This window comes from Mesorhizobium sp. M0701, from assembly GCF_040320365.1.
Classification (GTDB): domain Bacteria; phylum Pseudomonadota; class Alphaproteobacteria; order Rhizobiales; family Rhizobiaceae; genus Mesorhizobium.
This window is the reverse complement of record NZ_JAMYPO010000003.1, coordinates 57,672-173,014: the sequence shown is the minus strand read 5'-3', so window position 1 is coordinate 173,014 and position 115,343 is coordinate 57,672. Positions and strand designations below refer to the sequence as shown.

Below are 115,343 nucleotides of genomic sequence, written 5' to 3'. Positions count from 1 at the left end.
ACCCGGCGAGGTCGTGCGCAGCGAGACCTTCGTCGTCATGGCCTCCTGCAACAAATGGGTCAGCCTGCCGGAAGGCTGCTGGTCGGACGAGACGCGAAAGGAAATGGCATGAAGATCGCGGTTCTCGGCGGGCTCGGCCTGCAAGGCCGGGCGGCGATCGCCGATCTCGTCGCCAGCGTCGGCGTCGAGCAAGTGGTCTGCGTCGATACCGCAACCGACGGCGCTGCGCGGCTTGGCGGCCTGACCGACCTTGCCCGGGTGCGTCTTGTCGTGCCGGAGGGCGCAATCGGCCCGGCATTGGCCGATGTGATGAAGGACGTCGACGCCGTCATCGATCTGTTGCCGCAGCCGTTGATGCGCGAGGCGGTGCAGGCGGCGATCGCGACGCGCACGCCGCTGGTCACCACCAATTACGGCAAGGCCATCGCCGATCTCGCGCCGGAAGCCGAAAAGGCCGGCGTGTCGATCGTGACCGAATGCGGGCTCGACCCCGGCATCGACCTTGTGCTCTACGCACGCGCCGCAAGGCAGTTCGACACTATCACCGCGATCGATTCCTACTGCGGCGGCATCCCCGAGCCGAAGGCGGTGGTCGAGCCGCTGTGCTACAAGGTGAGCTGGAACTTCGACATGGTTCTGATGAGCCAGAACCGCGACAGCGTGCTGGTCGAGGACGGCAAACGGGTCGATGTGCCGGCCGCCCGCCAGCACGACAATCGTTTCATTCACGAGATCGAGGTCGCGGGGCTCGGCGGGCTGGAAGCCTTCCCCAATGGCGACGCACCGCATTATGCCAGCATGCTCGCCGCCACCAAGGGGCTGCAGCGCTCCGGCCGCTATTCGCTGCGCTGGCCGGGGTGGTCGGCATTCTGGGCGCCGCTGAAGCAGCTCGGCTTCCTGTCCGAGGACAAGGTGCCCGGCATCGGTGCCAGCCCACGCGAATTTCTCGGCCGGCTGCTTGGCCCGCAACTGCAATACGGCGCCGACGAGAAGGATCTTTGCGTGATGCGCAATGTCTTTGTCGGCAGCGAAGGCGGCCGACGCAAGACCGTGACCTCGGAACTGGTCATCGAACGCGATCTCGCCACCGGCCTGTTCGGCATGAGCCTCGGCGTCGGCTATCCCGCTAGCATCGTGGCGCAGATGCTGGCGCGGCGCGAGATCGCCACGCCTGGCCTGCTCAACCCGCTGCTGCATGTGCCCGACGGCCGCTTCCTCGACGAACTGGCCAGGCGCGGCATCAAGGTCGCCGAAACGGTGAGCTGGGATTGAAATTTTTCGAACGGTGGTTGCCGCCGGCAACGGCGCTGCCGCTCAAAAAGCACCTCCAACGGGGTGAAACAACAAAGTGGAACGACAAACGACAACAAGGAGGAATGCCCAAATGAAGATTGCCAAGCTTTTCATCGCCGGTCTCGCGCTCGCCGGCCTCACAGCAGCCGCCAGTGCCGGAACGCTCGACGAAATCACCAAGCGCGGCGAGTTGCGCGTTGCCGTGCAGACGCAAGGACCTCCCTTCTCGCTGGTGGGTGCTGCCGGCGAGCGCACCGGCAGTTCGGTCGAACTCGCCGAATTGATGGCCAAGGAAATGGGCGTCAAGATCACCTTCCTCGACTTCGACTGGGACGGCCTGATCCCGGCGCTGCTGTCGGGCAAGGCCGATCTTCTGGTCGCCGACATGACGCCGACATTGGCGCGTGGCATGAAGGTCGCCTTCACCAGGCCTTACATGTACACGGGCAGCACCGTCTTCACCAAGGCTGGTACCGCCTTCAAGTCCACCGAGGACTGCAAGGCCAAGGGCACCAAGATCGCGGTGCTGCTCGGCGCCACCGGCGAGAAGGAAGCCAAGGCCGCCTTCCCCGATGCTGACATCAAGAGCTACAAGGGCGGCGGCCCGCTGCTGCTCGATGCCGTCAACAACGGCCAGGCCGATTGCGGCGTCAACGACGTCTCGGCGGTCAAGGGCCAGTCGACCGCCTACCCGGCCGGCAGCTTCACCATCATGCCGGACATGCTGTCGAAGGAGCCGCTGGCCTTCGCCACGCGCTATGACGAGCAGGACCTGCTGACCTGGATGAACCTGTTCCTCGACCAGGTCAGCCTCGACGGCCGCCTGCAGAAGAACCTGGATTACTGGGTCAATTCCGACGCCTGGAAGAAGGATCACTGAGTAGGGTGAATAGTGAGTAGGGAGTAGTAAAGCGCTACTCGCTACTCGCTACTCGCTACTCGCTACTCGCTACTCGCCATTCACCGCCCCACCATGCTCGAAAACTTCAGCTTCCGCACCATTGTCGAATATCTGCCCCTGTTCGGGCAGGGCCTCGTCACGACCATGTGGCTGTCTGTCCTCTCCTTTGCCGGCGCGCTCGCCGTCGGCATCGTGCTCGCCGCCATGAACCTGCAGCGCGGCCGGCTGTTCCGCGTCCCGGCCAAGGCCTATATCGACGCGGTGCGCGCCACGCCCTTGCTGGCACAGCTCTATTTCCTCTATTTCGGCCTGCCGCGGCTCGGCCTCATCCTGCCCGAGTTCGTCGTCGGCATTTTAGCGCTGTCGCTGAATAGCGGCGCCTATGTCGCCGAGATCATCCGCGCCGGCATCCTGTCGATCCCGCGCGGCCAGGTCGAGGCCGGCGTCGCCTCGGGGATGACCTATGTCCAGCGCATGCGCCTCGTCATCCTGCCGCAGGCGTTCAAAGTGACGATCCCGCCGCTGCTCGGCCAGGCGATCGTGCTGGTCAAGGATTCGGCGCTGCTGTCGCTGATCTCGGTCGCCGAACTGACGCGCGCCGGCCAGCTGCTCGCCTCAGACCGCTTCATGCCAGCGGAAGGTTTCATCACCATCGCCGCCTTCTACCTCCTGCTCTATTACGGGCTGAAGGGTCTGGCGGCACTCTCCGGGTGCTGGCTCGGCCTCGCGGGGGCACGGACATGATCTGGCAGCAGCTGCAAAGCATCGCCGGCAGCTATCCGCTCGCCTTGCGCGGTCTCGGCATGACCGTGGTGCTGTCGTTGATCAGCCTGGTGCTGGGCACCTTGCTCGGCTTCGGCCTCGGCATCCTGCGCACCGGCGGCAACCGGTTGATCAGCGGCGCGATCGGCGCCTGGGTCGACCTGATCCGCGGCACGCCGTTCCTGGTGCAGATCTTCCTGATCTTCTTCATCCTGCCGGAACTCGGCATCGAGCTCGACGCCTTCACCGCCGGCATCATCGCGCTGACCAACCTGGCCGCCTGCTTCATCTGCGAGATCGTCGTCGCCGGCATCCGCTCGGTGCCATCAGGCCAGGTCGAGGCAGCACTTGCGTCCGGCCTGTCGCGCTGGCAGCGCATGCGCCAGGTGGTGCTGCCGCAGGCGATGCGCATCGTGCTGCCGCCGCTGGTCGGGCAATATGTGCTGCTGATCAAGGATTCCTCGGTCGTCTCGGCCATCGGCCTGACCGACCTCACCCGCGTCGGCTGGCTGGTGGTGCAGCGTGTACCCAATGGGCTGCTGGTCTTCTTCCTCGTCGGCCTCGGTTACTTCATCGTCTGCTACCCCCTGATCATGCTGGCCCGCCGGCTGGAGCAACGCATGGGCGCTGCGCATGGCGAGGTGCAACTGTGACGAATCCCAGCAAAAATGGCACTGGCATGATCGAATTTCGCGGCGTCAACAAATGGTTCGGCCAGCTCAACGTGCTCAGGGATATCACGCTGAGCGTCGAGCCGCGCGAAGTGGTCGTCGTCTGCGGCCCGAGCGGCTCGGGCAAGAGCACCCTGATCCGCTGCATCAACGGCCTGGAGACGATCCGCGACGGCGACCTGACGGTCGACGGCCAGCGCCTCGGCGACCCCGCCACCAACATGACGCGGCTGCGCACCGAGATCGGCTTCGTCTTCCAGTCGTTCAACCTCTATCCGCACAAGACGGCGCTCGAGAACGTCACGCTGGCGCCGATCCATGTCCGCAAGATCCCGCGCGCCGAGGCCGAAATGGCCGGGCGCGAATTGCTCGCCAAGGTCGGCCTCGCCGACAAGGTGAACGCCTATCCGGCGCAGCTGTCTGGTGGCCAGCAGCAGCGCGTGGCGATCGCCCGCTGCCTCGGCATGCGCCCCAAGATCATGCTGTTCGACGAGCCGACCTCGGCGCTCGACCCCGAGATGATCTCGGAAGTGCTCGACGTCATGGTCGCGGTGGCGGAGGAAGGCATGACCATGATGGTGGTGACGCACGAAATGGGCTTTGCCCGCAAGGTCGCCCAGCGCGTGGTGTTCATGGACGCCGGCGCCATCGTCGAGAGCGGCACGCCCGAGGAGTTCTTCTCCAACCCGAAGACCGACCGCAGCCGCGCCTTCCTCAGCAAGATCCTGCGGCATTGACAGCAGCGACAATACGCACCGAACCTGCCGTCGCCTTTGCGCCGAGGTTGCGCTCGAGCCTACAATGAATCATCCGCAGCGGCGCACTATGGCGACACACCGAGCGCGCGCAGTGCCTTGCCTGCCGCGACATATTCGATGAAGTCGTGGGGGCAGTCGCGTACCGCAAGCCGGTACCGCCGCAAGGCTTCATCGTCACGGCCGTCGAGCCGGTAAAACTCCGCGACATAGAGATTGGCCTCGCATAGATTTCCGCGTTTCTTGGCCGGGACGGGATCGTCGGCTGCGGCCAACGCTGCTTCGGGCGTCTGTTCGCCAAGAAACATGCGAACCAGCGGCGCCGGCCATCTGGCCATGTCGAGCCTGCTGGCTGCCTGCCGCAAATGGCTCGCGCCACCACTGCGCCGCTCAGCCAGATCCACCCAGATCGCAAAATAGGCATTGTCGGGCGCAAGTTCCGCCGCCGCGGCAAGGTCGGCTTGCGCCTTGGCCGGTTCGCGATCGTAGAAGTAGTAGATTCCCCTGCTTCCATAAGGGTTGACATAGGTCGGATCGAGCGTGATCGCCTGGCTGTAGTCGGCGACGGCGCGCTCTGCATCACCCTTTGCGCCCCAGGAAATGCCCCGGTTGTTGTAAGCGTAGGGGTGTTGGGGATCGAGGCTGATCGTCTCGTCGAAATCGGCGATGGCGCGGTCGAACTCGCCCATCCTGTTGAAGACGAAGCCGCGGTTGTTGTAGGCTTGGAAATATGCCGGATCGAACTCGATGGCGTGGCTGTAGTCGGCGATGGCGCGACTGTCGTCGCCCTTATGAGCCCAGGCGCGGCCTCTGTTGTAGTAGGTCTCAGCTTTTCCTGGATCGAGCTCGATCGCCCGATCGAAGTCACTGATGGCGCTGTCGTTCTCGCCCTTGTCGAGCCATATCTGTCCGCGCTCGTTGTAGGCATCGATGTCGTCCGGATCGAGAGCGATGGCGTTGTCATAGTCTGCAATAGCCCGGTCATCGTCACCGCTGTCAGTCCAGGCGATTGCCCGGCCGTGGTAAGCGATGGCGCGACTGCCCGGGCTTCGCGTCCTGTCCTCGATGATCCGCGTGCAGGCGGCGATCCGCTGTAAGCCTGCAGCAGCGCCACCGCAATCGTCGCTATCCTCGGTCAGTGCGGGAGCACAAAGCGCAAGCAGCACGATGAGACCGGCCAGCACCCGCCGCCCTCCTTGATTCAACCGTTCGATTAGCCGCCCACCAAACATCAGCAGGATTTGATCACAATTACAGGTTGTTGGCCTTGTGCCAACTTGATCAAACAAATCTTTGTTCTTCGCAAGTCATCCCCGCAAAGAAATGGTCAAGTCGAGCCCGTCACGCAGCTGAGGCGCCTGTACTCTGGATTAGTCCGTAGATGCGCTTTCCGGTGGATCTGGCCGGGTCGGGAGGCTGACGGAGCGTGGCGCCGAAGCCTCAGCTGCGCCCCTGTTCCATTTCGATTGAATCGAAATGGGGCTCTATCTTGCTGTTTGACCACGATCTTATCCGCAAACCGGTTTCCACTTTTCGGGATCATGGTTCCAGAGCGGCCGCGGCCGGCGTCGTCAGCCGAACGTCGCCAGAGGCTCGGCGCTGATCTCGACCCACATCGGTGTCGATCCGGTAATGGACGGTGGTGCCGCAATCCGGGCAGAAGCTGTAGATGACGCGGCCGCCCTCGTCGCCAAATCTTGCGCCGGGTTAACGTCCGCTCTGGGCCTAAGATCTGCCGAAGCGTTCAGCCGACCAAGCGGCAGCAATGGGTGGCGAGCCGACGCTCCACGCGAACGCATGGAATGGCCGGATTGCTGGGCTAGCCGGACGTTGAATGTGGATCAATTCGGGCTGAAAAGAAGCACAGTTCTGGCTCCATGACGCCGGCAGAGCCGATGGTCCCGCCAGCGCAAATCCTTTCTCTGCCCGTTTCGGACCGACGCTTCTCAGAACGCGAAATCCGCGTACTGAACGACGTCGGCTGGGAGCCAGGTTTCATGAACTTGCAATATCTCGGGCCCCCGGCTGTAGCCGCGATCGCGGACCACCATCGTCGTGACCCGGCCATTGTTCGGTTGATCGGAGTCCTTCGCGTCGCGTTGCCATTCGTGATAGTTCACGACCGCCAGGTCGGCGCTTTGATGGCTGATCCGGATGTCGCGTATCTTGATACGGAAGGCCGGATTCGATCCGTAGATGCTCTTCATGTAACCTGCGAAGTCTTTTTTCCCGAACGCCCTGCCGCCTGGCATGATGGCGACCAGATCATCGCTGATCCGGTCGAGCGCGTTCTTCTTGAACGTCGCATCGTCGCCACGGCATCGGCCCGTCACCCAGTCGGTGAAGAATTCGTGGACGTCGTGGATCGTCGCTTCGATTTCCTTCGTTTGAAGGGACATGTTTTCCTCCTGTCTTAAGATGATGCTGGATCAGGCGCTTTGCGCTGTGGCTTGCCCGACCGGAGGCTCCTTGAGGACAGCCCGTACCACGCGAGCCACAGGCACATGAGAAGCGAGGAAATCAGCCAGATCGGACCTCCGATGCCGATCCCGAGCTGCTCACCGAGTGTCCACCCGGTTGCCGAAAGGATACCGAACGCCGAGCCGACGATCGCGGCCCATCGGGGCAGTATCCCGACGTCATCGCGGGCGTCGTGATACGCGACAAGCGCTGTCGCCAGGGCGAGCGCCCAGAATCCGTTACCCATGCCGCCGGAAAACGCCCACCAGGTCATGAAGGCGTTGGTGTCACCCCGGTCGGCCGCGACCGCGACCACCGATGCCTCGGCGACTGCGGTGGAGAACGTGGTCAGGGCGCCGAGAGCCATCACTATCCAGGCAGAACTCAGCATCGGCGAACGCCGGACCCGGGGGTTGAGTGCCAGGTTCAGGAACGAAGCGCCGGCGATCAGGAACAGCGCCGCTGCCGCCGTCCAATGGACCGTAGCCCATCGCCCATGGCCCTCGGCGATATTCTGCATCTGAACAGACAAATCCGCGTCCGGTGGCCCGTGAAAGACGAGCGCAGCCGCCAGCAGCAGCGTTCCGGTGGCGAGCCAGACACCGCCCGGCCCGCTCATGCTGTTATTATTCGTTTGCATCGGGAAAACCTCCTGTGGCCTTTACCACGCCATGAGGTTTAGACCCGCGCCACGGTTGCCCGCTTCGGCGTAAGTACCCACGCAGCGAGAAATTTTGGCTTGGGTAGGATTACCCAGATACGACCATGCCGATCAGGCCGTGCTCGACCGCATAGGCCGTGGCTGCCGCGCGCGTGCGCACGTTCAGCCGCGTCAGGATATCGCTAACGTGATGGTCTACCGTCCGCTGGCTCAGACCGAGCTCGCCGGCAATTTCCGGGTTGGTCAGGCCTGACGCGATCAGGCGCAGAACCTGCGTCTGTCTGGGGGTGAGAACTTCGCCGCCTGTCGCCGTCATGGTGACCCGCAGCTTGCCGGCAACGGCTTCGTCGGGGCGCGCGCCGAGCTCGCGGAAAAGTCTTATCGCTTCGTCCAGTTCGGTCTGCGCCGCTTCAGTATCGCCGGTTGCGAGACAGGCCCGCGCTGTCAGCACCCGCATCCGGGCAAGATGATAGGGCGCCCGAAGGTCCCAGAGGATCGCTACCGCGCGCCGGATATGGGCCAATGCCTCCGCGGCTCGACCAGCATGGATCAGCACCCGCGCGTTAGCCTCGGCGGCTGCGGCGCGGACTGCATCCGCGGAATATTGGCGCGCGCAGTCGTGCAGTGTTTCGCACAGCTCCCAAGCGTCATCGGCCGAACCGACAGCGAGAGTGATTTCCACCGCAGCCGGCAAGAGGCGGAGTTTGCCCGGCATGTCGTCGACGGACTGCAGTGCGCGGCGGATCGCCGAAAGGGCCGGCTGCTCGTGCCCCTGCTGCAATCGCATAAGCGCCAGCCCCGGCTGCGGATCGAACCCGAGCCTGCTCGCTGCGCGATAGGCGGCATCGGCCTCGTCCCATTGGCCGCGGAGGCGAAATACCTCGCCCTTCTGGTAGAATGCCGGACCGGCGTGGTGCTTCGAGGGCCCCTGCTGAAGGCGGATGCTGGCGACACCGGCCTCGCGGCCGGCCTCGTCCCAGTGGCCGTCGAGGATCAGGATTTCGGCCCGGTGGATCAGGCATCTGCCGGTGAAGGCAACGATGTCGGGCTGTCCCGCGCACCACCCGACCAGCGCCGATGTCCATTCCCTCGCCCGGCCCGTGGCATGAAATTTCTGACAGATCTCGATCACGCTGCAGTAGACCAGCCCGGTAACGATCGGTGCGAGCCGGCCCGAGGTGACCGAAACCATCGCCTCGTCCAGCAGTTCGAAGCCGCGCACATAGTCGCCGCGCAGGATCAATATCCGGCCCTGAAGGTGGCGCGCGATAGCCAAGAGGTCCGGATCTTCGCAGCGCTGTCCGATCTCCGCGGCACGTGTTGCGTGCGCGAATGCTTCGTCCGGCCTGTCGGCGGCGAGACGTTGTTCGACCATTGGGAGCTGAAGGTAACCCTGTTCTGCACATTCCTGCGTATGATCCTCGACCAGCCGGTTGGCGCGGGTCAGCCATCCGCTGCCTTGGGCGAATTCTCCGCGAAACATCAGGGTGAGCCCGATCCAGAAGCCGCAACGCGCCGCGGATCGTTCGCGTCCGTTCCGGAGATGCTCTTCGAAGGCCCTCTCGTAGTCCCGAACGAATTCCTCCTCGCGCCCAAGCATGTAGGCGGCTTCCCCGAGGCGCTGGAGCTCGGCGCCGCCAAGTTCACTGCAGCGGTCTCTGTCTGACAGTTCGCGGTGAAGCCTAGACCAATCGCCGCGATTGGCTAGCTCCGCATACGGATCCGATGCAACTGCACCGTCTTCCGGCGACTTGTCGCGTGATCGGTCGGAGGGCGCGGGCATAGCCTCAGAATAGCACATATCTTGCTGAGGAGGTGGCGGCAGGTTACTGATGTGACAGAAGTTCGTTTCGGGCTCAATCGAGCCGTTCATCGCGTCCGCCGCCGAGGACCGGGGGAAGGGTGGATGCTGCCATTCGTCTCGTCGATGGGAACGAGTAGGTAGCGCCAATATCGCGACATTCATGGCGCTTCTCAAAAGCGGCCCTTCGCGCAACGGCTCGAATCGACCCATTTCTGCCGTTCGGATATCGGCCTCATCATCTCCAAGGCGGACATTCACCCATTATTCGACGAAAAATCTCGTTCCGATCAAAGCCGCCCTACTTCGTTGCACCGGCTCGCCCGGACAAGTGGCCGATACCTGACCGCAGGAACATTCGGCGCGCCGCGTGACCATGGCTGGCTCCTATCAAGATTCCCTGAACGATATCACTGCGTATCGGTGCTCAATTCGGCCCGCTTCTCATCCGACACGACTGCGAGGTCGAGCACCTTCTGCAATTCGGCCGCATGGCGAAACGACGGTTCGGGCTGGACACCGCTGCGCACCGCATCGACGAAGCGCCGGTAGTTGGTCGGTACCGTTCCGGCATTCAGAACCTGCCATTTGGCGTTCTCGACGTCTTGGCCGACGCAGGCTTTCAGCTCCGAGCCGGTCAGATTGTGCACGACTTCGATGCCGCCCTTGTCGCCGTAGATGCGCAGTCGGAGTTCGTTCAAATGGCCGGTTGCCCAGCGGCTGGCATGGACGACGCCGAAGGCGCCATTGCGGAAATCAAGCGCCATGGTGAAACTGTCATTGGCGTCGAGCTCGTATTCGCCGATGCGGTTTTCGGGCGCCTTGTCGAAGGATCTCAGGCGGCAGAACACATGGTCGATGTCGAGCGCCGCGCCATAGCTGGCGAAATCGAGGATGTGGATACCGACGTCGCCCAGCACGCCGTTGGAGCCATGGCCGCGCGACAGCCGCCACAGCCATTTCGAATCGGTGCGCCAGTCGCCCCAGAATTTGGACACCAGCCAGCTCTGCAGATAGGACGCCTCGACATGCCTGACGGTGCCGATCTCGCCGGCCAGCACCATGGCGCGCGCCCTCTGCAGCGGCGCGACGTTGCGATAGGTCAGGTTGACCATGTTGATGATGCCGGCCCGCTCGGCCGCATCGGCCATCTCACTGGCTTTCTGGTAATTTTCGGCCAGCGGTTTCTCGCACAGCACCGGCTTGCCCGCCGCGATCAGCATCATGGTGGTCGGATGGTGGATGCGATCGGGCGTCACGTTCGCGACCGCGTCGAACTTGCCCCATGCCAGCGCCTCGTCCAGCGACGCGAACCGGTTGGGGATACCGTAGATGTCCGAAAACTTGTCGACACGCATACGGTCGAGATCGACGGCACCGATCAGTTCGACGCCCTCGATCTTGCCGAACTGCCTGGCGTGCTCCTCCGCCATCCAGCCGGTTCCGAGTATCAACAGACGCATGATTCTTATCCTTAGGACAGGGCTTTATCTTCTTGTTCGATCATGGATTTGTCGTCTAGCGGAAGCCGGTTTCGCCGGCGGAATGAAGCTTTCCGCCGCGCTCGACGATCGGCTCGAGCGCCTTTTCCACCGGCACGTTCGGCGCATCGAGGATGGCTGGATTGGAGCCTTGCGGGTTGTGCGCCCATCTCACCGCATTGCGCAGCACCTTATGGACGTTGGCGTCGTGATAGGTCGGATAGGTCTCGTGGCCGGGCCTGAAATAGAAGATGTTACCGGCGCCGCGGCGATAGGTCAGCCCTGACCGGAACACTTCGCCGCCCTGGAACCAGGAGATGAAGACGGTCTCGAGCGGCTCCGGCACGGCGAACTGCTCGCCATACATCTCCTCGTTCTCGAGCTCGAAATACTCGCCGATCCCGGCAGCGATCGGGTGGTTGGGGCTGGTCACCCAGAGCCGTTCGCGCTCGCCCGCCTCGCGCCATTTCAGCGTGCAGGGCGTGCCCATCAGCCTCTTGAAGATTTTCGAGAAATGGCCGGAATGGAGAACGATCAGCCCCATGCCTTCCCAGACGCGGCGCGCCACGCGCTCGACCACTTCGTCGGCGACGGCGCCATGGTCTTTGTGCCCCCACCACAGCAAGACATCGGTCTTGGCCAGACGGTCGGCCGGCAGCCCATGCTCCGGCTGCTCCAGCGTTGCCCAGGACACTGATATCTCCGGGTCGAGCTTCAGTGCATTGGCGATCGTCGCATGCATGCCCTCGGGATAGATGCCCGCGACCACCTCGTTGGTCCGCTCATGAATATTCTCGCCCCAGACGACAGCGCGTATTGTCATGATGTCCTCGTGATTGTTTGAAGCCGGAGCCGCCCCACCGGCCACTCATACTGTCCCTGGACGGGATTGAAAACCTTCGAGATTGGCCAAACCTCCCCAGCTTCGTCATCCCAGGGCGGAGCAGGCGCGAAGCGACGTCGCGAAGACCCTGGGATCCATGCCGTGACCTCTCCGCGCTGCAACGGCCGGGACTTTTTGATGCGGGAAGGACAGGAGGTGAAAGGGATCGCTACAGAACGGCTTTCAATCTGCGTCGTTGCATTCTTCGGCTGACGTAACGGCATGGATCCCAGGGTCTGCGCTCCGCTTCGCGTTCGCTCCGCCCTGGGATGACGAAGCCATGAAGGACTGCCGCGAACGACCTAAGCCCCTCGCCCCTCTTGGGCGACGCGTGTCAGCGGCTTCGACAGGCGCGGCACCACCACGAGGCGCTTGATCTTGCCTTTCTTGTAGGCGGCGAGGAAGCGGGCATAGTCCTTGAAAACGAGGCAACCATTGGACTCGGCACGCCCGCCGCGCAGCATGTAGGTGTGCGCAAGCAGGCCGTCGCGGCCAAACTTGTTCTTGCCGTCGACAGGGGTGAGCCGAATCGCCTCGACGCCGTGAAAACGCGATTCGCGCAGCCTCAGATCGTAAGTGTTTGGCGGCGTCGGGCCCACATTCTTGCGGTTGACGTAGCGCGGCTGGTCGACCATCGAACCGTATCCCGAATGTGCCTCCAGCCGCGAGCCGTCGGGCATATAGACGGTCTTGGCCGAGATGTCGTAGACGGCGACGCCGCTGCCCAGGTTAGGCGTGGTGAACAGGTTCCTGAAGGCTCCGCCGAGACCGCCGGAAGACATGTCGGGCTTGGCATAGGCCAGCATATCGCCGCCCTGCGTCTTCGACCGTTTGCCCGGCTTGCCCGACACGGCCGGCACTGCCGCTTGTGACGAATTGCGAGGCGACAGGCTGCCGGGCGTCTCGACCGGCGGGGCGTCGGCCGTCTGCACCTTGCTCGCCTTGGCGGTCCTGGAGGCCTGCGCCTTGGGCGGCTCCGTTTTCGATGGCTGATCCTTTGGCGCCCGGTCTTTCGGCGCCCGGTCCTTCGAGGCTTGAGCCTGAGGTGCCGGTTTATCGATGTCCGCCCGCGGACGCAGCGTCGGCAGCGGAACGCTGTCGGGCATGTCGTCTTGCGGCGGCAGCGAGGCCAGTTGGACCTCAGGTTCTTGCGGCTCTTGCGAAGCCGCGGGCTCGCTTGCCGCGACGGCTGCCGGGAGCACGTCGATCATCTGCTCCGGTAATGTATTGGCCAGCGCCAGCGCAAGGCGCGACGAGCGTTCGATCTCCGCCACCGCCGGCCCGAAGCGCACCGACGCCGGGCCGTTCGGGTCGGGTATGCGTACCGGCTCGGCGAACCGGGCGTCGGCCGGCAGGCTTGCGAGCATGACGGGTGAGCCGGCACGGGCAAAGGCGGCGGCAAGCTTTTGCGGCGACAGCGCGGCTTTGGCGACCACGTCGTCGAAGCTCGATTGCCGCGACGCATCAGCGACAATCGGCACGGTATTGCGCTTGAGACGCGCCGATTTTCCCTGGTGGACGAAGTTCGACGCCGACCGCAGGCAGTTGGCATCGCACCCGTGCTGCAGCAGCTTGGCCGACAGCGCCGCGTTTGCTGCGGCCCACGTCGGGGCGCGCGCCTTTGCAAGGCTGCGGCGAGGATCGGCAAGCGCGATGGTGCGCGGCGCGAGCAGGCTTTGCGGGAGACCGTTGGAAGCGGCGCTGAGCGAGGTTCCCACTGAATAAAGGCCGGCCAAAGTCGCCACCGACCATAAAGCAATGGCTGCGCCGACGGCCGGAACCGCGACCCAGCGCAGGCCGGGCCTCATCGAAGTCAATCCAGTTGCAGGACTGTCACCCCGGGTTTTCGCACTTACAAACGCCATTCAACCACTCTCAATCGGCCGATGCCGGCTAGCGGATTTCGCAGCCGTGACATTCACAGTTCGCCTGGTGCCCCCAGCACGCTTTGCGTCTGTTGCCGATTGATTCAAAAGATGGACAAAGTTGGTTAACCAATCCCTCTACCGACCGCCGATTTGGCGACGGTCACACCGAAAAACGCCCTCCAAAACCTACATAGTTGGCAAAACTGCCCTCCAATGATGACTTTGCTGCCCGTTTTTGTCGGCCGAGTCAAGAAAGCGAAATGACTAGACCTTGCTGGGCGGAGTCGGCCATGGCTGCCAAAGTGAAGCCGGGCCGACCAGAATCTTGCGGCCGGTAGCCGCCGCCATCAAGCCCCGGCGATCGATCAGACCGAGCGGGCACTTGTCAACCTGCCACTTGGGCGAATGAACGGTCATCGTCTGGGAATTCGGAATAGCGGCAAGACGTGTGCTGCACGGCAGCTGAATGTCGCAAGTGCCGGAGCGGGATATCCAACACCTAGGCCACAGCCACCACTATGTGAGCCTGGATTTTGGCAGCAACCTCGCCGCTGCCATGCCTGTCTGCAATCGCGGCTGCGGCGTAGTCGGTTGCAGCGTCCAGTTTTCCCGCCTCTCTGGCCTCGATTTCATTGCGAAGGAGAGTGCCCTGGCAATAAGCAACGGCCGGAACGCGGGGCGAGGAGGCACGGCTTTGTTCGGCTCTCGTCTCGATCACCACACCGGAAAAACCTGCGTCCTCCAGCTCGCTACGGATCAGTGCCGTATCGTGGTAGCCATGCGGCGTGCGTGCCAGAAAGCGCGGCGGATCGTTCGGAAAAATCCTCGCCAGGGCATTCGTCACATCGTCCGCAAATACATTCTCTTCGATGCGATCCCATACGCTGAATAGAAAATGTCCTCCGGGCTTCAGGACTCGCCGGGCTTCGCGATAGGCAGATGAGCGGTTGGGAAAGAACATCGCGCCGAACTGACAACAAACGAGATCGAATGCCGCATTTTCGAACGGTAGCGCCAGAGCATCAGCCTGACGCCATTTGATGCGATCGTCGGGAGCTTGCCGCGAAGCGGCGTAGTCGAGCATCGGCTGGTTGAGGTCGGTTACGACATAGCTTGCACCGGGCGACAGTTTTGGCGCCAATGCGCGGGTGACAACCCCGGTGCCCGCGGCGGTTTCCAGAACGGCGCTTGGCGACAAGGACGCTGCCCGTCGTGCAAGATCTGCGGCGAACGGCTCGAAAATCAACGGCACCATATAGCGGTCGTAGTTTTCCGGAATTGAGCCGGCGAATACCTTGTCCGTTTCCAACATTGCTATCCCCGCCGTCCGTTTGATGGCTCGCCAGCATAGCATGGAATTGTTTGCTGTTCGGTCGCATTCGACCAGGAGGCGGTTTCGCTTCCGTAAGCTCCGAAACGCCGTGCTGCAATTATCTGCATGTGTGCTAATGTATTGTGGTCATGCGCATTGGTGCGTGGCCAAACATTAAATGGGAGGACGCGATGAAAACCATGAATCGCAGGTCCGCGATTGCTCTCGGCGTGACGGCGGCAGCGGTAACGCCTTTGTTCACGCTGGCGGCGGCGGCAAAGGTGAAGAAATACGGCCCGAAGGAAGGCAAGGAGATTGCACCCGGCGTCAGATTGGTCGAGGTCGGCACCGGCAATTCCGATATCCCCGCCTACAAGAGCATCTCAATTGTCGATATAGTCTTTCAGCCCGGAGCAGCCGCCCCTCAAATGGTGATGGACAACGACATGGTCTGCACCATTGCTGCCGGTGAATTCACGATCAAGAAGGCGGACAAGGAATTCAAGCTCAAGGAAGGTGACGTGTACACCTGCTCCAAGGGCAAGACCGACGAGGCAGCCAACACCAACAAGGTGGTCGGCATCCACCGCATCGCTGTCTTGATACCTGCCTAGCGTATACCGACGAAATCGGCCCGCGTCCTCTTCGGAGGCGCGGGCCTTTTGATGACGTGCGTGGCCTTGAGCGGTTCATCGTTTCACCGCTTCGACCCGGTCGACTTCGTCCAAGTGTGGTGAGACTCACGCTGTTCATGGTTTTTCCTCCCGATTTTTACTTATGAGCGGTTCTCCCTCCGACCGCTTTGAAAGGGTGCGATTATATTAGAGATCGCGCAAGTTTCTGGCTGACTGCTGCATTGGCGGATTGGCAATCCGGCAGCGCACTGAGCGTTTTGGAGTTCACGAAACGGCCCGGTGCTCTTCCCGAGCTGCCTCCCAGACCTCGCGCGCCGCATCTGCATTCAGTGCCGCGATTCCCAGGCCGACGATCAGATCCGGCCACGCCGAGCGCCACAGGAAAGCCGTCACCAATCCGGCCAGTATGATCGCAATATTGGCGACCGCATCGTTGCGGGCCGAGAGGAATGCCGCCCTGGTAAGACTGCCGCTGTGATGGCGGTAGCGCGCCAGTATGTAGGCGCATGACAGATTGACCGCCAGAGCGCCCAATCCCGCCAGCGTCAGCGCCGTTGGCTGCGGCGGCACCGGCATGTTGAACTTTTCCCACGCGGTCCACAGCGTCGCCAGGCCCGGCACCAGCAGGATAAGCGCCAGCGCCATGCCGACCCGCGAGCGGGCACGCAGCGACCATCCCATGGCGAGCAGTATGAGGAGATTGACCGAGGCATCTTCCAGAAAATCGACGCTGTCGGCGAACAGCGACACCGAGCCGATCGCCAGCGCGACGGCGAATTCAATGCCGAAATAACCCAGGTTCAGCACTGCGACGACAAGCACCACCCGGCGAAGGCCGTCCGACGCAATGGCTTGCTGCATGGTCTGCCCTAACACGATGCCGTTGTCGCTCTTACCAGCTGCTCTTCCAACGCAACAGCCGCATGGCATTGGCCGTCACCAGCACCGTCGCCCCGGTGTCCGCGAGAATGGCGGGCCAGAGGCCGGTGATGCCGGCGATCGTCGTCACCAGGAACACTGCCTTCAGGCCCAACGCAATGGTGACGTTCTGCTTGATGTTGGCTATGGTTGCTTGGGACAGCCTGATCATGGCCGCAACGTCGCCGACGCGTCCATGCAGCACCGCTGCGTCAGCCGTTTCAAGAGCCACATCGGTGCCGCCGCCCATGGCAATGCCGACATCGGCGGCGGCAAGTGCCGGCGCATCGTTGATGCCGTCGCCGACCTTGGCTACCCTAACCCTTGCCCCTTCAACTCGCCGAGGATGCGCTGCTTGTCCTCCGGGAGCAGTTCGGCGCGCACCTCGATGCCGAGCTGTTTGCCAATGGCAGCCGCCGTGCGCTTATTGTCGCCGGTTAGCATGACTGTCCTGATGCCTGCATTGGTCAGCGCCTTTAGCCCGGCGAAAGCATCCGGCCGGGGTTCGTCGCGCATGGCAATGAAGCCGGCCAGCGCGTTGTCTACAAGCAGCACCGCCACTGACTTGCCTTCATCGTTCAATGCCACGATGCGTGCCGCCTGGTCTGCTGGCAGCAGGTTTATCTCGCCCGCCGCGACTGGCGAGCCCAGAAACAGGTTCTTGCCGCCGACACGACCGATAACCCCTTTACCGCCGATCGCTTTGGCTTCGGCGGCAGGCGGCACGGGAATGTTGCCGGCTTTGGCCCTTTGGAGGATGGCCAAAGCGAGGGGATGGCTCGAGCCGATCTCAAGCGCTGCCGCCAGCGAAAGGATGTCGCGTTCACCGGCACCCACCGCAACGACATCGGTGACCTGTGGCTTGCCGAGCGTCAGCGTGCCGGTTTTGTCGAGCGCCACGGCGTTGATGGTCGCGAGCCCTTCCAGCACCGCCCCACCTTTCATCAGCAGGCCGCGCCGGGCTCCGGCCGAAAGCGACGCCGCGATCGCCGCCGGAACTGAAATGACCAGCGCGCACGGGCAGCCGATGAGCAGCAGCGCCAGCCCCTTGTATATCCATTCGTTCCAATCGCCGCCCAAGAGCAGCGGCGGTGTGGTGGCCACGAGCGCCGCGATGGCGACAACGCCGGGCATGTACCAGCGCGAAAAGCGATCGATGAAGCGCTCGGTCGGCGCCTTGTTTTCCTGCGCCTCCTCGACCAGCTTGATCACGCGTGCAATCGTGTTGTCTGCGGCGGTCGCCGTCACCTTGACGCGCAGCACGCCGTCGCCGTTGATAGTGCCGGCAAAGACCGTGTCGCCGACGTCCTTGCGCACCGGCACGCTTTCACCGGAGACGGATGATTCATCGATGGCGCTCCCGCCTTCGGTGATCTCGCCGTCAGCCGGAATCCGGTCGCCCGGCCGCACGAGGATGATGGCGCCCACAGCCAGACTTTCTGCCGGCACCTCGCGGGTCTGGCCGTCTTTCTCGACGAACGCGGTTTTGGGAACGAGGGCCGTGAGCGCTTGAATACTGGACCGTGCCTTGCCGGCCGCAACCCCTTCGAGCAACTCGCCGATCAGGAACAAGAAGACCACCGTCGCCGCTTCCTCGCCGGCACCGATGATGACGGCCCCGGCCGCCGCCACAGTCATCAGCATTTCGATTGTGAACGGAATGCCTGCCGCTGCGGCCATGGCCGCTCGGCGCGCGATCGGAGCCAGGCCGAGCAGCATTGCGGCGATGAAGGCCCACGGGCCGGTCGCGGGCCAGGCGTAATCAATCGCGAAAGCCACGGCCAAGGCGACCCCGCTGGCGATGGCCAGGCGACCCTTGGCGCTGTCCCACCATAGCTCCGACGCCGGCGCATCATCGTTATCATGTAACCGCGCCACGTTCTCGTCGTGATTGCGCCTTCCGTCGGCATGGTTGTCGGCGGATTGATCGGACGCCGGCGTCCCAGACTTGGAGGTCAGCGGAGCGACGGCGTAGCCGAGGCCGGTGACCTTCCTCTCGATCGCGCCGAGATTGCTTTCGGGAGTATGAGTGACCGTCAGAGTGCCCGCCGAAACGGATACGTTGATGTCCTGAACACCAGGCATCCGCCGCACGGCCGTATCGATTTTGCTGGCGCAACCGGCGCAATCCATGCCTTCCACGCGGTAGCGGGTCTGTTGTTTGGTCGCAGCCATGATGAACCTCTTGTATCTTCGACCGCGACGCTACATCCTCTAGCGACTAGAGGAGCAAGCGAAATGTCAACAGGTGTGACCATCGGTGAAGCGGCCCGACACAGCGGCGTGAAGGTTCCAACCATCCGCTACTATGAGCAGATAGAGTTGCTTCCTGCCGCTGCCCGCAGCGAAGCCAATCGCCGGCAGTATGAAGCGGCAGACTTGCGCCGGCTCGCCTTCATCAGGCACGCGCGCGAGTTGGGGTTCGGGATCGAAGCCATCAGGGCGCTGCTGACGCTGCAGGATAATCCCAGCCAGCCTTGTGCCACCGCCGACGCCATTGCCCAGGCGCGTCTGGCCGACGTGGTTCAGCGGATACGCAGCCTTACAGCATTGAAAGCCGAGCTGGAGCATATGGTCGAAGGCTGCCGGCACGGAAAAGTCTGCGAATGCCGTGTCATCGAGGTGCTGGCGGATCACGATAAATGCGAGCATCCTCACCATTGATTTGCCAGAGCAGAGCTCGCGTCAGCCCCGATGTCGCGGCATCCGGAGCTTGCAAAAGCCGCACTTTACGGTCAACCTGAGCGGATGATGGCGCGCCTGTCACCAAAACACCTCCTGGTCATGCTCCTCGCGGTCGTCGTGACCGCCGGGTTCAGCCTGTCCGCCGCTCAGGCTGCCGTCATGTCGGCCAGGATGGCAGTCGACGGCCGCATGACCATGGCCGCAGATAACGGCACCACCGACGCCGACATGGCCAAGATGGCCGATGCCAGGGACGGTGACTGCAACGCTTGCCTCAAGGGCTCGGCCGGCAATGACAAACCGATGCAATGTGCGCCGACCTGTGTCGCACCGGTTCTGGCGGTGCTGCCGGAGGCTCTCCCCGTGACGGGACTGCCGCAGCCCGAGCTGCCGTCGGCGCTTACCGCCCCGTTCCTGCACGGGCGAAGTCTGCTGCCCGAGCCATTCCCTCCAAGACCCAGCGCTCTCGTCTGACGCCGTTTCTGCCGTTCCACGGCTGATTAGCGGCGTTTGATCGCTCGGTTGCGCGTAACTGCGCAGCGGGCGCGGTAGCAATTCAATCGACGTCGCGACGTTCGCCGTCGGTTACCGCAAGGGTCACAAAAGTGAATTCCGTTTCAAATCCGTTCATAACGCGCCGCAAATTCCTGCTTGCGGCAGCGAGCATTGCCGCGGCGCCGATCCGCCCTGCGCTGGCGATGGCCACGGGCGAATACCGGATCAGGGTGGCGCCGGGCCAGGCACGGTTCGCCGGCCCTGATGGTCCGCGCACTCCGGTATGGGCCTATGATGGCATGGTCCCCGGCCCGACACTGCGCTTACGCCAGGGGCAGCCCGCTCGGATCATCGTCGAGAACGGACTGGACGAAGACACCACGGTTCACTGGCATGGCATCCGGCTGCCGAACGCCATGGATGGCGTGCCCGGCCTGACGCAGAAGCCGATCAGGCCAGGTGAAAATTTCATCTATGAATTCACCCCGCCCGATGCCGGCACCTTCTGGTATCACCCGCACGCCAACAGCCTGGTCCAGCTCGGCCGTGGCCTTGCCGGCGCACTGGTCGTCGAGGAGGTCGAGCCGGTCGCCGTCGACCGTGACATTCTGTGGCTGCTGCAGGACTGGCGGCTTGCGGCCGATGGGCAGATCGCCGGCGGCTTCGGCAGTGCCATGGATGCGTCGATGTCGGGCCGCGTCGGCAATGTCGTCACCATCAACGGCACGGGGCCAGGCGATCGGAGCGTGAAGGCCGGCGAGCGCGTCAGGCTGCGGCTCGCCAATGCCTCGCTTGCCCGCATGATGGCGCTGCGCTTCGAAGGCCACCGTCCGGTCGTCGTCGCCATCGACGGCCAGCCCTGCGATCCGCATGAACCGGAGGGCGGTCGCCTGGTGCTGGCGCCCGCCATGCGCATCGACATCGTGCTCGACATGCAGGGCCACCCCGGCAGCCGCCACGCGGTGATCGACGATTTCTACGACGGCCTCGCCTATACGCTGACCACGCTGGCCTATGACGCAGCGCCGCCGCTGAGAACCCATCCGCTCGACGCGCCAGCCGGCCTGCCGCGCAACCCTCTGCCCCAGCCCGACCTCGCTGGCGCCGAGCGCCAGGAAATCGTGCTGCAGGGCGGCATGATGGGCGGCGGCAAGCTCAAGGGCGTCGGCGGCATGATGGGCATGGGGATGATGGGCATGAACGGCGGTGCGGCCTGGGCGATCAACGGCATGTCGATGACCGGCGACGGCCATGCCGGCATGGCGCCGCAGTTCACGCTGAAACGCGGTGTGACCTGCCATCTCACCATGCGCAACGAAACCGCCTGGTGGCACCCGATGCATGTCCACGGCTTCAGCCTGTCGGTCATCTCGCGCAACGGTTCGCCGGTGCCGCACCGCCAATGGCAGGACACGGTGCTGCTCGCCCCCAAGGATGTGATCGAATGCGCCTTCGTCGCCGACAATCCCGGCGACTGGATGCTGCACTGCCATGTCGCCGACCACCAGATGGCGGGTCTTATGACCGTCTTCCGCGTGACCTGAAACTTTTTATCCAACGAAGGAGAACTGCAATGAAACTGACCTACCGCCTTGCCGCACTGTCCCTGCTGATCGCAACGCCGCTGCCCGCCTTCGCCGCAACGATCAACGCCGTCATGTACAAGAACCCGCAATGCAGCTGCTGCGAGTCCTACGCCAACTATCTCGAGCACAACGGCTTCAAGGTCGACATCAAGCCGGTCAACAATCTCTCCCAGATCAGCAGCGATGCCGGCGTGCCGGCCGACCTCGAAGGCTGCCACACGCTGATGGTCGACGGCTATATCGTCGATGGCCTGGTGCCGGTCGAGATCGTCAAGAAGCTTTTGACCGAGCGCCCTGCCATCACCGGCATAACGCTCGCCGGCATGCCGGCCGGCGCCCCAGGCATGGGTGGCGAGAAGCAAGGCCCCTTCGTTGTCTACGCCTTCACCAAGGACGGCAAGGCGCCCACCGTCTACGCGACCGAGTGAGGACATTGTGAGCAAACTAGCCATGGTCCTGGTTGGCATGCTGCTGGCGTTTTCGTGGCCGGTATCAGCCGCTGAGCCGCCGCAGAACTTTGCCGTTCACGAGGCGCCCGTCCCCGTGCCGGAAATCAGCTTCGAGGATGGCAATGGCAAGCCGAAAATGCTTGCGGATTTCCACGGCAAGGTCGTGCTGCTTAACGTCTGGGCGACATGGTGCGCGCCTTGCCGCAAGGAGATGCCGACGCTCGATCGCCTACAGGCCAAGCTCGGCGGTCCGGATTTCGAGGTCGTCGCGCTGTCCATGGACCGCGCCGGTCCTGAGATTGTGAAGAAGTTCTTCGCCGACATCGGCATCAAGCACCTCGCCCTCAACATCGACGTCTCGGGCAGGGCCATGTTCGCCATCGGAACCGTCGGCCTTCCGGCAACCCTGCTGGTCGACCGCGACGGCAAGGAGATCGGCCGGCTGATTGGGCCGGCCGAATGGGACGCCCCCGACATGGTCGACTTCATCCGCAGCCGCATCGCCGCCAAGTGAGAAAGGGACAGATATGTTCGGGCTAAAGGCTCGCTGCGTTGCATCGGCTTTGAACGAATGGAGGTGCTTGCTGCTAAGCGTAATTGCCATTGCGGCGCTGACCGCGGGCTTTTCGTATCAGGCGCAAGCCCACTCGCTCGACGAAATCGACGCCACGCTTGAGGCCGACGAGAAATATTTCCAGCCGATCGACAAACCCGCGCCTGATTTCACGCTGCGCACCGCCGAGGGGCGTGTCGTGCGAACGGCCGATCTGCGTGGCAAGGTGGTCGTCCTCCACTTCATCTACACGTCGTGCCCGGATGTGTGCCCCCTTCATGCCGAGAAGGTCGCCGAGATCCAGAAAATGGTGAACGGCACGCCGATGAAGGACCGGGTCAGCTTTGTGACCATCACCACCGACCCAACCAGGGACACGCCGGACGTGCTCAGCAAATACGGGCCGGCGCACGGGCTCGATCCCGTCAATTGGCTGTTCCTGACCACGATGGAGGATCAGCCGGAGGATGCGACCCGCAGACTGGCGGAGGCCTTCGGCCACAAGTTCAAGCTGACGGATGATGGTTATCAGATGCACGGCACCATCACCCATGTGATCGACAAGGAGGGCCGCTGGCGGGCGAATTTCCATGGCCTGGATTTCGCGTCGGTCAATCTCGTCACATTCGTCAATGCGCTTACCAACAATGTCGAGCGCCCGCACCATGAGCAGGAAACGGGATGGTGGGCGAAAATCAAGGGCATGTTCTGAGGCATCATTTGCACGTGCCGGCGGTCCGGCGAAACAGAGGGAAGGAGAACCCTGTGACCCACAAGTCCAATCCATTGAGCGGAGCCGTCGGCAAAATGGCCCGTGCCGTCATGCTGGCCGGCGCGACGATCTGGCTCGCGCTCGGTCTCCACAATCAGGCGATCGCCGCGGGCGAGATGTCCCAGGACCAGTTCGACCAGCGCATTCACGACTACATTCTTGCGCATCCCGAGGTGCTCGTGCAGTCGCTGCAGAGCCTCGACGCCCGCCAGCGCGAGGCTGCCGCAAAAGAGGCGAAAGCCGCTTTGAAGGACAAGGCGGACGAGATTTTCCGGGACCCGGCGAGCCCGATCGGCGGCAACGCCGAAGGCGACGTCACCATGGTCGAGTTCTTCGACTACAACTGCCCCTATTGCCGGCAGGTTGCGCCGATCATGGCGCAAGCAATGGCCGACGATCCGCAGCTCAAGATCGTCTACAAGGAATTCCCGATCCTCAGCACGGATTCCGTATTTGCTTCCAAGGCGGCTCTCGCCGCAGTGCGCCAGGGCAAATACATGGCATTCCACAAGGCCTTGTATGCGGTGAAGACGCGGGTGACCGAAGCGGTCGTGCTGAAGGTGGCTGCCGACGTCGGTCTCGATGTGGCTAAACTGAAGACCGACATGCAGCAGCCCGATATCCAGGCGTCGATCGACCGGAATACGCAACTGGCCCAGGCGCTGAAGATCAGCGGAACGCCAAGCTTCGTCGTTGGCGAGCAGATTTTCCCCGGCGCGACCGACCTCGCAACGATGAAGAAACTGATCGAGCAGGCGAGGACCAGCAAATGAGCCGAATATTTTGCCCAAACCGACGGACGGTTGTTCTGGGGAGCGCCTTTGGCGCCGCTGCGGTCGTGAGCCTGCTCAAGGGGCCGGATTTGGCGATCGCCGCTGAGGATCCCGATCTGGCACGCCGTTTCAGATATCTCAGCCAGAACGGCAACAGCACGTGTTCGACCAAGTTCACGGAATCGATCGCGACCATGCCGGCAATGTCGCGGATCACGGGCTCGTGCTGCAGCCCGATGGAGACGAAGCGCTATGCCGAGCAGGTGAGCGGCCTGGCCAGGTACCGCGAGATTGCGATGATCCCAAGCGATCCGTACGATATTCCGGCCGGCATCGCACAGAAGATGATGCCCTATTACGATGTGAAACTCTCCGGCGATGAGCAGCAGGCCTACGACTACGCGATGGCCAATTCCAACGAGAAAGGCCCATGCTGCTGTCAATGCTGGCGCTGGAAAGTGTATGGCGGGCTGGCGAAGTTCCTGATCCGCGAGCACGGTTTCACCGGCAAGCAGGTCGTCGACGTCTGGGATCTCTCCGACGGCTGCGGCGGTGGAGAGTAGAGCCGGGCGACGCCTCGGATGCGGTTCAACAAGCGCTCTCAACCTGTTCTAGCTTCTTGAAAGGTGCGCTTGACCTTCCGGTGGCTGGAACGGTTAGGCTCATTGCCAACTTCCGGAGATCGTCCAATGGCGGACCGAACCATGAATTTCGAAAGGCAGCTATTGGCCCCGTTCAGAGAGGCATATCGGCAAGGCAGATCAGATGTCGCGGAGTATTTGCTGCGAGCGCTGGAGGCACTGATCACAGCCCTGCCGTTCCCGAGTTACCGCACGGCCAGCATGTTTTGGCCGAAGCCTACTATGAACTCGTTCGTCGATAGCATTGAACATGCCCTGATTGACCGGCAAGCCACCGCCTTCGTGGGCTGATCGAGTTGATCGAGTTCGCCTTGACGGGCATACATGGCGAACTAGTTCCCCTCGCAATCGCCGGTGGCAGCGGCGGCGGGAGGGATGATTGTAATGATGATGGACGGTTCAATGTGGATGATGGGCGGCATGGCGCTCATTTGGGTCCTGGTGCTTGTCACCCTCGTGCTCGCGATCGCGGCGCTGGTCAAATATTTGCGAACCTGACAGCATAGGCAGTCGGGGTCAAAAGAGCAAAAAGGGCGGAAAGTTGTAGTCGTCATCGGAAGCAGCAGCGTCATCGGGTCGGCGTCGGAACTGGTCCGGCCCCCTCGGCTCTTAACGTCTGTCGCCTTCGGCCCTCTCAGGAGTGGCAAATCGCCGGCTATGAGGTCTGGATGGCGAAGCGCAAAGACACGGTTATTGTTACCGGCAGCACCGGCTTCATCGGCTCGGCTCTGGTCAACAGCTTCGCCGACCGGTTTGCTCTCGTCGGCCTCGACCGGGCGGCGACGCGTCAGCCGCCGCCGGCCGCGGAGTGCGTCTGCATCGACCTGACATCGGAGGACGTCGTGGCAGCCGGCTTGGCGCGCGTGCGGACGGCCTATGGCGCCCGCCTCGCCTCGGTGATCCATCTTGCGGCCTATTTCGATCTCACAGGCGAACGGAACCCGCTCTACGAAAAGATTACCGTTGGCGGCACCGAGAAGCTCCTGCGCGCCCTGAAACAATTTGAGGTCGAGCAGTTTGTCTTCATGAGTTCGATGCTGGCGCACAAGGGTGGCCGACCAGGCGACATCATCGATGAGGATTGGCCGCTCGAATCGAACCTACCCTACCGCACCTCGAAGATCGAGACCGAGCGCCTGATCCATGAGCAGCACGGGGCGATCCCTGTCGTCTATGCCAGGCCGGCCGGCGTCTATGATGATCTCGGCCGTAACGCATTCCTCGCCAATCAGATTGCGCGTATCTACGAAGAGGATCCGACCGGGCATGTATATCCGGGTGACCTGCGCACCGGGCAGTCGTTCCTGCATCTGGAAGACCTCACCGATGCGGTGGCGCGCCTTATAGATCGGCGGAAGAAACTTCCCACGGAGCTGGCGCTGCTTCTCGGCGAGCCTGAGGTCATGGGCTACGGCGAACTTCAAGCCGAGATTGGTCGGTTGATCCGTGGCGAGAACTGGGAGACACGGGAGGTGCCGAAGGCGCTCGCCAAGGCGGGTGCCTGGGTCCAACAGGACGTGCTGGGCGAAGAATCATTTGTTCGTCCCTGGATGGTCGATATCGCCGACGACCACTACGCGATCGATATCAGCCGTGCCCGCGATGTCCTCGGCTGGCAGCCCCGGCATTCCCTGCGCGAGACGTTGCCGCGGATCGTCGACGCGCTCAAGGCAGATCCCGCCGGCTGGTATCGGGCCAACAAGCTCAACGCCGCCAAGGTGGCCGGCAGCGGAACAAAAGCGCGAGAGAAAGACAAGGCGTTCGAGGCCAAACACGACAAGATGAAACCCGGACACATGGCCGAGATGGCGGGGATGGGCAAGCAGATGCTCTGGGCTCATTTCCTGGTCATCACGCTTGGCGTGTGGCTCCTCACCAGCCCGCTTCAGTTCGCGCTGTTCGATCCGGCGGCGGCCGGCACTGTGCGTGACGTCACGCAAGAGCGTGGACTGTGGGAACCGGTGCTGCGCAACGCGCTCACCGGCTGGAGCGACATTGTCTCGGGCTTGCTGCTGATGCTGTTTGGCGGGCTCGCACTGTCGCCGCGTTTTTCCTGGGCGCAATGGGGCACGACGATCGCCGGCATATGGCTGCTGTTCGCGCCGCTGTTCTTCTGGACGCCGAGCGCCGCCGCCACCATGAACGACACGATCGTCGGCGCGCTGGCCATCACTTTCTCGGTGCTCGTCCCGATGATGCCAGGCATGAGCCACGAAGGGATGATGGACGAGAGCACCGTTCCGCCTGGCTGGACCTACTCGCCGTCATCCTGGCTGCAGCGCCTGCCGATCATCGCGCTCGGTTTCTTCGGTTTCCTCATCGCCCGCTATCTCACTGCCTACCAGCTCGGCCATGTGGGTGCTGTCTGGGAGCCGTTCTTCCCCGGCGGAGACGGCAGGAACGGCACGGAATTCATCATCACATCCGACGTTTCTCGAGCCTGGCCAGTCGCTGATGCCGGGCTTGGCGCCGTGGCCTATATGATCGAAACCCTGATGGGCGCGATGGGCACGGCGACCCGCTGGCGCACCATGCCCTGGATGGTGACCTTCTTCTTCATCCTGGTGGTGCCGCTCGGCGGCGTCTCGATCTTCTTCATCATCATCCAGCCGATCATGATCGGCACCTATTGCACACTGTGCCTCATCGCGGCGGCGGCCATGCTGGTCATGATCCCGCTGACGCTGGACGAGGTGGTCGCCATGGGCCAGTACATGCTGCGCAGCGTGCGGGCAGACCGTCCGTTCTGGCGCACCTTTTTCCAAGGCGGGCCGGAGCCGAACGGCGAGGCGGACAAGAACGATCCCGGCTTTTCCGCCGCGCTTGCCGCACAGTCCGCCGCAGCCATTCGCGGTGTCACGTTTCCATGGACGCTGGTCGCATGCTGTATCGTCGGCGGTTGGCTGATGGTCTCGCGGCTGGTCTTCGGCACAGCCGGCGCCATTGCAAACAGCGATCACCTCTCGGGCGCCATGATCATCACGATCGCGGTCTGCGCCATGGCCGAGGTGGCACGGCCGTTGCGATTCCTCAACCTGCCGTTCGGGTTATGGCTGATCGCAGCGCCCTGGCTGCTCGACGGCGCGACCAGAGGTTCGACATTGAACAATGCCGTTGCAGGGCTAGTTGTGATCGGCCTCAGCCTGCCTCGGGGGCGCCGAAGCAAGGAGCACTACGGCTCATGGGACCGCTATGTCGCCTAGACGAAGCCTGGAACCGGCTTGGTCTTGCCGCTCAGTTGCGCGCCCAGCGTCAGTGCCTGCGGGAAATTCTGGACGATCGCCGCCATCAAGGTGGCGCTGCCGGGGCGAAGGGCAATTCCGGCAACGGCCGCGGCGGCGTATACCCGTGTCGAAAACAGTCTTTTCCAGGCCGCCTCGTAGCGTCTGGCGGCAGCCTCGCGCCCTGCTCGGCCACTTGGCGCGCATGCGAGTTCGCAAGCCAGCAGCCAGCCGGACTGAAGCGCCATCGAGATGCCCTCGGCGATGACAGGATGAGACTCTCCGGCTGCATTGCCGACGCGGAAGATGTCCCCTTCGTAGCACGAGCGAATTCCCGGCCGGATCGGACCTGCGGCAAGCCACGGACCGTCGAGGAGAGCCGGTTCCAGGGCGTCCCGCACGCCCCGGCATGAATTCAGGAGATGCCGGGAGACCGCATCGGCGGCCGACACATGGCTCCGTTGTTTGAGGCCATATTGTTTACGCAGCCGCGCGAGCATATCGCGCCGGATGCAGCACGAGATCGACAACCGGCCATGATCCGCCGAAACCATGCCGCCGTAGCCGCCAGGGAAGGCCAGCAGAGGCATCAAATCCGGCGCCAGCGACGACCCGGTGAAATGCGCCTTGAAGCCGAGCAGGTCCGACGGCCGATTGGCCTTTGCGAGTTGGCTGCGCAATGGTCCCGGTTCCCACGAGCCGTGAGCGGCGACAATCACCGGCGCACGCAACATCGCCGCTTCATCCCCGGCCTGAATTCGCACCCTTTGCATCTCACCGTCCGGCTCGATGGCGACGGCGCGGCAGGGTTGAAAGATTTCGACACCCGCCGATCGCGCCGCTTGCAAAAGCAGAGAGTCGAGAATGTCCCGGCCGAGCGCCCGGCCGAAGCTGTCTTTCGCACGAGGCCCAGCTCCTGCACGTGGCATTGCCGCCTCGACGCAGGTCTCGCCGGAAAACAAGCCGACGCGGCGGATTTCGGGGCCGGCATTGGTACGCCAGGCATCGCCGATCTCGAGCCGGCCGAGAAGCGCAAGATTGCTTGCCGAGATGTATTCGCCGCAGACCTTGCGGCGCGGGAACGCGCTTTTTTCCACAATTGCCACGGCCCATCCGCGCCGGGCCAGCGTGAGCGCGACGGAGGTGCCCGCCGGGCCGGCACCAATGACGATCGCGTCATGAGTCGACAATCCCGTCATGGCTCGACACTGGCACTGGCGCCGACGAAGATGTGGGAAAACAGGCCGGCGCGCCGCTCCTCGACCGGTTTGCCGTTGGCCGCAAGCCAGAGACCGGTAAGCTCGCTGCCGCGAAAGCCGGCACGCACGCTTTGCGCCGCGTCGTTTCGTGTGACGTCGTTGGCGCCGATTGCCGGCAGAAGACGGGTCGCGGCCAGCGGCAGTTTCGCCCGCAGCGGCTCTGTCGCGATGAGCAACGGGGCTTTCGGCCTGATCAGCGAAAACAGACGCACGAGCTGCGCATCGTCGAGGTGATGCAGGAACAGATTGACGGTGACGGCGTCGAACGGCGCACCCTCGATCTTTCCTGCCCAGTCGAAGACATCGGCGGTGACGCCTTCGGCCTTCCATCCCAGCCTGTCAAAATCACCGCGCAATTGCGCGGTGACGAGGCCGACGCGGTCGAGCATTACCAGTTCGACCCCAGGCCAATGCGTGGCCATGCGCCGCGCCACCGCCAGCATGAAGGAGCCATCGCCCGCGCCGATCTCCAGAATGCGGCGTGGCGGCTTTGGCACAAACCTCCTAAGCAACGACGTCATGATCGGCACCTGAAACATCAGCATATTGATGCGCCGAAGGTCGCGGCGCGCGGCCAGCGCTCGCGGATCTTCGGCCGCAAGTCCGTCGAGGATTTCCGGCGCAAGCTGCCGGTGCTCCAGGCCGCTCATGACACCGTTCGAAAGAGCATGGTTTCGGCCGTCAGCCCGGGTCCGAACGACATGCCGCAACCGAGCAGGCCGGGTGGCGCCTTCAACATCTCCTTCATCACGAACATGACGGTCGCCGACGACATGTTCCCATACTGGCGCAACACCTCGCGCGATGGTTCCAGCGCGGTGGGCTCCAGTTCCAGAGCCCTTTCGACGGCGTCGAGCACCGAACGTCCACCCGGATGCACGGCCCAAAGGTCGATTGCCTCGGTCGGCCGGCCGCCGAGCATGGCGGCCTGGCTGTTCCGCAACGCCTCATGAATCGCTGCCGGCACCTGGCCGGAAAGAACCATTTCGAAGCCGTGGTCGCGAATATTCCAGCGCATCAGATCCCGCCGCTCCCTCGCCACCAGACAGTGAAAGCTATCGAGCTCGATGCCGGCCGGCTCGGCGGTAATGAGCGTGGCCGCGCAGCCGTCGCCCCAGAGGCAGAACGACAGCAGTTTTTCCAGCTCGGTGGTTTCGCGCAGATGCATCGTGCAGAGCTCGATATTGACCAGCAGGACCTTGGCCTGCTGGTCGGAGCGGACGATGTGGCGGGCCAGCTTGAGCCCGTTGATCGCCGCGTAGCAACCCATGAAACCGATCATCGTGCGTTCGACACTATCGGGAAGCCCGCAACGCGCGATCAACTCCAGATCGATGCCCGGCGCCGAAAAGCCAGTGCAGGTGGTGACGATAAGATGGGTGATGCGGGAAGCGTCGTCGCCAAGCTGCAATCCGTCGATGCCCTTTTGCGCCAGAACAGGTGCGGCATCGTCGAACATCGCCATTCTCGCCGCTGTTCCGGGAAACGCGCCCCGGATGAAGGTCCCGGCCAGGTCGGCAGTTGGTCCTTCGGGGTCGGACGCCGGCGCAAAGCAGGAATAGCGGTGCTCGATGCTGGCAAGATCGGCCATGCGTTCGAAGATCCTCCGGCGATCGGCCGCGAGCATGGAGGCCGCGAAACGCAGGTAGAATTGATGAACCTCGTGCTCCGGCACCGCCGTCGCGATCCGGTTGATATAGGCGTTGACGGGCATATTCTGTCTCCTCGGCGGGTGCACGGTGTAACGTGCCGCCGGAGGGTCCTTGCTCATCGTTACCCGGTGTCGAACACCGGGTTTTGAGCGCTGTTCGATAAACGTTTCCGAAAACTGATTTCTTCCCGAAGGTTCAGTGTGCGCTGTTGGCAGGGAAACGGTTGGAGCGGGCGGGCGGTTGCGTCGGGCATCCAAAATCGCCACATCATGTTGACCTTCCATCTACTGGAAGGTCTATTTCCTCCGACAAAGGAGATTTTCCACCATGAACATCGGTATCGCATCCGAAAAATCCGGCCTGCCGTCCAAGACGATCCGTTATTACGAGGACATCGGGCTCTTGCATCCGGCTCGGACAGACAATGGCTATCGCGATTACTCGACGGCCGATATTCACCGGCTGCGCTTCCTGCAGCGCTCGCGAAGCCTGGGATTTTCGGTCGACGAATGCCGCCAGTTGCTCTCGCTGTATCAAGACAGGGAACGTGACAGCGCCGACGTGAAGGCGATCGCGAAAGCCAAGCTGGTGGAGATCGACAGGAAGATCGCCGAACTGGTCGGATTGCGCGGCTTGCTTCACCAATTGGTCAGTCACTGCCACGGCGACGAGCGGCCGGATTGCCCGATCATCGACGAGCTGGCAGGACAAGGCGTCGCCCAGTGAGGTGGATTGAAAATCGGAGCGGCTGACGTGCAAACTTCGCTGTCATGCCGGCTTGTGCTGCCGCACGACCTTCCATTCATGCCAGATCAGCACCATGACGACAGCATCGAATACGGTCAGGACAAGCAGGCCGAACGAATGGGTGTAGGAGTAGCGGTAGACTTGATAGAACATAAATGCGCCCAGCGCCGCAAGCGATGCCGGATACGACCACAGCTTGCCTCTCAAAAGCCCGACAACGAGCAGCAGTTTTATCAAGCCGTGGCTAAGCAGGTAGAAGGCATAAAACTCCTTGCTGGCGACGGAAAAGTGGCTTGCCATCTGCGACAGATAGCCAGCTATGAAATCGTTCGGATCTTCGATCAATTCCTCTTGAGTGAATGTATCGACCCAGGAGGCAATGGCGTCGGTGGTGACGACATAAAGCAGGATCCCGCCCACGCATTCGATCAGGGCATGCGCCCCTTTAAGCCAGATGCTGAGCTCGAAAATCTGATGGATGCGGCGTTCGTCTACTGCTTTCACAAAATTCACCTTGCGATCGACAACAGCGGAAACGAGAAACGATGGATGCAGCCCTAACCCACTGGATCAACGCGGCAGCCGGGATCAGCCCTTTTCTTGATAAGGCAATGATCGCCGTCTCACAAATCGGCGTTCCGCTGATGGTGCTGGCTGTTGCCCTGCAATGGTGGGCAAAGGCCGACCGCTACCATGTGCGCCATGCTGCCTTGTCCGCCGGCTTGGCGTTCCTGCTCGGTCTGGCGATCAATCAGTTCATTTTGCTATTCGTCCACCGGCTGCGGCCCTACGATGCCGGCCTGACGCATCTGCTGATTGCGCCCAGCGCCGACTGGTCGTTTCCCTCCGACCACGCGACAGCCAGCTTTGCGGTTGTTGCGGCTCTTGCAATGCAAGGTCTGCCGCGCCGGACGCTGGCCCTCTCCATCATGGCATTGCTGATCTGCTGGTCGAGAATTTACATCGGCACCCACTATCTCACCGACGTGATAGGCGGTGCCATCACTGGCGTCTTAGGTGCCGTTGTGGTCCGATTGGCCTATCGCGAGAACTCCCGATTGGACAGTCTGGTCACAAGAATTCTCTAGCTCCTTATGTGCAAACGATGAGACGAGCAGCTATCATAGCGGTCCTGTCGCTTGCCTGCGTCTCTGTCGTGCTCGCCGCCGCCCATTCGGGTCGTGATGCGGTCATCCAGGCTCGCCAGGCCTCGATGAAGGAAATGGCCGCGGCGGCAAAGGCGATCGCTGGGATGTTCGACGGCAAGCAGGCGTACGACGCCGCAGCCTTCAAGGCGGCGGCCGAGACCATCCGCGCCCGCACCGGCCCTGCCTTGATTGCCGAATTCCCCAGCGCGACATTGGGAGCGCCTTCAGGCGCCAAGCCGGATATCGACCCCGCCCGCGCGGAGTTCGAAGGGCTGGCACGCCACATCGGAACGCTGGCCAGCGCCCTGGCCTCCGACGCCGAGCGGGCACCACCGCATATCACCGACGACATGAGAATGGGTTCCGGCCTGGCAATGGGCGGTGGCAGCCTGCTTGGCAAGCGACCATCACTCGCGGAAGCCGATCCCACTAAATTGCCGGCGGAGCACCTCCTGCATCTCATCTTGCAGGATTGCTCGAGCTGCCATTCGAAGTTCAGGCAAAAGGTAGAGTGATAGCGTCAGCTCCGCTGCAGCTGACCCGCCATGAAATTGCGCCAGCCGCCGAAATGCGAAATTTCCTTTGCATCGGCAAGGCCGGCACTTTCGACGAGGAAGCCTTTCGGCGAAGTTCCGTCATCGAGTAGAAGCGTCCCGATGCCGAGCGGCGGCGGGATCGCGGCAACGAAGCGGCCGAAGGCTTGTGGCGAGAGCCGCCAGACTTCGACCTCGATCGCTGCCCCCTTGCCATTGCAGCTGCGCTCGAGCCCCGGTCGCGACACCGACTGGCCGGCGAGTGCATAAAGCCGGTACAGCGGCGCCGTTCTTGCCGCCCGGGCGAAAATCGCGCCGAGCTGCTGCAACTGGCCGTTCAGCGCCATCCCCGACAGATGCGCGCCGACCACGGCCAGCTCGATCGTGCCCTCGTCCACGTCGACGCGAACGTCGCCACGCGGCAGCGGCCAGCCTGTAGCGCCCAGCGCAAGGCCGCTTGCCGCATGGACATCGCGCGCAAGCGACGCCGGCAGATGGTCCTTGCCCGCCGCGGCAAGCAAGGTGACGCTCATCGGCAGACCGTCGCTGCGGGTTCCGCTCGGCACGGCAATGCCGCACATGTCGAGCAGATTGACGAAATTGGTGTAGGTGCCGAGCCGGCTGTTGGTGACGATCGGATCGGCCAGCACCGCTTCGACTGTGTAGTGCGTCGGCGCGGTCGGCACGCAGAAAACGTCGACCGAGGCGATGACCGGCGCAAGCCTGGCCTTATAGCCTTGCAGGGCATAGAGCCCGTTGAAAGCGTCCGCGGCGGAAAGTTTTCGCGCACCGCCGATGATCTGCCGCGTCACCGGATGCATGGCGGCCTCGTTGGCATCCATGAAGTCCCTGATCGCGGCGGAACGCTCGGCTACCCAGGCGCCTTCGTAAAGCAGGTTGGCGGTGGCGTAGAAATCGGCGAACGGGATTTCCACCAGCTGGCAGCCCAGCGTCTCCAGCGAGGCAAGGGCGGCCTCGAAACCCGCCTGCATCGCCTGGTCTCCGAAAAAGGTCCAGTCGGCCCTGGCCGGCACGCCAACCGTCAGCACCGGCGGGCGCGCGGCAAGAGCCTGAATGCAGAGGTCGCGCGAATAGGGATCCGCGTCGTCCTTTGCCGCCGCGACCTCGAAGACGCTGTAGGCGTCATCGACGGTGAGCGCGAAGACCGAGACGCAGTCAAGCGTCCGGCAGGCCGGCACGACGCCGGCGGCTGATAGCGCGCCGACGCTCGGCTTCAGCCCGACGATGTTGTTGAGGCCGGCGGGTATGCGCCCAGAACCGGCGGTGTCGGTGCCGAGCGCGAACGAGACGATGCCGCGCGCGGTTGCGACGGCCGAGCCGCATGAGGAGCCGCCCGGCACCAGTTTCGGGTCGATCGCATTCCTCGGGATCGGATAGGGCGTGCGCACACCGACCAGGCCGGTGGCGAACTGGTCGAGGTTGGTCTTGCCGACGACCAGTGCGCCGGCGGCCTTGAGCCGCGCGACGACGGTGGCGTCTTTCGCCGGCAAGTAGGCATATTCCGCACAAGCCGCCGTGGTCGGCATGCCGGCAACATCGATGTTGTCCTTGACCGCGAACGGTACGCCCCACAGCGGCTTTGCCACGGGATCGAACGGGCCGAGCTTTTCCGCCTCGGCAAGCAACTCCGCCCTGCTCGCCAGATGGATGAAGATGCCGGGGTCATCGGCCGCCGCGAGCCGCGCATCGACCGCATCGATCATCTCGCCGATGCTGACGCCGGCCTGATAGGCAGCGTGCAGGCTCGCTATGTCGAAGCGGATGTCGCTCATTTGGCCTCGCCCAGAATGACTACCGGCAGGTTCCACTGGATGAGCACCACGCAGCCATCCTTCGTCCACACCGAATGCTCGGTTCCGACCGGGTTCAGGATCACGCTGCCCGCGGCATGATCGCCGTTCTCGTCGCTCTGTGTGCCTTCCAGCACAAGGATCGTTTCCAGCCCGGCATGGCGATGGCGCGGCACGCCGGCGCCGGGCCGGTAGTTCAGGATGGCGACCGACGGTTCCGTCGGTCCGCCCTTGAGCAGCCAATGCGCCGTAATGCCATCGCGGAAAGGCTCGAACGGCAGACCGCGCCAGCCACCATTGAGGAGGCCGGCAAAGGCAAGGTTAGGCATTGGCAATCCCCTCGAGCACCTGGTCCGTCGTTGCCGTCCAGCCGACGATGGCGCCCTGCGCCCTGATCATGGCAAGGGCTGCCGCCTTGAACTCCGGAAAATAGCTCTCAGTGGCATCCTCCGCCAGAAGGCATTCATAGCCGCGGTCGTTGGCCTCGCGCATCGTCGTCTGCACGCAGACCTCCGTCGTCACCCCGGCAAAGACCAGTTGCTGTGCGCCAAGCCGCTTGAGGTCGTCGCCGAAGCTGGTGGCATAGAACGCGCCCTTGCCGGGTTTTTCGATGACGATCTCGCCAGGCAGTGGGGCAAGTTCATCGAGGATCGCCGTTCCCGGCTCCCCGACGATCAGCACACGACCCATTGGCCCGACATCGCCGATCCTGATCGACGGATTGCCGCGATTGCGCTTGGCCGGTGGCAGATCCGAAAGGTCTGCCTTGTGGCACTCCATCGTGTGGATCACCGGCAGGCCAGCGGCGCGAAACCCCTCGATCAGCCTCTTCACCGTCGGCACGATGGCCGTGACCCGGCTGACGTCATTGCCGAGGCTGGCGCCGAAGCCGCCGGGTTCGGCAAAGTCGCGCTGCATGTCGATGACGACCAGCGCCATCGCCTCAGGCTTGAACACAAACGGAAACGGCAGCGCCTCGATCCCAGCCATCAGTGATGTCCCGCCATGTGCTCGCCGATCGTCTGCACGCTCGCCTGCGCGATCGGCGTCTCGTAGACCAGCGCGCCGTCCGACATGACGAAGATGCGGTCCGAGAGCTCGAGCAGCTCATCAAGGTCCTCCGACATAAGGAGCACGGCGGCACCGGCGTTGCGCGCCTTCATGATGCGGGCGCGGATTTCGGCGACGGCAGAGAAGTCGAGGCCGAAGCAGGGGTTCGACACGATGAGCAAATCGACCTCGCCGGTCAGTTCCCGCGCCAGCACGGCGCGCTGCACATTGCCGCCCGAGAGCGACGAAATCGGCGAAGCGAGGGATGCCGTCTTGACCTTGAACTGTTGGACCAGACGGGCCGCGTAGTCCCTGATCGCACTCATCCTGATCCAGTTGACCGGCTTGCCGGCCTCGTTGAGGTCGAAGGTCCGGAAGGCCATGTTTTCCGCCACCGTCATCTTCGGTGCGCAGGCATTGCGCAAGGGCTCCTCCGGAATGAAGCGGACATTGAGCGTGCGCGCCTCGCTGCGGCTGGCGCCATAGGGCGAGCCTTTCACCAGAACGTCGCCGCCATTGCGCGCCCGTTGTCCGGCAAGGACTTCGAGAAACTCCTTCTGGCCGTTGCCGGAGATGCCGGCAATGCCGACGATCTCACCCGACTTCACATCGAGTTCGCCGATGTCGATGGTTTTCAAACCGGTGCGGTCGGGCGCCTTCAGCGACTTTACCGTCAGCACCTGTCTGGCGCCGGCCGGCACCGGGGCGCGGCTGTCGAGTGCGGCGATCGGTTGATCGCCGATCATCATCGCCGCCATCTGCTTGTGGGAAAGTTCGGAGACCTTTCCGGTTCCGGTCAGCCTGCCCTTGCGCAGCACGGTGATATCGTCGGCAAAGGCCGTCACCTCGTGGAATTTATGCGAGATCATCAGCACGGTGAGGTCGCCGGTCCTGGTCATGTCGCGCACCAGGCCAAGCACTTCGTGTGCCTCGCCGGGAGTGAGCACCGAAGTCGGCTCGTCGAGCACCAGGAAACTGCGGCCGAGATAGAGCTGCATGATGATTTCGAGCTTCTGCTTCTCGCCGGCCGCAAGTTCCGCCACCTTGACGTCGAGCGGCAGCTTGAACGGCATCCGCTGCATGAATTGCGCAAGTGCGGCGCGCTCCTTGCGCCAGTCGATGACGCCGGGCACCTTCTCGCGCGAAATGACCAGGTTCTCCGCGCCGGTCAGCGACGGGACGAGCGTGAAATGCTGGTAGACCATGCCGAGCCCCAATGCCGAGGCATCCTTCGGACTGGCGATCGCGACCTCGCGGCCATCGACCAGCATGTCGCCGGCGGTCGGATGGTAAAAACCCATCATGCATTTGACCAGCGTCGACTTGCCGGCGCCGTTTTCGCCGAGCAGCGCATGGAACGATCCCGCCGGCACCTTGATCGAGACATCGTCCAGCGCGGTGAAGGCGCCGAAGCGCATGGTCATGCCGATGGTCTCGACGCCGACGGCTTTCTTGCCGATGCTTCCGCTCAAGATCGTGTCCTCACGGCAGCTGCGCGACGAAGGATACCGAATTCGACACCGCGCCGAACACGCCGCCCTGCATCTTGATCATCTTGATCGCGGCGAGATGGTTGCCGTAATCGGTCGCGCCGCAGCAATCCTCCAGCATGACGCATTCAAAGCCGCGATCATTGGCCTCGCGCATCGTCGTGTGGACGCAGACATCGGTGGTGATGCCGGTCAGCACGATGTTTTCGATGCCGCGCTGGTGCAGGATCAGCTCCAGGTCGGTGGCGCAGAACGAGCCCTTGCCCGGCTTGTCGATGATCGGCTCGCCAGCCGCCGGATAGAGGTCGGGGATGATGTCCCAGCCGGGTTCGCCGCGCACCAGGATGCGCCCGCAAGGCCCGGGGTCGCCGATGCCGGCATTGATGCGGCGCGAGCGCCAGCGCTTGTTGGCCGGCAGGTCGGCGAGATCGGGCCGATGGCCCTCGCGCGTGTGGATGATGGTGTAGCCCTTGGCCCGCATGGCTGCGAGCACCGACTTGATCGGCTCGATCGGCGCCCGCACTAGCGAAAGATCGTAGCCCATATGATCGACATAGCCGCCCGGCCCGCAGAAATCGGTCTGCATGTCGATGATGATCAATGCCGTATTGTCCGGCCGCAGCTCGCCATTATAGGGCCATGGATAGGGGTCGGCATCGATGTAGCGCTGGGTGATCTCGGCTCTGGCGTTCATCGGAAAAAACTCCAGTCATTTGGTGATCGACAACTCGCCCGGCGCGCCGGCAAGCGAGCGGTTCGGCGACGATGTGGCGATCATGATAATGAGCGTGAGGATGTAAGGTGCGGCGTAGAAGAGATAGTAGCCCTGCGTCACCCCGACCGATTGCAACGCCGGGCCCAGCGCGCCGGCGCCGCCGAACAACAGTGCCGCGGCAAAGCAGCCAAGCGGGTTCCAGCGGGCGAAGATGACCAGCGCCACCGCCATCAGCCCCTGCCCCGACGAGATGCGTTCGGTCCAGCTGCCGGGGTAATAAAGCGACAGATAGGCGCCGCCGATGCCGGCGAGCGCACCGCCGACGCCTGTCGCAAGCAGGCGCACGGTGTTCGGATTGAGGCCCATGGCGCGCGCCGCATCGGAGCTGTCGCCGACGACGCGCACGACCAGGCCGGCGCGGGTGTTGCGGAAGGCCCACCACAGGAACAGCGCAAGTGCGGCCCCGATCAGGAACAGCACGTTGACGTTGAGCGCCGCCTGCACCTGCGGGATATCCGACCAGCCACCGAAGGCGAGGGCCGGCAGGTCTGGTGCCGAGGGCTGGATGAATGGCTTGCCGAAGAAGAAGGCGAGACCGGAGCCGAACAGCATAAGCGCGATGCCGATGGCGATGTCGTTCACCCCGCGGAATTTGCAGATCCAGCCGTGGAACAGCCCGAAGCAAAGACCGGCACCTGCGGCAGCCAGCAGGCCGAGCCATGGCGAGCCGGTCATCACCGCGACGGCGTAGGCAGTCATCGCACCGAAGACCAGCGTGCCTTCGAGGCCAAGATTGATGCGGCCGGAGCGCTCGGTGATGGCTTCGCCGAGCGAGACGAAGATGAAGGGCGTCGAAACGCGGATGGCGCCGCCGAGAATGGCGAGCGGCACGCCCCACAGGCCGATCTCGGTCGCGTCCATCAGGAGCCCCTCTTCCACAGATCGGGATTGAAGACCTTGAAGCGGCCGTAAAAGGTTTCGCTGAACAGGATGACGACGAAGAGCATGCCTTGCAGCACCAGCACGGTGGCGTCGGGAAGGTCCATGCGGCGCTGGATCAGCCCGCCGGAAGCGCCGATACCGCCGAGCAGGAAAGCGACCGGGATGATGGCGAGCGGATTGTGGCGGGCGAGGAAGGCGACGAGGATGCCGGTATAGCCATAGCCGGCGGCGAGCGAGGCGTTGGCGCTGCCTTGCACGGCGCCGACCTCCAGCATGCCGGCCAGCCCGGCAAAGCCGCCGGCGAGCCCGGTGAAGCCGACGATCAGCGGCCCGACGGCAAGCCCTTGCACCTGAGCTGCCCTGACATTGCCGCCGGCGATGCGGGCGGCAAACCCCCAGCGCGTCTTTTCGATCAACAGCCAGGACAGGACGCAGGCGAGAATGCCGACGACCAGGCCCCAGTGCACGTCCATGCCTGGAATGTTGCCGATGCGGTAGGCATCCGCCAGCGGCTCGGTCGAGGGTTTGTTGAGCGAAGCCGGATCGCGCAGCGGCCCTTCGACCAGATGGTTCATCAGCGCGATGGCGATATAGGCCATCAGCAGGCTGGAGATGGTTTCGTTGACGGCGCGGTAGTGGCGGAGTGCGCCGACGGCACCGATCCAGATGCCGCCGGCGACCGCGCCCGCCACGCCCATCAGCAGGATGACCAGAAAAGCCGGCGCGCCATTCGCCGCGACGCCGATGGCGGCGGCGGCAACGCCGCCCAGCACGATCGCGCCTTCGCCGCCGATGACGACGAGGCCGAGCCGGGCCGGCAGCGCCACGCAGAGCGCTGCCAATAAAAGCGGTGCTGCCCGCGACAGCGAGTTCTGGATCGAGAACCACGAGCCGAAGCCGCCGCGCCACATCGTCTCGTAGAGTTGCACCGGCGATTTGCCGACCAGCGCGATGAACACGCTGAACAGCGCCATGCCGACGATCAGCGCCGCGAGCGGTATGACTAAGGCTTCCGCCTGCCGCGCCGCCCATTCGAGCGCCGCCGGATAATTCCTGGCGCCAAACAGCGCCGGTGCGCCCGCAGTGCTGACAGTGTCTGCCATGGCCCCGTCTCCGATCCGGTTCAGGCGGTCGAACCGACGACGCCCTCGACCAGGTAGTCCATGCTTTCGAGTTCGAGCGCGGTCTCGGCGAAGGCCTGGCCTTCGGTCGCGACGACGACGCCCTTGTTGCTCTTCAGCGGACCCTTGATGACGGAAAAGCCGCCTTTCATCATTTCGGCCAGCGTGCCGTCGAACTGCTTGCGGGCGGCCTCGCCGACAGCGGGGCCGAGCGGGCTCATCTTGACGAAGCCGTCGGCCAGGCCACCGCGCGTGAAATTGGGCAGCGGCGTGCCGGCCACCAGATCGTCGACGAACATCTTGTAGACCTTGGCCCAGTTCCATTCCGCGCCGGTCAGGTATTTTTCCGGCGCCAGCGGGCTCTGGTTGGCATGATAGCCGCAGACGAAGGCGCCACGCCCGGCCGCCGTCTCGACCACCACCTTGGGGCTATCGACATGGCAGGTGATGACGTCGGCACCCTGGTCGACCAGCGCATTGGTGGCCTCGGCCTCCTTGACCGCTAGCGACCACTCGCCGGTGAAGATCACCTGGCAGGTGATGGTCGGGTCGACCGAGCGCGCGCCGAGCAGGAAGGAATTGATGTTGAGCAGCACCTGCGGGATCGGCTTTGCCGCGACGAAGCCGAGCTTCTTGGTTTTGCTGGTGTGACCGGCGACGACGCCGTTCAGATACTGGCCCATGCCGATATAGCCGAAATAGGAACCGGCATTCATCGGATGCTTGTCCTTGTTCCACATGCCACCACAATGGCGGAACTGCACGTCGGGGAATTTCGCGCACATGGCGAGCATGTGCGGATCGAAATAGCCGAACGAGGTCGGGAAGATCAGCGACGCACCGTCGAGATTGATCATCGATTCCATCGTCTTCTGAACGTCGACCGTCTCCGGCACGTTCTCCTCCTCGACGACGGAAATTCCTTCGATCCCCTTCAGCGTGGCGGCCCCTTCGGCATGCGCCTGGTTGTAGCCGTAGTCGTCCTTTGGCCCGACATAGATGAAGCCGACGGTGGCCGTCGCGGCGAAGGCCCTGCTGATCGGAAACGATGCGGACGCAAGGCCGAGCGCCGCTCCGGCGGCGGAGGTTTTGAGCAGGTCGCGGCGGCTAAGCATGAATCTCTTGGACATTGAATGCTCCCTCTGTGGGGCCTTTGGGGCCGGTTAACACCTCAATGAAAGAAGTGTATGCAATCAGCATGCCAGTTTCAGAAATGAGATTTATTCAGTAATATCAATGAGTGTTCCGATGTGGACTGCACAAAGCCGGAGCAATTGCATACACTTTTTGCCTCCAAAATCGCCAATTTGACATGAAGGCTAAAACATAGGCATACAGAGATGCGGAGGAATCGAAGCCGGTGAGTGGCTTACGGCTCTAGCGAAAAGACTGGACGGAGGAGACGTGTCGGGAAAGCGCAATTTGATCAGGTCGGGCACGACCGTCGATCAGATGGTGAGGGCGATCAGCGACCGGATCGTCACCGGTTTCCTGCGCCCGGGCGAAAAGCTCGACGAGGCCTCGCTCGCCGCCCGCTTCGACGTCTCACGCACGCCGATCAGGGAAGCGCTCAGCCGGCTCAGCGCCATGGGGCTGGTCGAAAGGCGGCCGAACCGCGGCGCCACCGTCGCCGTGGTGACGCAGGAGCACCTCGCCTCGATGTTCGAAAGCATGGCCGAGCTTGAAGCGATCTGCGCGCGGTTCTCGGCCGAGCGCATGACCGCTGGCGAGCGCCGCACGCTGGAGGCCGAGCACCAGGCCTCGGCGCGCTTCGTGCAGCTCGGTGCCGAAGAAGAGTATGAGCTTTTCAACACCGAATTCCACACCCGGCTCTATCGCGGCGCCCACAGCAAGCACATTTATGAACTGACCGTCATGACCCGCGGCCGCCTGGCGCCGTTCCGGCGCGCGCAATTCATGCTGCCCGGGCGGCTGGCCCAGTCCTGGCAAGAACATGACGCCATCGTCACCGCAATCATGCGCGGCGACAGTGCGGCGGCCGGAACAGCCGCCAAGGATCATGTCTCGATCGTCAGCGAGGCGAGCGCCGTCTTTGCGATCGGCGATCGCCCCAAAGGCAGGACCGAGCCGTTCCCGACATCGGCTTCCTAACCGTCAATCGACCAGCACGGCGACCACGGCAGCGCAGTCGCCGGCCTTGACCAGCCCCGGAAAATGCCGCGCCGCCAACAGACCGGACATTTTGGCCCGGATCTCCTGCGGAGCGCCGCCGGTGCGGCCTATGGAATGGATACGTGCCAGCACCTGGTTCTCTGCCACCGGCTCGCCGAGATCGATCATGGTTTCGATCATCCCGTCGTCCTCGGCGAACGAGAAGCAATCGCCGGACGGCATGTCGAGCCAGCGGGTTGGCTGCATCTCGACCGCGCCGGCGACGATGCCGGCATGGCGCAGCACATTGAGCACGCCGCGACGTGCGATGCGCACCGTTTCCGCGCGCGAAGTCCCGCCGCCGCCAAGCTCGGTGGTGATGAACAGCTTGCCCATCTCTTCGGCGGCAGTGTCGAACATGCCGACCGCGTCGATCTCCAGCATTTTCATCGACCATGGTGCGGAGAAGGCTTCTACCGCCGCGAACCCCTTCCCTTCCAGCGCCTTGTCGGGCCGGATATGGGCGGCGCAGAACGGCACGAAATCGAGCGTCTTGCCGCCGGAGTGGAAATCGAGCGCGATGTCTGTACGGGGCAGCAATTCGCGCTGGAAATAGTCGGCGATCTTCTCGGTCACCGTGCCGTCGGGCCGGCCGGGAAAGCTGCGGTTGAGATTGCCCTTGTCGATCGGCGAGGTGCGCGTGCCGGCGCGGAACGCCGGATAGTTCATCGCCGGCACGATGATGATCGTGCCGCTGACTTGCTTCGGGTCGAGCGTACGGGCGAGGTCATAGAGCGCCAGCGGCCCCTCGTACTCGTCGCCATGATTGCCGCCGGTGAGCAATGCGCTCGGCCCCTTGCCGTTGCGGATGACGCAGATCGGGATCATCACCGACCCCCAAGCGGAATCGTCGCGGCTGTAAGGCAGGCGCAGGAAACCGTGCTGCACGCCGTCGCGCTCGAAATCGACGGTCGGCGTGATCGGTGACGGGCGAAGGCTGGACATCGGACTCAATTCTTCACCACCAGTTTGGGCGGCACATTCGCCAGGCACTCGACGCCCGTCTCGGTGATCAGGATGGATTCGGTGATTTCCAGCCCCATCGTCTCAAGCCACAAGCCGGTCATGAAATGGAAGGTCATACCGGGCTTCAACTCGGTGCGGTCGCCTGGACGCAGGCTCATGGTGCGCTCGCCCCAGTCAGGCGGATAGGAAAGCCCGATCGGGTACCCGGTGCGGTTGTCCTTGACGATGCCGTACCGCTTCAGCACCGCGAAGAAGGCGTTGGCGATGTCCTCGCATGTGTTGCCGGGCTTGGCGGCGGCAAGTCCCGCCTCCATGCCTTCCAGCGTCGCCTTTTCTGCATCGAGGAATTCCGGCGTCGGTTTACCAAGGAACACGGTCCGCGACAGCGGGCAGTGATAGCGGTTGTAGCAGCCGGCGATCTCGAAGAAGGTGCCCTCGCCCGATTTCATCGGCCGGTCGTCCCAGGTCAGATGCGGCGCCGATGCGTCGGCGCCTGACGGCAGCAGCGGCACGATCGCCGGATAGTCGCCGCCGATGCCGTCGACGCCGCGCGTGCCGGCATCGTAGATCTCGGCGACCAGGTCGCATTTGCGCATGCCGACCTCGATCTTATCGACGATGCGCTGGTGCATCGCTTCGACGATGCGGGCGGCCTTGCGCATGTAGTCGATTTCGGTCGGGCTCTTCACCGCGCGCTGCCAGTTGACGAGTGCCGTGGCGTCGACGAAGCGGGCATTGGGTAAGTGCTTCTGCAGCGCTGCGAAGGCAGCGGCCGAGAACCAGTAATTGTCCATCTCGACGCCGATGCTGAGCTTGCCCCAGCCGCGATCGGAGAGCACGCTGGACAGAAAATCCATCGGATGGCGCTCGGTCGACTGCACATAGTGGTCGGCATAGCCGATGATGTTGTCGTGCGCGAGATAGGCGGTGCGCTTGGCGCCGTTGGCGTCCTGGCCGCGCCCGTACCACACCGGCTCGCCCGACGGCGGCACGATGACAGCCTGGTGCACGTAGAACGACCAGCCATCGTAGCCGGTCAGCCAGGCCATGTTGGACGGATCGCTGACGATCAATAGATCGACGCCCTTGGCCTCCATGACCTTCCGCGTTTTGGCGAGGCGCTCCGCATATTCGCCGCGCGAGAATTTCAAATTGGGCTGCATTGTTCTTGGTCCTCGTTTGTTGGGCCTTGCGGCCAGCATCAGCTTTCGAAAATCGTACCGGTCTTGGCTGCACGCGCACGGTCGCGGGCGAGCGTGGCGATCGCCGTGTCCTGCACGCCGGTGCCGGTCAGGTCGGCAATGGTGATGTCGCTGTCCGAGCGCCGGCCATGCCTTTCGCCGGCGATGATGTGGCCAAGCTCGGTGATTTCGGCATCGGACGCCATCACGCCCGCCGCGATAGCATGGTGCAGTTCGCCCAGCCGGCGCGTCTGTTTGGCGCTATCGGCGACGTAGAGATCGGCCATGCGCAGGATCGCCGGCGCGATCTCGTTCTTGTGCTCGGCATCCGAGCCCATGGCAGTGATATGCTGGCCGGCGGAGACGAAGCCGGCCTTGATCAGCGGCTCGGTCGACGGCGTCGTGGTGACGATGATGTCGGCATCGGCCGCAGCCTTTGCCGCGTCGGGCTCGGCGTGAACGGCGATGCCCAGTCTTTCGGACAATGCGTCGGCCGCGGCCTCGGCCTTGGCGGCATCCCTTGCCCAGATGCGAGCCTCGGTGATTGGCCGCACCAGCATCAGCGCCTCGAGCTGCAGTCCGGCCTGAACACCGGCGCCGAAGATCGCGGCAACGGAGGAGTCCGGCCGCGACAGATGTTTGGCGGCGACCGCACCGGCGGCGGCCGTGCGGATGTCGGTGAGATAGCCATTGTCGAGCAGCAGCGCTTCGACCAATCCGGTTTTCGCCGACAGCAGCACCATCATGCCGTTGACGCTGGGCAAGCCGAGCTTGGGATTATCGAAAAAGCCGGGGCTGATCTTGATCGCAAAACCGTCGATACCCGGTACATAGGCGGTCTTGACGTCGACCTCGCCGCGATGCTCTGGAATGTCCAGCCGCAGGATCGGTGGCATCGCCACCGGCAAGGTAGCGAGCGCCCGGAACGCGTTCTCGACGCAGGCGATGGCATCAAGATCGAGCTTCACGATCTCGCGCAATTCAGCTTCGGTGAGGATCGTCATCCGGCTCATGCTGCGCTCTCCGCAATTGCTTCGCCGCAGATGATCTTGCGGTGCAGTGTCATATCGATGTTGCGGCCGGACAGCACGAGCACCGTCGGGCCGCTCGCCCTGACCTTGCCGGCAAGCACGGCTGCGATGCCGACCGCGCCGGCGCCTTCGACGATCTCGCGCTCCTGTTCATAGGCATGGCGGATGCCGGTGGCGATCTCGCCCTCGCTGAGCAGGATCACATCGTCGAGCAGGTCGCGGCACATGGAAAAGGTCAGCCGGTTGTCGAGGCCTATGCCGCCGCCGAGGGAATCGGCCAGTGTCGGCAGTTCCTCGACCAAAACCGGATGTCCGGCGTCGAGGCTCGCCTTCATCGCCGCACCGCGCGCCATTGAAACGCCCATCACCTTCGTCGCCGGGCTGACGCCCTTCACGGCAGCAGCTACGCCAGCCGCCAGCCCACCGCCGGAAAGCGGCACCAGCACCAAGGCGGCGTCCGGAACCTGTTCGATGATCTCCAGCCCGAGCGTGCCTTGCCCGGCGACAATGGCAGGATGGTCGAAGGGCGGCAGCATGATCAGCCCCTCTTCCGCGACCAGCCGTTCGACCTCCCGCTGCGCATCGTCCTGGCTGTTGCCGACGATGCGGATCTCGGCGCCGAGCCGACGGATCTCGTCCAGCTTGTTCTGCGGCACCAGCCGCGACATGCAGATCGTCGCGTCGATACCTTGCAGTCGAGCGGCATAAGCCAGCGCCCGGCCGTGGTTGCCGGTCGAGGCAGCGACGACGCCGCGCGCCTTCTCCTCTTCTGTCAGCGAAGCGATAGCGTTCGAGGCACCGCGCAGCTTGAAGGCGCCGGTGGTCTGCCGGTGTTCGAGCTTGAGATAAACAGGAGCGTCCAAGTGCTGGGAAAGACTCCGGGAAGTGACGGTCGGCGTACGCTCGACCTTGTCTGCGATGCGCTCGCGCGCGGCGTGGATATCGGAGAGGCTTATCCTGGACGTGGTCATGGCTTATCAATCAGTTCAGCGGCAGCGTCATCAGACGGCCGAATTCAGGGCGCGGCTCGTCGTCGTCGCAAAGCCGCAGGCAATTCCAGGCTGTCGCCTGGTTGCTGGTGACGACAGGACGGCCGATGGCTTCTTCCATGCCGACAACTGCCGCCGCGGACCGCAGTGCCGTGCAGGAGACAAACAGCGCGTCCGAGTGTTCGGCCATCGCCTCGCGAGCCAGATCGACCAAGGATTTCGGCGCAATCCGCGCCATCTCGCGATCATCCTCGAAGCCGAGGCAAGTGAAGCTAGCGATCTCGAAACCATGCTCGGTGAAATAGGCCGCCATCGGCCGGCTGGTCTCGACCGTATAGGGCGTGAGGATGCTGATCGTCTTGGCGCCCAGCGCCTTCAGGCCGCGCACCCCGGCCATCGGCGGCGTGACCACCGGCACGCCGGGCTTGGCGGCCTGCACCGCCGCCTCGATTTCGGCATCGCCGATCACGACGGAAGCTGAGGTGCAGGAATAGCAGATCGCATCGAGCGGCTCGTCGGGCAGGATCAGGGCCGCGGCCGCCGTGAGTGACGGCTGCATCTTGCGCAAATTGTCCGGCGTCGTCGGGTTGGCGTAGGGGATGCGCGCGACATAGACGCCGATACGATCGCTTGCCACCATGCGGTGAAAATCCGGTTCGCTCGTATGGTCGGTGGCAAGGATGATCAGGCCGACCCGCTTTTCCAGCGGACGCGCATCGAGCGCCGGCCGGGCCGGGCGCAGGCGGATTTCGGGTGCAGCGCTCATCGTTCGATCCGCCCATAACGGTGTTCCAGCCAGCGCAGCAGCACCACCGAGAACAGGCTGATGGCGAGGAAGAAGGCGCCGACCAAGGTGATCGGTTCGATATACCGATAATAGGTATTGGCGACGCTCTTGGCCTGGTTCATCAGTTCGAGCACGGTGATCGCCGACAGCAGCGGCGTCTCTTTGAACATGGCGATGAAATAATTGGCAAGCGCCGGGATCATCGGCGGGATCGCCTGCGGAATGATGATGTGCGTCCAGGTCTGGGTGGCGTTCAGATTGCAGGCCTTGGCCGCTTCCCACTGGCCGCGCGGAACATTATCGATGCCGGCGCGGTAGACCTCGGCCGTGTAAGTGCCGTAATGCAGCCCGAGACCGATGACGCCCGCGACAAGCGGCGGCAACAGGATGCCAAAATCCGGCAGCACGTAGAAGATGAAATAGAGCTGCACCAACAGCGGCGTGCCACGGATGAACTCGGCAAGGAAACCGACGGTGCGCGACAGAGCCCTGTTCGGCGACCGGCGCGCCAACGCGATGCCCAGCCCAACGATGGCCGCCAGCACCGAGCCGAGCAGCGTCGCCAGGATGGTGATCTTCACCCCCTCGATCAGCGTCGGCAGGATCTGCCGGACAAAATCCCAATCCCATTCCATTAGCAGGCCCGATCCATCATACGCGCACCCCGTCGAGGCCACGCGCCATGCGGCGTTCCAACGACCGCACGCCCCAGGAGATGAGCAGCGCCAGGACGAAATAGATGACGAGGATGGTGCTGAACGGCACCAGAGTATTGCCGGTCTGCGAGCGCACCACCTGCGCCTGGAAGGTCAGGTCGGCGAGCGAGATTAGCGAAACGACGGCGGTGGCCTTGAGCAATTCAATGGCGTTGTTGCCGAAGGTTGGCAGCATCACCAGAAGCGCCTGCGGCAGGATGATATGGCGCATGGCTTGCCAGCGGCCGAGATTGAGGGCGGTGCAGGCCTCATATTGTTCGCGGCCGATAGACTTGATGGCGCCACGCACCACTTCCGCCGCATAGGCGCCGACATTGAGGCCCAGCGCCAGCACCCCGGCCTGCAGCGGCGTCAGCGAAATGCCGGCAAAAGGCAGCACGAAATAAGCCCAGAACAGCTGCACGAAAATCGAGGTGCCGCGGAAGAACTCGATATAGGCGGTGGCCAGCGCGCGTAGCACGAAAAACCGCGACAGCCGCCCCAGCCCGGCAAGAAAGGCCATGACCAAGGCCAGCACCGACCCCATCAGCGTCAGCTCGATGGTGACAAGCGCTCCTTGCAATATCAGGCCGAAATAGCCGGACCATTGGGTCATTGGGCTAAGCGTTTCCTCGCTTGGTGATCATTGCAGAACGCCGGCGCCGCCCCTCATCCGCCTGCCGGCACCTTCTCCCCGTTATAGGGACGGGGAGAAGGGTGAAGCTCCAGCGTTGACGCCCCCCTCTCCCCGTTTTTGACGGGGAGAGGCTAGGGTGAGCGGCACTTTTTACTTCGCCGAGCAGAGCTTGTCGCGGCTCGTCGACATTGCCGCCGCCGCCGAGAAGCCGTAAGGCTCGATGATCTTGGCGAACTCGCCGGACTTCTTCAGTTTCGCCAGCTCGACATCATAGGCGTCGCGCAGCGCTTCGTCGCCCTTCTTGAAGGCCGCGCCGTCGCAATAGACCGGCGCACCGACCACCGGCGCGATGACTTCGAGGTTCGGATCATTGGCTTTCTTGACCAGGTCGTTGATCGACAGCACGGGCAGCGAATAAGCATCGATGCGGCCGTCCTGCAGCATCTTCAGGCCGCTCTGGCCGTCCGGCACGACGATGACGCGCTCGCGCGGCACACCTGCGGTGAGCGCCAGCTTCTCTTCAGTGCCGCCACCCGGCGCGCCGATCGTGGCGCTCGCGTCCTTCGCGACGTCCTCGTAGCTCTTGAAGCCCTTCGGGTTGCCCTTCTTCACCAGCATCGCCTCGGCGTCGCACAGCACCGGTTCCGAATAGGCGACCGCAGCACAACGTTCCGGCTTCATGAACAATCCGGCGGTGACGACGTCGAAACGGCCGGCCTGCAAGCCGGGGATCATGGCGCCATATTCCGAGATCGAGGCGACGATATCGTTGACGCCAAGGCGCTTGAAGATTTCACGGGCAACGTCAGGCGCCGCACCCGAAACCTTGCCGTCGGCAGCGACCGCCGTATAGGGCGGCTCGTTGGCGATGGCGACGCGGGCAAAGCCTTGCGCCTTGAGCTCTTCGAGCTTGCTGTTGTCGGCCGAGCCGGCCGTCGAGGCGGCCAGCACCGCCGTCAGCGTAATACCGGCGACGCCGGCCAAAATGGAAAATTTCTTCATTGTTCCCAACTCCTTGTTTGTCTGTCTTCTTGGCTTGCTTGAGGCGTCGCCGCCTCGCATGGCAGTCAGACCCGATGTCCGGCCGCAATGATCTTCTTCAGGAAACCTTGCGTGCGCTCCTGTTTGGGATGGCGGAAAATCTCGTCGGGCTTGCCCTCCTCGACTATTCTGCCGCGATCGAAGAACAGCACCCGGTCGGCGAAGTCATGGGCGAAACCCATCTCGTGGGTGACCAGCAGCATGGTCATGTCGGTCTCGGCGGCGAGCTTGCGCATGACGTTGAGCACCTCGTCGACGAGTTCCGGGTCGAGCGCCGAGGTGACCTCGTCGAACAGCATGATCTTCGGCGACAGCGCCAGCGCCCGCGCAATCGCGACGCGCTGCTTCTGGCCGCCTGAAAGCTGCGCCGGCATCGCCTTGGCCTTGTCGACCATGCCGACCATGTCGAGCAGTTCCATCGCCCGCTTTTCGGCGGCGGCCCGCGGCACGCCTTTGGTCAGCATCGGTGCCAGCGTCACATTGTCGATGACGCATTTGTGCGGAAACAGATTGAACAGTTGGAAGACCATGCCGATCTTCTGGCGCATCTTTGCCAAATGCCGTTCATCGGCCGTAAGCAGCCGGCCGTTGCGCTCCATGTGGTACAGCTGTTCGCCGTCGACTTGGATGTGGCCGCTGTCGATACGCTCCAGCGTCATCAGGATGCGCAGGATCGTCGTCTTGCCCGAACCCGACGGGCCGATCAGTGCCAGCTTCTCGCCGGGCATGACTTGCATCGAGAGGCCGTCCAGCACCTTGAAGGTGCCGAAGCTTTTCGAAATGCCGTCGATCTTGATGATGGGCGCCGACAATGAATTTCCCGTGCTGGAGAAGCTATGCCTTTAACGATGCGGATCGCGGCAAATCATGTCAATCAAGAAAATAATATCATGACAATATTTCGAACTCCGCACAATTCGCGCCATTCGCCGTCTAGATCGCAAGCAGGAGATGCTCGGGATCGCCGAGCAGAAGCTTGGTGACAACGCCGAGACCGGCACGCAGTTCCCCCTCCGTGGTCGAGCCCAGCGAAATCCGTACGGCTGGATGCCAAGGCATCTGCGAAATGCGAAACGACGTGCCGGGCGCGATCGCCACGCCCTGCAGGCGGGCCTGGGAAACAAAGCTTTCCTCACCGCGGTCATCGGGCAGTTGCAGCCAGACATGCAGCCCGTCGCGATGAGCGCGATAGTCCACTCCGGCAAGCACCTCGGCGGCTATGTCCAGACGCCGCCGCAAAGCCAGGCGCTGCCATCGCACGAGTTCCATCGCGGTGCCGTCGGTCACCCATTTGGTGGCGATCTCGGCCACCAACGGCGTCGCCATCCAGTTCGAGACGAGATGGCGATTGGCGACCGCGGCGACATAACGATCAGGCGCCGCGAGATAGCCGATGCGCAGGCCCGGCACCACGATCTTGGTAAAGGAGGTGACGTAGAGCGTGCGCTCGGGCGCGAAGGCGGCTACCGGCGGCGGCCTGTCCTCGACCAACGGGCCGAGGACGTCGTTTTCGATAATGGCGATGTCATGCCTGCGCGCAACGGCGGCAATCTGTTCGCGCCGGCCGGCATCCATCAGGGTAGCCGTAGGGTTGATCACCGACGGCTGCACGAACACGGCGCGGATGTCCGACAGCCGGCAGGCCTCGTCCAGCGCTTCCGGGATCAGCCCATTGTCGTCGATCGGCAAACCCTCGAGATTGAAGCCGAGATAACGCGCCAGCGGGATCAGCGTGTGGTGGCCGATCGCCTCGGTGGCGACGGTCGAACCGGGCGGCGCCACGCTCATCAGCGCCACCGTCATCCCTGCGGTGGCACCGTTGGTCAGGCTGATGTTCTGCGGCGACGCGTCGAGGCCACAGAGGCGTAGCCACTCGACACCCACCGCGCGGTGGCGCGGGAACACCATGTTCGGCCTGAATGACAGTGCCGAGCTCGACGGCAGGTTTTCGGCGAGCCAGCCCAGCGCCTGCCTCAGCCGCTCCAGATGCATCGGTTCGCAGACCGGCTTCAGGATGGAGAGATCGATGACCTCGCCCAGCCGCTCCGGCAGATAGGGCGGCTCCGGCTCGCGGCGCTGCGTCTGCACGAAGCTGCCGCGGCCGACCTCGCCGGACACCAGCCCGCGGCGGATCAGCTCCTCATAGGCGCGGCTGACCGTCTGCACGGAAAGTTGCAGGTCGTCAGCCAACTGCCGGTGCGTCGGCAACCGAGCGCCATTGGCCAGGCGCCCGTCATGGATGGCGCGCGCGAACTGGTCGGCGAGCGATTGATAGGCCGGCCGCCGGATAAGAGCGGGATCTGGTCGCCAAAATGTCATGACTTATTAGAGATCGAAATCAGTGCAATTGACAATCGAAATAATGCGCCGTCATGGTGTCCGGCACTAGAAGTGGACGATCATGGCTGCAGCGAAACTCGATCCGATCGACCTGAAAATCCTCGACGCCATCCAGCGCGACGGCCGCATCACCAAGCTGGCGTTGGCCGAGAAGGTCGGCCTGTCGCCGACGCCTTGCTGGATGCGGCTGCGCAAGCTGGAAAAAGCCGGCATCGTCTGCGGCTATCATGCCAGGATCGCCATGCGCGCCATCGCGCCGGTCGCTACCGTGCTGATGGAGGTGACGCTGGCTAGCCACCGCCAGGCCGATTTCGACCGTTTCGAGCGCGTCATCCGCGACATCCCCGAGATCGTCGCCTGCTGGTCTGTCGGCGGCGGCGTCGATTACCTGCTGAAGGTGATGGCGCGCGACATCGACGCCTATCAGCGGCTGGTCGACACTCTGCTCGAACGCGAGATCGGCATCGACCGCTATTTCACCTACATCGTCACCAAGACGGTGAAGGAGGAGAGTGTTCTGCCAGTGGCGGACCTGTTGCCGGCATCTTCCTGATACCGGAGAGATCGTCTGGCCGGGCAGGGCAATAGAGACAATCTCTCTACGTGCAGGCACGCAAACAGCCTCTCTGTTTGCGCGGCAGAGATAGTCTTGCGGCATCACCCGAACCGGGAGCCCGATGATGTCCGCACATTTTGCCCGCTCGCACCGCCATGAAGCACTTGATCGCCTCGCCGACCGGCGGCTGCTGCGCGAACTCGCCTATGTCGCTGGCCACTGGACGGCGAGCGAGACCGCGGAGAGTTTCGAGGTGACCGATCCGGCCACCGGATCCACCGTCGCTTTCGTTGCCGCGCTCGATGCCCGGCAGACCACATTGGCGATCGATGCGGCATCGCGCGCCTTTCCTGCCTGGCGCGCATTGCTGCCGCAGGAACGGTCGAAAATCTTGCGAAAATGGTTCGATCTGATCGTCGCCGCCAAAAATGACCTGGCCCTGCTGATGACGCTAGAGCAAGGCAAGCCGCTGAAGGAATCGCGCGGCGAGATCGACTATGCCGCCTCTTTTGTCGAATGGTATGCCGAGGAGGCCAAACGTCTCAACGCCGAAGGCGTCACCAGCCATCTGCCAAATGCCGAGATGGTGGTGCGACGCGAACCGCTTGGTGTCGTCGGCGTCGTCACGCCGTGGAATTTTCCCGCGGCCATGCTGACCCGCAAGGCGGCGGCCGCCCTCGCCGCCGGCTGCACCATCGTCGCGCATCCTTCCTCGGAAACGCCGCTGTCTGCACTGGCGTTGGCCGAGCTTGGCGAACGTGCCGGCCTGCCGGCTGGCGTGTTCAACGTCCTCTCCGGCAGGGCTTCGATCATCGTCGGGCGGATGTGCGAAGACCCGCGCGTTCGCGCCATGAGCTTCACCGGCTCGACCGAGATCGGCAGGCTGATCGCCGCGCAAAGTGCGCCGACGATGAAGCGTCTTGTGATGGAGCTTGGCGGTCATGCGCCTCTGATCGTCTTCGCCGACGCCGATCTCGACAAGGCTGTGACCATCGCCGTCGACGCTAAATTCGCGACCTCCGGCCAGGACTGCCTCGCCGCCAACCGCATCTATGTCCAGCGCCCGATCTACGACCGTTTTTGCGCCGCCTTCACCAAGCGCATCGAGACGTTGCGGACCGGCAATGGCCTGGCTGACGACACCGACATCGGGCCGTTGATGCACGAGCGCGGCGTCAAGAAGATCGAAGAGCAGGTCGCCGATGCGCTGGCTGGTGGCGCGCGCTGCCTCACCGGCGGTGGCCGCCATGTGGCTGGGCCGCTGTTCTACCAGCCGACCCTGCTCGCCGACGTTGGAGACGACGCGCTGATCATGCGCGAGGAGACCTTCGGTCCGGTTGCGGCCGTGACGCCTTTCGACAGCGAAGACGAAGTCGTCGCCCGCGCCAATGCGACAGAATACGGGCTCGTCGCCTATGTCGTCACTGAAAACGGCGGCCGGCAATTGCGCATGGGCCGCGCGCTCGACTATGGCATGGTCGCCATCAACCGCGTCAAGATCACCGGCGCGCCGGTCCCGTTCGGCGGCGTCAAGCAGTCCGGCATCGGTCGCGAGGGCTCGCGTCACGGGCTCGAAGCCTTTACCGATCTCAAATATCTCTGCCTGGACGTGGCCTAGAACCGCGCCCGACACTTTTCCTTAGGAGTAAAAAAGATGCTCGACCAGTCAAACGAACTCGCCGCCTGGGATCGCGATCACTTCTTCCATCCCTCGACCCATATGGGAACGCACGCGCGTGGCGAGAGCCCGACGCGGGTGATCGCCGGTGGCGAAGGCGTCACCATCTGGGACAATAACGGTCGCAAGAGCATCGATGCCTTCGCCGGGCTCTACTGCGTCAATGTCGGCTATGGCCGCCAGAAGATAGCCGACGCCATCGCCGCGCAGGCCAAGAACCTCGCCTATTACCACGCCTATGTCGGGCACGGCACCGAGGCATCGATCACGCTTTCCAAGATGATCATCGACCGCGCGCCGCAAGGCATGTCGAGGGTCTATTTCGGCCTCTCCGGTTCCGATGCCAACGAAACCAACATTAAGCTGATCTGGTACTACAACAATGTGCTCGGCCGGCCCGAGAAGAAGAAGATCATCTCGCGCTGGCGCGGTTATCACGGCTCCGGGATCATGACCGGATCGCTGACCGGCCTCGACCTGTTCCACAACGCCTTCGATCTGCCGCGTGCGCCGGTCCTGCACACCGAGGCGCCCTACTATTTCCGCCGCGCCGACCGCTCGCTGAGCGAGGAGCAGTTTTCGCAATACTGTGCCGACAAGCTCGAGGAGATGATTCTCGCCGAAGGGCCGGAGACGGTCGCCGCGTTCATCGGTGAGCCTATCCTCGGCACCGGCGGCATCGTGCCGCCGCCGGCCGGCTACTGGGAGAAGATCCAGGCGGTGCTGAAGAAGTACGACGTGCTTCTGGTTGCCGACGAGGTCGTCACCGGCTTCGGCCGGCTGGGCACCATGTTCGGCTCCGACCACTACGGCATCAAGCCCGACCTGATCACCATCGCCAAGGGCCTGACCTCGGCCTATGCGCCGCTCTCCGGCGTCATAGTCTCAGACAAGGTCTGGCAGGTGCTCGTCCAAGGCTCCGACAAGCTCGGCTCGCTCGGCCATGGCTGGACCTATTCGGCGCACCCGATCTGCGTCGCCGCCGGCGTCGCCAACCTGGAACTGATCGACGAGATGGACCTGGTGCGGAACGCCGGCGAGACCGGCGCCTATCTCCGCGCCGAGCTGACGAAAGCCGTCGGCGGCCACAAAAACGTCGGCGAGGTGCGCGGCGACGGCATGCTGGCGGCGATCGAGTTCGTCGCCGACCGGGACGACCGCGTATTCTTCGACGCCTCGCAAAAGATCGGACCGCAGGTCGCGACCGCGCTTGCGGCAAGCGGCGTCATCGGCCGCGCCATGCCGCAGGGCGACATTCTCGGTTTCGCGCCGCCGCTCTGCCTGACGCGGGAAGAGGCTGATATCGTCGTGTCGAAGACGGCCGACGCGGTGAAGAGCGTGTTTGCAAACATCTGAAGAGCCGACATGAATGCCATGACCAAAACCCTCCCCGCCACCATGGCCGCCGTGCAGCTGATCGGGCACGGCGGGCCGGAAAAGCTCGTCTATCGCACCGACGTGAAAGTGCCCTCGCCCGCCCGGGGCGAGGTGCTGGTCAAGGTCACCGCTTGCGGCATGAACAACACCGATGTCTGGGTGCGCCAGGGCGCCTATGGCACGGAGGAGGATGCCGCCGCTGTGTCGACCTGGCGTCGTCAGGGCAATACGCTGAGCTTCCCGCGCATCCAGGGCACCGACACGGTCGGCAACATCATTGCCGTCGGCGACGGCGTCTCGCCGGCCCGCATCGGCGAGCGGGTGATGGTCGATTTCTCCATCTACAATCGCGACGACGATTCACTCGCCGACATCGACTATATGGGCCATGGCCGCGACGGCGGCTATGCCGAATACCAGGCAGTACCGTCCGAAAACGCCCATGTCGTCGACACCGATCTGAGCGATGTCGAGCTTGCCACTTTCTGCTGCGCCTATCTCACCGGCGAGCAGATGTTGGAACGCGCCGCATTGAAAGCCGGCGAGCGTGTGCTTGTCACCGGCGCCTCTGGCGGCGTCGGCTCCGGCATCGTGCAGCTGGCGCGGGCGCGCGGCGCCATTCCCTATGCGGTTGCCGGCAAGGGCAAGGAACAGGCCGTGCGTGAGATCGGCGCCGAGGCGGTGATCACCCGTGGCGTTGCCGATCTGCCGGCCGCCGTCAGCGCGGCGACCGGCGGGCGGCCAATCGATGTGGTCGCCGACCTGGTCGGCGGCGCCATCTTCAATGACCTCTTGCGCATCTTGAGGCCCGAAGGCCGCTACACCACGGCCGGCGCGATCGCCGGCCCGGTCGTCCAGCTCGACCTGCGCACCATGTACCTGAAACAGCTCCAACTGCATGGCTCGAGCCAGGGCACGCGGGCGGATTTCCGCCGCATAGTGCGCTACATCGAGGACAAGAAAATCCGGCCGCTGGTCGGCGGCGTCTACAAGCTGTCCGATTTCCATCGCGCCCAGGCGGATTTCATCGCCAAGGATTTCGTCGGCAAGCTGGTGGTCGTTCCGGATGCGGCCGCCAAAATAGCGCGTCGACCACAAACGCCTATGACAGGCTCGGGCCGTTCGTGGACGCGGTGAGGTCGAGCGCCACATCCAAGCAGCGTTTTCGTGATGGCTTTGTTTATCTGAATGAGCAAAACCCATTCTGATTTGGCTGCACGCCGGCAACAAGGATTCCTGACCTCTCCTGCGGCGTTATAAGGTTTTCGCGATTTTCTTATAACCCCCGCTTGCGTCCCTTGAGGTCATGGCGCTATAAGAGAACCGCATTTTTCTTATAACCGGAGCCGCCCGACATGAAGACGGTCGACCTCGTTTACCGCACGATGTATGCGGAACTCGTCCAGCGATCCTTGGACGCAGCCTTCGAAACGGATTTCCCTACGACGGGCAATCTCGTCAAGGTGCCCGTCAAGGGCAAGGTATACTGGTATTTCGAGGAAACGCAGCCGACGAAGACGCGACGGTATGTCGGGCCTGACAGCGATCCCGAGATTGCAAAACGCGTTGAATCCTTCCGTCAGATCAAGGACGACCTCCGCGCCCGCAGGAAGCTGGTATCCACGCTCGTGCGCGAGGCAGGGCTGACAGAACCCGAAAGGTTCACCGGGGATGTCGTCGAGGCGCTGGGGAAGGCTGGCATCTTCCGCTTGCGCGGCGTCCTGGTCGGCACAGTCGCCTTTCAGTCCTACGCGGGCTATCTGGGCGTGAAGCTGCCCGGTGCAGCGTTGCAGACGGGCGATGCAGACTTCGCCCTATTCCATTCCGTGTCGGCCGCGGTCGAGGACAGCCTGCCGCCCATCCTCGAAATCTTGAGGGAGATCGACCCAACCTTCAGGGAAATCCCTCACAGATCAGATCCCGAACACGCGACGCAATTCGAGAACGCAGTCCGATACAAGGTCGAGTTCCTTACACCGAACACGGGCAGCGATGACTACGCCGATCATGCAACCTCGATGCCGTCTTTGGGCGGTGCATCCGCGCAGCCTCTTCGGATTCTCGATTTCCTGATCCACGAACCAATCAGAACTGTGCTGCTGCATCGATCGGGAGTGCCTGTCGTGGTACCGTCGCCCGGACGATATGCGGTTCACAAGCTGATTGTTGCCTCGCGCCGACAGAACAACGCAAACGGCGTGGGCAAGCGGGAAAAGGATGTCCGCCAGGCAGCACTTCTGGTCGAGGCACTGGAAGCTACCCGTCGCCAGGACGATCTCGCCATCGCGTTTTCGGAAGCGTGGGACAGGGGGAAACATTGGCGTGAAGCGATACAAAAAGGACTTGGCTTGATTCCCCAGAAACAGCGTGGCGACGTCGAGGCGACGATCGTCAACGCACTTTCAGGAATCGGCGAGGAACTGGAAGGATTCAGCGGCTCATCTGCGAAAACAAAGCACGGAGACTAAACGGCAGCAACGGGTGTGGAGGGTAACCTTCTGCCAGCCGTCGCCGAGGCGTTTTTGTTTTCAGGTTTCAAAATCGACTTTGCCTATTCAGCTCTGCGATCGGACCTGCTTGGCGGCAGCCTCGAGCGACCGTTCAAACGCGTCGATCACCTGGTCGACCTGCGGCTCGGTGATGATCAGCGGCGGGCAGAAAGCCAGCGCATCGCCCATATTGCGCGAGATGACGCCGTTCTGCTGCATGAAGCCGTTGACGAGTCCGCCCAAGGCACCAACCGTGCCCCACGGCGTCTTGTTCGCCTTGTCGCTGACCAGCTCGACCGCCGCGATCAGGCCGACGCCGCGCACCTCGCCGACAAGCGGGTGCGAAGCGAGCGTGCGCAGCCGCTTCTGCAAATGCGCGCCGACCGCACGCGCATTGCCGACAAGGTCGCGCTCCTCGATCAGCTTCAGGTTCTCGAGCGCGACCGCTGCCGCAACAGGATGGCCGCCGCCGGTGAAGCCGTGGCCGAAGGTGCCGATACGGTTGCTTTCGTCGGCGATCGGCTCAAATACCTTCTCGTTGATCAGCAGGGCCGAGATCGGCAGGTAGGACGAAGAGATCTGCTTCGACAGCACCATGATGTCGGGCCTGATGCCGAAGGTCTGCGAGCCGAACATCTCACCTGTTCGGCCAAAGCCGCAGATCACCTCGTCGGCGATGAGCAGGATGTCGTATCTCCATAGCACCGCCTGTATCTTCTCCCAGTAGCCGGCCGGCGGAACGATGACGCCGCCGGCGCCCATGATCGGTTCGCCGAAAAAGGCGGCGATGGTTTCCGGTCCTTCGGCGAGGATCAGCTTTTCCAGCTCGTCGGCAAGCCGCGTCGAAAACAGCTCTTCGCTTTCACCCGGCAGCGCCTCGCGCCAATGGTGCGGCGTCGAGGTGTGCAGCACATTGGCGATCGGCAGATCGAACGAAGTGTGGTTGTTGGGCAGTCCGGTCAGGCTCGCCGAGGCGATGGTGACGCCGTGATAGCCCTTCTTGCGGCTGATGATCTTCTTGCGCGCCGGCTGGCCGAGCGCATTCGACCGGTACCAGATCATCTTCATGGCCGTATCGTTGGCCTCGGAGCCGGAATTGGTGAAATACGCCTTGCTCATCGGTACCGGCGCCATCTGCACCAGTCTCTCGGCGAGATCGATCAGCGGCGAATGCGATTTGGAGCCGAAATCGTGATAGTAAGGCAGCTTCGACATTTGCCGTACTGCCGCATCGACCAGCCGCTTCTCCGAAAAGCCGACCGCGACGCTCCAGAGCCCCGCCATCGCCTCGATATAGCGGTTGCCGGCAAGGTCCTCGACATAGATGCCGTCGCCCTTCTCGATGACGAGCGGCCCCGACTCCTGATGCTTGCGCGCATTCGTATAGCCATGCATGTGAAAGCTTATGTCGCGGGCTTCGGGTGAATTCGGTCTTGCGTCCATGACGGCTCCTGTGCTGCACGCGGAACAGTCCTGCCGCCGGTCCGGCTCAGCAGGTCCCCGTGCGTTATGCCGTTTGATGCATCTTTCTCGAACGGTATAGTGTCAAGCGCTTTCGACAGGGCCAGCGGATGGATGGACGCATGCAGAACTTCGGCTTGACCTAACCGTGGACCATGTCGACTGCATTGTCGCCGGCGCCGGCGTTGTTGGCCTGGCGATCGCGCGAGAGATGGCGCAGCGCGGCATCGATACGCTGGTCCTGGAAGCCGAGAGCGCTATCGGCACCGGGACAAGTTCGCGCAATTCCGAGGTCATCCATGCCGGCCTCCACTATCCGGTTGGATCGCTGAAAGCCCGGTTCTGCGTGGCCGGCCGGGAAAGACTCTATCGCTATTGCGAGGAGCGGGCGATCCCGCACGCGCGCTGCGGGAAGGTCATCGTTGCCACAAATGCCGAACAGGAGCCGGTGCTCGCCTCAATCCGGGCCAATGCACGCGCTTGCGGCGCCGGCGACCTGTTGCGCTTGAGCGATGCCGAGGCGCATACGCTGGAGCCCAGCCTTAAGTGCACGGCGGCGCTGCTGTCGCCCGCCACCGGCATCATCGACAGCCATGCCCTGATGCTCGCCCTGTTGGGCGACGCCGAGGAGCACGGGGCGGCACTTAGTCTCAACACGCGCATCGCCTCCGGCCGCATCGAAGCAGGCCGCGTCGTGCTCGAGACGGTGGACGCTGCCGGCGGCGAGCGCTTCGAGATCGCCACTCCGCGTTTCGTCAATGCCGCCGGGCTTGGCGCGGCAGCACTTGCAGGTTCGCTTGAAGGGCTCAATCAGCAATTCGTGCCAAAGCTCCATTATGCCAAGGGCAATTATTTTTCGGTGGCCGGCCGGGCGCCCTTCTCGCGATTGGTCTATCCGGTGCCCGAACCCGGCGGGCTCGGTGTTCATCTGACGCTCGATCTCGACGGCGTCGCCCGCTTCGGGCCGGACGTCGAATGGACCGATCAACTCGACTATCGCGTCGACCCGGCTCGTGGCGAGCGCTTCTACAGCGAGATCCGCAAATACTGGCCGGACCTGGCCGATGGCAGCCTGCAACCCGCTTACAGCGGCATCCGGCCAAAACTGTCCGGTCCCGGTGAGGCCAATGCCGACTTCGTCGTCCAGGACGTGGCGGTGCACGGCGTGGATAGCCTGGTCAATCTGTTCGGCATCGAAAGCCCCGGCCTGACCTCCTGCCTGACGATTGCCGACCATGTCGCGCAGTGCCTCGCGCCGAAGTTGTAGCGTGCGGCGCCACGCGCCATGATCTGCACTGTATCAAGGCGCATTGCGTGAACTTTCAGACGCAAGTCGCCTATGAGGCACATCGCGCACTTGCAGCCCGCTCCGCGCTCTGATTCCCTGCATTCTGGGCTGTCCTGATTCGCACTGCCCGGTTCAGAGTTTTCGCAGTGCGCCCGGGACAAGCTTCCAGCGACCACTCGGCGTATCCAGGGAGAACGGCAATGAACACCGCGACGAGGCCGGTAATCTCGGAGATGAGGCCCAAGATCACCGTCGTCGGGGTCGGCGGCGGCGGCGGCAACGCCGTCAACAACATGATCGCCGAAGGCCTGCAGGGTGCGGAATTCATCGTCGCCAACACCGATGCCCAGGCCCTTGCCATGTCGAAGGCAACGAGGCTGATCCAGTTGGGCGCTCATATCACGGAAGGTCTCGGCGCCGGGTCCCTGCCCGAGGTCGGCCGTGCCGCGGCCGTGGAATCCATCGACGAGATCATGGATCACCTTGCTGGAACGCACATGTGCTTCGTGACCGCCGGCATGGGAGGCGGAACCGGCACCGGTGCCGCGCCTGTTATAGCGCAGGCAGCGCGGGCAGCTGGAATACTGACCGTCGCAGTCGTTACCAAGCCATTTGTCTTCGAAGGCAGGCGCCGCATGTACGCTGCCGATGAGGGCATCGAGCGCCTGCGCGAAAGCGCCGATACCGTCATCGTCATTCCCAACCAGAACCTGTTCAGGATCGCCGACGCCAGAACCACGTTCGCCGACGCCTTCGCCATGGCCGACCAGGTCCTCTATGCGGGTGTCGGCTGCATCACCGATCTGATCGTCAAGGAAGGCCTGATCAATCTCGACTTCGCCGATGTGAAGTCGGTGATGCGCGACATGGGCCGCGCCATGATGGGGACCGGCGAGGCCGCCGGAGAAGGCCGCGCCAAGAAGGCGGCGGAAGCGGCAATCGCCAACCCGCTGCTCGACGAAGCTTCGATGATGGGCGCCAAAGGCGTCCTTGTCTCGATATCGGGCGGCATGGACATGACGCTGTTCGAGGTCGACGAAGCCGCTACCCGCATCCGCGAGGAGGTCGACAACGATGCCGACATCATCGTCGGCGCCATCTTCGACAAGGCACTCGCCGGAAAATTCAGGGTGTCGGTCGTGGCGACCGGCTTGCGGCGTGGCCTGGAGATTCCACTGCTTGCCGAACCGGAAGTTCGCATGAACTGAACGCGTATCGCTGCAACTCGCTCAGCCGACTGCCAGCCTCGCGTCACCAGGGCCGCGCGCCGTCGATGACTTCCATGGCGCGTACAGCAAAACAGCCGGCCAGCGGTGCCACATCCGCCGCATCGGCCGCAACCGCGCTGCCGGCCAGCACGCGGTCGGCGATGCCGACGAAGATCACGGCAAAGCGGAACATGGCAAACACCAGATGGAACCGCTGCAGCGGCGCCGTCGGCACGGCGTGGGCGAAGTAATGATCGAGGAATTCGCGCTGTGTCGGAATCCCGAGGGCTGCCTGATCAAGCCCGAGGATGCCGCCATATTCGTCCGATGAGGAATGCCAGGGCATCGAGCAGAAGCCGAGATCAGCAAGCGGATGGCCGAGGGTCGATAACTCCCAGTCGAGTATGCCGATGACCTCGGGCCGCTCGGGGTGAAAGATGAGATTGCCGAGACGGAAATCGCCATGCGCGATCGAAACGTGGCCATCATCTGGCGGAAGATGTCGCGGCAGCCATTCGGCGACGGCTTCGAGCGCGGCAATGCGCTCGCTCGGCGACTCCCGCAACTGTCTGGTCCAGCGCGCGATCTGTCGCTCAAAATAGTTCCCGGGACGGCCATAGTCGCCGAGCCCAACCTCTTCCGGCCGGACGGCGTGCAGCTTTGCCAGCGCCTCGGCCATGCCGAAATAGATGCCGCGCCGCTCGTCCGGCGTCAGTCCCGGCAACGCGCCATCGTGGAACACCCGGCCGTCGAGCCGCTGCATCAGATAGAACGGCGTGCCGAGCGGCTCGTCGCCGTCGTGATAGAGCACCGGCCGCGGCACCGGCACCTTTGTCGATGCTAGCGCCTCGATCACACGGTACTCGCGATCGACCGCATGAGCGCCGCGCAGGATCGGTCCCGGAGGTTTCTTGCGCAGAACCATGCGGCGGCCGCCATAGTCGACGAAATAGGTCGGGTTGGATTGGCCGCCGACGATCCGCTCAAGCGACATTTGGCCATCGCCAAAATGCGCTCTCAGAAAATCCTCCAGGCGTACTGGATCGAAATCCATCCTCATTGCCGGCTCAGCGGTTCCCGCCGCGACCTGTTTCGTCTTGTCTGCCGGCTTCGACATGCCAGCGCCAGAAGCCCGCACCTTCCTCGTTGAGAAAGCGGTTGAGCACCATCTTGTGGACCTCGTCGGCGCCGTCGACCAGGCGAGCCTGGCGGGCGTAGCGGTAGATCCATTCGAGTACAGTGTCTTTCGAATAGCCGCGGGCGCCGTTGATCTGGATCGCCACGTCGGCGGCGTCATGCAGCACGTTGGCGACCTGGATCTTGGCCATGGAGACCTCCTTGCGGGCAAAGCCGCCGCGATCGAGCTCCCAGGCCGCCTTCATCACCAGCAGCCGCCCGATCTCGATGCGCATGGCAAGGTCGCCGAGCATCAGCTGGGTACTCTCACGGTCGGCCAAAAGCTGCCCGAAACCGCTACGCTCGGCGGCATAGGCGCGCGCGATTTCGATGCAGCGCTTGGCAACGCCAAGCCAGCGCATGCAATGGGTAAGCCGCGCCGGACCGAGCCGGACCTGTGTAACCATGAGGCCGCTGCCTTCGCCGGCAAGCACATCCTCGACCGGGACTTCAAGACCGTCGAATTCCAGCTCGCAATGGCCGCCATGTTCTTCCGGTCCCATGATCTCGATGCGCCGCAGGATCCGCCAGCCCGGCTGATCCTTGTGGAACAGCAAGGCCGAAAGGCCGTGACGCGGATCGTCCGAAGTGCGCGCTACGAGAATGAAGTGGCTCGCCTCTTGCGCGCCGGTGATAAACCATTTGCGGCCTTTGACGACATATCTGTCGCCACGCCGTTCGGCTCTGGTCATGATCATCGAGGGGTCGGAGCCGCCGCCCGGATGCGGCTCCGTCATTGCGAAAGCCGAACGCACCTTGCCCTCGACGATCGGCTTCAGCCATCTTTGCTTCTGCTCCGGCGTTCCCAATCGTTCCAGCACCATCATGTTGCCGTCGTCGGGGGCCGCGGAATTGAACACGACCGGACCGAAGATCGAGCGGTTCATCTCTTCATAGCAGACGGCCATATCCACCTTGGAAAGGCCGGCCCCGCCGGTCTCGGGTTTGAGCTGCAGGCACCACAGGCCGGCTGCTTTCGCCTTGCCCCGCAGCGTTTCAAGCAGCGGCAGCGCAATATTGCCATGGCCGTCATAGCAAGCCTTGTCAGCCTCGAGCGGCAGGATTTCGCGCTCGACGAAATCGGCGATCCGGCTGCGGAAGGCCTCGGTTCGGACGGAAATGTCGAAATTCATGGCGCTCACAAGGATGAAACGAGATGCCGCCATCGGCTCCGATGGTCGCGCCGGTAGTGTAACTGCCGTCGTTGAATGGGAGCAACAGCAGTTCGCCGGCCGTTCCTTGCGCACGTCAAAGCGCCGGTTCGATATGGATCGATGCCGGCGTGCTGCCGATGGCGGTCGAATTCCAGGATCAAAGAGTACTCAGGTTTCGTATGGCTAACGTCCGCGACAATGCTCAGATCAATTCGAGGACAGCGCAGCCATAGCCGTCCAGCGTCAACACTCCGGAGACAGGTCCTTCGCTATCGAGCAGGTTGCTGCCGAAGGGAACGCCGGTTACCGTAACGGGCGTGTCTTTGACGTTTTGCACGAACAGCAGCCGGCGTTCGTCATTCTCGCGCATCGTGACCTCGACGCCGTCCGGCAGATCCGGAACCAGAGGCTCCACATTCGCATCCACGAAAGTGCGCGTAGCGAGTTGAGCTGTCAGCTCCGGGGTTAGATAAGTGCCGACATAGAGCACACGGCCCTTGCCGACGGCGCGGGAGGTAATTGCAGGCGTTCCCGCCGCATAGCGGTTCGACCAAACCCCTACAATTTCGACTTCCGGTTCGACTGCGAGGTTCTCATAGAAATAACCGGCATCGAACTCGTGGTTTCCGACGGTAAAACGACGGATACGGCGGCTGGATTCGGCCGGTCTGTCGGGAGGAATGACGAGCCCGCCGGAGCGCGACATGGTATTGAACAGGCCATTGGCCCCAGGTGCCGCCAGCCGCCCGAAATCCTCGACGCGAACGCCGGTCAGCTTCGACAGCGACTGGCCCGGCGCTGTCTCGCGGATGACGTGGTTGTTTTCGTCGCGGGTTCCCGTGCGCGCGCCGATGATGACGGTACCGCCATTTTCGGCAAAGGCTTGCAGCCGCCCGGTCCAGCTGTCCTTCCAGATCACCCAATGCGGCACGTAGAACACCTTGAGCTTCGACAGATCGTCTTCCGGGTGGATGAAGCCGCAGGCGATGCCGCGGTCATAGCAATACTGATGCAGCAAGGTTGCGTCATCCTGCGGACTTGGCAGGCCGATGGGGAAGGTCTTGTGGGCTTCCTGATTGTCGAAGTCCGAGCCGGCGATGCCGACATCCATCCGCACATGGGTGCCCAGGATCTTGTCTTTAAGCGCCGTCATCTCGGTGGCGAACTGCCTGGCTTCGTCATAGCGGCGGCGAGCGACATCATCGTGATCGATGATGCCCATCCAGTATATCTCGGCGCCGAAATGCGCGGGGCGCCAGCGGAAGAACATGATCCCATCGGCGCCACGCGCAACCGACGACATCGCCATGCGTCGCATTTCGCCCGGCTCCGGCGTCAGCGTGCAGAAGCCCGGCTGGGCGCCAAAGCCCGACTGTTGTTCCGGCACTATGTAGTTGCCGGAAAATCCCCTGCAGATGTCGAGATGCAGCGCCTGGATCTTGGCGTGATTGCCGAGGCGAAAGAACTCGTCATAGAGGAACGGATAGATGTCGTAGCCGACGAAGTCGAGATCGGTGGAGAATTGGCCGCGAAAGTCGATGTCACGCAATCCGCCGAGATTGTGGAAGATGAACCAACCGGCATTCGCTTTTCTCAGGATCTCGACCTGGTCGTGCTGGAACCGTGCTGTCGAAAAGGCGAGAAAACGGTGGTAGTCCTGGAGGTGACCGGGACCGGGAAAGGACGGTGAGAATTCCAGCGGGAAGACAATTTCGCTGAAATCGCCGTAAGCCGTCGCCCAGAAGTCGCCACCCCAGGCGAAGTTCAGCCTGTCTATCGTCTGGTAGGTTTCCTGGAGATAAGCCTGGAATTCCTTCAATGCCGACGGCGAGTAGGATTCCGGCATGCTGGTGTTGAGTTCGTTGTCGGTCTGCCAGCCAATGACATTTGCGTTGTCGCGGTAGTGGTCCACCATCGCCCTGGTAATCTTGCGGCTATAGTCGCGAAACACCGGGCTGCTGGTGTCGGCATACTGGCGCGAGCCGTGGCCCATCGACCGGCCATTTCCATCAAGCCGCAGGATTTCCGGATGCTTTGCGGTCAGCCAGCGCGGCGGGGTGGCGGTCGGCGTGCACAGGATCGTGTTGACGCCGTGACGCGCGAGGCCCTCGATTGCCCGGTCGAACAGGTCGAAATCGAAGGTGCCTTCACGCGGTTCGAAAATGTGCCAGGCGAATTCGCCGAGGCGGGCGACGTTGAAGCCGGCCTCGGCCATGCGCCGGGCGTCGTTGTCCCAGTAACTCTCGTCCACATGTTCGGGGTAGTGCGGCGCGCCGACCAGAAAGCGGTCGGTCTGGATCGTGCGCCAGACCGACAGGGCGCGGCCTCTTGAAGTCTTGTTCACGAAGGATACTCCTGCAGATCAGTCGGTGATGGTGGATTTGCGGGCACTGATTGTCCGCTCATCGACAGAGGAAAAGAGATAGACGTCACGCGGCTCGACCTTGAAGCCGACGGTCGCATCGGCAGCGACGGCACTCGCATGGCCGATCTGGACGGTGACGTTGCCGCTGCCGCTTTCAGAACTGACGCATTGCAGCGGGCCGGCGTCGGCATAGAGGATGGTCTCGCGGCCGAGATGCTCGACCAGCCGCACCCGTGCGGCAAAACTCGCTGTCCCTTCCGCGGCCAAGCTGATGCTCTCGGGCCGAATCCCCATCGTCACCCTATCGCCGACCTGTACGGATGCCGCTTCCGTCAGTTCGACAGTCAAAGGAGAAAGACCGGCGGTCGACAGCGTGGCGGCGCCGCCGGAGACAGCGGCGACGGTCACTTCGAAAAAATTCATCCGGGGTGCGCCGAGGAAGCCCGCGACGAAAAGGTTGGCCGGATTGCGATAGAGTTCGAGCGGAGCGCCCACCTGCTCGACCGAGCCGCGATTGAGCACGACGATACGGCTCGCCATTGTCATCGCCTCGGTCTGGTCGTGCGTGACATAGACCATGGTGGCGCCGAGCCTGGCGTGCAGATCGGAAAGCTCGACGCGCATCTGCGTGCGCAGCGCTGCGTCGAGGTTGGACAATGGTTCGTCGAACAGGAACACGTCGGGCGAGCGGGTTATGGCACGGCCGATCGCCACACGCTGACGCTGGCCGCCGGAAAGCTGTTTCGGCCGCTTGTCGAGCTGGTCGGTAATGCGAAGGATCTTGGCGGCTCGCAGCACGGCGGCATCGATCTCGGCCTTGGGGCGATGCGCCATGCGCAGGCCGAAACCCATGTTCTCGGCGACGGTCATATGCGGGTAAAGCGCATAGGACTGGAAGACCATGGCAATGCCGCGCTCACCCGGCTCGGTGGTGGTGACATCACGGCCGTTGATCAGAATCTTACCGGTCGAGACGGTTTCAAGCCCGGCGATGATCTTCAACAGCGTTGACTTGCCACAGCCGGACGGCCCGACGGTGACAATGAACTCGCCCTGTTCGACGCTGAGATCGATGCCGCGCAGCGCGTGGTAGCTGCCATAATTCTTTTGTATCTGCCGGAGTTCAAGACTGGTCATGGAGCCCTGCTTGCGAAATCAGTTTCGGATCGGGTGGGCGACGCCTTGAAGCCATGGTCGCTCATCCCTTGACCGCTCCCATGGTGAGGCCGGTGATGAAGTGCTTCTGCATTAGGAAGAACATGGCAACCGGCGGCAAAGCCACGACGATGGTGCCGGCCGAGATCAGGTTCCAGGCCGAAACCCATTCGCCGCGCAGGTTGGCCAGGCCAGCGGTTACCGGTTTGACGGTATCGCTGATGGTGAGCACGACCGCCCAGAAATAATCGTTCCAGATGAAGGTGAAGAGCAGGATCGCCAGCGCCGCAAGAGCCGGCCGCACCAGCGGCACCACGACATGTACCAATGTCTGAAACGGTGTCGCGCCCTCGGCCCTGGCGGCCTGAAACAGTTCTCCCGGCAACGCGGCGATGAAGTTGCGCATGAACAGTGTCGCAAACCCGGTCTGGAACGCGATGTGGAAGATGATCAGGGCCGCCATCGTGTCGTAGAGGTTGAGCCGCACCATGAGATCGCGCACCGGGATCATCATGATCTGGTGCGGCAGGAAGTTTCCGCCGACGAACAGGGCGAAGACGAGCATATTGCCGCGAAACCGGTAACGGGCGAGCACGAACCCAGCGAGCGTGCTCAAGATGAGAACGCCCATCACCGAGGGGATTGTGATCGTCAGGCTGTTGAGGAAGTAGCGGGCCATCGGCGTCTGGGTGAAGACCGCCGTGTAGTTGTCGACCAGGCCGAATTGGGTCGGCCAGCCCCACAGATTGCCGCCCATGACATCCTGCGTAGAGCGGAACGAGGTAAGAACGATGGCAAAGAGCGGCGCCAGCCAGACAATCAGGATGCCGACCACCAGCACGACATAGAGGCCACGCTGCCAAATAGCAGTTTCGGGAATCGGGCGGGGAAACATCAGCCGCCTCTTTCATCGGCGCGGATCATCCGCGTCAGGTACCAGGCGATGAAGACCGCCATGATCACGAACAGCACCGAGGCAATGGCCGCGCCATAGCCGAAGCGGTAGGAAAATATGGACTGCTCGAACATCTGATAGGCAAGCACCTCGGACGAACCGAAGGGGCCGCCGCTGGTCATCACCGAGACCATGTCGAAGGAACGCAGTGCGCCGACGACAGTGACGGCGATGGCGATAAAGGTGACCTGCGTCAGCTGCGGCAACACGATGTGGCGCAGCATGTTCCAGCCCCTGGCGCCGTCGACCCGCCCGGCGCCGATCAGGTCCTCGCTGAGATTGTTGAGGCCGGCGAGATAGAGCACCATGCAGAAGGCGATCTGCGGCCACAACGCTGCGATCACGACGGCGAAGGTGACGAAATTTTCATCCGACAGCACTGCCGGGGCGGTCGCGCCGAAGGTGCGGAAGATCAGGGCGAGAAGTCCGAATTCCGGCGTATAGACCCAGGTGAAGACCACGCCGACGGCAACCGAAGCCAGCACCAGCGGAATGAAGAACAGCGATTTGAGCAGGCGCATGCCGCGGATTTTCTGGTTGACGAGCAGCGCGATGGCGAGGCCGAGCGGCGGCGCCAGCATGAACATCACCAGCCAGATCAGATTGTTCTTCAGCGAAACATAGAACTGCGGGTCGGCGAACAGTTCGCGGTAGTTGCCAAGGCCGATCCAGACCATCGGGCTGAATCCGTCCCATTCGTGCAGGCTGATCCATAGGCTCTCGACCGCAGAGGCCAGAATGACGACGGAAAACAGCACAGCGGCTGGCAGGATCAGAAGTGTCGGTGTCAGCCACCAGCGATGGCGGCGCCAAAGCTTCGTCATTTTGGGAGACCTCATTCACGGAATGCATCGGGGAGCAGAGCACGAACCCCGCTCCCCTCCGCTGGGAGGCGCTAGATCTTGAAGATCCGGCGACGGGTTCCCTCGAGACGCTGAAGAATGGCGTCCCGGCGCTCCGGCTTGGCCATGAATTCCTGGAAGCCGACCAGGCCGGCCTGGGCCATGTCGGGATCAGTATCGCGGTCGTAATATTGCGACGTGCCGGCCACCGTCTTCAGGCTTTCCACAGCCGCGTTGACCAGCGGGTCCTTGCTGGCCGGAAGGTCGTTGCGCGGCGGGACGTTGCCGCCGGGTTCCAGATAGGGGCCGAAATTTTCCGGCTGGTAGAAGAAGGCGAGGAACTCGCGAGCACCCGCCTTGTTCTTGGCGTTGGCCGGGATGTGGACCGAATTGACCGAGAATTCTTCGTAGCGGTCGAGGGCGCCGTCAATCTTCGGGAAAGGGGCGAATGTCAGCTGCTCGAGATCCTGCTCAGGGAAAGTAGCTTTCACGAAGGCACCGAGGTTCATCATGCCGGCCTTCTTCTGGGCGAGGAAGGCGCCGGCCTCCTGCCAGCCGAACGACGTCTGATCCGGGGTGAAGAAACCCTGCTTGATCAGCTCTTCCCAGTGGTCGAAAACAGGCGTCAGCGCCGGGTCGGTGTAAGCCATCTTGCCGTTCATCAAGGCAAAATGCTTGTCGAGACCGTTGATCCGCAGGTTCATCTGGTCGAACCATCCGGCCGCCGGCCAGAGTTCCTTGGTGCCGATGCTGACGGGAATAAGGCCGGCAGCCTTGGACTTCTGGCCGTAAGCAAGGAATTCGTCCCAGGTCGCCGGCACCGTCAGTCCGTGCTCGGCAAAGACGTCCTTGCGATAGAACATGCCCCACATCGTGCCGCCAGTCGGCAGGCCATACTGCTTGCCGTCGACAGTGACGGCACCGGTCGTGGCACCCAGCACGTCCTTGTACTTTTCCTTCTCGAACAGATCCGAGATGTCGTCGAACAGGCCGCGGGTGACGAAGGCGCGCATGCGGTTTCCGGAGAACCAGAAGCAGACATCCGGCGCGCCGGCGACAAGGTAGTTGCGGATCGCGGTCTTGTGGGCCTCGTGATCCATATTGTTGATCACAACCTTGGTGCCGGACTGCTTCTCGAAATCGGCCGCGATGCGCCGCAAGATCCGCAGGGCATCGGCATTGTTTTCGTCTGAAATGATGGTGACTTCGCTCGACTGGCTGAGTGCCGGCATCGGGAAGCCCGCGAGAGCTCCAGCAGAAATGCCCCCGGCTCCCTTCAGGAAATTGCGCCGCGTCGACGGCTTTTCAATCCACTTGAACGTCATTGTTACTCCTCCCGTGTTGTCAATTCTCTACTGGCACACCGGCCGGCGCGGTTGTTCTTCTCAACGGCACGGCTCACCTCCCGGGCAAGGGAATATGCTTGCCCGCTGCTTCAGAGCGCGGTGACATTGCTAACCGGATTAATTTCGCTGACCCCCGGTTCGGGTGTTGAACAGTCGGGCAAACTTACGCATATGTTTTCTCGAGAGGCAATAATTAATTTACAAAATTAAGAAAGCAGATCCGTGAAGCTCAAGGGTGACCCGAGCACGACTCGGGCGATGAACCGCAGACTGATCCTCAATCTCTTGCGGCAGCAAGGAGCGCGCAGCCGGGCCGACATAGCGTCAGTTACCGGCCTTAGTCCGGCAGCGGTCACCTTCGTCGTGGCCGACCTCATCGAGGATGGCCTGCTGATCGAAGGCAAGACAGTCGTGGGCTCGGCTGGGCGCCGCCCTATCCCGGTGGATATCAACTATGCCAACGGCCTTGCCATAGGTTTCAAGCTGATGGTCGGATCGGTCGAATGCGTGGTCACCGATCTTGCGACCAATCCGCTGGGGTCTCTGCGCGTCAAGCTCTCGGACAGCGATCCCGACCATATCATAGCGACCTTGGCCAAGGCGGTACCGGAGCTGATTTCCATTGTCGATCGGCCCGCTGCCAAGCTTGCCGGGATCGGCGTTTCAATGCCTGGCGTCATAGACAACCAGAAGGCTGTATGTATCCGCAGCAATCGCTACAACTGGGACAACGTTCCCCTTGGCCCGATGCTGGCCGAACTGGTAGACGTCCCCGTGTGGCTTGAGGACGACACCAATGCCTATGCCATTGCCCAGCAACTCTTCGGCCTCGGACGCCAGCACCGCAATATGGCTGTGCTGGCGATCGGCGTCGGAATCGGCTGCGCGCTCGTCTTCGATGGCAAACTCTATCGCGGCGCGAACGGTGCCGCCGGCAAGTTCGGCCACAGCTCTTATGAGGAGAACGGCCGCCTTTGCGAGTGCGGAAAACGCGGCTGCCTGATGGCCTATTACGCCGAGCCGGCGGTCCTGCGCACCTGGCGCGAAGCCACAGGCCACGACGAAGCGCATTGCAAAGCCACCCTTATGGCAGCCTTGGCAGACCGCGAACCGCGAGCCGTCGCCATTCTCGAAGAAGCCGGACATGGCATCGGCCGGCATCTCGCCAACCTTGTCAACATCACCGACCCGGAGGTCATTGTCGTCGGCGGTGAAGCCGTGTCGTTTGGCGATGCGCTGTTTGGCCCAATGCGGCTGACGCTTGGGAAAAATACCTTTCGCGCGGCACCACCAATGCTGCTGGACTGGGAGGACAATTCCTGGGCAAGGGGAGCGGCTGCTCTCGTAACGCAGAAGCTCTTTGATTTCGAAACATCTGCCGGCAACGCCGCTCCGCTTTCAAAGCCGGCCCTATGGTCGGCATAGGTGAGTGAAACAGACAGCCCTGCGCCTCAGGCCGCCCGAACGCTGCGCGCTCCACGCGCCCAGGCCGGCAGCCAATCGCCATGCGCAACCAGCAAATCATCGACCAGCGACCATATCTGGTCGAGGTCGAGCTCGGCCGCCGTGTGCGGGTCCATCATCGCCGCGTGGTAGATGTGCTCGCGGTTCTCGGTCATCAGCGCCTGGACCGTCAGCTCCTGGACGTTGATATTGGTGCGGATCAGCGCGGTGAGCTGCACCGGCAGGTCGCCAATGAACGTGGGTTGAATGCCGGAGGCGTCGACGAGGCATGGCACCTCGGCCGCGCAATTATACGGCAATGACGTGATGCAGCCATTGTTGCGGACGTTGCCGTAGATCACCGACGGCTCACCGGTCCAGACCGAGTTCATGATCGAGGACGCATATTCCTTCGACTGCTCCACTTCGATCTTGTCAGCCGAGCGATAGGCTTCCGCTTGCCCCTTCCAGCGTTCGATCTGCTCGATGCAGCGCTTCGGGTATTCGTCGAGCGGAATACCGAATTTCTCGATCAGATCCTCGCGCCCGTCCTTGATGAAATAGGGCGTGTATTCCGCGAAATGTTCGGAGCTCTCGGTGACGAAGTAACCGAGGCGCTTCAGCATTTCGTAGCGCACCTTGTTCGGGCAGCGCGGGTTCCATCCAGGCTTCGGCGCCCGCCCTTCGCTGTAGGCGCGCAGCAGATCCGGATAGAGATTGCGGTAGGAGCCGTCCGGCTGGCGATGCTCGAACTTCAGGTAGAAGGCCATGTGATTGATGCCGGCCGAGCGGTAGCGAATCTCCTCGTAGGGAATGTCGAGATCATGCGCCAGTTCCATCGCCGTGCCTTGCACCGAATGGCAGAGGCCGACCTGCTTGATGTCAGGGTATTTCTCCGCGATCGCCCAGGTGTTGATCGCCATCGGGTTGACATATTGCAGCATGATCGCCTGCGGGCAGACCGCGAGCATGTCCTCGCAGATCTTCCAGAGATGCGGCACGGTTCTCAACCCTCGCATGATGCCGCCGACACCGAGCGTATCGGCGATGGTCTGGCGCAGCCCGTATTTCTTCGGAACTTCGAAATCAGTTACCGTGCAGGGCTCGTAGCCGCCGATCTGGAAGGCGACGACGACGAAATCGGCGCCCGCCAGCGCCTTGCGCTGGTCCGAATAGGTTTCGGCTTTGGCCTTTACGCCAAGCGTCGAGATCAGCTTGCCGACGACGATTGCGCTTTCCTCGAGCCGTTGCGGATTGATGTCCATCAGCGCGATCGTCGAGCCGGATAAAGCCGGACGCTGCAATATGTCGCCGACGATGTTCCTCATGAACACCGTCGAGCCAGCTCCGATGAAAGCGACCTTGGGATTTCTTGCCACAACAACCTCCGGCATAAGCAATTAGGCTACCTCGAAAGCGGCTTTGACCAGCCGTTCGGTGTAAGCGGTCTTGGGATGGGACAGGACTTCGTCGACCGGCCCCTCTTCGACGATCTTGCCGTGCTGCATGACGATGACGCGGTGGCACAGCGCCCGCACGACCTTGAGGTCGTGCGAGATGAAGATATAGCTCAGGCCCCGTTCGCGCTGCAGCTTGCGCAGCAATTCGATGATCTGCGCCTGGACCGAGAGATCCAGCGCCGATGTCGGCTCGTCGAGTACGATGAATTCCGGTTCGAGCGCGACGGCGCGGGCAATCGCAATACGCTGGCGCTGGCCGCCGGAAAACTCGTGCGGGAAACGCGAGAGGATATCGCCGGGCATGCCGGCGCTGATCAGCGCCTCGCGCACCCGCTCGATCCGATCGTTCCTGGTGGCGCCCATGCGGTTGACGACCAGCCCTTCCTCGATGATCTGGCCGATCGTCATGCGCGGGTTGAGCGACGAGAACGGATCCTGGAAAACGACCTGCATGCGCGACCGCAACGGCCGCATCTGCGCCCGCGAACAGCCATGGATCGGCCGGCCATCGAAATAGATCTCGCCGCTATCCGTGGTGTTGAGCCTGAGCAACGCCTCGCCGAAGGTGGTCTTGCCCGATCCGGATTCGCCAACGAGACCCAGCGTCTCGTGCCGCCGAAGGGTCAGGCTGAGGCTGTCGACGGCGACGAGTTCGCGCAGGTCCGGCCTCATGAACGTGCCATGCCGCAGCATGAAGGAGACGCGCACATTCCTAGCTTCAAGAATAACGTCGGCGCCTTCCGGCAACGGATTTGCCTGGCCGCGCGGCTCGGAGGCAAGCAGGTGACAGGTGTAGGGATGCTGTGGATTGGCGAACAGCTTCTCCGTCACATTGTGCTCGCGCATCTCCCCATGCTGCATGACGTAGATATAGTCGGAGAACTGCCGCACCACGGTCAGGTCGTGCGTGATCAGGATCACCGCCATGCGCAGTTTCTTCTGCAGGTTTCGGATGAGATTGAGGATCTGCGCCTGAACCGTGACGTCGAGCGCCGTCGTCGGCTCATCGGCGATCAGCACATCGGGATCGTTGGCCAGCGCCATGGCGATCATCACACGCTGGCGTTGGCCGCCGGAAAGCTGGTGCGGGTATTGTTTCAGCCGCGCATGGGGCTCAGGAATCTGTACCTGCTGCAGCAGCTCGAGCGCTCTTGCTTCGGCCTGCCTGCGGCTCATCTTGCGATGCACCCGTATCGCCTCGACGATCTGGCTGCCGATCGTGTAGATCGGGTTAAGCGAACTCATCGGCTCCTGAAAGATCATCGAGATGCGGTCGCCGCGCAGTTTGCGCCGCGCACGCTCGGAAAATTTCAGGATGTTGGCCCCGTTGTATTCGACAGTCGATTTCGGTGACACGACTGCGCGCTTCGACAACAGTCCCATGACGGTGCGCGCCGTCACCGACTTGCCCGATCCCGACTCGCCGACAATGGCGATCGTCTCGCCGCGATAGAGCTGGAAGGAGATGTCCTTGACGGCTTCGATCATGCCGTGTTCGACCTTGAAATCGACGGCGATGTTGCGGGCATCGATGACCGGGTTTTCCGAACGGCCGTCATGGTCGAGCCGGACAGGCGGTGCGAAGGATTTGACGAGCGCGTGTTGCATCATGTCATGCTCAATAAGGATCGACCGCATCGCGCAGTCCATCGCCAAGCGCGTTGAACGCGAAGACGGTGACAAGCACGAAGCCGACCGGCGAAAGGATCCAGGGATAAGTGCCGATGACCGAATAGGTCGCGGTGTCTTGCAGCATCAGGCCCCAGGAGATCAGCGGCGGCTTCACCGCGAAGCCGAGAAAACCGAGGAAGGATTCGAGCAGGACGACGCTGGGGATTGCCAACGTGACCGCAACGATGACGTGGCTCATCACGTTTGGAAAAATATGCTGCATGATGATGCGGCCATCTGTGGCGCCGACCGCCATCGCCGCACGAACGTAGTCGATCCGCGCCAGTGCCAGGGTCTTGCCGCGCACTTCGCGCGACATCTGCGCCCAGCCGAGTGCCGACATGACGACGATCACGAAGGCCAGGAAGACATTCGTCGGCGCCGTCACCGGAACCAGCGAGGTCAGCGCCAGATAAAGCGGCAATTGCGGAAACGCGAGCACCAGTTCGACGAAGCGCTGGACCCAGACGTCGAATGTGCCGCCGAAATAGCCCGACACCATGCCGACCGTCGTGCCGATCACGGTGACGATGAAGACCACGGTCAATGCGATCATCAACGAGATGCGCGAACCATAGATCGCACGAGCCAGCACATCGCGACCGAATTTGTCGGTGCCAAGGAAGTGCACCGGCTGGCCGTCGGTCGAGCCGAAGAAGTGCCGGTTCGCGGGAAGCAGGCCGAGCAGTCTGTACTCCGCTCCCTTGACGAAGAAGCCGAGCAGCCGCGGATGGTCGTAGTCCGGCCCGACGACGGGTTGGAAGGTAACCGGGTCGAGGTCTTCCGAATCCGCCAGGGCATAGACGCGTGGCTGGAAGACGAAGTTGCCGTCCTTGTCATGGAAGCTCATCACCTGCGGCGGGGCGAAGCCGACATCGGTCACCTTGGGATCCATCGGTGCGAAGAAGTCGGCAAACACCGCCAGCAGCACCAGAAACGCGACCAGGATGAGCCCGGCCATGCCGGTCCAGGACCGTTTCAGGCGGCGCCAGACGAGTGCGATGTAACTCTCATTGCCGCGCGGCTTGATCTTGGCCGGTTCCTCGGCAAGTGGCGGCAGCGAGGACTCGAAAGCAAGCATCTCAGGACCCTGCATATTGGCGCACACGCGGATCGAGCATGACGAGCAGCATGTCGGCGATGATGTTGCCGACGATCAGCGTCGCCGACAGCACCATCATGAATGTCGCCGTGACATAGACGTCGCCGACCGCCATCGAGCCAACGATCGCCGGGCCGACGGTCGGCAGGGCAAAGATGATCGCGGTCTCGATCTCGCCGGTCAGCATATAGGGCAGCACCACGCCCTGATACATGACCAGCGGATGCAGCGCATTGGGCACCGCATGGCGCATCACGACCGCACCGCCGCTGAGGCCCTTGGCGCGAGCGGTTTCGACATATTGCGCGTTCAGCGTGTCGAGCAGATTGCCGCGCATCACCCGCATGTTGTAGGCGAGCCCGCCGAAGGTGGCGATGGCGACAACCGGCCAGACATGCCGGACGAGATCGACGAACTTCGCCCAGGACCACGGCGCCCCGCCAAATTGCGGCGAAAAGAAGCTGCCGATCTCGGAGACGTTGAATTGGAAGACCAGCAAATAAACGATGATCAGCGCCATCAGGAAGCGCGGCACCGTCATGCCGAGGAAGGAAATCGCTGACAGCGTACTGTCGATCCAGCTGTACTGCCTGGTCGCCGCCCATATGCCGAAGGTGATACCGAGGACCGAGGCCAGCAGATGGCACACCAGCGCCAGGAGCAGCGTGCGCGGCAGCCGCTCGCCCACCACATCGGCCACCGGCTTATTGTAATAGAGGCTGTAGCCGAAATCGCCGCGGGTGATGATGCCGCCGATCCAGTTGAAATACTGGACGGGCAGCGGCTTATCGAGACCATGTTCTATCCGATAGGCCTTGGCCTGCGCGTCGGCCTCGGCGAATGAGGCCCCGCCCTGATTGATCAACTGCGAGCGGATGTAGTCGGCATAGTCGCCCGGCGGCGCCTGGATGATGGCGAAGGTGACCAGGCTCAGAATGGCGAGGACCGGGATCGCCGACGCTATGCGCGTGAGCAGGAATCGCAACATCGGTCGGTCCGCTTCCTTGTCTGGCCGGTCGCTCTCTTTGAGCATACGGAGGTTTGCTTTGTCCGGCCGCGCCAACTGGCGCGGCCGGAGTTCTCAGTCAGGGGAGGTAAACCTAGTTCATCGGGCCCTTGTCTCCGGGCTTGCCGGGAAGCTCTTCGGGGAACAGCTCGTACTTGGCCTGCTTGTCGGCAGCGACAAAGACCCGCTCGCGGACGATCGAATCCTCGGCCCAGTTGAACATGAAGATCGGCGTGCCCTGCGGGATGTTGGAGAAGCGTTTGTTGATGATCAGCGCGCCGGGATATTCCGTCAGGCCGACATTGTAGACGTGCTCGGTCGAGATCTTCTGGAACTCTCTCATCAGGCTGGCGCGCTCGTCATTGTCCGCGGACGAGACAAATTTGTTGACGATGTCGACGAGGTCCTTCTCGAAAGGCATCATATCGACCTCGCCGTTTTCCGGCGCACGATGGTCCCAGCTGGTTCGTGGACCGACCGGGGCCAGTTGATCGGTATTCTGGACGACGGAAGTCAGCTCCTGATCGTTGCGCCGTACCAGCCAGTCGAAGCGGCCGGAGTATTGCGAGGCATCGCGCTGGGTGCCGTTGAGTCCGTTCAGCACGATCCGCAGCCCTAGCTTTTCCATCTGGGCGACTATACCTTCGGCAAGGCTCTTGTCGGTGGTGTAGTCGTTGTTGACGAGCATCACGATCTCGACATTTTTGCCGCCGGCGGTACCTGCAGGAAAATTGACGAAGCCGTCGCCGTCCGTGTCCTTCAGGCCTGCCTTGGCGAGTTCCGCCTTGGCGCCTTCGAGATCGAAGGGGTAGTAGACCGTCGACTTCCGGTCGTAGAAGCTCGTGCCCGAGGATAAGCCGCCCGGATAGATGGCAGTGAACGGACCCTTGACCAGCGAGTCGCCGAGCGCCTTGCGGTTGAGCGCCATGGTGACGCCCTTGCGGAAGTCCTCGTTGCGGTTCAGCTCGCGTATCGCCTGTCCGCGCTCGTCGGGGTTGCCCCAGCCATTGGCTGAGAAATTCATGCGCAGATTATAGCCGATCAGCCGCGCGCCGAACGCAAGCCGTGCCGGTGCGTCCTTTTGCGCCGCGCGCTTCAGCGAGGCGACGAAGTTCTCCGGCTGCTCCAGATTGGAGAAGTCGCCGGCTCCCGCGACGGCCTGAACGTCGCGGTCGGCCCAGGTCGACAATTTGTAGTGCAGTTCATTGAGATACGGCAGCTGGTTGCCCTTCTCGTCGACCTTCCAATAGTACGGATTGCGACGCATGACGATGATGTCGTCGGGGCGGTATGCCACCGGCACCCAGGCACCCATCACCGGCATGTTCATATATTCCGGCGGGAACGCGTTCTTGAACTGCTCGTAGGTGTTCTTCGAATATTTCGGATGCTGTGGCTTGAGGATGTGCGACGGGCCCGGACAGAAGGTGCCGTAAGCCATGGCGTAAAGATATTGTTTCGGAAAGGCGTCCTTGAACGTCCACTCGACGGTGTAGTCGTCGATTTTCTTCAACGTCGTGCCGACGCCGAAGGTCTCCTGCGTCGCGCCGTTCAGCGGCGACACATTGGGGTCGATCACCTCGTCGTCCCAGTAGAACATCACATCGTCGGCGTTGAACGGAACGCCGTCCGACCATTTCGCGCCCTCGACCAGATGCATCGTCAGCGCGTGGCCGTCCTTGGACCAGTCCCAGCTCCTGGCGAGGTTCGGCAGCGGCTCCGTGTCCTTGGCCTCGACCTGGAACAGCGGCGCCGTGCGCGTCAGGCATTCGGAAAGGCCGATGTCGATGCCGCCCCAGCCTTGCGTCTGGCCGGCGCCATAGTTCCAACCCTCCGGCCGGCCGCCGATGACATGACGCATCGTATCGCCGTAAACGCCGATGCCATCCGGCATATTGCCGGTCTTGAAGACCAGCGGCTCCTTAGGCAAACGGTCCTTGACCGGCGGCAGCTTGCCCGCCTTGACGTATTTCTCGGTGACCCAATCCGGTTCGTGATATTCCGGCAGTGCCTTGAATTCCAGGATGGAGTCGCGCGCGACGTATTTGATCTTTCCCTCGGCGGGGAATTGCGCGGGCACCGGCGGCACAGTCGGCTCGGATGCATACGCGTTCAGCGCCGAGGCCGAGACGCTAAGCGCCAGCCCGGCGAGAATGCCAATGTTTCGAAAATTCCTCATCGTCTCTCCTCCCTGTTGTTCAGGAGCGCGTTGACGCCGCTCCATTTCTCCTCGAACGAATGTACAGACGGGTGCGGAAAATCCTCCCGAAAGCTCGCCGCGATCCGTCCTGGCGAAATTCAGACGGCCTGCTTGAGAGCCGTTTTTTCCGCACGCAATTCCTCGATCGAACGGACGTCGCGCCTTGCCGCACCGGCCCATTCGCGGGTCTTGATCCTGGATTTCGAAAGCCGTTCCTTCGCGGCCGGCACCGCATCGGCATATTGCGGCAGCCAGCGAGCCTGGGCGACGACCATTTCGTCCACCATCTGCCAAACCTCTTCCGGCGTCGAAACCGCGCCGACCAGCGGGTCGTGCAGGACCGCGAGCTTCAGCAGGTCGATATCGCCGGAGATCGCCGCATGAACCGACATGCGCTGGACGTTGATGGAGGAAATGCAAGTGGCGGCGCAGGCCTCCGGCAGCGTGATGCCGGAGGCCATGTTGATACCGAAGCGGTCGACGAAGCCGGGCGACTCGACGATCGCGTCCTGCGGCAGGTTGGTGATGATGCCGTTGTTCTTGACGTTGAAATGGCCGCGATAAACGCGGTTCGTCTCCAGCGCCTCGAGAATGTGGCTGGCATGCTCGTTGGAGCGCTTGGCGGGGTCGATCGGCCTCGCGGCGGACTCCAGAAATTGCGGGAATTCTGTTTCGAACCAGTTGCGCGTTTCGGTCGAATAGCGAAGGTAGCCGCCGGTCTCGCCGTGGATCCAGTCGGACATGTCGATCCAGCGGGTGATTTCGTCCGGCCGCTTGCGATACCAGGGCAGGTATTCGGAAAGATGGCCGTTGCTTTCGGTCGAATAGACGCCGAAGCGCTTCAGGACATCGATGCGCAGCTTTTCCTGCTGCGAATAGACCGGATGCGCCTCGAAGGCGGCAACCAGCTCGTCCTTACCGATCTTGCGGCCGTTGAGACGCAGGTCGATGAACCAGGTCTGGTGATTGATGCCGGAGCAGACGTAGTCGAGCTCGGTGCGCGACTTGGCGCCGAGCACTTCGGCGATCTGGTCGGCGCCATGCTGGACGCCGTGGCAGAGGCCGACGGTATCGACCCTGCCATATTCGATCGCCGCCCAGGTGTTCATAGCCATCGGATTGGCGTAGTTCAGGAATTTCGCCCCAGGCTCGGCGACTTCGAGAATATCCTTGCAGAAATCGAGGATTACCGGAATGTTGCGCTGGCCATAGAGGATGCCGCCGGCGCAGATCGTGTCGCCGACGCACTGGTCGATGCCATACTTCAAGGGAATTCGGATGTCGTCCGCATAGGCTTCGAGACCGCCGACGCGAACGCAGCTGATGATGTAGCGGGCGCCCTCGAGGGCAGCACGGCGGTCTGTCGTTGCCGTAACCTTGGTCGGCAGCCTGTTGAATTCGACGACCCTGTCGAGGATCGACTTGATCATCTGGAGGTTGCGCTCGCTGAGATCGGTCAATGCGAATTCGACATCCCTGAATTCAGGAACGCACAAAATGTCGGTGAAGAGCTTCTTGGTGAACCCGACGCTTCCCGCACCGATGATAGCGATCTTGAAACTCATCAGCCTCACCTCGACCTGATCGAACGCTAGGGCAAAGGCGGCGAAAAGAGGCCTGGCCCGCCTGCCACGCTATGCAGGCTGGAATCCAGCACTTCCTCCCATCCGCTCTTTGACCGCGGTTTCTTTTGCTTTTCTCGAGGGATTATGCGCCTTATTCGGCACGCGACCAGAGAAGGATTATGCTTTTAGGGGTAATTTTGTGCTGCGGAACTTGATCGACATCGGGCCGGCGGGCAGGACGGTATCGCTGCCGCGCGGGCGCCAGCGCCTACACACCATGCCGACAAGCACCGGCTATGAAGTGCGCGAGAACGAGGTCTACGACTGGGATGGGCGCAAGCGCGGCCTGACGCCGTTTACCGTGCTCCAGCATACGATCAGCGGCACTGGCCGATTGCGCTACGAGAACCGGAACTACCGCCTGCAAAAGGGCGACACTTTGCTGGTTCTCGTGCCGCACAACCACCGTTACTGGCTGGCCAAGGGCGAACGCTGGGAGTTCTTCTGGATATCGATGAACGGCGAGGAGGCACTGCGCATCCACAAGTCGATCCTTGCCGCCGTCGGTCCGGTGCTGCGGCTGCAGCCCTCGACGATCGATCATCTGGCTGATTGCAGTGTGCGCCTGATCACGGGCGCGGTCTCGCCGGGAGCCGCCTCGGCCGTCGCCTATGAAGCAGCCATGGCGCTCTACGACGATGTCTTCGGCTCGCATGCCGTCACCGACGACAAGAGCGCCATGCAGCCGGTCATCGATCACATCAGGGCCAATCTCGACAGGCCGCTCCGCGTTGCCGATCTCGCTGAGATCAGCGGCCTGAGCCGCGCGCATTTCTCGCGCTGCTTCGCCGAGAGTGAAGGTCTTCCGCCCGCCGAATTCGTGCTGCAGCAGCGACTGCAGCGCGCGGCGAAGTTGCTGACGAAGGCCGATTTCCTGCCGGTCAAGGAAGTCGCCATCATGTGCGGCTTTGAGGATGCCAATTATTTTTCGAAGGTCTTCCGCCGCCTCTACGGCATCAACCCGACGCAGTTCCGCACCAACGGGATGTATGCCAGCCTTGGAACCGCCCGATAGCCCGATAGATTGCACCGCGCTTGGCATCGGGTGCGGGAACGCTTTTGCTTCCCCTCGGTTTAGGACAAGAGAGCCTGCTCGCCGCTCCCGCACCCCCGCTCCGGCGGAGATCAGGCCACAAATGTTAGGGGAGTGATCGATGAACAACCCCGATCCGAACAACCCGAATCCACTGCCGGACAATCCCAATCCGGAGCCGGCCCGGCCGCCTGCCCCGCCGGAGACTCCGCCGGGAGAACCTCCAGGCGTACCCCCGCCCTCGCCGGATCCAATTCCGACGCCGGACCAGGAGCCGATCGGAGTTCCTCCCGGCACGCCTTCCGAAATTCCTTCGGAACCGACCTTTCCCGGGCCGACCGCCTGAAGGCGGTCGGGTGGAGGATGGCAAGGGTGATTTCGGCGAAGCGCTCGAAACGGGTCTTGCCATGGAACGTTTTGCGCTGGCGCTCATTCACCCTTCCATCATGGAACCGGCGGCGGGCCCTGCAACCAAGGGAGGTTAAAATGAAAGTTGGCAACTGCATGACAAAGGACGTCGAGATCGCCAGTCCGCAGCAAACCCTGCGCGATGCGGCAGAAATGATGGGTCGCCTCGACGCCGGCGCAATGCCGGTGGGCGAGAACGATCGGCTTGTCGGCATGGTAACCGATCGCGACATCGCAATCCGCGGCGTCGCCCAAGGCAAGACACCTGACGCCAAGGTACGGGAAGTGATGAGCACCGAGGTCAGGTATTGCTTCGAAGACGAAGACGCGGAGGATGTTCTGCGCAACATGGCTGACCTGAAAGTGCGCCGCTTGCCGGTGCTGAACCGCGACAAGCGCCTGGTCGGCATCGTTTCGCTGGGCGACCTCGCCACCAACAGCGAGACGGCGACAGCAGGTGAAGCGCTGAGCGGCATCTCGCAACCCGGCGGCGAGCATTCGCAAACGATACACTGACGGCGCACCACCGGCCGGCCTTTGCTACGACCGAACCGCCGGCTGGATAGACGCCGGCCTGCCGGCGAAACTGTTCAGAGCGAACTGGACTGCAACCCGACGAGGAGCAAGCCATGATTACGATGAAGGCCGTCCGTATCCACGATTTTGGTGGACCGGAGGTTCTTTCGCTGGACGCGGTTCCGTTGCCTCAGCCGCATGACGACGAGGTCACGCTCAAGGTCTACGCGGCAAGCGTCAATCCCGTCGACTACAAGGTTCGCGAGGGCTCTTCGGGCGCGGATCTGCCCGTCACGCTCGGCCGCGACGTATCCGGCGTGGTGGAACTGTGCGGCACGCGGGCCCATACGCTGAAGAAGGGCGATCCGCTATATGCCATGCTCGGCAACGACCGCGGCGGCAACGCCGAATATGTCGTCGTCAAGGCAACGGAGGCGGCGGCGAAGCCGCAACGCTTAAGCCACGCCGAAGCCGCCGCCGTGCCACTTGCGGGCCTTACCGCGTGGCAAGGCCTTTTCGATCACGGCGGCCTCAAATCCGGGCAGCGGGTCCTTATCCATGGCGGCGCCGGCGGCGTCGGTCATCTGGCGGTGCAGTTCGCAAAGGCCGCGGGCGCGTTTGTCGCGACGACCGTGTCCGCGCAGGATTTCGATTTCGTCCGCGCGCTTGGCGCCGACCAGGCGGTCGATTACAAGAACCAGCGCTTCGAGGAGCTTGTCGAGGACGTCGACCTCGTCTTCGACCTGGTAGCGGGTGAAACACAGGACCGCTCGTGGGACGTGCTCAAGCCCGGCGGGACGCTCGTCTCAACGCTTTCCGAACCGTCGGCGGAGAAGGCCCGCCTGCATCGGGCTCGCGGCGTTTCCTATTTGACCAAGCCGAACGCGGCGCAGCTTGCCGAGATCAGCCGCCTCATCGACGCCGGGAAGGTCAGGCCATTCGTGCAGGCAATCTATCCTCTTGAGGAAGTCGCCAGGGCCGAGGAACAGCTCGAGAAGCAGCACACGCGCGGCAAGATTGTGCTTCAGGTAGCTGCCTGAGCACCCGCCGAACAACAGGCCGCAGGGCAGTTTGCGGAGTGCTCGGACACAGGCCGTTTTCTGCTATCCAGAAGCCCGGCGGCCGAGAGATTGACACAGGACGGCCCGCCGGGCCTGGCCGGCCTAGACAGGTGCCGGCTGAAGCAGCATGCGCCGGGTTTGCCGGGATGCGCAAATCAAACAAATCAAGGAGATGCAACGGATTGTGAGGCACGTCGCGACGACACCGTCGCACCGCCGCCGTCAGTTAACTGCGAAGCGAAGGACACAGCGTTTACCGACAGGCGAGCCAGGTTCCTACCGGCCGCAAGCCGCAAAAACCGCTTCAAACTGTCGGAAACCGGCGATAGGTTCGAACCATGTCCCAACCCGCCAATCCGATCTCCATTGCCCGTCGCGATCAGATGTTTCCAGTGCTGGCTGAGGCGGACCTGGACCGCATGGGCCGTTTCGGCGAAGCCGTGTCCTATGCTGCAGGCGAACAGATCGTCAAAGCCGGCGAGCTGGCGCCCGGTCTGATCGTGGTCCTGTCCGGCAAGGTGGATATCATCCAGGGCGGCAGCTTCGGCCGGCGCGAAACAATCGTCACGCACGGTGCAGGCAATTTCGTCGGCGAGTTGGCGCAGCTTTCAGCCCGACCCTCACTGGTGGATGTGGAGGCGGTCGAGCCGGTCGAGGCGCTCGTCATCCCCTCGCAAAGGCTGAGGGACCTGATGGTGCAGGAAGCAAACCTCGGCGAGCGCATCATGCGGGCGCTGATCCTGCGCCGTGTCGGCCTGCTCGAGAGCGGCACAGCGGGCCCGATCATTGTCGGACCGGTCGACAGCGGCGACGTTTTGAGGCTGCAAGGTTTTCTGGCCCGCAGCGGTCAGCCGCACCGGGTTCTCGATTCTGCTACCGATCCCTGCGCCAGGACGCTGATCGAACGCTTCCATGTCGATATCCACCATTTGCCGATTGTGCTCTGTCCGAACGGCAAGCTGCTGCTCAATCCCGGAGAGAACGAGCTTGCCCGCTGCATCGGCCTGGTGAGGCCGATCGACTCCGGCAAGCTGTACGACGTGGCCATTGTCGGCGCCGGACCGGCCGGCCTCGCGGCGGCCGTCTATGCGGCTTCCGAAGGGTTGTCGACGATCGTGCTCGATTGCCGTGCCTTCGGCGGACAGGCGGGTGCCTCCTCGCGCATCGAGAACTACCTCGGTTTTCCGACCGGCATTTCGGGAATGGCGCTGATGGCGCGCGCTTACAACCAGGCGCAGAAATTCGGCGTCGAGATGGTGATACCGGACGAGGCGAAGCTGCTGGGCAGCGCAAGCGACGCGTCCGGTGCCCACTACACGCTCGCCGTCGGCGGCGGGGAGACCGTGCGGGCACGGTCGGTGGTGATCGCCAGCGGAGCGCGCTATCGCCGCCTCGACATGGCAAACCTGGCGCAATTCGAGGGAACCTCCGTGCATTACTGGGCTTCGCCGATCGAAGCGCGGCTTTGCGCCGGGCAAGAGGTAGCCCTGGTCGGCGCCGGCAATTCGGCTGGTCAGGCTGCCGTCTACCTGGCGGCGCATGTGAAGAAGGTATGGCTGCTGGCGCGCGGCAGCAGCCTCGATGCGAGCATGTCGCGCTATCTGGTGGAGCGCGTCAGGGCACAGCCGAACATCGAAGTGCTGGCTGAGACGCAGATTGCGGCACTGGAAGGCGACGACGGCAATCTTGGCAAAGTGCGCTGGCGCAACCGCGACACCGAGACAGCACGTCCGATCCGCCACCTCTTCCTGTTCATCGGCGCCGATCCGAACACCGACTGGCTGGCGCAATGCGGCGTGGCGTTGGACGCGAAGGGCTTCGTTCGCACCGGGCCTGACATTGGCCAGGAACGTGGTGCGCTGGAGACGAACCGCGGCGGGGTGTTCGCCATCGGCGACGTGCGCTCCGGCTCGATCAAGCGCGTCGCCGCTGCCGTCGGCGAAGGCGCCCAGGTGGTTGCAGCGCTGCATGCATATCTCGCGCGAAACGGCAGTCTCGCCGTGGCGCCACAACTGGTCAGGAGCGTATGATGGCAGACGAATGCAGGCACGCCGGGGACATTCGCGACGTGACACCGAGCGCGCTCGGCTGCGAGGAATGCCTGAAGAGCGGTTCGCAGTGGGTGCATCTGCGGCTCTGCCGCACATGCGGCCATGTCGGCTGCTGCGACGACTCGCCCAACCGACATGCCACCAAGCATTTTCGGGCAACCGGCCATCCTGTCATCGAAGGCTACGATCCGCCGGAAGGTTGGGGATGGTGCTACATCGACGAAATCTTCCTCGACCTCGGCGACCGCACCACGCCGCAAAACGGTCCGATACCGCGCTTCATTTGAGCTTTTTGCGAGCGGGCCGCTACAGCAATTCCAGGAAAAGTGTGAACGGTTTTCGTCCGGAATTGCGTCAAAACAAAAGATGGAGCTGTTCCGCGTTTCCGTGAAACGATGAACCGTTCTAAAGCATGTCGCGCAAAAGTGTGCAGCGATTTTGCGATAACGACATGTATAAAACAAGAATCTAAAGCGCGTCGCATGAGGCCGATCGAATGCGACGCGCTTTAGTCCAAGGCTGCTTCGGCTTGAGCGGGCGTATCGCGTCCCTCTGGTGGTGCCGATGACCGCTCGCGCATATGCCTGACGGTCTGGAGGACACGATCGGCAAGAGATGCAAGCGCGCCCTGTGCCGTGCGCGTCCCGATGACGGATTCCAGCGTAACCGCCTGCGTTGAGAATTTGTGTTTGAACGACTCTGCGCCACAGAGGAAATCGACCGTGCTCAAGCCGTGATCGATCGACCACTGCACGTAATCCATCAACAGGATCACACCCGGCGACGCCCGGCCGAAATCCGGATCGAACGTCGTCACGAAGGCCATCATCACGTCGTGCTGGACGAAGTTGATCGACACCGCGATCATCACGCCATTGCATTCGAGGACGAAGATATGCAGCACGCCGGCGCGCGCCAACGCATCGACGAGCGCGGCGAGTACCGGCACGCCCTCTTCGAAGAGGTCTGATTCACGCATGCGCTCGGTCAGCCATTTCCGCTTCAAGGCCGCGAGGCGCTCCAGTACCGGTTGCAGCGGCTCGTCGGGCGCAAGCAGGCGAAATCTCACCTCTCCGGTTTCTCCCAGCGCCTTGATGCCGCGCCGATAGTTCTGGCGCGTCTTTTTCGACTGGTCCGCCAACCATGCCGCTCCGCTTTCCCATTGTCCGGCAACGCGATAGCTGACTTCCGTTCGGTGAAAGTGACGAAGCCTGATGCCGCCGGAAGCTCCCGGCGTGAAAATTTTGCGGGCCGCCGCATCCGGCGAGAGACGACTGATCAAGGCAAGATCGAAGCCGCCTGCATCGCAGAGTTGGGTCCATAGCTCCTGCAACGCCGACAACGAGCATTCCGGAGCAACGAGAATATCCCCATAGTCGGTATAGCTGCCGGCCGCCCATTCGAGAAACCGCAGCCCCCTGCGCCTGCCGATCGCCAGCGGAACGACAGCAACGAGTCTCTCGCCCTTCCAGACCAGGCCGATCCGCAACGCGCGCTGGTCACGGCGTTGTACGGTACTCCACCATGCCGAAATCCAGGCATGGCTTTGAAAGATCAGCCCGTCGGTACGATGCCAAAGCTCCATCCAAGCGGCTTCGACCGCAGCCAGGCGATCCGCCGAACGGACGATTTCCAGGCGCTCCGCGCCTAGGACGTCGATGGAAACAGCGGTGTTCATGAAGGAGAACTGTCCTGTGGCTGCGCGACCACATTGGGCCGTCTGTGAAACAGTCGCATGACATGCCTTGCCATCTTCTTGAGCGGCAGGATGTAGAGCCCAAAGAGCGACTGGTAATCGCGCACATCGCGATCGACCAGGCCAAATTTCAGGTCTTCATCCGGCTCCGGGACAAATTGCGTTCCGAACAGACGATCCCAGAACGAAAAAAGCAGGCCGAAATTCTTATCGTAGTGACGCGGGTCGATGCTGTGATGCACCTGGTGCCAGTGCGGACACAGGATGATGTTGTTCAACGAGCCGAACGATATCTTGAGATGCGTATGGCGAACAAAGTCCATCATCAGGATGTTGCGGATGACGTAGACGTTGATGCCGAAGATAGCGACCTCTACCGGATCGAGTGCGATCAGGCTCCAGACACCGAAGCAGATGCCCGGGATGACGCCATCCCACATACGGTTGATCAGATCGTCCAGCGGATGAACCCGGTCCTTGGTGATCCCCACCATCACTTCGGCCGAATGATGTACCTTGTGCAATTCCCACAGGAACGGGAAACGGTGCTGGGCGACGTGGTAGAGGTAGTATGAAATATCATAGGCGACCAGCATGGTTGCGGTGAAGATGACGATCGTCACCGGTCCCGCCGGGCCGCCGAGAAGCGGCGCGTGGATGTTAAGGAGCCAGCCAATTGCCTCGCGTGTGCCATAGCCCACCGCGACGACGAAGGTGACGCCGGCAGGAATAAGCAGGAAAGGCATCATCGCCCGTTTCGTGATCCAGAACAGGGCGTCGGCTCGCGCCGACGGGTGCAGGATGACTTCCTGTGGGAAGGCGAAGTCGAAAAAGTCCCTGAGGGACTTATGTTCGGCAGTTCGCCAGTAGGCGATCACCGCGCTGCCCAGTGCGGTGAGGAGAAGCAGGCCGAGCGTGGTCAGATTGACGTTCGAAAGCTTTTCCACAATCGCTCTGGCAAATTCGGAAAACATTGATGCAGCGGCTCCTGGTCGTAAGAAGGCAGTCTGGGGTCGTAACAAGGCGATCTGGCGAATAGCAAAGCACAAAATTCCCGCCAAACTCGCTACGCCGCCTGCAACCAGTGGCTGTTGCGGGGCGCAGCGGGCAAAGCAGGCTGGATGGTGCGAGACTAGCAGATCAACGGTAACGAAACCGCTAAATGTCCAAACGTAATTAATGTCGAATACGGCTGGAACTCGCCCGGCAACTCTACGTTGGCACCGGTTTTTGCTGTTGCGGCGGGTGAATTGGGGCAAGATGGATATCGATCCCGGCTTCGCCCACTTCACCGTGCCAGGCGAGGCGTTCGGCTTGCTGCCTGGTGCCAAAACGCAGTGAAACCCAACCGCCTTGGCCCGGCATGTCACCGCCGGCGCCGATATCGAGCGCAGCATCAGGAAAGCGGATGGCCAACAGTACCTCGTCGCCGCGCAATACCGTGACCGTCTCTTCGTGCCGATCGGCATGGAGGCCGGCGGCCAGTTGGAAGACGATCTCGGACTGGCGCCTGCCGCCGAGCAGTTGGTCGGTGATGAGGATGCCATCGGCCTGGCGCGCCAAAGTGCGCTGATGCACGACGCCGAAGCGGCTTCTATAGCCGTCATGCCGGGCGCTCAGCCTCCAGTGCGGTCCCGGCTCGCTCTCCACCAGCGCTGCGACTGCCTTGTGCGACCAGTTGAAATTTCCAGCGATGGTGCTTTGGCTTTTACCCTCGATATTCAGCGTGTTGTGCGCCGCCGTGGAGCGGAACCAGTCGCGCCATGCGCCTCCCGAACCGTAGAGCCAGGTGCCTGGATCGACCAGCACCGGCTCACCGTCGATGCACAGGGTGAGCGACAGCGCGTCGGCATGGCCGTGCGCCGCTATCGAGAGATAGCCGAGCGGTCCATGGTCGAACGTCAGTTCGACATTGCGGCCATTCATTGCTCCGCGCCAGACGGAGAGCCCGCCTTGCGTGAATGTCTGCAAGCCATGCACCGCGGGCGCCGGGCCTGACGGCGCACCAAAGAAAAGCGAACGAAAATCGTCAGGCTCCGGCGCGTTGCCCGGCGTCCCCAGTAAGCCGTGGATGGCGGCCGCCACGGATAGGATATAGTTCGGCTCGTCGCCCAGCTTCAGCACATGGCCCTCATCGTCGTCGCCGAAGCGGGCGGCTTTCTGTGGCAGCCAGCCGACGAAATTGGCGAAGGCGCCCAGACGCGCTTCGACGGCCGAGGGAAACGGCGTTCCCGCCTGGCGTGCCGCGGCGGCGCACAGCAAGATGAGTTCGGCGCTGAAGGCTGCATAGGTCGGCGTTTGCTCAGCACCGGCGCCGTCGGCAAGAATCTGCTTGTGCGTCTCATGTAAGAGGGCGCTGCGGGCAATTTCGGATTCGGCCCCGAGCGCCAGGCCAACCAGATATTCGCCAGCCAACTCTGCGACGAGATGGTTGTTGGCGGAGGAATATCGCGACGGAAACCGCGGCAGCCAATAGGCGCTTGCCGCGAGTATCTCACCAGCTTTCCGCAGCGTCGCCGGGTCAAGCCGGTCACCGATGAGGTCCAGGGTGACGATCAGGCTGATGGCTCGCAGCGCTACTTCGATGCCGGAAGCCCAGCCAATGCCTCGGAACGGCGGATTGGCGGAATGCCAACTGCCGATTGCCGCCTCAATGGCACTCCGGGATCGATTGTCCTCGCTGAGGAGCAGGTGTGCAGCCAGTACTGGCAATTGCTGCAGCCGGTTGATCTCCCAGACATATTTTATATCGCCAAGATCGCCGCCATCGCGAAAATCGATATCGAAAGTATGAGCCTCGGCGCCAGGCCAAAGCCTGCCGGTTACCGGATCAAGACGCCAAAGCTCAGCAGGAAACAAAAGATCGGGCTCACGCTTTGGCCATGTCCGCCCGAGTGCCGAAAACCGGCCATGAAGCATCTCTTGCGCGGCCGCCGCTATGGCCTGCCGTTGAGCGTCGGTCGCTGCCAGCGCAGCATGGCGAAATCCGGGCAGCACTGGGTGCAACTGCGGCGATGGATAGCGCTCCCACCCATCATCGCGGCGGCGCGACGCGGTCCTTCGACGTTGCTCGCCCAGCCGGTGCAACACCTCGGCCGGTCCCATGCTGCGCAATCGGTTGATGTACCAGCCGATTCTCATGCACGCCCCGTCAACGTTTCGGTCCTTGTATACCATGCCGTCGAAAAGCTGCGGGCCGGCAATCTTCTTTCCCGTTCGTTGCGGCTAATATCTCCCGCGAGCATGCGGAGGGAGCGATGCGAAAAGCGTTGTATGTTGTTGCCTGGGTGCTCGCCTTGCTTGTGGCGGCCGACGCAGAGCCCATCCATCTCAAGCGCGGCGTTGGCGTCCATCAGTGGCTCAACTGGTCGCCGGTGGAGAAAGACGGAACCTACGTTTGGCCGCCCTATCGCAGCGAAAAGGAGTGGCTTGCGGAAAGCAGGCCGCTCACCGACTGGCCGGCCGGGGAGGTGTTTGCCCACATCCGATCGATGGGCTTCGACTTCGTCCGGTTGAGCGTCGATCCCGGCCCGCTGCTTGCCAGCGGGGACGCCAAGCGGCAGCAGGCGCTGGACATACTTGCCGCCGCCGTCGAGCGGATCACGGCGACCGGCCTCAAGGTGGTTTTCGACCTGCATGGCGTCACTCAGATTCCCGACTACAGCATGGAGATGATCTATGGCGGCGCCGACAGCGAGGGCGTTGCCCGCTATCGTCAAATGGTTGTGGCGGTCGCCGCCATGCTGGTCAAGATAGGCACCGACAAAGTCGCCCTCGAACCTTACAACGAGCCCGCATACTACCCTTGCGATGCGAGCGGCAGCGATCACTGGCAGCGGATCATGGCAGGGACCGTCCACGACATTCGAGCGGTCAGCAGCGAACTTACCATCGTTGCAACCGGCGCCTGCGGCGGCAGCATTGCCGGATTGGTCAACCTCAGCCCCAGCTTTGATGACCCAAACCTCTATTACAGCTTCCATATGTATGAGCCGCACAGCTTCACCCACCAGCGGCCCGATGACACGATCAGCTTTGCTTCGGGACTTCCCTGGCCGGCCGACAGCAGTACACCCGAAGTGGTGACCGAAACCCTTAGAGCGCGGATGGAAGCTGCCGGCTTGAGCAGGGTCGAGCAGGTCATGAACATGGCCACCGCGCGCCAAGCAATCGCGAACTATTTCGAGCAGAACTGGGGCCAGAGCCAACTGGAGGCGAGCTTTCGCCAGGCTGTCGACTGGGCTGAAGGCCATGGCATTCCCAGCCGGCGGCTCTTCATGGGCGAATTCGGCGCTATCCTCATGTCCGCGGACGGCCGCATGGGCGCCTTTGAGGCCGACCGTTCGCGCTATCTCAAGGCAGTGCGCCGAGAGGCCGAACGCTTCGCGATCCCATGGTCTGTCTGGGAGTTCTCCAATCCCTATGGGATGAGCCTCATCCCGCCCGATGGTCCCCCGGTTCCCGACCCGGAGATGCTGCAGGCATTGGGCCTGCCATAGGTGCCGTCACTCGCCCTCACCAGCGAACAACCGGTGGCAACCCCTGACCGCCAGGCTCGATCGAGGAACGGCCCGTGGCAGCTTTCTCCCGGTTGGGTTGTATTGGCACGAAGTGTTTAACACATTTGTTGTACTGAAGTGAGGAATGCGCGCGCCTAGGGGGAACAATGTGTGGAATTGCCGGATGGATCGGTCGAAGGGCCAAAAATCCACAAGAGCGGGCCGCCAGAATGTCAAACGCATTGCGGCATCGCGGTCCCGATGCCGAAGGCACCGAGATATTGGACCTGAATACCGGCGAGCAACAATTGGCATTGGTCCATCGCCGCCTGGCGATCATTGACTTGGCGCCTGAGTCAAATCAGCCGATGCAGATTGAGGACGGCCGTCTCAAAATAATTTTCAACGGAGAGATATATAACTACATCGAGTTGCGCCAGGAACTGATCGGCCTTGGCCATCATTTTCGAACGCGCTCCGACACCGAGGTGCTGCTCCGAGCCTACGATCAGTGGCGCTTGTCCATGTTCGACCGGCTGAGCGGCATGTTCGCCTTTGCACTCTGGGATGCTCAGAGGCAAGAATTGATCCTCGGCCGGGATCCCTTCGGGGAAAAGCCGCTTTACCTCATGCAAAGCGAAAGATTGCTGCTGTTTGCCTCGGAGATCAACGCATTGTTGTCGGCGCAGCAAGATGCGCAGCAACTCGATCTGGATGCCGTGCACGAGTATCTGAACTGGCGTTATGTGCCGGGACCGCGCACGCTCTTCAAACAGATCCGCAAACTCAATCCCGGAAGCTATGCTGTCTGGTCGCAAGGGGTAGTCAAGGAAACGCGCTACTATACGCCTCCGGACCAGGCGGCCGTAACCGAGCGGATCGACGGAAAAACCGCCAAGCGGCGATTTCTGGAATTGCTCGACCATTCCGTCGAGATCAGGATGCGCAGCGATGCACCTTTTGGGGCCTTTCTCTCCGGAGGACTCGACTCCTCGGCTATCGTCGCCCTGATGGCCAGGCACAGCGCCACGCCCATTCGCACGTTTTCCGTCGGGTTCGACGACGCAGCCTATAGCGAACTTGCATTCGCCCGGCGCGTTGCCGATCATTTCAAGACCGATCATTGCGAACTTGTCATCCAGCCAGGCGATCTGATGGATCACCTGCCCGCGATGGTTCGCCAACGCGGGGGACCTGTTTCGCAAAGCAGCGATATTCCAATTTACCTGATGTCGGAGCGCGCCTCGCAGGACGTCAAGATGGTGCTCACCGGAGAAGGAGCCGACGAGATTCTCGGCGGCTATCCCAAGCATCGCGCGGAATCACTGGCCGGGATCTACCAGTCGCTTGTTCCAGCCTCGCTGCACGATAACGTCCTTTCCCCTTTGGTACGCGCCATGCCGGGCGCGTCGGCCAAGGTCGATACGTTTGCCCGCACCGCGGGCGAAAGGGACTTTGCCGCCCGGATGGTCTCCTGGTTTGGAGCCGTTTCGGCACAGCAGCGCGCTTGCCTGATCGGCGCGTCCGCAAATCGCCGTTATGAGCGCAACGACTTTCCGTTCTCGTCAAGCGCTGCGGCCTCCCATCTTCGCCGCGTGCTGTTTTTCGATCAGACATCGTGGCTGCCTGACAATCTCCTGGAACGAGGCGACCACATGATGATGGCCGGTTCAATCGAAGGAAGAATGCCGTTCCTCGATCGCGACCTGGTTTCATTCGTCAGCAAATTGCCCGATCGCTACAGGCTGGGTTGGTTGCACAGCAAGCAGATCCTGCGCGACAGCATGGCCAATATCCTCCCGGAGGAAATTCTCAGCCGCCGCAAGGTCGGGTTCAAGGTACCTGTCGCCGAATGGTTTCGCGGATCGATGAGGAACTACGTGCATGACCATCTTTGCTCGCCTCACTCCGTCATCCGCAGCTATTTGAGCCCGAAACAGCTTGATCAAATCGTCTCGGAACACACCACGCGTGCCGCAGACCACGAAAAGCTGATATGGGCGCTGTTGAATTTGGAGATATTCCACCGCGAATTCAGGCTTGAAGCGCCGCCGTCATTATCGGCGTCAGCGCTTGACCGGTTGACGGCTTGACGCCGCCGACCGCCAGACATCGCAGATTGCGCCGACAAACGGGGCGAGCTCAAGCCGTTCCCGATGCACGGCCATGGCACCGGCACCAAGCTTTGCCCGCAGTGCCGGGTTCTCCACGAGGCGGCTCAGCGCCTCGGTCAACGCTGTAACATCGCCTGGCGGCACCAGCAGCCCGGATTGCCCGTCGGTGATTATGTCTTCGACGGCGCCAACCGGGGTCGCCACCACCGCCAAACCGGCTGCCATGCCTTCGATCACCGACATCGGCAGATTTTCGGCGAAGGATGGAAGAACTAGAATATCGGCCGAAGAAATCAGCGATGCGACATCGTCCGGTCCCACCCAACCCGGAAAGGCGATCCGGTCTGCAATCCGCAGCGCGGCTGACTTTGCCCGTGCCGCCTCGACTTCGCCATCGCCGGCAATCGTGGCGCGCCAATTCTTGACGGGGTTCATGCGGTGCAGTGCCTCGAGCAATTGCGGTACGCCCTTGCGGTCGCCGATGCGGCCCAGGAACAGGATATGCACATGGTCGCCGCCGCCGACATGCGCCAGCGACGGGACTTCGGTCGCATTGGGCACGATCACGATATTGCCGGCTGCGCCCGGCGCCCGGCTGGCGACGAAATCGCGCCAAAGCCTGCCCAAAACGATCACCCGATCGGCATGCTCGAACAGAGCTTTGATACGGCGGCTTATGAACCCGCGATCGGCTTTCCAGAATGTCTGATACTGCGCCCCGTGCAAATGCAGGACGTAGGGTATCGACAGCAGCCGTGCGCAGGCGGCGATCACCATCTTGCGGTAGGTGCTGCCGGAAACTGAGATGTTGATATGAATGACATCGGCGCGTCCAGCCAGACGCGCTTTAAGCATCCGTAAGCAAAAACCGAGCATATAGAAGATCGAAAGTCCGACATGCCCCGGGCCACGACTGGCAAGGAAGCACACATCGATGTCGGCGATTTCTTGCCGTTCGAACTCCTGCTTCAGCGCCCCCATGATGCGGTCGATGCCGCCCTGCCCCGAAACGCCCGAGGGCGTCGCGACCAGGACATGTATTTTTCGATCGGATATCAGGCGCTGCAACATGATGGTACTCTAAATAACACAGACCGGGTAACTGCAAAGCAAACGTTCCCGATAAGGTTTACGGCAAATCTTTTAGTTCAAACTGAATCTGTTCACCCTTCGGCGTCATCGGGCTGGATTTTCCGCCAGTCGGCGGCTAGTCGAAGGTGAGTTTTCCAGGGACACGCCCTTGCTGCTCCGTTCCACGCTCATTTATGCTCCGGCGATCCTGCTGACGCGAATTTCGGCGCTGCTCCTGCTGGTCGTCGTGACGCGTTTGATCGACCAGACCGAGTATGGCCTGCTCACCCTGGTGGTGACCGTCGGCGAAATGACCGACATTGCCGTCACCAACTGGCTGCGCATCGCCTTGCTCAGGCTTGGCGGCAAGGGCGAAGTCAGCCGCGGCAGCCTGATGCTGGCCGGGCAGGTGTTGCTTGCCACCACGGCACTGGCGCTGGTCATATCGGTCGGCGCGTCGGCGGTGATCGTGCCTGAACGCTGGGTCGAGTTCGCGATCGCAGTCTGCGGCTATCTGGTCGCCGGGTCCATCAGCCGCTTCGCCTTGACGGTGCTGCAGATGCAGCAGCGCCATTCGGTCTATTCGATGCTCGAAGCCCTGCGTGCCCTGCTGCAACTCGCGCTGCCGATCGGCGCCATCCTTATCTTCCAGGATAGCTTTCTGACGGTATCGCTCGGCTCGAGCTTCGGCGCCTTGATTGCCGGCATCGTGGCCGGCATCATGGCATCGCGACGGCTCGTTGCCGGTCCGCCGCGTTTCACCCACAGGGACTTCTTTGCGCTCGGTGTGCCGCTGATCATCATGGCGCTGGTTGGCTTCGGGCTCAACAGCGCGGAGCGTCTGTTCCTCAAGTTCTATTACGATGCCAGCGCCGTGGCGATCTTCGCGGCAGCCTATGCGCTGGCCCGCCAGCCGATCGATATGGTCGCCAACGCCATCAACATGGGCGCCTTTCCCGAGGTGGTTAGCCGGTTCGACGAGTATGGGCCCGCGGCATCGGGTCGGTTGCTGTCGCAGTTAATGTCCTTGATGATGCGGCTTTGCCTGCCGATTGCAGCGATGCTGGTCGCGCTCAGCAGCGATATCACCGAGCTCATGCTGCCCTCGCAATATCACGGCCGCTTCGGCCTGCTGTTTCCGATCATTGCCTTCAGCGTGCTGTGCGCCAACCTCACCAGCTTCGTCTATGGCGTCGTGGTGCACGCGCACAAGCGGCCGTGGCTGCTGATCATCGCCAATCTCTTCGGCTCGGTGGCAACAATCGCATTGTCCCTGCTGTTGATCCCCCCGATGGCGGAGATCGGCGCCGCTTTGGCGCTGGCGGGGGGCTCGGTGGTGGGCTCCATAACCTGCATCATCATCAGCGAGCGGCTCACACCGGTGCCGGTGCCGTGGCGCGACATCGGTGTTTCGGTAATCATCTCGCTCAGCACGGGGGTGGCCGCCAAGCTTGCCAGCATGGTGGCCGGCGACGTGCCGGCGATCTTCTCGCTTGTCGCCGGCGGCACCACCGGCGCCGCGGTTTTCTTCGGGCTGACCTCGTTGTTCCACCCCGTGGCAGCGACGCAATTCGTCGCCCAGCTGCGAGCGCGGCTACGGATCGCGTAAAGCGAAGTCCAGGGGCAACGCCTGTTTTGTGGGGGGAACGCGAAACTATAAACCGGCGTTTCGGCGCCAGCGACGCTCCCAGAACTCCCGGCACAGCAGTCCCGCATAGGCAGTGTTGGTGTCGTAGTAGCGGCGCCACAAGCGTCGCGGCTCCTGGACGACGCGGAACAGCCACTCCAGGCCGGCCGCTTGTATCAGCTTCGGCGCACGGGCAACCTTGCCCCCATAGACGTCGAAACTGCCGCCTACGCCCATCACGAAGCTTGAGGCGAGTTCATCGCGGTAGCGTTTGAGAAAGCGTTCCTTGCGCGGTGTCGGCATGGCCACCAGCAGGCAGTCGGCGCCCGAGGCGTTGATCGCCGCGACGATCCCGGCCTCGTCCTCCGGCTTGAAATAGCCGTTGCGCATTCCCGCTATGACGAGGCTCGGATGGTCCTTGGCAAGTCTCACTACAACCGCGTCGAGAACGTGCTGTTCGGCCCCCAGCAGATACGGCCTGAATCCACGCTTCGCGCAGAGGCTCAGCAGATTGATCATGATGTCGACGCCCGCCACCCGCTCGGGCAGCGCGACGCCGCACAGACGTGCACCCCAAAGCACGCCGATGCCGTCGACATTGACCACGTCCGCCCCGGCCACGTCCTCGCGCAGCTCGGCATTCTGGCGCATGGTCACCAGCTTGGCGACGTTCACGACCACATGATGCAGCGGCCGCCCCAGGGTCATCGCCTCGTCGGCGATGGCCAGTGTCTCGGCCATGGTCAGCGCATGGATCGGTGCACCAAGGAACTCCCGGCGCCGTGATGCCAACAGGGAATGCTGCGCCCATGCCGGGGCGTGCGCGTTCATGCGGCCTGCTCCCTTGCAAGCGTCACTTGTGCGACCTCTGGTTTCTTGCCTTCGATGCGGGCGTCGGGCTTGCGTGCCTTGCGCCACGTCCACAGACCCCTCGTATCGACGAGCTTCTTGTCCTTGAGCGCTTCGGGGTCGACCAGATTGAACTGCCGATGGTCGACCAGGAGGACGACGATATCGGACTTGTCGATGGCCGAAAGTGCGTCGGTGAACACGATGCCCCTGCCCTCGAGCTCATGCGGCAGCGCATTTGTGTTGGGTTCAGCCGCAATGATCTTCACATTGGGGTTATCGGACAGAAGCTTCACCACCTCGACGGCCGGGCTCTCGCGCAGATCGTCGATATTGGCTTTGAAGCTGAGGCCAAGACAGGCGATCGTTTGCTTGCGGGAGGGGTCGAGCAAGGCCTCGATATCCCTGACCACCGACATCGGCCGCTCGGAATTGATCCGGCGTGCCGAAGCCATCAGCCGCGTGCTGTTGGGTGCGGCGTCGATGATAAAATATGGATCGACCGCAATGCAGTGACCGCCGACGCCCGGGCTCGGCTGGAGGATGTTCACGCGAGGGTGCCGATTGGCGAGATCGATCACTTCCCATACATTGAGCGACAGATCCTGACACACGGCGGCAAGCTCGTTGGCAAAGGCGATGTTGACGTCGCGGAACGCGTTCTCCGTCAGTTTCACCAGCTCAGCACTTTCGGCCGTTGTCATGAACAGGTCGCCGGTGACGAAGGTCGAATAGAGTGCCGCGGTCCGCTCCGCCGATTTGCGGGACAATCCGCCGATCGAGCGATCGTTGTTGATCAGCTCGGTCAGCACCTTTCCCGGCAGCACACGCTCGGGCGAATAGGCGACCAGCACATCGGCGTCTTCGCCATGCTGGACAGGAAATTTGAGATCGGGCCGCAACTCGGCAAGCAGCCCGGTCATGATACGCGTGGTTCCAACCGGCGATGTCGATTCCAATACCACAAGGTCTCCCCGCTTCAGCACGGGGGCGATGCTTCGTGCCGCCGCGAGCACGTAGGTCACGTCCGGCTTATGATCGTGGGTCATCGGGGTCGGCACGGCGATGATATAGGCGTCCGCCGGCTGCGGCGTGCTGTAGGCCATGAGCTTGCCGTTCGCCACGACCTTCTGGATCAGACCGTCAAGGTCCGGCTCGACGATGTGGATTTCGCCGCGGTTGACCTTCTCGACCACCGCTCCGTTGACATCGACGCCAATGACGTTGAGCCCGCGGCTGGCGAAAATGGCGCAGGTCGGCAGGCCGATATAGCCCATGCCGATTACGGAAACGGTTTTGATTTCAGCCATGATGCAGCAGTTCCTCAACAATCCGGTTACTGGCCCGGCCATCGCCATATGGGTTGTGTCGTTCCGCCATGCCGCGATAGGCAGCCTGATCGTCGAGCAGGCGATTGGCGTTGAACAGGATTTTTTCGACATCGGTGCCGACAAGGCGGGCGGTGCCGGCCACGATCCCCTCGGGTCGCTCGGTATTCTCGCGCATCACCAGCACCGGCTTGCCGAGCGACGGCGCTTCTTCCTGAACGCCGCCGCTATCGGTAAGCACCAGATAGCTCTGCTTCTGCAGGTACAGAAACGGCAGATAGTCCTGCGGCTCGACCAGATGGATGTTCGGCACGCCTTCCAGCTCTGCGTTGACCACCGAGCGCACATTGGGGTTTGGATGGACAGGGTAGACGACCTGCACGTCTCCGCGCGCGGCCAATCCCTTCAACGCCGTACAGATGCGCTGGATGCCGCCGTCGAAATTCTCGCGGCGATGTCCGGTGACGAGGATCATCTTCTTGGAAGGATCGAGGAAGGGAAAGCTGGCAGCGAGCTTCGCGTTCATCAGCCTGTCGGCATCGATCGCGCTTGAAAAATGCAACAGCGTGTCGATCACCGTGTTGCCGGTCACGAAAATGGTGCTTTCGGCCTTTCCTTCGGCGATGAGATTGTCGCGCGCTTGAACGGTCGGCGCAAAATGCCAGGTGGCGATGTCGCCGGCAATCTTGCGGTTCAGTTCTTCAGGAAACGGCGAGTTGATGTTGTGGCTGCGCAATCCTGCTTCGACATGAGCGACGGGGATACGCTTGTAGAAGGCAGCAAGAGCCGCGGCCATTGCCGTGGTGGTGTCGCCCTGTACCATGACGATATCGGGCTTCGCCTTGTCCAACACCTCAGCCATGCCCAGGAGCACGCGCGAGGTCACATCGAACAGCGACTGGCCGGGTTGCATGATGTTGAGATCGTGGTGCACAGGCAAGCCGGTCAGCTCGACAACCTGGTCGACCATTTCACGATGCTGGGCGGTTATGCATATTTCGGTGATGAAGCCTGGATGAACGAGGGCGGCACGCGCCACTGGAAAGCATTTGAGTGCCTCCGGCCTAGTGCCGAACACGATCAGCAGTTTCTGCCTGGATGGCAGTTTTGGACGTGAAAGGACGTTCATCGCTGATCCTGGTCGCCTGCAGCCTTCGGGACATGCCGACTATTGCCCGCAAGAGTCATAATAGCGCCGGAAAGCGCCTTCGTGATCTCAATTCTTAATATATGATTAACAACCAAGGCCGCGTTCTCCCGGTTTAACTCTTGTGAAAGGTTGGGCTGACAAGTAGTCTATGGCAGTAGTCTTGAAAAAGAATATATTGGATTGACTAATATTTTAATCATCGGCCACGCCGACACATCCCGGCGCTGGGAAAATGAGCTTCTGGCGCGGTTGAGTGCGGCTGGACATGCGGTTTCGAGTTGCCGCGCGCCGACGCCTGAACCCAATGCGCGCACGATGGATAATGTGCTGGCGCTCGAGGGCCGGCGCTTCGGCCCCTCACTGGCAAGCCGTTCCCGGCCGTTGCCGTCCGGCGACACCGGCCCAGTCGATCTTATAGTCGATCTCACGGCTACCGCCGCACGACGCGGCACGCCTGTCCTGACGCTCGAATTTTGCGGCCAAAGCAGCTTTGCCGCAGGCATGACCGAGATGCTGGCGAGCGGGCGGCTGCCCGAACTCACCGCGCGCCTCGACGGCGTTGCCGTCGCCAGGGCGCGGCCGATGATCAGCGACCGGTTGTGGCTGTCCCGAACCAGCAACGACCTGCTCGCCGGCGCCATCTCCCTGATTGCCCAATGTGTCGCCCGCTTTTCCGCGGGCAAACTTGCGCCGATTGCCGAGAGCCCGGCGCCGCCCCTGCAGAAAGGCGGATTTATCGGGCACTATCTGCCCTTTTTCGGCAGGGGGTTAGTCGACCGCGCCGTGCAAAAACTGCGACGTGGTCGGCGTCCCTTCTATTGGCAGGTTGCTTATCGGCTGATCGACGGTCCAGGCGTCGCCGAAACCGGACTGCTGGATGGTAAGCCCTTCACCGTGCTTGCCGATGACGGGCAGCGCTTCTACGCCGATCCGTTCGTTCTCGAGCGCGACGGCCGTCATTTTCTGTTTGTCGAGGAGTTTCCCTACTCCACCGGCCGCGGGGTGATTTCCGTCGCTGAACTTGGCACCGACGGCACTTTCGGCGTACCGAAAGTGGTGCTGGACGAAGCGCATCATCTGTCATATCCGCAGGTGTTCGCTCACTCCGGCGAGATTTTCATGATCCCTGAAAGCGCTACGGCGCGCGAAGTGGTGCTCTACCGTGCCGTGCAGTTTCCGGATCGCTGGGTACGCGATACGGTGCTGATGACGGACAGGGATTTCAACGACGCCACGCTGCTCGAATCCGACGGCCGTTTCTGGCTGTTGGGGACGGAGCGGTTCGGTTACGGCAGCGCGTCCGACACGATGGCGGTCTATTCCGCCCCTGCGCTGCGTGGGCCTTGGGTCGCGCATGCGCTCAATCCCATCGCCGTCGATCACTCGGCCACTCGGCCGGGCGGCGCTTTCATCCGCCAGGGCGACGCTTTGCTGCTGCCGGTGCAAAACGGGTCTAGAGCCTATGGCGGCGGCCTGGGATTGATGCGGCTGGATCGGCTTGATGATTTCGACGTCCGTTTTGAACTGCCCCGCCCAATCGATCCCGGGCCGGCATGGGCTCGGTCCGGCATTCACACGCTCAATCGCGCGGGCGGTGTCGAGGTCGTGGACAGCGCCGGCTGACCGGACCCGAGGTCCGTGCTTAACGAGATCCAGCCGGGTTTGGGCTGGATGCAGCGGCCGAAGGCATGCTCTCGAGCGAGCCTCCATGGGGCTGCTTCCTGTAGGCAAGCAGCAACACCACGATGATCGTCATGTCCGGCGTTTTTGACGAAAGCGCGTTGTTTGACAGCGCGGCAAGCAAGAACGTTATGGTGCCGATCCATGCCGGCAGCGGCGCCCCGCGCAGCAGCCGGAAGACGAACCAGAATATCAGCGCTGTAAACAGCAGGGCTATGGGCAGGCCGAAGAGCAAGATAATTACCACCGGCGCGCTTTCGATGTAGGGCAGATGCAGCTTCTGCCGGACGATCGCCAGCAGGTCGTCAACGTTCATGCCGAACAGGATGTCGTTCCAGCTGACCAGTCCGAACACCTGATAAATGGTCACCCGGGCCATGAAGTTTTCGTCGAAGATGGTGTTGCTGAACCGATTCAGCAGACCGCCCGCAAACAGCATCGCAACAAGCACCGCGCCGCCTGTCACGGTGAACATCAGCACGACAAATTTGGCCTGCCGCTCATATTTGAGCGACAGGCCCGGCCAAGGCACGAACAGCAGCAGAATGAGGATTTCGCCGGTGGCGAGCATCAGCGCGGCGCGAGCGCCCGATGCAGCGCAACCGATGAACAACAGGAAGATCGCCATCACCCGCGCCCATATGCGCCAGTGCGTCAGCGGCACGAATCCGATGGTTGTGGCGCAGAGCGCGCCCAGTGCCAGCGGATGGGCCGACAGGCCAGTTGGCCTGAATTGCAGTTCGTTCAACCCATAGGGCAACAGCCGATGTTGAGTCACCGCCTCGATGGTGCCGATGACAGCGCTCAGGATCGCCATCCCGAGCACGACGTCCCCCAGCGCCCGCCGCACCTCTGCATTCAATGCCAGCATCAACAGGCCTGTGGCGCCGGCCACCAGATAGGTATCGATGATGAACCCGGAGGAGCCCGCACGGCCGGTAACGAACAGATAGGGCACCAGCGCGAACATCAGCACCGAATAGCGGATCAACGCCTTGAATATTCCAATTTCGTCGCCGTGCAGCAGAAACGGCCGGCTGAAAAGAACGATAGGAAGCAGCAGGATGATCGCATAGGTGCCGAAATGCAGCTTCTCGTAGAACGAGCCTCCCTGGGCCGTATAGTCGACGACCATGTTCATCACCTGCGGTGATACCGTAAAGCGAAGCAGGAGCGCGAACGCCGCGCATAGGAAAAACAGCAGCGACAGCGCGTTCTGACGGCGCGCTCGGCTGGACGATAATCGTTCCGAAGCGGCAGCGGGATAGCTCATGGCCCATCCAAATGGCGATATTCGAACGGCATTCTGGGCAACGAAATCCCTTCAACGTCCGCCGGACGGACAGCGTGAGCGGTAAAATGGGCCAACTTGGAAAATAAGATGTTAACGATGTTTCTGTAGAGCAGGCCAAGCGTAATGATTTAACAAGGGTTGTCACCATGTCTGCCGGTTCCGGCACACCCCCTATCTCCGCGACGGCTTCCAATAACAGTGCATTCGAGCGTATCGCCAATGCACGGCGCAGGGCATTGCTGCAACAGCATGGCCCAGTCGCGGCGTTAAGCTCCGCGCCGGTGACGCCGCAACCTCCAGAGCCTGTCGCGACGGTGACCCTGGACAAGATCGGCGATTTCCTCGAGCTCGATTTTCGACGCCTGTTCGTCTGGCTGCGGGCCGGCCTCGCCCTGGCCTTCATGCTGGCGGTAATCGGCGGCATTGTCGGCGGCGCCTATGCATTGCTGAGCAAGCAGCGTTACACCGTCACGACCGAGGTCCTCATCAACCCATCCAATTTGCAGGTTGTGGAAAACGACCTCTACTCGCAACCGGGCCAGGTCGATAGCCAGTTGCTCAGCACGCGCAGCAAGCAGCGCATCCTGACCTCGGGCAATGTGCTTTCCCGTGTGGTGGACGAACTGAATCTGACTCACGATCCAGAATTCTTCGATCCGGACCGGAGCACATCCTCGTCCGGCGCTGTGGCGAAGCCCGACCCGAGGCTTATTGCCTTGAAGAACCTGGCGGACCGGGTAGACGCCATCGCGGACCCGACCTCGTTTGTCACAACCCTCTCGGTATCTGCGGAAACCACCGCCAAGGCGATCCTGATCTCGCAGGCCATAGTCAAAAACTTCCAGGAAGAACTGGCTAAGGCGGAAGCTGCCGGCGCCAGCCGTGCCGCGGCTGCCCTTGACAGCCGGCTTGGCCAACTCAAGAGCGACGTGCAGGCAGCCGAAGAGAAGGTCGAGAGCTACAGGCGCAGCCACAACCTGTCGTCCAGCAATGGCCAGCTCGTCAGTTCGCAGACGCTGACGCAGCTCAATGGCGAAATCGTCGATGCGCAATCGCGTGTCATCGCCGCGCAGGCAAGCTACGACGCCCTGGTTGCCTCCGGTATCAACGGGGCCAATCCCGACCCCACGGTTTCGGAAGCGCTCGCGGCGCTGCGCGACAGGTCAAACAGCCTGCGGCAGCAGATCGACTCACAGTCGATGACCTTCGGTCCGCGCCACCCGACGATTGTCAGGCTCAGGACGGAACTCGAGACCGTCAACTCGCAACTCCGGGCCGAGTTCTCCCGCACCATCGGCACGGCAAAGGCCAGCCTAGACAAGGCCAGGGCCTCGTTGGCTTCTCTCAACGCCAGGATGAACGATCTGAAGAGCAATGTATTCACCGACAGCGAATCCGAAGTCGCCCTGCGTGAACTTGAACGCGATGCCGCCTCGAAGAGAGCGGTCTATGAGAGCTTCCTGTCACGTGCGCGCCAAATCAGCGAGCGCGAGCAGATCGACACCACAAACGTACAGGTGATTTCGACCGCGGTGCCCCCGCCAGCGCGCTCATGGCCCCCGCGCACTGCCCTGGTGGCAGGCGCAGGAGCGTTCGCAGGCTTTGCCCTGGGCATGCTGCTGGCCATCGGCATGGGCATCATCCGCGACATGCGCCGGCCGCCGAACCGATCAGGCCTTGCCGCCAGCCGAGCCTGAAGCAAGGCATGGCGAAGCGCATCGTTTTCCACATCGCCAGCCTGAGGGGCGGCGGCGCCGAACGTGTTTTCGTCCTGATGGCAAATGAACTGGCGTCGCGTGGCCACGAGGTCACGCTTTTTACCTGGAACGCGGAAGGCCCTAACGCCGCGCTGCGTTCCGCTGCCGTGCATCTGGTCGACTTCGGCCTTCTCTTGCGCGGCGAGGGTTACGCCAAGTCGGCGACGCTGAAAGGCATCGTGCGAAGCGCAAATTTGTTCCGCCGCCTTGATCCTGATGCGGTCTATAGCGCCCCGGAATTCGCCAATCTGGTGATGGCGCTGTCACTCATGTTGGCCAGAAGCCGGGCAAAATTCTTTCCAAGCTTCCATGCCGCCGCATCGCTGCCTGCCAGCGGCCTCGGCGCGAGGCTGGCGATCTGGCTTTCCGCGCTGGTTGCAGCGCGCGCAACCAAAGCCATCGCCGTTTCAGCGGGTGTCGGCCGTGACATCATCGCCCGAGGCTTTCCCGAATCGAAGGTTGTCGTCATCAACAACCCGCTGCCGCCGGCTGAAGCACCGCAGGGGAATTCCTATGCCTGGCAGGCAGCGTTGGCGGCGATGGGCGATGGCCCGGTCATCGCCACCGCCGGACGCCTGGTGCCGGTCAAGGACCACCGGACTTTGCTGCGGGCCTTCGCTGCCCTGCGCGCCGGCCGCCCTGCCCGGCTTGTCATCTTCGGCGAAGGTCCGCTGGCTGCCGAATTGCACGCCTGTGCCGAAGAGACCGGCATAGACGGGGACGTGCTCTTTGCCGGCTATGTCAACGATCCCGCGGCTTGCTATGCCGCGGCCGATCTGTTCGTTCTGTCATCGACCAGCGAGGGCTTCGGCAATGTGCTGGTCGAGGCCATGGCCGCCGGTGTCCCCGTAATCTCCACCGATGCTCCGCATGGCCCGCGCGAAATACTCGGTGACGGCCGCTTCGGCACCTTGGTGCCGGTCGGTGACGCCGCGGCCCTGGCGAAGGCGATGGCCGAGATGCTGGACCACCCCACCCCTGCTGCCGTGCTGAAAAACAGGGCGGCGGATTTCACAATCGACAAGATTGGCGATCGCTATGAAGCGTTGCTCTAGTCGTTACGCACTGCCAGTGGATCGCGGTTGGATGCGGTCGACGTGGTCGGGCTTTGATTGCGATAATCTCTTCACGGGCTGGGGCGCAACGAATTTATCGTGAGGCATGCCCTCGTTCCTTGAGTTGTTGGGCGAGGAAACCCTTGACCGAATCGAGAACCGCATCCCGTTCATGAGATACGCCTGGCAGCAAATCGAAGCGCACGCGCGCCCCCGCCTCCTCGAACGATCGACACAATGCCATGAGGCGTTCCGGCCGTGTTCGCCCCGCATCGTTGGCGCCCGGCATCCAATGGGTGCTGCCTTGGACATGAGTGATTTCCCAAGTCTCCAGGTCAGCGTCGCCGACGATCATCTGGAAAGGCACTTTTGCCAGCGCTGCGGCATCGAAGGTGATGCCGAACTTCTCCGGCAGATCGCGAATGCCCACCCACCAGTCACGCGTCGGATCGAGCAAGGTCACCGAGCCTGGCGCGCCGATTGAGGCCGCCCAGAGCCTGTCGGGATGCAGGATAGCAAAACGATGCGTGAAATGCGCGCCGCCGGAAAATCCGAACATGGCAAAGCGGCTCCAATCCTGACTGTATTTGGCGCTGACCTCCTCAACCATGGCGAGCAGCACATCATCGTAGCGTATGTTGCCCTCAAGCAAATATTTGTATCCGCTGCGGGCATCATCCCCGAGAACGCCGATTGGAAACAGCGGACACAAAACGGCGCAGCCATTCCAGCGTCCGAACTCGGAAAACGCGTCGCGGAATCCAAGAAAAGAGGTGCGGCCGGTGCCATGGACAGCGACCATCAGGTCGACTTTGGCCCCTTCCCCAACCGCGGGAGGCACATACAGGCAATAGTGAAAGCGCGGGTCTGATTTGGAAGCAAAGATGGCGGTCGCGCCAAGGTCATAGGTAGCGCGACCGCGATCCGCGACAGGCCCCTTGGCAACGCTTGTCAAATCGATAACTCCTTAATAGGCCCGGCGTTCCGGCAACAATATACCGGTCGGCCGACCTCGTGAACTGGAGGCGCCTCCAGGCAGCCATGAGGAGGACCTCGTCGTGCACCGGAAGCAGGGCGCCGGCGGGGCGATCGGGGGCAAAAAGAATGCCTCCGCCAACGCCTCGGGAAGCCGCCATTAACTTTTCGTTAACCATGCCGGGCTAGCCTTAACCAATCAGTAAGGACTCGCCTCTGTGACCTGCGTCGCTCCCATCCAAAACAAGTCCATACGCTTTCGAGCGCGCTCGTTTGTAGCCTTCACCCTCACCCCTGAGGCCCCGCTAGGGGAATGGCTGCAAAGCCTCGATCACTGGACCGAAAACTCTCCCGGCTTCTTTGCCGGCCGCCCGGTCGTGCTCGATCTGAATATACTCAAGCCCGAGGTGGGCGAGATGCGGGATCTGGTCTTACAACTCGCGGAGCGCGGGATTCGCATTTACGCGATCGAGGCCGATGGCAATGTTGCTCTCGGTGCCGATCTGCCGCCGCTCCTCGTCGGCGCCAAGGAGGCCACCGCTGATGCGCTTTACGTGCAGCCGGACCCGAAGGCCGCCGCTGAGGCCAAGACGGAAGAACCGCAGGCGCCGAACTCATTGATGATCAAGGCACCGATCCGCTCCGGCCAGTCGATCTTTCACCCCGATGGCGATGTGGTCATTGTCGGCTCCGTCAGTTCCGGATCCGAGATCGTCGCCGGAGGATCGATCCACGTCTACGGCACGCTGCGTGGACGTGCGTTCGCCGGCGCCACGGGAAATTCCGCGGCCCGCATCTTTTGCCGGAAAAACGAAGCCGAACTTCTGGCGGTGGACGGCTGGTACCGCACCGCCGAGGAGATGGACGCCTCCTCGCGAGGAAGGCCGGTACAGGCCTTTCTCGAGGACGGCGCACTTTGCGTCGCACCGCTCAACTAACAACATTGGAGGCACAAATATGGGCAAGGTAGTGGTTGTCACATCCGGCAAAGGGGGTGTCGGCAAGACGACCTCGACGGCCGCTCTCGGCGCCGCGGTCGCGAAAACCGGCAAGCGGGTGGCTCTCGTCGATTTCGACGTCGGCCTGCGCAACCTCGATCTGATCATGGGTGCCGAGCGGCGCGTTGTTTTCGATATCGTCAACGTCATTCAGGGAACCGCCAAGCTTTCGCAGGCGCTGATCCGTGACAAGCGACTCGAAACGCTGTTCCTGCTGCCGGCCTCGCAAACGCGCGACAAGGATGCTCTCACCGAGGAAGGCGTCGCGGACGTCATCGACAAGCTGCGCTCCGTTTTCGACTACGTCTTCTGCGACAGCCCGGCCGGCATAGAGCGGGGCGCGCAACTTGCCATGCGCTTTGCCGACGAGGCGGTAATCGTCACCAACCCGGAAGTGAGCTCGGTCCGCGATTCCGATCGCATCATCGGCCTGCTCGACTCCAGAACGATGAAAGCCGAGCAAGGTGAATCGATTGTCAAACACGTCCTCGTCACACGCTACGATGCTGCGCGCGCTGCCCGCGGCGAGATGCTGAGCATCGATGACGTGCTCGAGATCCTGTCGACGCCCTTGCTGGGAATAATTCCCGAGAGCCAGGACGTGCTGCGCGCATCCAATGTGGGCGCGCCGGTTACGCTCAGCGAAAACACCAACCCCGCCGCACGCGCCTATATCGACGCGGCAAGAAGACTCGAGGGCGAGGACCTGCCGGTCATTCTGCCTTTCGAGCGGAGGGGCCTCCTCGACCGGCTGTTGGGAAGGAGGGCAGCATGAACCTGCTCGATATCTTCAAGCGCCGCGGCAGCGCGCCCGTGGCGCGCGAACGCTTGCAACTGCTGTTGGCTTACGAGCGTCGAAGCCGCAACCAGCCCGATCTCGTCTCCGTGTTGCGCGAGGAGATCATGGCGGTGATCGCCCGGCATGTTCAGGTCGACCAGGATTTCCTGCAGGTGAGCATGGATCACGGCGAAACGACGTCGAGATTGGAGATCGACATCCAGATCCCCAACAAGGTCGCAATGCCCATGGCCGCGGCGTTCTAACGGAATCCTCCGGCCAGGGCTTGCGTCGGCTGCTGCCGAGGTTGCGGCGCCGTGGTTGGCGTGTTTGACCCGGTCGCCACCGGCAAGTTCTCGCAATTCGAGGACAATAACCACTCCCTCACCAAAACCCCGCGGCCGTTTCCAGTCGCGGGGGGCCTTGGAGGGCCTTTCGAAACCCGTGATCAAATGTTGGCGAGCAATTCGTTGACGCGGCTTTCCATGTCGGCAAGGGCGGTGTCGACGTCCTTCTGGCCACTGATTGCTGCACTCATCTCTTCGCCGATAATGTCTTGGATCGCAAACTGACGCTGTACGGCGGACGGCAGCGGCTTGCCGAGATCAGCGACCGCAGAGATCGTGTTGCGATGCGGCAGGGCCTTGAAGGCGTCCGAGGTGATGACGGCCTTATAGGCCGGCAGGTGACCGGTGCGTGACCATTCGAAGTCGTTGTCGGCGAAGAACTTCAGGAATTTACCGATGGCCGCGATCTGTTCAGGCGTGCGGTCTTTCTGCGAAACGGCCCAGGTGTGGCCGTCGGCATATTGCGCGTGGGCGCCGCCAAACAGCTGCGGATACGGATAGACCGCATAGCCGCCCTTGTTGAGCGCCGTACCCTTGGTCTCGGACTGGGCGTTGTAATCGCCGACCACCCAGGTGCCGTTAAGGTGGACGCCACCCTCGCCGGCAAGGAAGGCGTTGATCGAGCCGCCATAATCGAGATCCTTGGTGGTGTAGCCCTTCTCGAAGATCGCCTTGTACATCTCGACGACCTTCTTGGCTTCCGGCGTATTCAACTTCACATGCTTCGGATCGGCGAAGAAATCGGAATCCTGCTGGAAAAGATAGGTGTAGAGGTTGCGTGTGTAGAGTGCAGTCTCATTGCTCAGGTTCTGGACGAAATAAGGCTTGCCCGTCTTCTGCTTGAACTGTTCGGCCTGGGCGAGCAGTTCCTCGGGCGACTTTGGAAAAATCGGCGTGCCGTCGGCATTGACGAGGCCGGCTTGTTTGAAAAGATCCATGTTGACGTGATAGAGCATCGTCCAGCTGTCGATCGGCAGGCCATAGACCTTGCCGTCTTTGGTGGCGCCATTGCGTGCCGCGTCGGTGAAGGCGTCGGGTGTCACGCCGACCGACTTCAAGAGATCGTCGAGCGGCATCAACAGGCCCTTCGACTGATAATCCGACAGTACGGATTCATGGATCGTGACGATGTCCGGAGCGTCGCCTGAAGCGAACTGCGCGGTCAGCTGATCATAGCCGGGCCATTCCACGGTGGTGACGTTGACATGGACATCGGGATTGTCGGCGTTGAACTTGTTGATTAGCGAGGTGATGATGCCGCATTCGCCAACGGCCTTGGTGGCATCGGTGTTGGTGCCGAAATCGGCATCGCAGGCGCCGAAAAAGCGCTGCACGCTCAGCTCCGTGGCCGCGAAGCTTGGACTTGCGAGCATCATTGCGCCCGCAGAGACTGCGGCAAACAGTATTTTCTTCAGTTTCATATCAGTTCCTCCTACTGAGTTTCCGCCGCTCCACCCTGGATTGGCTTTCGTGCTTCAATTGCTGCGCATTCCCCCGGCCGTCAGGCAATCTTCGTTATCTCACCGCAGCGCCGGAGACCGCCGTGACGATGTATTTCTGGAAGAACAGGTAGACGATCAGGATCGGTGCACCGGCGAACACCGCCTGCGCCATCAGGAAGCCGATGCCTTCGGACTGGGCGAAGTTGGTCTGGGTCGAGGCCATGCCGACCGTCAGCGTGAACATGTCCTTCTTCGTCGCCGAAATCAGCGGCCAGAAGTAGTCGTTCCAGGCGCCGAGAAAGGTGAAGATGCCGAGCGTCGCCTGCGCAGGCAGCGTGAGCGGCAGAAGCACCTTCCAGAAAATTCTGAGCCGGCTGGCGTTATCGAGCATGGCGGCTTCGTCCAGCTCCTTCGGGATGGCCTTGAAATACTGGGTCATCAGGAAGACACCGAACGGAGCCGAAAGGCCCGGCAGAATGAGCCCTTGATAGGTGTTGTGGAACTTCAGCATGCTGAAGATCTGGTGACGGGCGACAAGCACGGCCTGTTCCGGGACCGCCAGACCGAACAGCACGATCACGAACAGCACGTCTCGGCCGGGGAAATTCAGCCGTGCAAAGCCGTAGCCGGCGAGCGACGACAGGATCAACGTGCCGAGCGTCAATCCGCCCGAGACGATGATGCTGTTGCGCACCCAGATGAACACCGACGAGGTGCCGACGGTGTTGATGTAGTTCTTCAGCGTATAGGGTGCGTGAAACACCGAGTTCGGATCGGCCATCAGCTCCGTATTGTCCTTGAGTGACAGGCCGATGACCCACAGAACCGGCGCGATCATGATGATCGAAAGCAGGATGACCAGGGCCAATAACAAATGGTCGCCAAATGCCCGGCCCTTGATGGAAGCTGCTGGGGCGCTCATGCCTGGTCTCCCCTGCTGCGTGTCACCAGGTACTGGGCCATGGCCGCGACTAGGATGAGCATGAACAGGATTTCCGATGCAGCGGCGCCCAGGCCGAGATCCCAGCGACGGAATGCGGTATCGTAGATGTAGAGCACGATCGGCTTGGTCAGATTGTTCGGACCGCCGCGCGTCATCAGCCAGGCCTGGCCGAACAGCTGGAATTGCAGCACGATCTGGATGATGATCACCAGGATGAAGGTCCGCTTGATCGACGGCAGCGTGATCGACCGCAGCGTCTGCCAGCGATTGGCATTGTCCAGCGCTGCCGCCTCGTAAATGTCCTGCGGGATCTGCTGGAGTGCTGAGAGAAAGAGCATCATCGGCAGGCCGATGCACCACCAGATGGTGGCAATGGCGATGCCGACCATCGCCAGGCTGGGATCGGAAATGAAGGCCGGAGCCGTTGCGCCGAACCATCCGTAGATCGTCGACAACAGGCCGACATTCGGAATGAAGACGATGCGCCAGATCAGCGTGACGATGGTGACCGACAGCACCGACGAGGAAAAGAACAGCGTCCGCAAAACCGCGGCAGTGCGCGTGCGGCGGTTGAGGCAAAGCGCCAGGAAAAGGCCGATCAGCGCCAGCGTCGGCACCGTCAGAAGCACGAAATAGAAGGTGTTCCAGATCGATTGCAGGAAGACCTTGTCGTGATACAGCCTGGCGTAATTGCCGAGACCGACAAAATTTCCGGACGAGAACGTGTCGGCCTTGTGGAAACTCAGCCACATCCCCCAGAGCAGCGGGAAGAGCAGCAGCGTGGTGAAGAAGAACAAGAATGGCGCAACGAAAATGACGTTTCGCCATTGCGGCGCATAGATGTCGGCGGTAGGGGCTCTGACGCCGACAGCAAGCGTCGCGGTCGGGGACATCGCCAGCCGGTCAGCCATCTCAGGCCTCCCTCGCATGCCAGGCGCGGCCGGTCTCGTTGAACAGATGCGATTTCTGGCCATCAAAGGCGAGCCCGATTCTGTCGCCGACGGCGACGCGGCTGTTGCCGGCATCCGAGCCGACGATCTGCTGGCCATCGCCCAGCCGCGCGTAGATCAGGGTGCGTTCGCCGAGCCGCTCGAGCACATCGACCACGCCGCCGGCATTGCCCTGTCCGGCCGCAACGATGCGCACGTCTTCAGAACGGATGCCGAAAGTGTACTTGCCATCGGTCAGTTGGCTGGAGGCGATCTCGGTCTGCACCGAGACGCCGTCCGCAAACCTGGCCGTGGCGTTCTCGCCGGATCTGTCAAGCGTCGCATCGACGAAGTTCATCGCCGGCGCGCCGACGAAACCCGCGACGAATTTGGTCGCCGGGCGCTCGTAGATCTCCATCGGGGTACCGATCTGGTCGATCTTGCGATTGTTCATGACGACGATGCGGTCGGCCAGCGTCATTGCCTCGACCTGGTCATGGGTGACGAAGATCATCGTCGATTGCAGCCGCTGGTGAAGCTGGGCAAGCTCGATGCGGGTGCGGGTGCGCAACGCCGCATCGAGATTGGAAAGCGGCTCGTCGAACAGAAAGGCCTTCGGCTCCTTGACGATCGCACGGCCGATGGCGACGCGCTGGCGCTGGCCGCCGGAGAGCTGGCCCGGCTTGCGATCGAGCAGATGCGGCATTTCGAGGATGCGGGCGGCTTCGTTGATGCGCGCCTCGATGACCTTGCCTGGTACGCCGATATTCGCAAGCCCGAAGGCCATGTTGTCGCGCACCGTCATATGCGGATAAAGCGCATAGGACTGGAACACCATGGCAATGCCGCGCTTGCCCGGTGGCAGATGATCGATGCGCTCGTTGTTGATGGCAATCTCGCCGCTATCGACAGCTTCGAGCCCGGCAATCATTCGAAGAAGCGTCGATTTTCCGCAGCCGGACGGGCCCAGGAACACGATGAATTCGCGTGCCCTTATGGAGAGCGACAGATGATCCAGCACCGTCATGGCACCGAACTGCTTGCTCACGTTCCTGATCTCGATATCGGCCGTCACGTCGACGCTCCTCCTCAGCGTTTGCGCTTTCTCGATGATCCGCCTGAACTCAGAGCCTCAGGCGTATGACCTGGTAGGAATAGGCCGGCAGTGACAGGCTCAGCTTGCCGCCGGCGAGCGAGGCGCCCTCACCCTTCCTGAGGCCGACATTGCCAGGGTTTTCGGCCGAATTGACGGCTTTCAGATCGGCGTGTGCCATCACCTGGTGATCGACGATCTCCGCCGCGCCGAAGCCGGTGAGGTCGACCACTGTTTCGATTGCCTCGCTCGAATGGCGGTTGACGGCGAAGAAGGTGACGTGGCCGGTTTGCCTGTCGTGCACGCCGGCAACATCGACATAGGCGACGTCGCCCGCAACGCTGGATTTGTAGGTCGGGCTTTCCACCTTGAGATCCAGCGCATTGCCGCGACCATGGTTAGAAGCAAACAGATAGGGATAAAAAATCGTCTGTCGCCATGCCGGGCCATTCGGAACGGTCATGATCGGCGCGATGACATTGACCAGTTGTGCCAGGCAGGCGATCTTGACGACATCGGAACGGCGGATGAAGGTGTTGAGGATCAGGCCGACCTGCAGCACATCCTCGAAATTATAGATGTCTTCGAGCAACGGCGGGGCGAACGGCCAGCCGTTGCTGCCGCCGAGTATCTTCCTGTCCTGCTCCTTGGAATGGTACCAGACGTTCCATTCGTCGAACGAGATGTAGACCTGCTTGTTGGAGCGCTTCTTGGCCTTGATATACTCGATGACGCCGGCGACCGAGACAATGTAGTCGTCGAGCTTTTCGCTCATGGCGAGATAGTTCGGAGCGTCGTTGGCTTCGTTGTCGAAATACATGTGCAGCGAGATGTAGTCGACCTCGTTGTAGGTATGGTCGAGAACCGTCGCTTCCCATTCAGGGTAGGTCGGCATCTTGGCATTCGAAGAGCCGCAGACCACCAGCTCGAGTGACTTGGAGAAGGCGCGCATGGCCTTGGCCGTCTCATGCGCCAGCCGGCCATACTCGTCCGCGGTCTTGTGGCCGATCTGCCAAGGGCCATCCATTTCATTGCCGAGGCACCAGAGCTTGACGTCGAACGGCTCCTTGCGGCCGTTGGCGATGCGCCTGTCGCTCCATTTGCTGCCGCCGGGATGGTTGGCGTACTCCAGCAGGTTGCGGGCTTCATCGAGGCCGCGCGAGCCGAGATTGACGGCAAGCATCATCTCGGTGTTGGCGGAGGTGCACC

The 115,343-nt window shown here is 62.5% G+C and carries 105 protein-coding genes (2 of these 105 cut by a window edge); 44 read left to right on the top strand and 61 right to left on the bottom strand.

Going from position 1 to position 115,343, the window contains the following annotated elements; translation table 11 throughout:
• From NKI24_RS04705 to NKI24_RS04680, 6 genes are all read left to right on the top strand, one after another.
• Positions 1-112: the 3' portion of an Lrp/AsnC family transcriptional regulator gene (locus NKI24_RS04705; protein WP_023677254.1), read on the top strand. Its footprint begins 392 nt before the window's first position; 112 of the gene's 504 nt are visible here — the last part of the coding sequence; the start codon falls outside the window, past its left edge; it ends in the stop codon at positions 110-112.
• On the top strand, positions 109-1,272 hold the full coding sequence (locus NKI24_RS04700) for a saccharopine dehydrogenase family protein (protein WP_352743661.1): 1,164 nt from the start codon (positions 109-111) through the stop codon (positions 1,270-1,272). Before NKI24_RS04705 ends, NKI24_RS04700 begins: the two co-directional genes overlap by 4 nt.
• 112 nt (positions 1,273-1,384) lie before the next feature.
• Entirely contained in the window at positions 1,385-2,173 is a 789-nt protein-coding gene (locus tag NKI24_RS04695; protein ID WP_352743659.1) for an ABC transporter substrate-binding protein, read from the top strand.
• 93 nt (positions 2,174-2,266) lie between these two features.
• On the top strand, positions 2,267-2,938 hold the full coding sequence (locus NKI24_RS04690; RefSeq protein ID WP_352743657.1) for an amino acid ABC transporter permease: 672 nt from the start codon (positions 2,267-2,269) through the stop codon (positions 2,936-2,938).
• Entirely contained in the window at positions 2,935-3,609 is a 675-nt protein-coding gene (locus NKI24_RS04685) for an amino acid ABC transporter permease (protein WP_352743655.1), read from the top strand. Before NKI24_RS04690 ends, NKI24_RS04685 begins: the two co-directional genes overlap by 4 nt.
• Positions 3,610-3,635: 26 nt before the next feature.
• Positions 3,636-4,364: an amino acid ABC transporter ATP-binding protein gene (locus NKI24_RS04680; RefSeq protein ID WP_352743653.1), complete on the top strand. Its 729-nt coding sequence runs from the start codon at positions 3,636-3,638 to the stop codon at positions 4,362-4,364.
• A gap of 86 nt (positions 4,365-4,450) precedes the next feature.
• On the opposite strand, the gene NKI24_RS04675 is transcribed toward NKI24_RS04680, so the two are convergent.
• The 4 genes from NKI24_RS04675 to NKI24_RS04660 form a co-directional block, all read right to left on the bottom strand.
• Positions 4,451-5,566, bottom strand: coding sequence for a tetratricopeptide repeat protein (locus tag NKI24_RS04675; protein WP_352743651.1), 1,116 nt, complete (start codon positions 5,564-5,566; stop codon positions 4,451-4,453).
• A 762-nt stretch (positions 5,567-6,328) separates the two neighbouring features.
• Entirely contained in the window at positions 6,329-6,781 is a 453-nt protein-coding gene (locus tag NKI24_RS04670; protein WP_352743649.1) for a nuclear transport factor 2 family protein, read from the bottom strand.
• A gap of 14 nt (positions 6,782-6,795) precedes the next feature.
• Positions 6,796-7,461, bottom strand: a complete 666-nt coding sequence (locus NKI24_RS04665) for a hypothetical protein (RefSeq protein WP_352743647.1) — start codon at positions 7,459-7,461, stop codon at positions 6,796-6,798.
• 130 nt (positions 7,462-7,591) lie between these two features.
• A complete protein-coding gene (locus NKI24_RS04660) occupies positions 7,592-8,878 on the bottom strand; it encodes a LuxR C-terminal-related transcriptional regulator (RefSeq protein WP_352743645.1) in 1,287 nt (428 codons plus the stop codon).
• Here NKI24_RS04660 and NKI24_RS04655 point away from each other — a divergent pair.
• Positions 8,867-9,169, top strand: coding sequence for a hypothetical protein (locus NKI24_RS04655; RefSeq protein WP_352706253.1), 303 nt, complete (start codon positions 8,867-8,869; stop codon positions 9,167-9,169). The genes NKI24_RS04660 and NKI24_RS04655 overlap by 12 nt on opposite strands.
• Positions 9,170-9,714: 545 nt before the next feature.
• Here NKI24_RS04655 and NKI24_RS04650 read toward each other — a convergent pair.
• The 4 genes from NKI24_RS04650 to NKI24_RS04635 all read right to left on the bottom strand — a co-directional run bounded on the left by NKI24_RS04650 (position 9,715) and on the right by NKI24_RS04635 (position 14,848).
• Positions 9,715-10,767 (bottom strand): Gfo/Idh/MocA family protein, encoded by a 1,053-nt coding sequence (locus tag NKI24_RS04650; protein WP_352743643.1) that lies wholly within the window; start codon positions 10,765-10,767, stop codon positions 9,715-9,717.
• 55 nt (positions 10,768-10,822) lie between these two features.
• The gene (locus NKI24_RS04645) at positions 10,823-11,608 is read right to left on the bottom strand and encodes a ThuA domain-containing protein (protein ID WP_352743640.1); all 786 of its coding nucleotides are present in this window, start codon (positions 11,606-11,608) and stop codon (positions 10,823-10,825) included.
• Between the two features lie 362 nt (positions 11,609-11,970).
• Positions 11,971-13,476 carry a tlde1 domain-containing protein gene (locus tag NKI24_RS04640; protein ID WP_352743637.1) on the bottom strand — a complete coding sequence of 502 codons (1,506 nt, stop codon included), beginning with the start codon at positions 13,474-13,476 and terminating at the stop codon, positions 11,971-11,973.
• Positions 13,477-14,035: 559 nt separating this feature from the next.
• Positions 14,036-14,848 (bottom strand): class I SAM-dependent methyltransferase, encoded by an 813-nt coding sequence (locus NKI24_RS04635; protein WP_352743635.1) that lies wholly within the window; start codon positions 14,846-14,848, stop codon positions 14,036-14,038.
• A gap of 191 nt (positions 14,849-15,039) precedes the next feature.
• Here NKI24_RS04635 and NKI24_RS04630 point away from each other — a divergent pair, with 191 nt between their 5' ends.
• Entirely contained in the window at positions 15,040-15,462 is a 423-nt protein-coding gene (locus NKI24_RS04630; RefSeq protein ID WP_352743633.1) for a hypothetical protein, read from the top strand.
• A gap of 285 nt (positions 15,463-15,747) precedes the next feature.
• Here NKI24_RS04630 and NKI24_RS04625 read toward each other — a convergent pair whose 3' ends face one another.
• From NKI24_RS04625 to NKI24_RS04620, 3 genes are all read right to left on the bottom strand, one after another.
• Positions 15,748-16,344, bottom strand: a complete 597-nt coding sequence (locus tag NKI24_RS04625; protein WP_352743631.1) for a cation efflux transmembrane domain-containing protein — start codon at positions 16,342-16,344, stop codon at positions 15,748-15,750.
• Positions 16,345-16,375: 31 nt separating this feature from the next.
• Positions 16,376-16,651, bottom strand: coding sequence for a hypothetical protein (locus NKI24_RS35930; RefSeq protein WP_502901432.1), 276 nt, complete (start codon positions 16,649-16,651; stop codon positions 16,376-16,378).
• Positions 16,652-16,713: 62 nt separating this feature from the next.
• Entirely contained in the window at positions 16,714-18,576 is a 1,863-nt protein-coding gene (locus tag NKI24_RS04620; protein ID WP_502901431.1) for a heavy metal translocating P-type ATPase, read from the bottom strand.
• A gap of 63 nt (positions 18,577-18,639) precedes the next feature.
• Here NKI24_RS04620 and NKI24_RS04615 point away from each other — a divergent pair, with 63 nt between their 5' ends.
• From NKI24_RS04615 to NKI24_RS04570, 10 genes are all read left to right on the top strand, one after another.
• Positions 18,640-19,065: a MerR family transcriptional regulator gene (locus NKI24_RS04615; RefSeq protein ID WP_352455405.1), complete on the top strand. Its 426-nt coding sequence runs from the start codon at positions 18,640-18,642 to the stop codon at positions 19,063-19,065.
• Between the two features lie 30 nt (positions 19,066-19,095).
• Entirely contained in the window at positions 19,096-19,560 is a 465-nt protein-coding gene (locus tag NKI24_RS04610; protein WP_352743628.1) for a hypothetical protein, read from the top strand.
• Positions 19,561-19,691: 131 nt separating this feature from the next.
• The gene (locus NKI24_RS04605) at positions 19,692-21,125 is read left to right on the top strand and encodes a multicopper oxidase family protein (RefSeq protein ID WP_352743626.1); all 1,434 of its coding nucleotides are present in this window, start codon (positions 19,692-19,694) and stop codon (positions 21,123-21,125) included.
• 29 nt (positions 21,126-21,154) lie between these two features.
• A complete protein-coding gene (locus NKI24_RS04600; RefSeq protein ID WP_352452325.1) occupies positions 21,155-21,595 on the top strand; it encodes a DUF411 domain-containing protein in 441 nt (146 codons plus the stop codon).
• 7 nt (positions 21,596-21,602) lie between these two features.
• Positions 21,603-22,130, top strand: a complete 528-nt coding sequence (locus NKI24_RS04595; protein ID WP_352621413.1) for a TlpA family protein disulfide reductase — start codon at positions 21,603-21,605, stop codon at positions 22,128-22,130.
• 67 nt (positions 22,131-22,197) lie between these two features.
• Positions 22,198-22,881, top strand: a complete 684-nt coding sequence (locus tag NKI24_RS04590) for an SCO family protein (protein ID WP_352743624.1) — start codon at positions 22,198-22,200, stop codon at positions 22,879-22,881.
• Between the two features lie 53 nt (positions 22,882-22,934).
• Positions 22,935-23,714 carry a DsbA family protein gene (locus NKI24_RS04585; protein ID WP_352743622.1) on the top strand — a complete coding sequence of 260 codons (780 nt, stop codon included), beginning with the start codon at positions 22,935-22,937 and terminating at the stop codon, positions 23,712-23,714.
• The gene (locus NKI24_RS04580; RefSeq protein ID WP_352452329.1) at positions 23,711-24,277 is read left to right on the top strand and encodes a hypothetical protein; all 567 of its coding nucleotides are present in this window, start codon (positions 23,711-23,713) and stop codon (positions 24,275-24,277) included. The genes NKI24_RS04585 and NKI24_RS04580 overlap by 4 nt, the downstream gene beginning before the upstream one ends.
• 126 nt (positions 24,278-24,403) lie before the next feature.
• Positions 24,404-24,646: a hypothetical protein gene (locus tag NKI24_RS04575; RefSeq protein WP_352743620.1), complete on the top strand. Its 243-nt coding sequence runs from the start codon at positions 24,404-24,406 to the stop codon at positions 24,644-24,646.
• A gap of 377 nt (positions 24,647-25,023) precedes the next feature.
• Entirely contained in the window at positions 25,024-27,558 is a 2,535-nt protein-coding gene (locus tag NKI24_RS04570) for an NAD-dependent epimerase/dehydratase family protein (protein WP_352743619.1), read from the top strand.
• On the opposite strand, the gene NKI24_RS04565 is transcribed toward NKI24_RS04570, so the two are convergent.
• Genes NKI24_RS04565 through NKI24_RS04555 form a run of 3 tightly spaced genes read right to left on the bottom strand, consistent with a single transcriptional unit; the run spans position 27,555 to position 30,549 of the window.
• Positions 27,555-28,775, bottom strand: a complete 1,221-nt coding sequence (locus NKI24_RS04565; protein WP_352743617.1) for an NAD(P)/FAD-dependent oxidoreductase — start codon at positions 28,773-28,775, stop codon at positions 27,555-27,557. The two genes, NKI24_RS04570 and NKI24_RS04565, sit on opposite strands and share 4 nt — an antisense overlap.
• The gene (locus NKI24_RS04560; protein ID WP_352743615.1) at positions 28,772-29,485 is read right to left on the bottom strand and encodes a class I SAM-dependent methyltransferase; all 714 of its coding nucleotides are present in this window, start codon (positions 29,483-29,485) and stop codon (positions 28,772-28,774) included. Before NKI24_RS04560 ends, NKI24_RS04565 begins: the two co-directional genes overlap by 4 nt.
• The gene (locus tag NKI24_RS04555) at positions 29,482-30,549 is read right to left on the bottom strand and encodes a type III polyketide synthase (RefSeq protein ID WP_352743613.1); all 1,068 of its coding nucleotides are present in this window, start codon (positions 30,547-30,549) and stop codon (positions 29,482-29,484) included. The genes NKI24_RS04560 and NKI24_RS04555 overlap by 4 nt, the downstream gene beginning before the upstream one ends.
• A 265-nt stretch (positions 30,550-30,814) precedes the next feature.
• On the opposite strand from NKI24_RS04555, the gene cueR reads away from it, so the two are divergent.
• On the top strand, positions 30,815-31,213 hold the full coding sequence (gene cueR / locus NKI24_RS04550) for a Cu(I)-responsive transcriptional regulator (protein WP_352569081.1): 399 nt from the start codon (positions 30,815-30,817) through the stop codon (positions 31,211-31,213).
• 42 nt (positions 31,214-31,255) lie between these two features.
• Here the strand turns inward: cueR and NKI24_RS04545 are convergent, their stop codons facing one another.
• The gene (locus tag NKI24_RS04545) at positions 31,256-31,738 is read right to left on the bottom strand and encodes a DUF2127 domain-containing protein (protein WP_352743611.1); all 483 of its coding nucleotides are present in this window, start codon (positions 31,736-31,738) and stop codon (positions 31,256-31,258) included.
• A gap of 41 nt (positions 31,739-31,779) precedes the next feature.
• On the opposite strand from NKI24_RS04545, the gene NKI24_RS04540 reads away from it, so the two are divergent.
• Complete coding sequence (locus NKI24_RS04540) at positions 31,780-32,322, top strand: phosphatase PAP2 family protein (RefSeq protein ID WP_352452337.1); 543 nt, start codon at positions 31,780-31,782, stop codon at positions 32,320-32,322.
• Positions 32,323-32,339: 17 nt separating this feature from the next.
• The gene (locus NKI24_RS04535; RefSeq protein WP_352452338.1) at positions 32,340-32,897 is read left to right on the top strand and encodes a cytochrome c; all 558 of its coding nucleotides are present in this window, start codon (positions 32,340-32,342) and stop codon (positions 32,895-32,897) included.
• 5 nt (positions 32,898-32,902) lie between these two features.
• Here NKI24_RS04535 and atzF read toward each other — a convergent pair whose 3' ends face one another.
• The 8 genes from atzF to NKI24_RS04495 are packed head-to-tail and all read right to left on the bottom strand — an operon-like array spanning position 32,903 to position 41,174.
• Complete coding sequence (atzF, locus tag NKI24_RS04530) at positions 32,903-34,708, bottom strand: allophanate hydrolase (RefSeq protein ID WP_352743608.1); 1,806 nt, start codon at positions 34,706-34,708, stop codon at positions 32,903-32,905.
• Entirely contained in the window at positions 34,705-35,055 is a 351-nt protein-coding gene (locus tag NKI24_RS04525; protein WP_352452340.1) for a cupin domain-containing protein, read from the bottom strand. Before NKI24_RS04525 ends, atzF begins: the two co-directional genes overlap by 4 nt.
• Positions 35,048-35,716: a cysteine hydrolase family protein gene (locus tag NKI24_RS04520; protein WP_352452341.1), complete on the bottom strand. Its 669-nt coding sequence runs from the start codon at positions 35,714-35,716 to the stop codon at positions 35,048-35,050. The genes NKI24_RS04525 and NKI24_RS04520 overlap by 8 nt, the downstream gene beginning before the upstream one ends.
• Entirely contained in the window at positions 35,716-37,248 is a 1,533-nt protein-coding gene (locus tag NKI24_RS04515; protein WP_352743605.1) for an ABC transporter ATP-binding protein, read from the bottom strand. The genes NKI24_RS04520 and NKI24_RS04515 overlap by 1 nt, the downstream gene beginning before the upstream one ends.
• 10 nt (positions 37,249-37,258) lie before the next feature.
• Entirely contained in the window at positions 37,259-37,960 is a 702-nt protein-coding gene (gene biuH / locus NKI24_RS04510) for a biuret amidohydrolase (protein ID WP_352452343.1), read from the bottom strand.
• 15 nt (positions 37,961-37,975) lie between these two features.
• On the bottom strand, positions 37,976-38,902 hold the full coding sequence (locus NKI24_RS04505) for an ABC transporter permease (RefSeq protein WP_352452344.1): 927 nt from the start codon (positions 38,900-38,902) through the stop codon (positions 37,976-37,978).
• A complete protein-coding gene (locus NKI24_RS04500; RefSeq protein WP_352743602.1) occupies positions 38,902-40,026 on the bottom strand; it encodes an ABC transporter permease in 1,125 nt (374 codons plus the stop codon). Before NKI24_RS04500 ends, NKI24_RS04505 begins: the two co-directional genes overlap by 1 nt.
• A gap of 20 nt (positions 40,027-40,046) precedes the next feature.
• On the bottom strand, positions 40,047-41,174 hold the full coding sequence (locus NKI24_RS04495; protein ID WP_352704022.1) for a BMP family ABC transporter substrate-binding protein: 1,128 nt from the start codon (positions 41,172-41,174) through the stop codon (positions 40,047-40,049).
• A gap of 322 nt (positions 41,175-41,496) precedes the next feature.
• Here NKI24_RS04495 and NKI24_RS04490 point away from each other — a divergent pair, with 322 nt between their 5' ends.
• Positions 41,497-42,156 carry a GntR family transcriptional regulator gene (locus NKI24_RS04490; RefSeq protein ID WP_023677208.1) on the top strand — a complete coding sequence of 220 codons (660 nt, stop codon included), beginning with the start codon at positions 41,497-41,499 and terminating at the stop codon, positions 42,154-42,156.
• A gap of 3 nt (positions 42,157-42,159) precedes the next feature.
• Here the strand turns inward: NKI24_RS04490 and doeB are convergent, their stop codons facing one another.
• The 10 genes from doeB to ehuR all read right to left on the bottom strand — a co-directional run bounded on the left by doeB (position 42,160) and on the right by ehuR (position 51,862).
• Complete coding sequence (doeB, locus tag NKI24_RS04485) at positions 42,160-43,161, bottom strand: N(2)-acetyl-L-2,4-diaminobutanoate deacetylase DoeB (protein ID WP_352743600.1); 1,002 nt, start codon at positions 43,159-43,161, stop codon at positions 42,160-42,162.
• Between the two features lie 5 nt (positions 43,162-43,166).
• Positions 43,167-44,345, bottom strand: coding sequence for an ectoine hydrolase DoeA (gene doeA, locus NKI24_RS04480; RefSeq protein WP_352743598.1), 1,179 nt, complete (start codon positions 44,343-44,345; stop codon positions 43,167-43,169).
• Between the two features lie 38 nt (positions 44,346-44,383).
• Entirely contained in the window at positions 44,384-45,376 is a 993-nt protein-coding gene (locus tag NKI24_RS04475; protein ID WP_023677205.1) for a cyclodeaminase, read from the bottom strand.
• Positions 45,373-46,365: a hydroxyectoine utilization dehydratase EutB gene (gene eutB / locus NKI24_RS04470; RefSeq protein ID WP_023677204.1), complete on the bottom strand. Its 993-nt coding sequence runs from the start codon at positions 46,363-46,365 to the stop codon at positions 45,373-45,375. Before eutB ends, NKI24_RS04475 begins: the two co-directional genes overlap by 4 nt.
• A 10-nt stretch (positions 46,366-46,375) precedes the next feature.
• Positions 46,376-47,149, bottom strand: coding sequence for an ectoine utilization protein EutA (gene eutA, locus NKI24_RS04465; protein WP_352743596.1), 774 nt, complete (start codon positions 47,147-47,149; stop codon positions 46,376-46,378).
• Positions 47,146-47,805: an ectoine/hydroxyectoine ABC transporter permease subunit EhuD gene (ehuD, locus tag NKI24_RS04460; protein ID WP_023677202.1), complete on the bottom strand. Its 660-nt coding sequence runs from the start codon at positions 47,803-47,805 to the stop codon at positions 47,146-47,148. Before ehuD ends, eutA begins: the two co-directional genes overlap by 4 nt.
• Before the next feature lie 16 nt (positions 47,806-47,821).
• The gene (ehuC, locus tag NKI24_RS04455; RefSeq protein ID WP_254819481.1) at positions 47,822-48,481 is read right to left on the bottom strand and encodes an ectoine/hydroxyectoine ABC transporter permease subunit EhuC; all 660 of its coding nucleotides are present in this window, start codon (positions 48,479-48,481) and stop codon (positions 47,822-47,824) included.
• A gap of 171 nt (positions 48,482-48,652) precedes the next feature.
• Positions 48,653-49,504 (bottom strand): ectoine/hydroxyectoine ABC transporter substrate-binding protein EhuB, encoded by an 852-nt coding sequence (gene ehuB, locus NKI24_RS04450; protein ID WP_352743594.1) that lies wholly within the window; start codon positions 49,502-49,504, stop codon positions 48,653-48,655.
• Positions 49,505-49,569: 65 nt separating this feature from the next.
• Complete coding sequence (gene ehuA, locus NKI24_RS04445) at positions 49,570-50,355, bottom strand: ectoine/hydroxyectoine ABC transporter ATP-binding protein EhuA (RefSeq protein WP_023677199.1); 786 nt, start codon at positions 50,353-50,355, stop codon at positions 49,570-49,572.
• A 121-nt stretch (positions 50,356-50,476) separates the two neighbouring features.
• Entirely contained in the window at positions 50,477-51,862 is a 1,386-nt protein-coding gene (ehuR, locus tag NKI24_RS04440) for a MocR-like ectoine utilization transcription factor EhuR (protein ID WP_352452352.1), read from the bottom strand.
• Between the two features lie 82 nt (positions 51,863-51,944).
• On the opposite strand from ehuR, the gene NKI24_RS04435 reads away from it, so the two are divergent.
• From NKI24_RS04435 to NKI24_RS04415, 5 genes are all read left to right on the top strand, one after another.
• Complete coding sequence (locus NKI24_RS04435; protein WP_031211913.1) at positions 51,945-52,436, top strand: Lrp/AsnC family transcriptional regulator; 492 nt, start codon at positions 51,945-51,947, stop codon at positions 52,434-52,436.
• A 127-nt stretch (positions 52,437-52,563) separates the two neighbouring features.
• Positions 52,564-54,057 carry an NAD-dependent succinate-semialdehyde dehydrogenase gene (locus NKI24_RS04430; protein ID WP_352743794.1) on the top strand — a complete coding sequence of 498 codons (1,494 nt, stop codon included), beginning with the start codon at positions 52,564-52,566 and terminating at the stop codon, positions 54,055-54,057.
• A gap of 36 nt (positions 54,058-54,093) precedes the next feature.
• The gene (locus NKI24_RS04425; protein WP_352743591.1) at positions 54,094-55,473 is read left to right on the top strand and encodes an aspartate aminotransferase family protein; all 1,380 of its coding nucleotides are present in this window, start codon (positions 54,094-54,096) and stop codon (positions 55,471-55,473) included.
• Between the two features lie 9 nt (positions 55,474-55,482).
• Entirely contained in the window at positions 55,483-56,631 is a 1,149-nt protein-coding gene (locus tag NKI24_RS04420) for an alcohol dehydrogenase family protein (protein WP_352743589.1), read from the top strand.
• Positions 56,632-56,849: 218 nt separating this feature from the next.
• On the top strand, positions 56,850-57,962 hold the full coding sequence (locus NKI24_RS04415) for a nucleotidyltransferase family protein (protein WP_352743587.1): 1,113 nt from the start codon (positions 56,850-56,852) through the stop codon (positions 57,960-57,962).
• Positions 57,963-58,049: 87 nt separating this feature from the next.
• Here the strand turns inward: NKI24_RS04415 and NKI24_RS04410 are convergent, their stop codons facing one another.
• Positions 58,050-59,426, bottom strand: a complete 1,377-nt coding sequence (locus NKI24_RS04410) for an aspartate aminotransferase family protein (RefSeq protein WP_352743585.1) — start codon at positions 59,424-59,426, stop codon at positions 58,050-58,052.
• A gap of 166 nt (positions 59,427-59,592) precedes the next feature.
• Between NKI24_RS04410 and NKI24_RS04405 the strand changes: the two genes are divergently transcribed.
• A complete protein-coding gene (locus NKI24_RS04405) occupies positions 59,593-60,711 on the top strand; it encodes an NAD(P)/FAD-dependent oxidoreductase (RefSeq protein ID WP_352743583.1) in 1,119 nt (372 codons plus the stop codon).
• Between the two features lie 221 nt (positions 60,712-60,932).
• A complete protein-coding gene (gene ftsZ, locus NKI24_RS04400; protein ID WP_352743581.1) occupies positions 60,933-61,940 on the top strand; it encodes a cell division protein FtsZ in 1,008 nt (335 codons plus the stop codon).
• A gap of 43 nt (positions 61,941-61,983) precedes the next feature.
• On the opposite strand, the gene NKI24_RS04395 is transcribed toward ftsZ, so the two are convergent.
• The 7 genes from NKI24_RS04395 to NKI24_RS04365 form a co-directional block, all read right to left on the bottom strand.
• The gene (locus NKI24_RS04395) at positions 61,984-63,000 is read right to left on the bottom strand and encodes a phosphotransferase family protein (protein ID WP_352743792.1); all 1,017 of its coding nucleotides are present in this window, start codon (positions 62,998-63,000) and stop codon (positions 61,984-61,986) included.
• Between the two features lie 7 nt (positions 63,001-63,007).
• A complete protein-coding gene (locus NKI24_RS04390) occupies positions 63,008-64,249 on the bottom strand; it encodes an acyl-CoA dehydrogenase family protein (protein ID WP_352743790.1) in 1,242 nt (413 codons plus the stop codon).
• A gap of 223 nt (positions 64,250-64,472) precedes the next feature.
• Positions 64,473-66,614: a beta-galactosidase gene (locus NKI24_RS04385; RefSeq protein ID WP_352743579.1), complete on the bottom strand. Its 2,142-nt coding sequence runs from the start codon at positions 66,612-66,614 to the stop codon at positions 64,473-64,475.
• An 18-nt stretch (positions 66,615-66,632) separates the two neighbouring features.
• Positions 66,633-67,772 carry an ABC transporter ATP-binding protein gene (locus NKI24_RS04380; RefSeq protein WP_352743577.1) on the bottom strand — a complete coding sequence of 380 codons (1,140 nt, stop codon included), beginning with the start codon at positions 67,770-67,772 and terminating at the stop codon, positions 66,633-66,635.
• A gap of 61 nt (positions 67,773-67,833) precedes the next feature.
• The gene (locus NKI24_RS04375) at positions 67,834-68,685 is read right to left on the bottom strand and encodes a carbohydrate ABC transporter permease (RefSeq protein WP_352501346.1); all 852 of its coding nucleotides are present in this window, start codon (positions 68,683-68,685) and stop codon (positions 67,834-67,836) included.
• Complete coding sequence (locus tag NKI24_RS04370) at positions 68,685-69,569, bottom strand: carbohydrate ABC transporter permease (RefSeq protein WP_023677182.1); 885 nt, start codon at positions 69,567-69,569, stop codon at positions 68,685-68,687. The genes NKI24_RS04375 and NKI24_RS04370 overlap by 1 nt, the downstream gene beginning before the upstream one ends.
• Positions 69,570-69,640: 71 nt before the next feature.
• Positions 69,641-70,912: an ABC transporter substrate-binding protein gene (locus NKI24_RS04365; protein WP_352473206.1), complete on the bottom strand. Its 1,272-nt coding sequence runs from the start codon at positions 70,910-70,912 to the stop codon at positions 69,641-69,643.
• 243 nt (positions 70,913-71,155) lie between these two features.
• Here NKI24_RS04365 and NKI24_RS04360 point away from each other — a divergent pair, with 243 nt between their 5' ends.
• Positions 71,156-72,358: an ROK family transcriptional regulator gene (locus NKI24_RS04360; protein ID WP_352452364.1), complete on the top strand. Its 1,203-nt coding sequence runs from the start codon at positions 71,156-71,158 to the stop codon at positions 72,356-72,358.
• 26 nt (positions 72,359-72,384) lie between these two features.
• On the opposite strand, the gene NKI24_RS04355 is transcribed toward NKI24_RS04360, so the two are convergent.
• From NKI24_RS04355 to NKI24_RS04330, 6 genes are all read right to left on the bottom strand, one after another.
• Entirely contained in the window at positions 72,385-73,755 is a 1,371-nt protein-coding gene (locus NKI24_RS04355) for an alpha-glucosidase/alpha-galactosidase (RefSeq protein ID WP_031211901.1), read from the bottom strand.
• A gap of 21 nt (positions 73,756-73,776) precedes the next feature.
• A complete protein-coding gene (locus tag NKI24_RS04350; RefSeq protein WP_352743788.1) occupies positions 73,777-75,444 on the bottom strand; it encodes an ABC transporter ATP-binding protein in 1,668 nt (555 codons plus the stop codon).
• Positions 75,445-75,454: 10 nt separating this feature from the next.
• Positions 75,455-76,588 (bottom strand): ABC transporter permease, encoded by a 1,134-nt coding sequence (locus tag NKI24_RS04345; RefSeq protein ID WP_352452365.1) that lies wholly within the window; start codon positions 76,586-76,588, stop codon positions 75,455-75,457.
• Position 76,589: 1 nt separating this feature from the next.
• Complete coding sequence (locus tag NKI24_RS04340) at positions 76,590-77,597, bottom strand: ABC transporter permease (protein ID WP_352452370.1); 1,008 nt, start codon at positions 77,595-77,597, stop codon at positions 76,590-76,592.
• A 112-nt stretch (positions 77,598-77,709) separates the two neighbouring features.
• Positions 77,710-79,794, bottom strand: a complete 2,085-nt coding sequence (locus tag NKI24_RS04335) for an ABC transporter substrate-binding protein (protein ID WP_352743573.1) — start codon at positions 79,792-79,794, stop codon at positions 77,710-77,712.
• A gap of 119 nt (positions 79,795-79,913) precedes the next feature.
• Complete coding sequence (locus NKI24_RS04330; protein WP_352449637.1) at positions 79,914-81,380, bottom strand: alpha-glucosidase/alpha-galactosidase; 1,467 nt, start codon at positions 81,378-81,380, stop codon at positions 79,914-79,916.
• A 199-nt stretch (positions 81,381-81,579) separates the two neighbouring features.
• Here NKI24_RS04330 and NKI24_RS04325 point away from each other — a divergent pair, with 199 nt between their 5' ends.
• The 5 genes from NKI24_RS04325 to NKI24_RS04305 all read left to right on the top strand — a co-directional run bounded on the left by NKI24_RS04325 (position 81,580) and on the right by NKI24_RS04305 (position 86,796).
• Positions 81,580-82,455: an AraC family transcriptional regulator gene (locus NKI24_RS04325; protein ID WP_031211896.1), complete on the top strand. Its 876-nt coding sequence runs from the start codon at positions 81,580-81,582 to the stop codon at positions 82,453-82,455.
• A 504-nt stretch (positions 82,456-82,959) separates the two neighbouring features.
• A complete protein-coding gene (locus NKI24_RS04320) occupies positions 82,960-83,397 on the top strand; it encodes a CBS domain-containing protein (protein ID WP_352472517.1) in 438 nt (145 codons plus the stop codon).
• A 113-nt stretch (positions 83,398-83,510) separates the two neighbouring features.
• Complete coding sequence (locus NKI24_RS04315) at positions 83,511-84,437, top strand: NADP-dependent oxidoreductase (protein WP_352449638.1); 927 nt, start codon at positions 83,511-83,513, stop codon at positions 84,435-84,437.
• Between the two features lie 359 nt (positions 84,438-84,796).
• Complete coding sequence (locus NKI24_RS04310; RefSeq protein ID WP_352449639.1) at positions 84,797-86,488, top strand: FAD-dependent oxidoreductase; 1,692 nt, start codon at positions 84,797-84,799, stop codon at positions 86,486-86,488.
• Positions 86,485-86,796 (top strand): UBP-type zinc finger domain-containing protein, encoded by a 312-nt coding sequence (locus NKI24_RS04305; RefSeq protein ID WP_036238601.1) that lies wholly within the window; start codon positions 86,485-86,487, stop codon positions 86,794-86,796. The genes NKI24_RS04310 and NKI24_RS04305 overlap by 4 nt, the downstream gene beginning before the upstream one ends.
• Before the next feature lie 221 nt (positions 86,797-87,017).
• On the opposite strand, the gene NKI24_RS04300 is transcribed toward NKI24_RS04305, so the two are convergent.
• The 3 genes from NKI24_RS04300 to NKI24_RS04290 form a co-directional block, all read right to left on the bottom strand.
• The gene (locus NKI24_RS04300) at positions 87,018-88,187 is read right to left on the bottom strand and encodes a GNAT family N-acetyltransferase (protein ID WP_352449640.1); all 1,170 of its coding nucleotides are present in this window, start codon (positions 88,185-88,187) and stop codon (positions 87,018-87,020) included.
• Positions 88,184-89,179 (bottom strand): sterol desaturase family protein, encoded by a 996-nt coding sequence (locus tag NKI24_RS04295; RefSeq protein ID WP_352449641.1) that lies wholly within the window; start codon positions 89,177-89,179, stop codon positions 88,184-88,186. The genes NKI24_RS04300 and NKI24_RS04295 overlap by 4 nt, the downstream gene beginning before the upstream one ends.
• Positions 89,180-89,417: 238 nt before the next feature.
• Entirely contained in the window at positions 89,418-91,346 is a 1,929-nt protein-coding gene (locus NKI24_RS04290) for a heparinase II/III family protein (RefSeq protein WP_352449642.1), read from the bottom strand.
• A gap of 116 nt (positions 91,347-91,462) precedes the next feature.
• Here NKI24_RS04290 and NKI24_RS04285 point away from each other — a divergent pair, with 116 nt between their 5' ends.
• Together NKI24_RS04285 and asnB are read left to right on the top strand one after the other, a co-directional pair.
• Entirely contained in the window at positions 91,463-92,704 is a 1,242-nt protein-coding gene (locus NKI24_RS04285; protein WP_352449643.1) for a glycoside hydrolase family 5 protein, read from the top strand.
• A gap of 167 nt (positions 92,705-92,871) precedes the next feature.
• The gene (gene asnB / locus NKI24_RS04280) at positions 92,872-94,797 is read left to right on the top strand and encodes an asparagine synthase (glutamine-hydrolyzing) (protein WP_352449644.1); all 1,926 of its coding nucleotides are present in this window, start codon (positions 92,872-92,874) and stop codon (positions 94,795-94,797) included.
• On the opposite strand, the gene NKI24_RS04275 is transcribed toward asnB, so the two are convergent.
• Positions 94,771-95,889 (bottom strand): glycosyltransferase family 4 protein, encoded by a 1,119-nt coding sequence (locus tag NKI24_RS04275; RefSeq protein WP_352743567.1) that lies wholly within the window; start codon positions 95,887-95,889, stop codon positions 94,771-94,773. The two genes, asnB and NKI24_RS04275, sit on opposite strands and share 27 nt — an antisense overlap.
• 169 nt (positions 95,890-96,058) lie before the next feature.
• On the opposite strand from NKI24_RS04275, the gene NKI24_RS04270 reads away from it, so the two are divergent.
• On the top strand, positions 96,059-97,498 hold the full coding sequence (locus NKI24_RS04270; protein ID WP_352743565.1) for a lipopolysaccharide biosynthesis protein: 1,440 nt from the start codon (positions 96,059-96,061) through the stop codon (positions 97,496-97,498).
• 45 nt (positions 97,499-97,543) lie between these two features.
• Here NKI24_RS04270 and NKI24_RS04265 read toward each other — a convergent pair whose 3' ends face one another.
• The 3 genes from NKI24_RS04265 to wecB are packed head-to-tail and all read right to left on the bottom strand — an operon-like array spanning position 97,544 to position 100,822.
• The gene (locus tag NKI24_RS04265; RefSeq protein ID WP_031211886.1) at positions 97,544-98,347 is read right to left on the bottom strand and encodes a WecB/TagA/CpsF family glycosyltransferase; all 804 of its coding nucleotides are present in this window, start codon (positions 98,345-98,347) and stop codon (positions 97,544-97,546) included.
• The gene (wecC, locus tag NKI24_RS04260; protein WP_352449647.1) at positions 98,344-99,675 is read right to left on the bottom strand and encodes a UDP-N-acetyl-D-mannosamine dehydrogenase; all 1,332 of its coding nucleotides are present in this window, start codon (positions 99,673-99,675) and stop codon (positions 98,344-98,346) included. Before wecC ends, NKI24_RS04265 begins: the two co-directional genes overlap by 4 nt.
• Entirely contained in the window at positions 99,668-100,822 is a 1,155-nt protein-coding gene (gene wecB / locus NKI24_RS04255; RefSeq protein WP_352449648.1) for a non-hydrolyzing UDP-N-acetylglucosamine 2-epimerase, read from the bottom strand. Before wecB ends, wecC begins: the two co-directional genes overlap by 8 nt.
• Positions 100,823-101,023: 201 nt before the next feature.
• Here wecB and NKI24_RS04250 point away from each other — a divergent pair, with 201 nt between their 5' ends.
• Positions 101,024-102,466: a glucosamine inositolphosphorylceramide transferase family protein gene (locus NKI24_RS04250; RefSeq protein WP_352449649.1), complete on the top strand. Its 1,443-nt coding sequence runs from the start codon at positions 101,024-101,026 to the stop codon at positions 102,464-102,466.
• Positions 102,467-102,485: 19 nt separating this feature from the next.
• Here NKI24_RS04250 and NKI24_RS04245 read toward each other — a convergent pair whose 3' ends face one another.
• On the bottom strand, positions 102,486-103,796 hold the full coding sequence (locus NKI24_RS04245; RefSeq protein WP_352449650.1) for a VpsF family polysaccharide biosynthesis protein: 1,311 nt from the start codon (positions 103,794-103,796) through the stop codon (positions 102,486-102,488).
• Between the two features lie 167 nt (positions 103,797-103,963).
• Between NKI24_RS04245 and NKI24_RS04240 the strand changes: the two genes are divergently transcribed.
• Positions 103,964-105,514, top strand: a complete 1,551-nt coding sequence (locus tag NKI24_RS04240; RefSeq protein ID WP_352449651.1) for a GumC family protein — start codon at positions 103,964-103,966, stop codon at positions 105,512-105,514.
• An 8-nt stretch (positions 105,515-105,522) separates the two neighbouring features.
• On the top strand, positions 105,523-106,629 hold the full coding sequence (locus NKI24_RS04235; protein ID WP_352449652.1) for a glycosyltransferase: 1,107 nt from the start codon (positions 105,523-105,525) through the stop codon (positions 106,627-106,629).
• Positions 106,630-106,723: 94 nt separating this feature from the next.
• Here NKI24_RS04235 and NKI24_RS04230 read toward each other — a convergent pair whose 3' ends face one another.
• Positions 106,724-107,584: an alpha/beta hydrolase gene (locus NKI24_RS04230; protein WP_352449653.1), complete on the bottom strand. Its 861-nt coding sequence runs from the start codon at positions 107,582-107,584 to the stop codon at positions 106,724-106,726.
• A 238-nt stretch (positions 107,585-107,822) separates the two neighbouring features.
• Between NKI24_RS04230 and minC the strand changes: the two genes are divergently transcribed.
• From minC to minE, 3 genes are read left to right on the top strand one after another with little or no spacing between them, the layout of a single operon-like run.
• Positions 107,823-108,542: a septum site-determining protein MinC gene (gene minC / locus NKI24_RS04225; RefSeq protein WP_352449654.1), complete on the top strand. Its 720-nt coding sequence runs from the start codon at positions 107,823-107,825 to the stop codon at positions 108,540-108,542.
• A gap of 19 nt (positions 108,543-108,561) precedes the next feature.
• Positions 108,562-109,377 (top strand): septum site-determining protein MinD, encoded by an 816-nt coding sequence (gene minD / locus NKI24_RS04220; protein WP_023677152.1) that lies wholly within the window; start codon positions 108,562-108,564, stop codon positions 109,375-109,377.
• Positions 109,374-109,646: a cell division topological specificity factor MinE gene (minE, locus tag NKI24_RS04215; RefSeq protein WP_023677151.1), complete on the top strand. Its 273-nt coding sequence runs from the start codon at positions 109,374-109,376 to the stop codon at positions 109,644-109,646. The genes minD and minE overlap by 4 nt, the downstream gene beginning before the upstream one ends.
• Before the next feature lie 182 nt (positions 109,647-109,828).
• Here minE and NKI24_RS04210 read toward each other — a convergent pair whose 3' ends face one another.
• From NKI24_RS04210 to arfA, 5 genes are all read right to left on the bottom strand, one after another.
• The gene (locus NKI24_RS04210) at positions 109,829-111,148 is read right to left on the bottom strand and encodes an ABC transporter substrate-binding protein (protein WP_352743561.1); all 1,320 of its coding nucleotides are present in this window, start codon (positions 111,146-111,148) and stop codon (positions 109,829-109,831) included.
• Positions 111,149-111,242: 94 nt separating this feature from the next.
• On the bottom strand, positions 111,243-112,091 hold the full coding sequence (locus NKI24_RS04205; protein ID WP_352449656.1) for a carbohydrate ABC transporter permease: 849 nt from the start codon (positions 112,089-112,091) through the stop codon (positions 111,243-111,245).
• Complete coding sequence (locus NKI24_RS04200) at positions 112,088-113,005, bottom strand: carbohydrate ABC transporter permease (RefSeq protein ID WP_502901435.1); 918 nt, start codon at positions 113,003-113,005, stop codon at positions 112,088-112,090. The genes NKI24_RS04205 and NKI24_RS04200 overlap by 4 nt, the downstream gene beginning before the upstream one ends.
• Before the next feature lie 19 nt (positions 113,006-113,024).
• A complete protein-coding gene (locus tag NKI24_RS04195; RefSeq protein ID WP_352449658.1) occupies positions 113,025-114,116 on the bottom strand; it encodes an ABC transporter ATP-binding protein in 1,092 nt (363 codons plus the stop codon).
• A 49-nt stretch (positions 114,117-114,165) separates the two neighbouring features.
• On the bottom strand, positions 114,166-115,343 hold the 3' portion of the coding sequence (arfA, locus tag NKI24_RS04190) for an arabinosylfuranosidase ArfA (RefSeq protein WP_352743557.1). Its footprint extends 334 nt past the window's final position; the window shows 1,178 of its 1,512 coding nt (coding positions 335-1,512); its start codon lies off the right edge, out of view; it ends in the stop codon at positions 114,166-114,168.

Excerpts from the sequence above, each read along its gene's own strand:
- NKI24_RS04275 (WP_352743567.1), bottom strand. The coding sequence starts at position 95,889 with ATGTTGCAGCGCCTGATATCCGATCGAAAAATACATGTCCTGGTCGCG.
- NKI24_RS04315 (WP_352449638.1), top strand. The coding sequence starts at position 83,511 with ATGATTACGATGAAGGCCGTCCGTATCCACGATTTTGGTGGACCGGAG.
- NKI24_RS04425 (WP_352743591.1), top strand. The coding sequence starts at position 54,094 with ATGCTCGACCAGTCAAACGAACTCGCCGCCTGGGATCGCGATCACTTC.
- NKI24_RS04335 (WP_352743573.1), bottom strand. The coding sequence starts at position 79,794 with ATGAGGAATTTTCGAAACATTGGCATTCTCGCCGGGCTGGCGCTTAGC.
- NKI24_RS04570 (WP_352743619.1), top strand. The coding sequence starts at position 25,024 with ATGGCGAAGCGCAAAGACACGGTTATTGTTACCGGCAGCACCGGCTTC.
- NKI24_RS04390 (WP_352743790.1), bottom strand. The coding sequence starts at position 64,249 with ATGAATTTCGACATTTCCGTCCGAACCGAGGCCTTCCGCAGCCGGATC.
- NKI24_RS04380 (WP_352743577.1), bottom strand. The coding sequence starts at position 67,772 with ATGACCAGTCTTGAACTCCGGCAGATACAAAAGAATTATGGCAGCTAC.
- NKI24_RS04365 (WP_352473206.1), bottom strand. The coding sequence starts at position 70,912 with ATGACGTTCAAGTGGATTGAAAAGCCGTCGACGCGGCGCAATTTCCTG.
- cueR (WP_352569081.1), top strand. The coding sequence starts at position 30,815 with ATGAACATCGGTATCGCATCCGAAAAATCCGGCCTGCCGTCCAAGACG.
- doeA (WP_352743598.1), bottom strand. The coding sequence starts at position 44,345 with ATGCAGCCCAATTTGAAATTCTCGCGCGGCGAATATGCGGAGCGCCTC.
- NKI24_RS04345 (WP_352452365.1), bottom strand. The coding sequence starts at position 76,588 with ATGCTTGCTTTCGAGTCCTCGCTGCCGCCACTTGCCGAGGAACCGGCC.
- NKI24_RS04635 (WP_352743635.1), bottom strand. The coding sequence starts at position 14,848 with ATGTTGGAAACGGACAAGGTATTCGCCGGCTCAATTCCGGAAAACTAC.
- NKI24_RS04680 (WP_352743653.1), top strand. The coding sequence starts at position 3,636 with ATGATCGAATTTCGCGGCGTCAACAAATGGTTCGGCCAGCTCAACGTG.
- NKI24_RS04565 (WP_352743617.1), bottom strand. The coding sequence starts at position 28,775 with ATGACGGGATTGTCGACTCATGACGCGATCGTCATTGGTGCCGGCCCG.
- biuH (WP_352452343.1), bottom strand. The coding sequence starts at position 37,960 with ATGAACGCCAGAGCCGAGATCACCCAGCGCTACATCGATGCCGACCCC.
- NKI24_RS04500 (WP_352743602.1), bottom strand. The coding sequence starts at position 40,026 with ATGGCAGACACTGTCAGCACTGCGGGCGCACCGGCGCTGTTTGGCGCC.
- NKI24_RS04560 (WP_352743615.1), bottom strand. The coding sequence starts at position 29,485 with ATGAGCGGCCTGGAGCACCGGCAGCTTGCGCCGGAAATCCTCGACGGA.
- NKI24_RS04580 (WP_352452329.1), top strand. The coding sequence starts at position 23,711 with ATGAGCCGAATATTTTGCCCAAACCGACGGACGGTTGTTCTGGGGAGC.
- eutB (WP_023677204.1), bottom strand. The coding sequence starts at position 46,365 with ATGACCACGTCCAGGATAAGCCTCTCCGATATCCACGCCGCGCGCGAG.
- minD (WP_023677152.1), top strand. The coding sequence starts at position 108,562 with ATGGGCAAGGTAGTGGTTGTCACATCCGGCAAAGGGGGTGTCGGCAAG.
- NKI24_RS04350 (WP_352743788.1), bottom strand. The coding sequence starts at position 75,444 with ATGCAACACGCGCTCGTCAAATCCTTCGCACCGCCTGTCCGGCTCGAC.
- NKI24_RS04370 (WP_023677182.1), bottom strand. The coding sequence starts at position 69,569 with ATGACGAAGCTTTGGCGCCGCCATCGCTGGTGGCTGACACCGACACTT.
- NKI24_RS04330 (WP_352449637.1), bottom strand. The coding sequence starts at position 81,380 with ATGAGTTTCAAGATCGCTATCATCGGTGCGGGAAGCGTCGGGTTCACC.
- NKI24_RS04375 (WP_352501346.1), bottom strand. The coding sequence starts at position 68,685 with ATGTTTCCCCGCCCGATTCCCGAAACTGCTATTTGGCAGCGTGGCCTC.
- NKI24_RS04290 (WP_352449642.1), bottom strand. The coding sequence starts at position 91,346 with ATGAGAATCGGCTGGTACATCAACCGATTGCGCAGCATGGGACCGGCC.
- NKI24_RS04300 (WP_352449640.1), bottom strand. The coding sequence starts at position 88,187 with ATGAACACCGCTGTTTCCATCGACGTCCTAGGCGCGGAGCGCCTGGAA.
- doeB (WP_352743600.1), bottom strand. The coding sequence starts at position 43,161 with ATGTCCAGCCTTCGCCCGTCACCGATCACGCCGACCGTCGATTTCGAG.
- NKI24_RS04395 (WP_352743792.1), bottom strand. The coding sequence starts at position 63,000 with ATGAGGATGGATTTCGATCCAGTACGCCTGGAGGATTTTCTGAGAGCG.
- NKI24_RS04240 (WP_352449651.1), top strand. The coding sequence starts at position 103,964 with ATGTCTGCCGGTTCCGGCACACCCCCTATCTCCGCGACGGCTTCCAAT.
- NKI24_RS04205 (WP_352449656.1), bottom strand. The coding sequence starts at position 112,091 with ATGAGCGCCCCAGCAGCTTCCATCAAGGGCCGGGCATTTGGCGACCAT.
- NKI24_RS04295 (WP_352449641.1), bottom strand. The coding sequence starts at position 89,179 with ATGTTTTCCGAATTTGCCAGAGCGATTGTGGAAAAGCTTTCGAACGTC.
- NKI24_RS04535 (WP_352452338.1), top strand. The coding sequence starts at position 32,340 with ATGAGACGAGCAGCTATCATAGCGGTCCTGTCGCTTGCCTGCGTCTCT.
- NKI24_RS04245 (WP_352449650.1), bottom strand. The coding sequence starts at position 103,796 with ATGAGCTATCCCGCTGCCGCTTCGGAACGATTATCGTCCAGCCGAGCG.
- NKI24_RS04430 (WP_352743794.1), top strand. The coding sequence starts at position 52,564 with ATGTCCGCACATTTTGCCCGCTCGCACCGCCATGAAGCACTTGATCGC.
- NKI24_RS04555 (WP_352743613.1), bottom strand. The coding sequence starts at position 30,549 with ATGCCCGTCAACGCCTATATCAACCGGATCGCGACGGCGGTGCCGGAG.
- NKI24_RS04690 (WP_352743657.1), top strand. The coding sequence starts at position 2,267 with ATGCTCGAAAACTTCAGCTTCCGCACCATTGTCGAATATCTGCCCCTG.
- NKI24_RS04650 (WP_352743643.1), bottom strand. The coding sequence starts at position 10,767 with ATGCGTCTGTTGATACTCGGAACCGGCTGGATGGCGGAGGAGCACGCC.
- eutA (WP_352743596.1), bottom strand. The coding sequence starts at position 47,149 with ATGAGCGCTGCACCCGAAATCCGCCTGCGCCCGGCCCGGCCGGCGCTC.
- NKI24_RS04495 (WP_352704022.1), bottom strand. The coding sequence starts at position 41,174 with ATGTCCAAGAGATTCATGCTTAGCCGCCGCGACCTGCTCAAAACCTCC.
- NKI24_RS04520 (WP_352452341.1), bottom strand. The coding sequence starts at position 35,716 with ATGGCTGGGATCGAGGCGCTGCCGTTTCCGTTTGTGTTCAAGCCTGAG.
- NKI24_RS04665 (WP_352743647.1), bottom strand. The coding sequence starts at position 7,461 with ATGAGCGGGCCGGGCGGTGTCTGGCTCGCCACCGGAACGCTGCTGCTG.
- NKI24_RS04320 (WP_352472517.1), top strand. The coding sequence starts at position 82,960 with ATGAAAGTTGGCAACTGCATGACAAAGGACGTCGAGATCGCCAGTCCG.
- NKI24_RS04285 (WP_352449643.1), top strand. The coding sequence starts at position 91,463 with ATGCGAAAAGCGTTGTATGTTGTTGCCTGGGTGCTCGCCTTGCTTGTG.
- NKI24_RS04210 (WP_352743561.1), bottom strand. The coding sequence starts at position 111,148 with ATGAAACTGAAGAAAATACTGTTTGCCGCAGTCTCTGCGGGCGCAATG.
- ehuC (WP_254819481.1), bottom strand. The coding sequence starts at position 48,481 with ATGACCCAATGGTCCGGCTATTTCGGCCTGATATTGCAAGGAGCGCTT.
- NKI24_RS04670 (WP_352743649.1), bottom strand. The coding sequence starts at position 6,781 with ATGTCCCTTCAAACGAAGGAAATCGAAGCGACGATCCACGACGTCCAC.
- minE (WP_023677151.1), top strand. The coding sequence starts at position 109,374 with ATGAACCTGCTCGATATCTTCAAGCGCCGCGGCAGCGCGCCCGTGGCG.
- NKI24_RS04505 (WP_352452344.1), bottom strand. The coding sequence starts at position 38,902 with ATGGACGCGACCGAGATCGGCCTGTGGGGCGTGCCGCTCGCCATTCTC.
- NKI24_RS04265 (WP_031211886.1), bottom strand. The coding sequence starts at position 98,347 with ATGAACGCGCACGCCCCGGCATGGGCGCAGCATTCCCTGTTGGCATCA.
- NKI24_RS04310 (WP_352449639.1), top strand. The coding sequence starts at position 84,797 with ATGTCCCAACCCGCCAATCCGATCTCCATTGCCCGTCGCGATCAGATG.
- NKI24_RS04625 (WP_352743631.1), bottom strand. The coding sequence starts at position 16,344 with ATGCAGCAAGCCATTGCGTCGGACGGCCTTCGCCGGGTGGTGCTTGTC.
- NKI24_RS04340 (WP_352452370.1), bottom strand. The coding sequence starts at position 77,597 with ATGTTGCGATTCCTGCTCACGCGCATAGCGTCGGCGATCCCGGTCCTC.
- NKI24_RS04685 (WP_352743655.1), top strand. The coding sequence starts at position 2,935 with ATGATCTGGCAGCAGCTGCAAAGCATCGCCGGCAGCTATCCGCTCGCC.
- NKI24_RS04435 (WP_031211913.1), top strand. The coding sequence starts at position 51,945 with ATGGCTGCAGCGAAACTCGATCCGATCGACCTGAAAATCCTCGACGCC.
- NKI24_RS35930 (WP_502901432.1), bottom strand. The coding sequence starts at position 16,651 with ATGGGCGGCGGCACCGATGTGGCTCTTGAAACGGCTGACGCAGCGGTG.
- NKI24_RS04235 (WP_352449652.1), top strand. The coding sequence starts at position 105,523 with ATGGCGAAGCGCATCGTTTTCCACATCGCCAGCCTGAGGGGCGGCGGC.
- NKI24_RS04420 (WP_352743589.1), top strand. The coding sequence starts at position 55,483 with ATGAATGCCATGACCAAAACCCTCCCCGCCACCATGGCCGCCGTGCAG.
- NKI24_RS04525 (WP_352452340.1), bottom strand. The coding sequence starts at position 35,055 with ATGCCTAACCTTGCCTTTGCCGGCCTCCTCAATGGTGGCTGGCGCGGT.
- ehuD (WP_023677202.1), bottom strand. The coding sequence starts at position 47,805 with ATGGAATGGGATTGGGATTTTGTCCGGCAGATCCTGCCGACGCTGATC.
- NKI24_RS04600 (WP_352452325.1), top strand. The coding sequence starts at position 21,155 with ATGAAACTGACCTACCGCCTTGCCGCACTGTCCCTGCTGATCGCAACG.
- NKI24_RS04645 (WP_352743640.1), bottom strand. The coding sequence starts at position 11,608 with ATGACAATACGCGCTGTCGTCTGGGGCGAGAATATTCATGAGCGGACC.
- ehuB (WP_352743594.1), bottom strand. The coding sequence starts at position 49,504 with ATGAAGAAATTTTCCATTTTGGCCGGCGTCGCCGGTATTACGCTGACG.
- NKI24_RS04630 (WP_352743633.1), top strand. The coding sequence starts at position 15,040 with ATGAAAACCATGAATCGCAGGTCCGCGATTGCTCTCGGCGTGACGGCG.
- atzF (WP_352743608.1), bottom strand. The coding sequence starts at position 34,708 with ATGAGCGACATCCGCTTCGACATAGCGAGCCTGCACGCTGCCTATCAG.
- NKI24_RS04695 (WP_352743659.1), top strand. The coding sequence starts at position 1,385 with ATGAAGATTGCCAAGCTTTTCATCGCCGGTCTCGCGCTCGCCGGCCTC.
- ftsZ (WP_352743581.1), top strand. The coding sequence starts at position 60,933 with ATGAACACCGCGACGAGGCCGGTAATCTCGGAGATGAGGCCCAAGATC.
- NKI24_RS04700 (WP_352743661.1), top strand. The coding sequence starts at position 109 with ATGAAGATCGCGGTTCTCGGCGGGCTCGGCCTGCAAGGCCGGGCGGCG.
- NKI24_RS04490 (WP_023677208.1), top strand. The coding sequence starts at position 41,497 with ATGGTGAGGGCGATCAGCGACCGGATCGTCACCGGTTTCCTGCGCCCG.
- NKI24_RS04620 (WP_502901431.1), bottom strand. The coding sequence starts at position 18,576 with ATGGCTGCGACCAAACAACAGACCCGCTACCGCGTGGAAGGCATGGAT.
- NKI24_RS04200 (WP_502901435.1), bottom strand. The coding sequence starts at position 113,005 with ATGTCCCCGACCGCGACGCTTGCTGTCGGCGTCAGAGCCCCTACCGCC.
- NKI24_RS04615 (WP_352455405.1), top strand. The coding sequence starts at position 18,640 with ATGTCAACAGGTGTGACCATCGGTGAAGCGGCCCGACACAGCGGCGTG.
- NKI24_RS04640 (WP_352743637.1), bottom strand. The coding sequence starts at position 13,476 with ATGAGGCCCGGCCTGCGCTGGGTCGCGGTTCCGGCCGTCGGCGCAGCC.
- NKI24_RS04660 (WP_352743645.1), bottom strand. The coding sequence starts at position 8,878 with ATGGTCGAACAACGTCTCGCCGCCGACAGGCCGGACGAAGCATTCGCG.
- asnB (WP_352449644.1), top strand. The coding sequence starts at position 92,872 with ATGTGTGGAATTGCCGGATGGATCGGTCGAAGGGCCAAAAATCCACAA.
- NKI24_RS04610 (WP_352743628.1), top strand. The coding sequence starts at position 19,096 with ATGTCGCGGCATCCGGAGCTTGCAAAAGCCGCACTTTACGGTCAACCT.
- NKI24_RS04575 (WP_352743620.1), top strand. The coding sequence starts at position 24,404 with ATGGCGGACCGAACCATGAATTTCGAAAGGCAGCTATTGGCCCCGTTC.
- ehuR (WP_352452352.1), bottom strand. The coding sequence starts at position 51,862 with ATGACATTTTGGCGACCAGATCCCGCTCTTATCCGGCGGCCGGCCTAT.
- NKI24_RS04410 (WP_352743585.1), bottom strand. The coding sequence starts at position 59,426 with ATGGACGCAAGACCGAATTCACCCGAAGCCCGCGACATAAGCTTTCAC.
- NKI24_RS04305 (WP_036238601.1), top strand. The coding sequence starts at position 86,485 with ATGATGGCAGACGAATGCAGGCACGCCGGGGACATTCGCGACGTGACA.
- NKI24_RS04415 (WP_352743587.1), top strand. The coding sequence starts at position 56,850 with ATGAAGACGGTCGACCTCGTTTACCGCACGATGTATGCGGAACTCGTC.
- NKI24_RS04540 (WP_352452337.1), top strand. The coding sequence starts at position 31,780 with ATGGATGCAGCCCTAACCCACTGGATCAACGCGGCAGCCGGGATCAGC.
- wecB (WP_352449648.1), bottom strand. The coding sequence starts at position 100,822 with ATGAACGTCCTTTCACGTCCAAAACTGCCATCCAGGCAGAAACTGCTG.
- NKI24_RS04475 (WP_023677205.1), bottom strand. The coding sequence starts at position 45,376 with ATGAGCCGGATGACGATCCTCACCGAAGCTGAATTGCGCGAGATCGTG.
- wecC (WP_352449647.1), bottom strand. The coding sequence starts at position 99,675 with ATGGCTGAAATCAAAACCGTTTCCGTAATCGGCATGGGCTATATCGGC.